Consider the following 95,961-nt stretch of genomic DNA (forward strand, 5'->3'; position numbering starts at 1 on the left):
CCAAATTTGGATTTAAGAGCTTTATACGGCAATCCAAATGCCAATTTAACCCAAAAATCTGCTACTGAGGTACTACCAGGAGTTTCTACTACACCTTTGGGAGGAGGTTTATTTAGTGGTAGTAGTGTTATTGCCACACAGTTAACCTTCAAGCCAAGTTCCGCTCTGGATATTGGTTTAAACTATGCCCACAGTTATCACGAAATCAATATTTTGGGTACAGGATTAGTTAGTAGTGATATCGGTGCTTTAGCAGGGGTTGCAGCTGGAACACCGGTCACAGTCAACTCTGTTGGGGGTACGCTAACATGGCGATTGTCTCCCAAAATAGCCTTATCTGGCTACGGTGCAGCATTATTTGTTGATGCTGCTTCAAATAGCGTGAATGCTTCCACCACCTTTACAAGTTGGATGGCGGGAGTTCACTTCAGAGATGTATTCAAGTCAGGGAACACTGCTGGGATTATTTTTGGTCAACCCCTTTTCCGTAGTGATACTGGTGGTTCTGCTCAACTTACTCCCACAGGCGAGAATCGGGCGACTCCTTACCATTTAGAAGGCTATTATCGCTTTCAAGTTAGCGATAATATCAGCATTACCCCTGGTGCGTTTATTCTCTTTAACCCAGAAGGTAACAGCAACAATGAGACTACGACTGTAGGTGTACTTCGGACTACTTTTACATTTTAAGAGATTGGGAGTAGGGGATAGCTGATGTACCAAAAACATTATCAAATAGATAAAGTTTGCCAACAAACAAGTTAGCTATTTCTTTACTACTCTCTCTTACAACTTCCTTAGCTGCATCCTCAAAATGTTAGACAAGACCTCCAAATAGCCATCCCATTATTTCCTTACACGTTTTCACAGCATAATTAGCAAGCAGATATTCTCCGAAAAATAACACTCCTTTTTAGGAGTGTTGAGGATAAAATAATCACTAATAAATAAATAGAAACTTACTGAACCAATACTGCGTAGGTTTTGAAGATTTGTAGGTTGGGTTGAAGGTCATGAAACCCAACAAAGCCTTGAAAATGTTGGGTTTCGTTCCTCACCCAACCTACCCCGGAGTGCTTTTTTGGGCAAAATTTACGCAGTATTGCTTACTGAACGATTCTCGAATAATCTTATTTTGTGTTTTATAAAAATATATTCGCTTTACCGAAGATATGCTGTTTAAAGCTGGTGCAATGCCTACGGCAGGCTATACCTATGCTGCACTAAAAATTAAGTAAGTAACCCTAGCCATCGAAGACATCGCCCTACAGATAACCTAATTGTTTCTTCTACCTGAGTTAGCAGTTTGATTTGAAATTTGATGCTTTTGTATAACCTGCTCAATCTGGCAAGTCACCGCATCTATTCTATGTTTAACTTTATCAAAATCAATATTCACCCAAATATAGGCTTTATCAGGTTTTTTCTGCTTATAACTCATATATTGCTTTACTTGTCAAGATATTTTGTTATATCTATACAATATCTCCCTCCTAATTTCTAAACTACTTTCTCTAGACATATAATGTAGATATGCTTAATATTTACTTAATATTTTACTCGGTGATTCGTAGGCTACAGTTAGCTGTCCGCCCCCACTAAAAAAGACGCGATATTCCGCGCCTCTGGCAGCTAAAATCTAAATTTTAAGTATTAGCTTAAACCTTTGTTTGTAGATATTGCACCAACTGGGGTGCTTGCATCACTCCCTCTATCCGATCTACAGGCTGACCCTGCTTAAACAGTACTAAGGTTGGGAGAGATGCAATTTTATACTGAGTAGCCAAATCTGTGTACTTTTCTGTGTCGATTTTAACAATTCGCAGGCGATCCTTAAGTTGGGCATTGACTTGCTCTAAAATTGGCACCATCATTTGGCATGGGCCACACCAGTCAGCGTAAAAATCTACTAATACAGGTACATCAGAAGCAGACAGCATCTCTTCAAAGCTGTTAAATTGCTTTTTAGTTGCCATGTGATACACACCGATTTTCAATTGTTTGTTTCAATAGTAATTCTTAGAAAAAAAAAGCGGTATAGGTTCATGGGTTTTTGTTGGAAAAGGATTAAATTAGTCAATATAGAATGATTTGGCAACAAAAAATATTAAATAATTATAATAAAATCCGTATATTATTCTTGTTTGTGTATATGGATTAAATATGTATTTAAACGTATCCTGACCAAGCAAATAACTATAGATATTTAATTATCCAGACAATATTCAGATGTTCCCTAAATCACCATAAGATAATTAGCGCGGTATTTCTAAGATTGAGGAACATTAAATGACACTATTACAAGATAAAGTCGCAATTGTCACAGGTGCATCACGAGGGATTGGACGAGCGATCGCAATTGAATTAGCTACACAGGGAGCGATCGCAGTTGTCAATTATGCCAGTTCCAGTGCGGCAGCTGAAGCAGTTGTTACAGAAATTACAAATGCGGGAGGTCAGGCGATCGCTATCCAAGCAGACGTTTCTAAAGGCGATCAAGTAGACGCATTAGTTAACGCCGTCATGGGAAAGTTCAGCCGTGTGGATATCTTAGTCAACAACGCAGGTATTACCCGCGACACCCTGCTTTTGCGTTTGAAGCCAGAAGATTGGCAAGCTGTAATAGACCTTAATTTAACTGGTGTTTTCTTATGTACACGCGCCGTCAGTAAAATCATGCTCAAGCAGCGATCGGGGCGGATTATCAACATTACTTCCGTTGCTGGGCAAATGGGCAACCCAGGTCAGTCAAACTACAGCGCTGCCAAAGCAGGTGTAATCGGCTTTACCAAAAGTATTGCTAAAGAACTAGCTACTCGCGGCATCACTGTTAACGCCGTCGCCCCTGGATTCATCACCACCGATATGACCAGCGATCTCAACAACCCCGAAGATATTCTGAAATACATCCCACTCGGTCGCTTCGGTCAACCCGAAGAAGTCGCTGGGATGGTGCGCTTCCTAGCCGCCGACCGCGCCGCCAACTACATCACCGGACAAGTTTTTAATGTCGATGGCGGTATGGTGATGGCCTAAATAATTGAGGGGTAGCGATTGTTCATAGGGACTTCCAAGAAATAAATTATTCCAAGAAACGAACCACAGAGACAAGGCAGCGCGGTCTTGGGGGTTTCCCCCATGAGCGACTGCCGCGCAGAGAACGCAGAGAGAAGAAATAGAGAGAGTTTTTGCCTCAGTTTTGGAACATTTTTTTATTTGGAAGTCCCTAAAAATATGAGCGCCGATACCTAGATTGCGCCAATATTATGATTTATTGCCATTTTTAAATTGTTTAGCGTATGTTGCTTTTCAGCAAGTATAACCTGTTAGATTAGTTTAAAAAATCCTTTCAAACAAAACTAATAAATAGATATAGATCACTTATAAATAGTAGCTGGACATCGCACAAATAGCCCCTGTAAAATTAGCAAGCCAAATTTAAAATTGCTGCTCTCCAAAGAGCGGAATATAAGATTTAACTCAAGCTTGAATTTTTGGGGGACTGAATAAACCATAGTAGGGCTAGCATTACAATGCCTACCCTACAATGAATTAGGGCTGTTGACGTATCCTTTGCCAGATAGTAAAGCCCAAAAGAATGATAATGCTACTGGCGGTAGTCAGCATCACAGCTAAACTCATGCCTTGTATTCTCATAGCCAGCAAGTTAAAAACTAAGGTAATTGACCAAAGTGTGAACGCAGCATGGCGCTGTGAGAGTCCCCAAGCAAGTAAGCGGTGGTGCAAGTGGTCTTTGCCAGGAGTACTCAGAGGGTTATTTCCTGCTAATAGTCGTCGCACAAATACTTGAGTAGTGTCTAGTACTGGCAACAACAGAAATAAAACCGTGGGAATTAGCGCATAAACTGTGTTTTGTTGCAGCCTACCTAAAATACTAGTTGCCGCCAGTACATAGCCGAAAAAGTATGCTCCAGCATCACCCATAATGATCCGCGAGGGATGAAAGTTGTGACGTAAAAAGCCCAGTGCAGCACCTGCCAAGGCTGCTAATACCAAGATTGCTGCTGCACGATTGTTAAACTGGGCTGCAACGCCCAACAAACTCATGGCGGTAATAAAGCTGATTCCTCCCGCTAAACCATCCATACCATCCATCAAGTTGATGGCATTAGTAATTCCTACTACCCAAAGTACTGTTAACGACATAGACAGGAGCGAGTCTATGGGAGTACCAAACATAACATGAATACTGATGCCATTAGCTACCAGTAACAGTGCCGTAAGAATTTGCGCCCACAAACGAACAGAGGGCGGTAAGCCGAACTGATCGTCGATAAAGCCCACAAGGACTAATATCGAACCCCCCAACAGAATAGTGAGTACCTGAGCCAATACGTTTTGGAGTTCGATAGGTCGTAAAAGGCTAGCTAATATCAGTGCGGCAATCACACCCGCGTAGATAGCCAGCCCCCCTGCATTGGGCAAAGGTTCTCGGTTGAGCCGCCGGGCGTTGGGTTGGTCAGCCCAACCTACCCGCAAGGCGAATTTGCGTACTGTCGGAATTAAACACCACGTTACAACGCAAGCCAAAAGAAACGTAAATACTACCGCCAACCAGCCGGTGCCGCTAGGGTCGGCAATACCGAGGGACTTAAGGGAGTTGTATAGATTCATCTCCCAATTCAAGCATTACTGCCTGTATGTAATATGAGCATCACCTGTATATTAATCAATTTTTTTTATTTCCATTTGTAACTTGAGCCGCTTGGAAGATTAGCACTCTGGCGCTGTGAGTGCTAAATTGTCTAATGGAAGCGCTAGAGAAATAAAACATGGCGAAAATTATTGCATTTGACGAGGAATCGCGGCGATCTCTAGAAAGGGGTGTTAACGCCCTTGCCGATGCCGTAAAAATCACCTTGGGGCCCAAAGGTCGCAATGTCCTTTTAGAGAAAAAATTTGGCGCACCTCAAATTGTCAACGATGGTATCACTGTTGCCAAGGAAATTGAATTAGAAGATCCTTTGGAAAATACTGGTGCAAGACTCATCCAGGAAGTGGCCTCAAAAACTAAAGATGTCGCTGGGGATGGTACAACCACCGCCACAGTTTTAGCACAAGCCTTGATTCGGGAAGGTTTGAAGAACGTAGCGGCGGGTAGTAACCCAGTCAGCTTGAGACGCGGGATCGACAAAACTATTGAGGCACTGGTACTAGAAATTGCCAAGATAGCCAAGCCAGTAGAAGGAAGTGCGATCGCTCAAGTTGCCACTGTCTCTGCTGGTAACGATGAAGAAGTTGGCCAAATGTTAGCCCAAGCAATGGAAAAAGTCACCAAAGATGGTGTAATTACCGTTGAAGAATCTAAATCCCTAACCACCGAACTAGAAGTAGTTGAGGGGATGCAGATTGACAGGGGTTACATTTCTCCCTACTTTGTCACCAACAACGAGCGCCAAATCGTGGAATTTGAAAACGCTCGCATCTTGGTTACTGACAAAAAAATCAGCAGCATCCAAGATTTAGTGCCGATTTTGGAAAAAGTCGCCCGTTCTGGTCAGCCCTTGCTGATTATCGCTGAAGATGTCGAAGGTGATGCTTTGGCAACTTTGGTAGTGAACAAAGCACGGGGTGTACTAACCGTAGCTGCAATCAAAGCACCTGGATTTGGCGATCGCCGCAAAGCTTTGTTAGAAGATATTGCTATTCTCACCGATGGACAGTTGATTTCTGAAGAAATCGGCTTAAGTCTAGATACGGCTTCTCTAGAAGCACTGGGAACTGCCCGCAAAATCACTATTGACAAAGAAAGTACCACAATTGTCGCTGGTAGTGTCACCAAGCCAGAAGTACAAAAGCGGATTGGTCAAATTCGCAGACAGTTGGAAGAAACTGATTCTGAATACGATCAAGAAAAACTGCAAGAACGCATCGCCAAGCTCGCTGGCGGCGTGGCAGTGATTAAAGTGGGTGCGGCAACCGAAACCGAACTCAAAGACCGTAAACTGCGAATTGAAGACGCGCTGAACGCTACTAAAGCTGCTGTGGAAGAAGGTATTGTTCCTGGTGGTGGGACAACTCTAATTCACTTAGCTAAGGCGGTAGAAGCGATTAAAAAAACTCTACAAAATGACGAAGAAAGAATTGGGGCTGATATTGTCGAACGAGCGCTAGAAGCCCCCTTGCGCCAAATAGCAGACAACGCTGGTGCTGAAGGTTCTGTAATTGTCTCGAAAGTTCAGGAGAGCGACTTCAACATTGGCTACAACGCCGCTACTGGTGAATTTGAAGACTTGATTGCTGCTGGTATTATTGACCCTGCCAAAGTCGTGCGTTCAGCTTTGCAAAACGCTGGTTCCATTGCTGGTTTGGTCTTAACCACCGAAGCGATCGTTGTTGAAAAGCCGGAGAAGAAATCCGCAGCTGCTGCTCCTGATATGGGCGGCATGGGCGGCATGGGCGGCATGGGTGGCATGGGCGGCATGGGCGGCATGGGCGGCATGGGCATGTTCTAACTTTTGCTCACCCAGATAAATATTTTTTTAGCAGTTTGTCTTACTAAGGCAAACTGTTTTTTTATACTTACCATTGCTGATTCAGAAGCAATATGTTATCTGTATTGCTGGTAACTCACTGAACGTAAATAAACTTACAGCAGTTTTCATCTATTTAAACCACACTTATCGTAGGGGCACAGCATTGCTGTGCCCTTACAACTAAAAATAGCTGTAATTATGAAACTTTTCAGTAGTTAGTTATAAATACAACTCACTACCAACAAAATGCTGATGACCAAGTTAGCAACCTAAATAATTACTTAATCTAGAAATTGCCGTATTTGTATTAGTTTTTGTAAAATTACATTTAACCGATTATTAGCCATTAGTCAATGATTTTTACTAATGACTAATGAAAAATGACTAATAACTATTAGGTAATATTGCATGGCACGAAAACTGAGTCGCCTTCCCAAAATCGTCACTAAGTTATATGAAGATGAGTTCTATCACCAACCAGGAACTATACCTGGAACCATTTTTATTGATGCAGATGCTCCACCACCGATAATTTTCTTGATTGACTATAACGAAACCAATTTCATCCGTGAGCAAATAGCAACTCCAGAAGAATGTATCCCATATCTGGAGAGGGAATCGATTTCTTGGGTAGACGTACAAGGTTTAGGTAGTCAAGACATATTACAACGATTAGGTAAGGTTTTTGAGTTACATCCTCTAGTTTTAGAAGATATCGTTAATGTACCGGAACGCCCCAAAACAGAGGATTATGAAGACCAATTGCTATTCATTGCCCGCATGGTAGTACCAAAGGAAAGAACATGTGGTTTTCACAGCGAACAAGTGAGTTTGGTATTAAGTAAAAATTATTTGCTGACAGTACAAGAAGAACCAGAACATGATTGCTTTGAAGCGGTGCGATCGCGAATTGAAAAAAACAAAGGTACTATTCGCAAACAGGGAGCCGATTATTTAGCTTATGCCGTGTTAGATGCGATTATTGATGGCTTTTTCCCAGTACTGGAGCTTTATGGGGAGCGAATCGAAGAGTTAGAAGAGGAAGTAATAATTAAACCTACTCCGCAAACACTACAAAATATTTATCAAATTAGGCGGGAATTACTGCAACTACGTCGTGCTATCTGGCCCCAGCGAGATGCAATTAATTCTTTAATTCGAGATGCTCCCGATTTAATTAGTGAAGAAGTGCGAATCTACCTGCGAGATTGTTATGACCATACGGTGCAAGTAATGGATATGGTGGAAACTTACCGAGAACTAGCATCTGGATTAATGGATGTGTACCTTTCGGCAGTAAGCAACAAAATGAATGAAATCATGAAGGTACTAACGGTAGTTTCAACAATTTTTATTCCACTGACTTTTGTGGCCGGAATATATGGTATGAATTTCAATACTGAAAAATCGCCATATAATATGCCTGAGTTGAATTTCTATTGGGGCTATCCAATTTGCTTGGCAGTGATGGCAGCGATCGCATTTGGTTTGTTATTCTTTTTTTGGCAGCGAGGCTGGCTGCAAAATTCTGTAACAATTAAACGTAATTAAAAATTGTAGATGGATAATGAGCCAAATATACATTCATTAGCATCAGGAGTTAATATTTTAACTTATGAGGAGTAGCGACCAGAATTTAGTAGTTTTAACGATTTATATTATCGGTGTTTCATACGTTTTTAACCGCATGGTTGAATCCATCGATGATCAAATTAAGTTTGAGTTTAAAAAAGGAATCGTTGACGAGCAACTCAAAGAAAACAATCTTGACGACAAAATTGGAATTTCCTTTAAACTAAAATCCTCATACCCAATTGACGATTTGAAAGATTTAGGAATTAGCATTGAAAATAAATCTGAAAATATTGCTGTATATGTTGACTGGGACAACAGTTCTTTAGTAGTTGAACATAGCAAGCAATCGCGCCGCGTAATTCGGAAATCACCAGACTTAACTCGTGACTTAGCAGTACCCCAAAGTCCTAGCCTGATTGCTCCCAAGAAAACACTTTCTGAAACGGTGACAGCAGAAGATGTATTCGAGCGCGATCAAGTAGCTGGAACCTATTCAGCAAAAAAACCACTAATTGATATCAACGGGCTGCAAAAAGGGCAAAAAAAATTGTACAACGACTTTATGAACAGAAGAAAAGAGTTGGACTTTTCCCTGCAACTGGTGCTACGGATATCTGAGGTGCGTTTAGGTCTAGCTCCAGGTCGTGATTTTCCTCCCATTAGCATTATCAATTGTCCTTTCACAGTCAGGAAACTACCTTGGACTTACGCTCTACCTTGGAATAAAAAAAAGTAATGCCATGTCAACATACTATGGACTTCCAAAGATTACACTGGATCTAAGGAGAGAGTAGGCGCAGGCGGTTGCAGATCAGTCATAGTTACTGGTTTGAGGAAAGTCCGGACTCCCGAAAGACCAAACTTGCTGGATAACGTCCAGTGCGAGCGATCGTGAGGATAGTGCCACAGAAAGATACCGCCAATCAATTTTAGATTTTAGATTTTAAATTTTGGATTAAATCTAAAATCCAAAATCCAAAATTCAAAATTGTTTGGTAAGGGTGCAAAGGTGCGGTAAGAGCGCACCAGCAGTATCGAGAGGTGCTGGCTCGGTAAACCCCGGTTGGGAGCAAGGCGATAGGAACTACGGTTGGTCTTTTACCAGTTCCGCTCAATGAGAGCCGCTTGAGGCGTTTGGTAACAAGCGTCCCAGATAGATAACTGCCCTCGCAAGAGAACAGAACCCGGCTTATGTCCTGCTCTCTCCCCCATTTTTTAGTGCTGAGTTAGGAGTTAGGAGTTAGGAGTTAGGAGTTCAAAGTTCGGAGTTAGAAGTAAGTATTTTTCCCCTGCCTCCCCTGCCTCCCCTGCCCCCTGCCCCCTGCCCCCTGCCCCCTGCCCCCTGCCCCCTGCCCCCTGCCCCCTTCCCCTTGTCATGTAATGCCCCTTGCCTATCCACGCCGTCAACGGCAACTCGAAAGTTTAGTCCAAAAATTAGGATTGTCGCTAGAAGCACCTATAAAGTGGGAACTGCTGGATTTAGCGCTAACTCATCCTACTGTCTCTGATTCGGCAAATTATGAACAACTAGAGTTTGTTGGCGATGCAGTGGTGCGCCTGGTGTCGGCTGTTGTGTTATGGGAAAATTATCCTGATTGTCCAGTAGGGGATTTTGCGGCAATTCGTTCGGTGTTGGTGAGCGATCGCATCCTCGCCCAATTGGCCAGAGTTTATGGTTTAGAGTTATACTTACTAGTCGCTGGTAGTGCTACCGCCGATAAAGTTGGTCAAGAGTCACGATTGGCAGATGCCTTTGAAGCAGTTCTGGGTGCGCTTTACTTAAGTACTCAAAATCTGGAACTGATCCGCTCTTGGCTAGATCCCCACTTCCAAGAACTAACGACAGAAATTCGCCTCGATCCTGCCAGACTTAATTACAAAGCTGCTCTCCAAGAATGGACTCAGGCACAATTTAAAGTTTTACCAGAGTATCGGGTTGTAGAAATGACTCAACCGCACCGCAATCAAGAACGTTTCGTAGCTGAAGTGTGGTTGCACGGAAACAAGCTTGGAGTTGGTAAAGGACGCTCAATCAAAACTGCTGAACAAGCCGCAGCTAAAGTAGCCTTTTTAGCAATTCCTCAACCGGAAATACCCTGAAGCAAAAATACGGCTGATAAACTGATAATCAGTTGGTTGTCAGTGGTCATTTGTCCCTAGTCCCTTGCATACTAATGACTAATGATTAATGGCTAATGACTAATGACAAACCAAATTAAAATTGCTGTTATCGGAGTTGGGCGTTGGGGAGTGCATCTGTTGCGGAATTTTTTAGCACATCCCCAAGTAGATGTAGTTGCTGTAGTAGACCCCCACCCAGAACGATTAACGGCGATAAAACAGCAGTTTAATTTAGACAATAGTGTAGTATTAACAACCCAGTGGGAGGATTTAAAGAAAGTTCCAGGGTTGACAGGGGTAGCGATCGCAACTCCAGCTACCACCCACTATGCTTTAATTAAAGACGCTCTCCAACAGGGATACCATGTTTTAGCTGAGAAACCCCTAACTCTTAACCCAGCAGAATGTCGGGAACTTTGCCAGTTAGCAGAGCGGCATCATTTAATACTTATGGTTGACCATACTTATTTATTTCACCCAGCAGTTGAGCGAGGAAAAACTGTAGTACAAGCGGGTAAATTAGGTGATTTACGCTATGGCTACGCCACCCGCACCCATTTGGGGCCTGTTCGGCAAGATGTTGATGCACTGTGGGACTTAGCTATTCACGATATTGCTATCTTTAACGCTTGGCTAGGACAGACCCCTGTGAAAGTACAAGCAACGGGTACAGTGTGGCTACAGGGAGGTGAGGAGCAGGGGGAGATGAGGGAGTCAATTAATATTTATTCCCCCTCATCTCAAGGACTAGCTGACCTAGTATGGCTAAGACTGACATATCCAGAAAACTTTCAAGCTTATATTCACTTGTGCTGGCTAAATCCTGATAAGCAGCGACGCCTGGGGATTGTGGGCAGCCTTGGTAGTTTGATTTTTGATGAAATGTCGCAATCATCACCTCTCACCCTACTACATGGAGAGTTTCAACAGCAGGGGAATCAATTTATTCCAGTAAATCAAAAGCAGGTGGTGCTGGAATTAGAGCCAGGGGAACCATTGGGGCGAGTTTGCTCCTGCTTTGTTGTCTCTGTTCTTAACAATACTCCCTCAGAGGTTTCGTCTGGCTGGGTAGGCGCTGAGTTAGTAGAAATTCTTGCTGCTTTAACAGTATCTCTTAACCAAGGCGGCCAACCTGTTTTTCTGAATGATAAGGAGCATAAGTAACCAATGACAGTTGACTCGACCATTGTTCACGATGCATTCAAGCAGTTCGAGCGTGACAGATTTTCTCTCGTGGCCCAAAAATACGATCAAGTGATCGCCGAATCCTTTCCTAGAACAACTCTTGTTTAATTGCTTGAAGGCGTTGACAAAATTACCTCTTTAAAAGAATATCCGCACAAACTCCCCCTTTTGGAAGACTTACCAAGAGAGTTTGCTGGGGCGAAAGACTAATCTCGTAAGTCTCGTTTCCCAGTAAGACCTGGAACTTTGAGGGCTTCTCTTTGTCTCCACCTGCTTTTACAGATTTGTTGCTCCCCAAAGAGGGACTTCTCCCAGACTCCTGTAGGCTAGGGTAGTGAATTGCTTTTGCCGCATCATTCACAGAGGAAAATCCAAGATCCCCTACATTTTCTTCTTTCTTGGGAATAGGTAACAGCGAGATATCAATCAAAGGTAAGGTAATTTTCAACGTCGTACCTTGATGAAGTCCCGTACTTTCAAGAGTAATGCTGCCTCCCATGAGTTCGATTAAGTTCCGTGAAATTGCTAGTCCCAGTCCAGTCCCTTCAAACTGGCGGCTGGTTGTGCCATTCACCATCACAAAGGGACGAAATAGTTTGTGCTGTTGAGTGGGATCAATTCCTATACCTGTATCTTTGACAGCGATCGCCACTTGAGATTTACCATTACTATGTTGGATTTCTGTAGCAATGGTGATGCTTCCTGTGTCGGTGAACTTAGTGGCGTTGCCGATAACATTAATTAGCACCTGCCTCAGTTTTGCCGCATCTGCCTTAATTGGTATTGCTTGAGGATCTAACTCGCATTTCAATTGCAAGCCCTTTTGTTGAACATTAACTGATTGTAAGTTAATCACCTCTAACAATATTTGCCGGAGGTCAAGAGGTGTGGTGACTACAGAAAGCTTACCTGCTTCAATTTTAGAAATGTCGAGTAAATCATTAATAATACCTAACAAGTGAATTGTTGTTTCATCGGCACGTTTGAGAAACTCCATTTCTTCTTCGCGGCTATCACATAAGCCCTCTTCAACCAGGCGAATGCAGTTAATAATAGTATGTAATGGGTTTCTCAATTCATGGGAAGTTGTAGCCAAAAACTGGCTTTTAATCTGGTTAGCACTTTTTGCTTCTTTCCAAGCTATTTCCAGTTCTTCTGACCCAGCTTTGAGCCGTTCTACCATTTGGTCTAATGCTTGGGCCAGTTGATTGAATTCCCGGATTTGAAAATTGTGCGGAACTGGTTGTGCAGCGTGGTGTGAGTGAATATTTAGAGCGTAGTCTCGCAATTCTTCTACAGGGCGTGCTAAGTAAGGTGCTAGATATAAAGATGCTAACAAACTTGCACCAATCAAACCAACTGTCAAAACGATAAGAATGAGTTTGATTTCCTCTAAACCAAAAAGCGCATTATTGACACTAGTAACAGCTAAGACTATCCATTTTTGCTGTTGCTGTTGAGTAAGTGGATTGGCAATAGCCGTATAACCAGCTACTAATTCGTTATCCTGTGTAAAAGACAAATTTATCGAATTGTTTTGTCCCGCAATTGCATTTTTAATTATGCTCTTGAGTTGAGAAGCATTTGGGTGCTGATTAATATTAGTTCCCACCCAGTCTGTGAATGGGTGTGCCAAAATTGTGCCATCTTCAGCAATCACTACCATAGCGCCTGTAAGCGATCCCGGCGGATTTCTGGTTTGTTGAGATAATGCAGACTGAATACTTAAGCTGTAAACCAAATTTTTTCGGCTATCGGAGACTGGTGCAGATAACACTACTTGCAATTGATTTTGTGTGTTTCTTTTTCCAGTTATTCCTGCTTTCGGCGGAAAGATTGCTTTGACATCAATTCCGTCGCTAGGCAAAGGTAATGTCAATTCTGCAATTGCTTGATCCCCACAGCTACTAGCAACTATTTTCTGGCTTAACAGATTCGTTAATTGGATACATTCAATACTGGCTGGAAGTTGTTGCCTTAGCTGCGTGAGAATTTCTTGCTCTTGTATAGGCGAATTTGACGGAATCACCGTTGTTTTACTTACACTCAGTAAAGTAGCTTTTAAGATAGCGATCGCATCTCCAATTCTCTCACCTTTACTGATAGCGCTTTCTGTTAAATTCTGACGTGCAGTTCCCAATATGCTAGAGCGTGCCTTATTCAAGGCAACAATCTCGCCTATAAGTAAAACTGGAACGAACAGAAGCAGTATTCTCGTTACTAAAATTCGACGAAACGAAGATTGGCGGTGATTAGTCATCGAGTGTCTCACTTTGCATCTGCAAACCACAACAGCAAAGATATGTAATTAGATGAGCTAGATGAGACATTTTATTAAATAATCAGAATTTTATTTTCAATGTTTAAAATTAACAAATTGCTATGATTCAAAAAGAAACATGGTATACCAAAACTAATATATGCTAGATTCAAAAGCTGTTTGGATTGCATATCAATACAGTGGTAAAGTTGTAAAAGAGTAGGTTGCAGGCATGGATTTTTTTTTGGAATCTACACACTAGCAAAGAAAATATTCAAAATCTAAAATCAATTTAATGTTGCAACATCGTCCTCACACTACAGTTGTTTTAGCAATGAGTGCAGATGGTAAAATAGGAGATTTTAGGCGATCGCCTGCTCGCTTTGGCTCAAGGGTTGATAAAGCACACTTAGAAAAACAAATCGCTGCCTGTGATGCGGTTTTATTCGGTGCTGGCACTCTGCGGGCCTACGGAACAACACTTACTATATCAGATCCAACTCTAGTGCAACTTCGGGCGCAAGAAGGGAAGCCTCCGCAGCCAGTTCATATAGTGACTACACACTCTGCAAACCTCAATCCGGAAATTAAGTTTTTTAAGCAACCACTTAGACGCTGGCTACTCACGACAACAGAAGGAGCAGTTTCATGGAAAGGACGTTTAAGGACGCTTTCCTCAATGGGAACCAGAGCAAAGGAATGCTCTTCAGAATTCGAGCAAATTCTGGTTTTTGAAACACCAACGCGAGAAATAGACATTTCCGCAGCTTTAAGGCATCTAGCCACTCTACATATAACACGCTTGGCGGTTTTGGGTGGAGGTGAATTAGTCGCTTCCTTGCTGGGATTAGATTTAATTGATGAATTATGCCTGACTGTCTGTCCGTTGATTTTAGGTGGTAATACTGCACCCACTCCTGTAGATGGGAAAGGATTTTTACCCGATTTAGCTCCCAAGCTGCAACTTCTAGAAGTTCATACAGTTGAGCAAGAAGTGTTTTTGCACTATCGCCTGCAACGATCAGCAGATTAGATTACGCTAAGTAAAGTTATTGGGGATTGGGCATGGGGAAGAGGCAGAGGGGCAGGGAGCAGGGAGCAGAGGAGTAAAGAGCTAATTTTTTTATTCTCCCCCTTACCCCCTGCCCCCTGCTCCTCTTCCCCCACTCCCCACTCCCCACTCCCTACTCCCCTAAAAAAACCCAGACAATAGTGGAACAACTTAAGCCTCGCTATTCTGTCGTTTGGACAAACAAAATTGCTGAAGTACCCCAAAATGCCTGGAATGCTTTGGCAATGCCACTCAAAACACCGTTTTTAGAATGGGAGTGGCTAAACAATATTGAAACCTCCCATAGTGCTACGGCTAAAACTGGTTGGTTGCCTAATCACTTAACATTGTGGCGAGATAGAACGCTGATTGCTGCTGCGCCACTTTATCTCAAAGGACATAGTTCTGGTGAATTTGTTTTCGATCACCAATGGGCAGAGTTAGCCGATCGCATCGGAGTTCAATATTACCCAAAATTGCTGGGAATGACACCATTTACCCCAGCAGAAGGCTATCGGTTCTTAATTGCACCAGGAGAAGATGAAGACGAAATCACCGCGATTATGGTGCATGAAATTGACACTTTTTGCGCCAAAAATCGAATTTCTGGGTGCCATTTTCTCTATGTCGATCCCCAATGGCGTCCAATGCTGGAACGGCATGGTTTTACAACTTGGCTGCACCACAGCTTCGTCTGGGAAAATGCTGGATTTAAAACTTTTGATGACTACTTGAAAGTTTTCAACGCCAATCAACGCCGCAACATCAAGCGGGAACGCAAAGCTGTGGAAAAAGCTGGTTTACGATTGCAACCTCTAACTGGTGATGAAATTCCTCAGTCTTTATTTCCCTTGATGCACCAGTTCTATGCTGACACCTGTGATAAGTTTGGCTGGTGGGGTAGTAAGTATCTCACACGGAGGTTTTTTGAGCAGTTACACGCCGATTATCGCCATCGAGTCTTGTTTGTTGCTGCATATAGCGAAGAAGATAACTCTCATCCTTTAGGAATGTCTTTTTGTTTATTTAAAGATGACAAACTCTATGGACGCTATTGGGGAAGTTTTCAAGAAATAGATTGCTTACATTTTGATGCTTGCTATTATGCGCCGATTGAGTGGGCGATCGCTAACAATATCCAACTTTTTGATCCTGGCGCGGGCGGGCGTCACAAAAAACGCCGTGGTTTCCCCGCTATGCCCAATCATAGCCTGCACCGATTTTACAATAATCGTTTAGGACAAATTTTACTTCCCTATATTAAGGAAGTGAATCAAATCGAGCAGCAGGAGATTGAGGCGATTAATGCAGAGTTGCCATTTTGTAACCGAGATTCTTAAAAGTTTGCTAAGGCAGAGGGTGAACGACGAATTACACTTGATATAGAGTGAAAAAACCCTCAAGAAAGAAATTTCTTTTTAGAATGCTTATGGATTTGATGGTTGAAAATTTAGCTGCAATTGATGATAAACTTTCCCAGCGTCATATTGACCTTGATCCCGGTGGATATTTTATTATTTACTTGGATCGAGATGCCGGGTTAATTTATGCCAAGCATTTCACAAATGTCATTGACGATCGCGGTTTAGCTGTTGATCCCGAAACGGGGAAGGTAATTCCGGCACGACAAAAGGTAGAACGAACTCATACTACAGTTTTTAGCGCGAGGACGGCGAAACAACTTTGCGTGAAGATTTTTGAAGAAACTCAGCCCTCTCCTGTAACTCAATTAGATCATGCAGCTTATTTGGGTCGAGAATTTGTCAGGGCTGAGGTAGCTTTAGTTACAGGGCAAGAGTATGTTCAAGATTAAAGTTAAAAGTGAGGAGTTAAGAGTTAAAAATTCATAACTCCTCACTCCTAACTCTCCCATTACCCATTAGATGATGGCTGATTTATCTGATAGATATAGTAAGTCGCCATTGGGATAACGGTGGCGGCAATTAACAATCCTACTACCCAAGCCGTAGCGTTACCTTGGTCAGTTTCCCCTGCTTTCTTGAAAGTTCCTTCTACCTGTACATTGTCAGCGATTTGGGGTGGCCCTGGATCGGCTTTGCCAGAGAGGACAGCAACAAGACGATCGCTTGCATCTAAAAATGCCTGATTGTATTTGTTACCATTGCGTAACGGCACACTTACTGTTTCCGTAGCTATACTCTCGGCAATAGAGTCAGTAAGCATTGGCTTAACTTGATCCCCAGTAATAATGGCAGTACCATTGGTAACTGTGTCAATAACCAATAAGGTTTCATTAGCTTGGGCTTCTTTTGTCGGAAACCATTTTTCAAACAGTTCTTTGGTGAAGCTTTGCGGTGTTTCACCGTAATCGAGGCGACGAACAGTAACAATTCTAACTTCCTTACCTGTTTGCTTTGCCAAATCCTCGAAAGCGCTGTTAATCTTACCTTCATTCAGACGGCTGATTACTTCACCTTGATCTAAAACCCAGGTGTTATTCCTTGGTGTGAGGTTGGGTATTTGATTCACACCTGTCGCAAAAGCAGGTGCGGCAAACAGCCAGGCTGCTAAAATAACCGTCACCAAAGGAAGAATTAGCCGGATGAGGTGTTTTTGACTGTTAAATACTTGTTTGAGGAGCTGTTTCATCGTGTGATCCCTAAGACAGACTTGCACCAAAAATACTACAGAATCACTGCAAAAATCACCTAGTTCCCAGTTTTCTCCAGTATCAAGTTTCTGCAACTGGCAGCAGATATATATTTTACGGGATTTTTTGATTGCACAAACTTGTTCTGAGGGCGATTGCAAGCATTAAATTGACAAGAAATACCGCCCATTTTGGGAATTAACCCAAAAACTTAGGGCGGAATTTGCAAACCATCTAGAAATAATATCGTATAATCAATATTTTTGGTAGAATTAAGCACATTTTTTCATATCTGCAAGTAGCTTTTCCTGCTGTACCCATTGATGGGTTGATATCTGCATTTTTCGGAATTTTTAGCTAAATTTATATCAATACATGACCATAATTTTAACTAACGACGACGGTATTGATGCTCCCGGCATCCGAGCGCTGCTGAAAGCTGTAAACGGCAAAAATGCTATTATCGCTGCTCCTGCCGATCATCAGTCTGGCTGTGGACATCAAGTTACCACCACTCGTGCCATCAACCTCCAGCGACGTTCTGAGACTGAGTATGCGATCGCGGGCACTCCCGCCGATTGTGTGAGAATTGCAATAACACAAATTAACGCAGATGTCAATTTTGTGCTTTCAGGTATCAACGCTGGGGGCAACTTGGGAGTCGATGTCTACATTTCTGGTACAGTGGCTGCTGTGCGGGAAGCCGCAATGCACGGTATTCCCGGAATTGCTATTTCCCACTATCGCAAAGCCAAGCAAAATTTTGATTGGGATCTGGCTGCAAAATTGACAGCTGAAGTTTTAGCTGACTTACTCAAGCGTCCCCTAGAACCAGGAAGCTTTTGGAATGTGAACTTGCCGAATCTGCTACCAGGAGAACCACATCCTAAGATAGTGTTTTGCCAACCCTGTAGCAGACCTTTGCCTGTCAACTATCGAATTGAAGGCGATAATTTTTATTATGTAGGCGAATATGGTAAACGCGATCGCACTCCTGGTAGCGATGTAGATGTATGTTTTTCCGGCAATATTGCGATAACTCAGTTAAGGGTTTGATCGTTGAATCCAGAATTAAAAATTGGTATTAATCATCTAACGCTTGAATTAAAGACATATTTCAAAGTTTTGAAATCTGGTAAAGTTTCAGTAGCACTGAACACTAATTTCAAAAAAAGCAGAAAAATATGCAGTTTCTCAAAATTGTTCTTGTCGCTCTCGTGTTGATGGCAAACCTCGTAATTGCTCAACCCTCTTGGGCGGGCAAAGATTTTACTAAGGGGGCAGACTATGCTGAGGTAACTCAGGCGCTCAATCAACTTCTAACTGTAAAGGATACACCTGAGCAAGCTGGCTATACACCTGAGCAATTCCAGAAGCGACTGGCACAATTGCAGCTTCAGAAAAATGTCATAGAAACAGCTAGAAAGCGGGCGCAGTGCCGCAATGAAACAGGAAAAACGTTGGCTGTCTATGCCAATAAACCAAAAAAATCTCCAACCCAACTCTACTTCCTGGGCGCAGGAACAATCACAGATGACGATTGGGATTGCGATGGCATTTACTTACCCGCAGGTTCTCAAGTGGTTCTAGGCCAGAACGCTCAACCACAACAACTAGCTCAAGCAATCGCCGTCAAGTTTGTGGATGGTACACAGTCTATTGCAAGAACCAATCCACTCACTGGTGCAATTGAATTGAATGTTGAACCTGCCAAAGTATTCAAGGCAGGTGAGAGCAGCTGGTTACTTCCCAATTTCTCTCAAGCAGATATTGATACGCAAATTCCTACCCCACAACTCATTGACTAATCTCATCTAGATAATTCAACTTTTATGCAATTCCCGCATAAAAGTTGAATTAAACCAATAGGATATGTAAAAAAATTTTTAATCATTGAACACTCAACTTTTAATTAAGGAAAAAATTATAAGCCACGCTTGAGAAGATTCAACCAATAGCGATCGCTCTCCCATTACTGATTTGCAAATTGATCGCGCCACCGAATAAATATGGCTCTCTCAATAACGCATCTTTTCACTAAGGCTAAACCAGGCTCTGCGATGGTAGAGCTTAAAACATTAAATTTAAAAGTAGGTCATGGTATAGAAGGAGATATTAATGCCGATCCTATAAGTCCAAGGCAAGTTTTAATTGTTAGTTATGAAGACATTTTAAATTTATCAATTAAACCAGGAGAATTACGAGAAAATATTGTGGTTACAGGGATAGAATTTGATAATTTTATCTCTGGTTCTCTGGTAACCTTTGAAAGTGGTGCGGCAATTCGCCTAACTTTTCATTGCGAACCGTGTAAGCGAATAGCCCACTTGGTAGAATCATTAAAGAGCATCCAAGGGAAAAGAGGGATTTTAGGCGTAGTTATTAAATCAGGTAAAATCCAGGTTGGTAGTAGTTTTCAAGTTCAAGCTAATAAATTTCCAGCATTATCTGAAAATCCATATCAACGATTCCTAAATTTCATCATCAAAATTCCAACTGGGAAAGTAGTTACATATAAACAGATCATCAAAGGTATAGGAGTAGATAATAGTTATTTAAGAGTTATTCCTACATACCTGAAAAAGACCTCGGCGGCTGATTATCCATTACATAGAATATTAGACTCTAAAGGTCATTTGATAGATTATGTTAACCAGCAAAAAAATAAGTTGGAAAATGAAGGAGTGAGAGTTGTATTTGAAGCAAATTTATTAAGCAATTTAAACAAAATTTCTGTAGATATTAAAGATTATCTATGGGAAGATAACACTATTTATTTAAAATGAAAATTACTGTAATTCTCATAGATAGTAGTTACAATATTTAAAAGAAAAATGTTTTATTTAATCAAGATGATCCCTGATTTTTTATTTGTTTAGATGTAGCTTCCATAAAGTCGATAAAAACTTTTATAATCTTATGAATTCCCTCGCTACCTCCTGCAATTAAACCTCCTGTCAGCAATGCATCTAAACAACGGAAAATAACTACTTGTATTGGATTATCTAAATCAACAACTACAAGTGGCTCGATTGAGCGAATACCTATTGCGCTCATTAAAAGACCAAATAAAAGGGATGTCCATAGAGCAATTATTCGTGTATCAGATTTATATGCTGTTTTCTGGCGTTCTTTTTCATTTATATCATCAATTTGCGGCTTGAATATTTTTAACGGTTCTTGTTGGTTTTGTGTAAAGTTTTGGATGATTTGCTGCTCTAAACTCATTCCTTCAGGTGGGAGTCCACTCATTTGATTGGATTCTAAAGAAGGGAATTGGTTTTGTTGTACTTCCGTAAGTCTCATCTTTTCCGATAGTAAAGCCTTTTTTTGTTGAATACTAATATCTAATTGTTCAACAAATGGGCCGCGCCAAGTAGTTATAAAAACTTCTAAAGAACGCTCTAACAACAAAGAAATAAATAATTGTAAGGTGAGTAGCTGCATAATATCATTAAGCCCAAATGGTTTTAAAACGAATGGTTTAGATGAGAGCCAAGTTGACAAAGTTACTACTAGGAAACTAATAATAATTAATACAATAAATAGAGGAGATTCTGGAGAAAGCTTTAGCAACTGATCTATACTCCTGTTTCGCGTCACAATATCTAACACAGCTTAGAGGTGAGAACTACACCTGCTGAGTAATTTAACAACGTTAATTCGATAGAACAGTAAATAATTTATTACTCAACCATTTTTTCATCTGTGTGATGTGAGAAGCGATGTCTTCTCTGCGTTCGCGCAGCGTGTCGCAGACAGGACGGGCTGCGCCTACGCACCTTGGCAGAGTAAAAAGTATTGCTAGCCAGAAGTAAACGCTAGGCTTGAACGCACTGTGCAAAGCGGGACGAAGGGCGATGGCGTCAAATATGAAAAGGTGCGTTGGAGAAGGGGGACGATGCTAGAGCAAGCGTAGCACTAACTAAAAACCCCTCCAAGGTTGAAGGGGTTAAGGTAATTTTTGGTAATTAAGATGGTGATTAGGGCAAGACAGCAGCTTTTCCTCCTTTATGAAGCATTTTCTTATCAAAGCAACGAGATGATAGTAAAGCATTTTATAAATCCCTTACGAACCTCTGCAACGCTGTACTTAGTAAGATAAATTATTGGTGTTGCCGAATGATGTCAGCTTCCACTCGACGGCATTTAAGTAACCTGGATCATTCAAAGCTTGTGCTGGTAACTTTTTAGCGTTGACAGCAGCCTTAACCACATCTTGTGCAGTCAGGCTTCCTGTTTGGTATTGAGAAACCAAAGCACTACCACTAGGAATACCCTGTGCTTTCAAGTTACCTTGATAAGCTAGAAATGCAACATCAAAAGGTTTGAGATAGCTGACGTTTGTAAAATGAGTGAGTAAATTATTAGAGTTGATAGCTATAGGTTCGCCACTATTGTTAGTAGTTATTTGAGCGCCACCGATTCCAGGTAATAAAGCAATTGAACCAACAATGAGTATAGAATCAATCAAGGTGGAAAATTTCATAGGGTTATCCTTAGCTAGAGTAAAGTGCAATTAGTGTTATTGAGTAATAGAGTCTTATTTTTTATCAGTCTCAACTTCCTGCACTCAGGTCACCTGAGCGGTTGGTTTATTCCTCACCCATTCGGTTGAGCTAATTGAGCGCAAGAACTAAAAAATAAATCGAGAGCCAAGTTCAGGACAAAATTGAACAGATATATATTTAACTGAGGCAATTTAAAAATTTATGCAGCGCTGTTACTCAGTTGTAGGGGTAGCAGGGGAGTCTCTTGAGGAAAGAGGGTTATTGTTGATACCATTTCTTTGTGAGGCTGCGCCAAATCCTTTTAACTTCTTTCTTTATGTCCTAACCTGCGGGAAGCCACTTCTTTACGAGATGCTACGCGAACGTGTCTATGAGCGAGACGCTGCGCGAATGCGGTAGCCTGCGGTATACAGAATTGGTATGAATAATTTTTCTCTCAAGGATAGCTTATCTTCTCCTCATGCCTGCCTTAACCAAGAAATTCCTTAACCGAACGGTATTAGGGTTAGCCCAACCCAGGCATTGCATTTTTTTACTATATCCTTCAATAGCAAATCTATTGGTTAACTATGATTCAATCTATTTGTATATTCGGATTTACCGAACATACTAATTAGGGTAAACCGTAACTTTTTTGATGTCTAATTTAGGACGGTAATCATCAATTAATTGGTGTTAATAACCGAATTTACAGCAGGTCTAACTCTGCATAATATAAATATGTAAGCACCAATTGAAGTGCGAAGCTGATTAAACAAAAGGTAATTGATGCGAGGAAGATTTATGACACTAATTCGTTGGAAATCTTGGAGAGAAATTGACACTCTACAACGTCAACTCAATAATATATTTGAAGATACCAGAGTACCGTCTTCATTCTTGGATGGAGGCTTGAGCAAAGTTCCTGCTGCTGAAATACAAGAAACTGAAAATGCTATTCATCTGAAGCTAGAACTGCCAGGAATAGAAGCTAAAGACCTGGATGTGCAAGTCACAGAAAAGGCTGTTTACGTTAGTGGTGAGCGGAAGTCTGAAACTAAAATTGAAGAAGAAGGTGTTACTAGAAGTGAGTTTCATTACGGAAAATTTCAGCGAGTAATTCCTCTATCTGCTCGGATTCAAAATACTAACGTCACGGCAGATTATAAAGACGGTATCTTGAATCTGACACTGCCGAAAACGGAGCAAGAAAAGAATAAAGTTGTTAAACTTAATTTGGAAAAAACTATTAATTAATGGGTTGTGATCAGACAACTCTACCTCCCTTGATTGATTGAGATAGCTAAGAGCTTGGTTACGAAAGTGACCAGGCTTTTTTGTAACAATTCTCTGGAATAGGCGCATAAGCCCTGTTTACATAAATTCTCTAAAAGAACTGGAGAGCCTAAGCGCAACCCGTTGTAGATATCATGCTTGCTTTTAAAGTTTGTAAAGGAATTTTCCTATATTTCCTATATATTATAGATTTAATGGTGTGTATGGGTAACAGAACCCAAGGTGCTGGGCTACATCTACCCACTTCTTACCTTTAAATAAGTAAAGCTAATAACGTATATCAGGTTTACTGAAGTAATAAAACTTGATTAAATTTTGTAAAGCATTGTAAAGTAGTTCCACAGGCAAAGACAAAACCGCCTGATTATAAAACAACTAACCGCACTTATAAAACCATGACAGCAACCTTACAACAGCGCTCAAGCGCCAACGTATGGGATAGATTCTGTGAGTGGATCACCAGCACCAACAACCGTATTTACATCGGTTGGTTCGGCGTAGTAATGATCCCCACCCTGCTAGCCGCAACCGCTTGCTTCGTAATCGCCTTCATCGCCGCACCTCCAGTAGACATCGATGGCATCCGTGAACCAGTCGCAGGTTCCTTAATCTACGGAAACAACATCATCTCTGGTGCAGTAGTACCTTCCTCCAACGCCATCGGCTTGCACTTCTACCCAATTTGGGAAGCAGCATCTCTTGATGAGTGGCTCTACAACGGTGGCCCTTACCAATTGGTAATATTCCACTTCTTGATCGGCGTATTCTGCTACCTGGGTCGGGAATGGGAACTATCTTACCGCTTAGGTATGCGTCCTTGGATTGCTATTGCGTACTCAGCTCCCGTTGCAGCAGCAACCGCAGTATTCTTGGTATACCCAATCGGACAAGGTTCATTCTCTGACGGTATGCCTTTAGGTATCTCTGGAACCTTCAACTTCATGATCGTGTTCCAAGCAGAACACAACATCTTGATGCACCCCTTCCACCAATTAGGTGTAGCAGGTGTATTCGGCGGAAGTTTGTTCTCTGCAATGCACGGTTCTCTTGTAACCAGTTCACTAGTTCGTGAAACCACCGAAACCGAGTCCCTTAACTACGGTTACAAATTCGGTCAAGAAGAAGAAACCTACAACATCGTTGCAGCCCACGGCTACTTCGGTCGTCTAATCTTCCAATACGCTTCTTTCAACAACAGCCGTTCACTGCACTTCTTCTTAGCAGCATGGCCTGTAATCGGCATCTGGTTCACCGCCTTGGGTGTAAGCACAATGGCGTTCAACTTGAACGGTTTCAACTTCAACCAATCAATCATTGATTCAAGCGGTCGCGTCATCAGCACTTGGGCGGATGTAATCAACCGGGCTAACCTGGGTATGGAAGTAATGCACGAGCGTAACGCTCACAACTTCCCCTTAGATTTGGCTGCTGGTGATGTTGCTCCTGTCGCAATGAGCGCTCCTGCTATCAGCGGTTAATTCTGAAGTTTAGCTAAATCAAAAAGCGCTCTCCCACAAAGGAGGGCGCTTTTAATTTAACTTAGTAAGGGACTTCCAAATAAAAAAATACTCAACTACTTTTTGTGGGGTGGGCATCTTGCCCGCCCATATACAAAGGCGGGCAAGATGCCCACCCCACAAGATTGGGTAATTTATTTGTTGGAAGTCCCTAACAGATACTGTTATAGAGTTAGATAAAAACTCAGAGACATTGTTGATAATTACTAAAAAATAGCGAAAAATTATACAAAAAACCAAGACAAACTTTGTAAGAACTCTAGGTAGAATACATAAGCCTCACCTTTTTCCTCAAAATCATGGGCAATATTTTTGGTCATCTATTTCGCATCAGTACTTTTGGCGAATCTCACGGCGGCGGTGTGGGGGTTGTGATTGATGGTTGTCCTCCCCAACTAGAAATTTCGGCAGAAGAAATTCAAGTAGAACTAGATAGAAGGCGTCCTGGGCAAAGTAAGATTACAACGCCTCGCAAAGAAGCGGATACCTGCGAGATTTTATCAGGGGTATTTGAAGGCAAAACACTAGGAACGCCTATAACAATTTTGGTGCGGAACAAAGATACTCGTCCCCAAGACTACGACGAGATGGCTGAGAAATATCGGCCCTCTCATGCTGATGCAACTTATGATGCAAAATATGGCATTCGTAATTGGCAAGGTGGGGGTAGATCCTCAGCGCGTGAGACAATCGGAAGAGTCGCAGCAGGTGCGATCGCTAAAAAAATTCTTCGTAAAGTCGCCAATGTCGAAGTTATCGCTTACGTTAAGCGCATCAAAGACTTGGAAGGTATAGTTGATCCAAATACTGTCACCTTAGAAGAAGTGGAAAGCAATATTGTGCGTTGTCCCGATCCTGAATGCGGCGATCGCATGATTGAATTAATTGAGCAAATAGGTAGACAAGGTGATTCTATCGGCGGTGTCGTAGAATGTGTGGCGCGAAATGTGCCGAAAGGTTTGGGCGAACCAGTCTTTGATAAATTAGAAGCTGATATTGCTAAAGGTGTCATGTCTCTTCCTGCTAGCAAAGGCTTTGAAATTGGTTCCGGTTTTGGGGGAACGCTGCTAACAGGAATTGAGCATAACGACGAATTTTATATTGATTCAAATGGTGAAATCCGCACACTAACAAACCGTTCTGGTGGTATTCAAGGAGGGATTTCCAACGGAGAAAATATTATTTTGCGAGTTGCATTTAAGCCGACTGCAACAATTAGAAAAGAGCAGAAGACAGTAACTCGTGAAGGCGAAGAAACGCTATTAGCAGCCAAAGGACGCCACGATCCTTGTGTATTACCGCGTGCAGTTCCAATGGTTGAGGCAATGGTGGCATTGGTGCTGTGTGACCATTTGTTAAGGCATCATGGGCAGTGTAAGGTCTTGTAGGCTATATCGACTGATAGCTGAGTTAGGAGTTAGGAGGGAATAATTAATGCCCAATGGCCAATGCCCAATGCCCCATTCCCTAATTCCAATCCTGTTCATCCTTCTTGCCACGACTTTTGTAAATACCCCCCAGGTTGTGAATTTGGCGAGTTTTTTCAAAAAGCTCGGCTTCGGTCAAACCCCACTGTTGCAAGGCTTTATCTAGGTCTTTTTGGATATCTCTTGCCCCTGGAAACCCTTGATAACGCATTCGCAGCCTAGCTAATTCTGCTAAGTTATAGTCTGTCGCCTCTTGAGAGAGTAAAATATCAATAAGGGGGCGATCGCGGCTATAAAGAGGATGTTGTTGGTCTTTGCCGACCCTTGGTTCAGTCATCGTGAGTCCCTGAGTGAGAGGTTAGAAGTTAGGAATTAAGAGTGTTGAGTCTTAGTTTTTAAGTTTAGCCAAGAACTGAGGAGCAGAAAAGGCAAAAGAAAATCATCTTTTGCACTGACAAATCGATTGTAAAATTGAAAACTCCTTATCTACTTATCACTCCTAACCCCTAGTAGACGGCAAGTACACCTGATGTCTTACGGCTCTCACCACTGCCACTCAAGTTTAAATAAAGTTACATTAGTCCTTAAGAAAATACAAAAAACTTTAGATGAGGGTGAATTTTATCTCACCCAAAGTCCAAGCAGCGAGGGAGCAAGAACCCATTATGTTTGAACACTTCACTTCCGAAGCCATTAGAGTAATTATGTTAGCTCAGGAGGAAGCCCGTCGCCTGGGACACAACTTTGTAGGAACAGAACAAATTCTCCTGGGTTTGATGGGAGAAGGAACTGGGGTTGCTGCTAAAGTGCTGGCCGAATTAGGCGTTACCCTCAAAGATGCACGTCGCGAGGTAGAAAAAATTATTGGTAGGGGTTCTGGCTTTGTACCACCAGAAATTCCTTTTACTCCTAAAGTAAAAAGCCTCTTCGAGCAATCGTTTAAAGAAGCTCATAGTCTGGGACAGAATTACATTAACACTGAACACCTACTCTTAGGATTGACCGAGGCTGGTGAAGGTGTTGCCGCCAAAGTATTGCAAAATCTAGGAGTTGACTTCAAGACTGTCCGCAGTGCCATAATTCGCCGTTTGGGTGAAAATGCACCAGCTTTAGCTGGTGGTGGTAGTCAAAAGCGCACCCAACCACTAACTATGGAAGAGTTTGGTCGGAATTTGACCAAATTAGCACAAGAAGGCAGACTTGACCCCGTAGTTGGTCGCCAGAAAGAAATTGAGCGGGCGATCCAGATCCTCGGTCGCCGCACTAAGAATAACCCAGTGTTGATTGGAGAACCAGGAGTTGGTAAAACTGCGATCGCAGAAGGCCTAGCTCAACGGATTATCAACCAGGATGTTCCCGAAAGTTTGCAAGACAAGCAAGTTATCAGCCTCGATATGGGGTCATTGGTAGCTGGAACTCGCTTCCGTGGCGATTTTGAAGAACGCATCAAAAAAGTCGTAGAAGAAGTCCGCACTGTCGGCAATATCATCTTGGTGATTGACGAAATTCACACCTTGGTTGGCGCTGGTGGTACAGAAGGTGGTTTGGATGCAGCCAACATCCTCAAACCTGCCTTAGCACGGGGTGAACTCCAGTGCATCGGCGCAACTACCCTTGATGAGTATCGTAAGCATATCGAGCGCGATGCCGCCCTAGAGCGTCGTTTCCAACCAATCATGGTTGGCGAACCCTCAGTAGAGGAAACCGTACAAATTCTTTACGGCTTGCGCGGCGCTTACGAACAGCACCACAAAGTCACAATTTTGGATTCAGCACTTGTAGCAGCAGCAGAATTATCAGACCGCTACATTAGCGATCGCTTCTTGCCAGATAAAGCAATAGACTTAATTGATGAAGCTGGTTCTCGTGTTCGTCTGCGGAACTCTCAAATTTCTCCCAATAAAGAACTCAAGCGGGAACTCGCTGGCGTTACCAAAGAGAAAGAAGCAGCAGTCAGAGTCCAAGATTTTGACAAAGCTGTAACCCTGCGTGACCAAGAGTTAAAACTCGCAGAACAACTACAAGCAACGTCTGCACAAAACGATCAACCTGTCAACTCGACTGTAGTTGACGAAGAAGACATCGCCCAAATCGTTGCCTCTTGGACTGGCGTACCAGTCAACAAGCTTACTGAGTCTGAGTCAGAGTTGCTCCTGCACCTAGAAGACACTCTGCATCAACGGCTCATCGGTCAAGAGCAAGCAGTCTCGGCTGTATCTCGCGGTATCCGTCGCGCCCGTGTCGGATTGAAGAATCCCAATCGTCCTATTGCTAGCTTTATCTTCTCTGGGCCTACCGGAGTCGGTAAAACAGAATTAGCGAAGGCATTAGCTGCCTACTTCTTCGGTTCGGAAGACTCCATGATTCGCCTAGATATGTCCGAATACATGGAAAGCCACACCGTCGCCAAGCTAATTGGTTCGCCTCCTGGTTATGTCGGATACGACGAAGGCGGACAACTTACAGAAGCCGTGCGGCGGAAACCATACACAGTGCTGCTATTCGACGAAATCGAAAAAGCACACCCCGATGTATTCAATATGCTGCTGCAACTCTTGGATGACGGTCAACTTACTGATTCCAAAGGTCGGAAAGTGGACTTCAAGAACACGCTGATCATTTTGACTTCCAATATCGGTTCCAAGGTGATTGAAAAAGGTGGTAGTGGTTTAGGCTTTGACTTCGATACTCAAGCCGACGCTAGTTATAACCGCATCCGCACCTTGGTAAACGAGGAATTGAAAGCTTACTTCCGTCCTGAGTTCCTGAACCGTCTCGATGAAATTATCGTCTTCACCCAGCTTTCTAGGGATGAAGTGAAGCAAATCGCTGAGATTATGCTTCGTGATGTTTCTAAGCGCTTGACAGAAAAAGGAATTATCTTAGAAGTTAGCGATCGCTTCAAAGACCGTGTAGTACAAGAAGGCTACAACCCTAGTTATGGTGCTAGACCATTACGCCGGGCAATTATGCGCCTCCTAGAAGATTCTCTGGCTGAAGCGATGCTGTCTGGTGAAATTACAGATGGAGATACAGCGATCGTTGATGTTGATGATGACTCTCAGGTAAGAGTACGAAAATCAGAAAAACGAGAATTACTCTTGGCAAATGTTGGCTAATTTTATACCCGCTCACTTTTTGCTGTAATATTTGAGAAATACTCTAGCCTCTCGTCTAAGTAGAGGCGATCGCAGGGGCATCTCCGACAAACATAAAGTGAAATGGTATTATATCTTTCACCCCTAGTAGAAATCCTGGGGGCTTTTTTTTATGTAATTTGCTTTTGGATGCAGTAGCACAGCTAGCTTGGCGCTTTATTATTCTCCACAAATCAAAAAATCATGGCGATGCTGATTCCTCTGCCAACAGTTCTGATGCTAGTTCATTCTTAACTACATTCTCAGAATCACCAGATTTAGAAAAATTATCTGCTATATCTTTGATAAAACCAGCTACAGGTACCGCGATTAGCAAACCCAAAACTCCACCAACATTAGTTCCTACAAGCAAAGCAATTAACACCCATATTGGTCTGATACCAGTAAATTTGCCTAAAAGTCGTGGTGCGATCGCCTGATCAATTACCTGATCAATAACAACAGCTACTGCAAAAATCTTTACTGCTAGCCAAAAGTCATGTGTGGCTATTATTAAAGTTATAACAACAAGACTGACGACATCGCCAAAGGGAATTAAACTCAAAAGCCCAACCCCTAAACCAAAAAGTAAAGCAAACTGCACTTGAAAAGCTAAAAATAATAATGTTAATGAAACTCCCATCAGCAAAGCCAAACTTCCCTGACCAATCAAGTAATTTTGAAAGTTTTGTTGAATAGATTGGCTTATCTTCTGGGCAAAACTTCCAGGTAGCTTTTTAAATATCCCCTCCCAAATCCTTGGCCCATCTAACAACAGATAGAAAGTCAGCACTATTGTGATTAATGCCTCAGAGATACTATCAATCGTATCTATGAGAATGCTTAAAAGTTTATCTGAAAGAAACTCTAATTCATTGGGTAATTGCTCAGTTAGTCGGCTTAATAAATGACTTAAATTCACATTTAATTTGTGCCTAAAAAACCAATCATTTAAAATCTGAAGTTTTTCTTTGCTAGAATCAATCCATTGGGGAAAGACTTTCACCATCTCATTAAATTGCTCTAAAACAATAGGAAGCAAAGTTATACCCAGAGCAACGATAATTATCAATGCTGAGATAAAAACTAATGCTACTGCATAGCCACGTTTCACTCCTCGCTTTTGGAGAATGGCAACAGGATAGTTTAAAACGAATGCAAGCAAAGTAGCCAAAAGAAGAATTGTTACAACAGGTTGAAAATTTTTAACCAGCAAAAATGCTAGCCAACCATTGAGAAACACTAGAGGAAATAACAGCGTAAAAATTAACCATCGAAGTAGTTGATTCAGTGGAAAATTCATAATTAATTTAAAAACTAAAATTATTTTAGTTACTAGATTGAACCGAGTAATTAAATCTACTCAAGAGGAAGCAGACAAGAAAAATCTTTCCCTATTTCCCATTCTCTACTCCCCACTCCCCATTTTTCCAATCACGAACTTTCAGCGAAAGCTAAAAATTGCTCCTCATTTATTCGCCCTGCTTGATACAGAGTATTAGTAATTTCCGAAATAGTTAAAACCGCATGACTGCGATAACCATTTTGCTGTAACCTATCTTTCACCCCTTGTTCATGGTCGATAAATACCACAATATCATTAACATTTAATCCTGCTGATTCTAACTTTCCTGCCCCTTCCATTACACTTTTACCACTGATGAGAATATCGTCAACAACTACAACTGTTTCACCAGGATGAAAGTTACCCTCAATTACTCTCCGAGTTCCATGTGCCTTCACCTCTTTTCGAGGGAAAATCATCGGACAATGAAGGCGCAAAGCTAAACCAGTCGCAGTAGGTAAAGAACCATAGGGAATACCTGCTAATCTATCAAAAATGAGATTCTTCAAAATATCTTGATATGCAGTGAGAACTTGATTAAAAACTTGGGGATTGGAAATAATTTTGCGTAAGTCGATGTAATAAGGAAATATAGCTCCTGATGCCTGGACAAAGCTGCCAAACATAATGCAGTCAATATCATAAAGTTGTAAAATCAAATCTTGGTAGGGATGCTGATTTAGAAAACAAACATCAGGAAACCACACAGAACATGTGGAATTTTCATGAACAATTTCAGCTTTGATTTGATTAATTTCTGCGCGTAGAGACTGGACTTTCTCAGATAGTTGGGTGTTCCCTAACATATCTTGAGGAACAGGAATTAGTAAACCATCACCGTTAGCATTCAAACCTGCTTCTAAAATTTGCTTCAGGTTTGCACCTTCCGCCCAGATGCTACGCGCCATAATAATTCGTTCAGGCGCGATCGCGCGAATAAGTGCTAAAATCTCAGGATTTGTAGTTCCTACTTCCAAACCCAATTGTTCTGGAGTTCCCCAGGTTTTTGATTCTTTTACCACCTGTAAATAAAGGGGTGACTCGTTTGTAGGATATTGCTGTAAAGCCTCTGCACCTGCATTAGAGGTACAGCATAAAATAAACACAGCTTTATCAGGATAGACCAAAAAAGGTGCTACATGATCTTGTCCTGTATAAGGACTAAGAGTGATTGCATCCACCTGCCATTGTGTAAACACAGTTTGGGCAAAAATGGTACTAGTATTTAAGTCACTGTGTTTGGCATCTAAAATTACTGGAATATGGGGTGGAATAGCTGCTAAAGTTTTGTACAGCAATTCTAAACCGGGAATACCTAATGCTTCGTAAAAGCCAAGTGTCGGTTTATAAGCACAAACATAATCAGAAGTTTCTGCAATAATGAATTGCAACCACTTTTCCAAACCAGTGATGAGTTCTTCCGATTCATAACGCACAGGCATCATCTCTGGATTTGGATCAAGTCCTACAAATAGTAAGCTTTGATTTTGCAAGATATTACGATTCAATTTATCAAAAAAGTTCATTTTTTTAGTAAAAAAGTTCGTTTACCAAAACATTGATTCTGTTAATTCAGTACCGCCAGCTTTCCGCCCTAATCGAAAGTGAATAACTACAAATAAGATAAACATTGGTACTGAGGCAAAGTGAACAATTCGCAACGCTTGCCAACTGCCAAAAAAATCAACAATCCAGGAAAATTGAGCAGGTTTATACATTCCTATTCCTGTAAATAACGCCAACAGCAAAATAGGAATAATTGCTGTGTAAGCAATCCGATGCCAAGCATAAATTAGACGTTTGGAATTTTGACTTTTTTGTAATGCTTTGAGGTCATTGGCACCTACAAACCGATGTCGCCAGCGCCGAGTAATTAAAATGTAAATTCCATACCACAAGAGATTCAGTGAAAATAGCCACATTGCTGCAAAATGCCAGTGTCTACCTCCTGCGAGCCAACCTCCTAACGTAAATATTGGAGGAATGTGCAAACCTGCCCGTCCACCAAAAACAGGGTTGGCGTTGTAAATTTGTAGTCCACTGGTGAGCATGATAAATAGACTAATGATGTTACACCAGTGGAAAATCTTGGCTCCTATTGCTTGAGTGGGTGGCTTTGGAGTTTGAGAGGGAGTCGAAGTCATAGATTTTGACTGATAAAATTTGTTGTTTATCTGTCTTGAGTAATATAGTCCAGCAAATTTGGGGGTGGACATTACTCACCTTTATTTTCCCATCCTATGACTCAGTATTCTGACATTGATGGTCTACCATCTGCTGTTTTAACTGTCAGTCTTTCAAGATGCGATAAATCGCGTCTCTACATCAGGGTTTTGTTGCTCATTCTGAACTGTATTGCATTGTGAATGCGATCGCCGCCTTGTTAATGCATCAGCTTGCAAAAATTAACACTTCCTACCCAAGGTTAATTACCTAAAAACTGGCATGTTTTCTAATCGCGGTATACTGTCTTGCTGTTGTATTCATCTCAATCACCAACTCTGTGCCTTGACCTAATTGAGAATTACACTTAAGTTTACCTTGATGTTTTTCAACTATAATTTCTCTACTAATTGATAATCCTAGCCCTTGGCTTTTGCCTACTGGTTTGGTCGTAAAAAATGGTTCAAATATATGCCGTTTGATATGAGGAAGTATGCCTTGACCATTGTCAGAAATGCGAATTATAATTTTGTGTTTTTTTCCTAGTAATTTATCCTTTACGCAAACTTCATTACTCTTGACTAATGATAAATGGCTGCTAATAATTTCTGTATGAATAAAAATATTGGGAGTAAAGGAATAATCATGTTTAATCCTTTCTTCTAAAGCATCAATGGCATTAGTCAAGATATTCATAAATACCTGATTTAGTTCACCAGGGTAACACTCGATTAAAGGCAATTCCCCAAAGTTTTTAATTACTTCAATCCCAGCTCTATCAGGTTTTTCCTTCAAACGATGTTGCAAAATCCTTAGAACACTATCAAGTCCTTTATGCAGATCAACCTTTTTCAATTGACCTTCGTCAGAGCTTGAAAAATTCTGCAAGGCGAAAACAATTTCTTTAACGCGCTCAGATCCGGCTCGCATTGACCACAGCAATTTTAAAAAATCTTTTTTCACAAAGCCAAGGTCGAGGCGTTGCAGGTGTAAGGCTATGACTGGTATCGGTGTGGGATAGTAATGTTGGTAAAGTTCAATAATTCTGATTAAGTCTTCAGCATATTGACTTGCAGGATGGAGATTGCCGTAGATGAAGCTAACGGGGTTGTTAATTTCGTTAGCCATATCCGCCACCAGTTGACCGAGATTAGCCATTTTCTGGTTCTGCAATAACTGCTTTTGGGTATATTTAAGTTCTTCGAGGGTAGTTTCTAGCTGCTGTGATTTTTCGCTTACTTGGTCTTCGGTAGACTGGAGTTGTTCAAATAGTTGGTATTGTTGAGTAGCGTAGGCGCAGCCCGTCGTAGACATCGCTTTATCCTGAGTAATATCCTTGTGCGTCCCCGCCATCCGCACTGGCTTACCGAATTCATCCCACTGAAATACTTTCCCACAAGTCAAAATCCACTTCCACTCACCGGATTTAGTCAACATTCGCAATTCGACTTCAAACACAGGTGTGCATCCTTCCAAGTAATCATGCAATACCTGGCGAATTCTTGGTAAATCCTGTGGATGTACAAGTTGCTCAAAGGATTTATGCTCATTTTCAATTTCGTCTACTTTATATCCCAGGATGCTCTTCCACTGAGGATCGTAATAGGTTTTGTTAGTTACTAAATTCCAATCCCACAACCCCAAGCCACTGGCTATTAATGCCATTTGTAAGGCGGCTTGTGAGCATTGACAAGTATCTAAATTCTCTTGAGATAAGTCTTTTGATTCTGGGAAACTCTGGGAATCTTGTACTGATAGAGCTTCCGGTTCATGGGTAGCGGGTTTTTCGATATGCATAGCTGCTGGTACGATGAGGAAGATATCCTGTAGCTCTCTCTACGCTGTCTTAGCACCCTGACGATCCAGTTATGGATTGAATCGTCTACTTAATTGATTAGGCTGTCACTGCCCATATCATCAATTTAGATGGAATTTAGAAAAAGGTAATGCGATCGCAGTAGCGATTTTTTAGAAAAAAATAACTCCATTGTGTGCATCTACATTCTAAGATATGTCTAAAAAAAGTAGTTCAAATCACATATAATTACCTAAAAACTCGAAAAAATTTGTAAAAAAAATTATATGCTGGAGTCATATCAAATGTTTCAGGATACAAAAAAATTGTCAACTCAGAACTTGCACTAGTCCCTACGACCGCCTCAGAATTCATTCTGAAGCTTATAGCTAAAGTCTATCTATTGAAGACTAAGTAAAGGTTTTAGTCCACTTGAATGGACTTAGGCTATAAGAAAAGAGAATTTATTCTCAGGTGGGATAGGCAAGTGCAAAATATAACTCAAGCCTTGTTTGTAGCTTTTTGGAAAACGACTGGCTGCTATCCATACAAAGCAGGCTATCTTGAGTTCCAAAGAATAATGGTGTGAGAAAATTTAATGCTTTAGAGCCGATGAGTAATGACTATAGATGAAGTAGTATTGCTACTAAAAGCGAGTCAAGCAAACGGTTTAACGACACTCCAAGAGATCATTTTGCGTTCTTCGTGGGAAGGAGAAACCTACACGAATATAGCCTGTGAAGCTGACTACGATGAGGAAGATGTCAGGAAAATTGCTGTTCATTTATGGCAATTACTGAGTGCTTTTTGTAAAGAACCAATAAATAAATTAAACTTCCGTCAGACTGTAGAAAATCATCGTCTTAGTAAAGCACATCAGCAGTTAGTTAAGGAGTTCAACAAAGCAGCTACAGCTATATCCTTAGAATTTCCTAGTGGGCCAGTATCGCTTAATTCCAGATTTTACATCCCTCGCCCGCCAATTGAGGAACTCGCCTACGCAGAAATGGCTAAACCTGGGAGTCTCATCTGCATTAAAGCACCCAAGAAGATGGGGAAAAGCTCTCTGATTTTGTGGTTGCTTGCACACGCTAACAATCAAGGCTTTCGTACCGTGATGTTGGACTTTCAGCAAGTAGATAAAGCAGTATTTGCCAGTTTGGATACATTTTTGCGGTGGTTCTGTACAAACGTCAGTCGGGAGTTACAGCTAGAACCAAAACTCAATGATTATTGGAAGGAAGATATGAGTAGCAAAGTCAGTTGCTTTATCTATTTCCAAGAGTATTTACTGTCTGCGCTAGAAAGTCCTCTTGTTTTGATATTGGATGAGGTGGACTGGGTGCTTGAGCATCAAGAAATTGTTGAAGAATTGTTATTATTGCTGCGATCGTGGTATGAAGAAGCCAAAGGGGTAGAAGTTTGGCAAAAATTGCGCCTAGTTCTAGTTTATTCAACGGAAATTCTTGTTCCAATAAAACTGACTCAATCACCATTTAATATTGGTTTACCGATTAAGTTATCTCCCTTTACAAGAGAGCAGGTGCTGGATTTAGCACTACGTCACGGCTTGGATTGGACAGATGGTAAAAATGTTGAGAGTTTGATGGTAATGGTGGGAGGATATCCTTATTTGCTGCGATTAGCTTTTTATCACCTTGTAGGTAAAGGGGGACTAGAAGGGGATTTAGAACAGCTATTGCAACAAGCACCTACAGAAGCAGGAATTTATCACGAGTATTTAAGGCAGTTTGTGTTAGTGCTACGAGATAATGCAGAGTTGCAAAATGCTTTTTATGAGGTAATTAACGCTACAAACTATGTGCAATTGGAGCCAGCATTGGCATGTAAATTACAGAGTATGGGGCTAATTAATTTAGAAAGCGATCGCAGTACTGTTGCGTGTGAATTATATCGTTTATATTTCCGACAATATTTGAAAAAAAGTGAGAGTTTAAACAGTAATCGTGTTGAACAGTTGTTTTAACGTAAGATTAAACTGGTAGCACAACGCGAGATTTCATGGCGATAAGATTTATTCTGAGCGACTATGTTGACCGAGCGATCGCGGCAATTACCACCTGATTATTTTCCTGCAACATCTCATGCAGGTTTTGCAATTCAGCTTCACGTCCCAATACGGTTCAGTTAAAGTGCATAGGTCTTAAAGATCCCCCTTAGTCCCCCTTAAAAAGTGGGAAATAGAGCCATTTTTAGCCCCCCTCTTTAAGGGGAGAACCAGAATCAAAGTCCCCCTTAAAAAGGGGGATTTAGGGTGATCTAGAACTTTTTATACCGATAATAGGACTTTTCAAACAACCTCTTACAATGGAAAGGGGTTTTATTCACTTTCCTTCTTGAGGGAATCTCAAAGTCAACACACCAACTGATGCATGATAACCAATTGCTACCTCGGATTAATGCCACAGCCAAAAGAGAAAATGGTAAACAATATTATGTAGATGCCAAGGGAAATCGCTTTCCCAGCGTGACTACAATACTTAATGCCACCAAATCACAAGCAGACAGAGACAGATTATTAAACTGGAAAGCGCGTGTTGGTACAGAAGAAGCTACCCGCATTACTACAACTGCTAGTCGACGGGGAACCCAAACACACAAACAAATTGAGCGCTACCTTCTTGGACAAAATCCAGTTTGTCCCGAAGCGAGTCGCCCTTATTGGGAAAGTATCAAGCCAGTTTTAGAACAAATCGACACAGTTAAACTCGTGGAAGGCTCAGTTTTCCATCATGATTTGGCTTATTCTGGCAAAGTTGATTGTATTGCCAGCTATCAAGGTATTCCTTGTATTTGTGAGTGGAAAACAGCAGACAAACCCAAAGGTTCAATTGAGCATTTATATGAACATCCACTGCAACTTACTGCGTACATAGGAGCAGCTAACGAGTATTATCAAGATTACGGTATTCAGCTAAAGCACGCTCTGTTGGTAGTAGCGATTCCAGAAATGCCAGCAGAGGTATTTTGGTTTGAATCAGCAGTTATTAAAGATTACTGGGAGCAGTGGGAAAAAAGAGTCGCTGAATATTGGGAACGCAGAAGCGTTTGGGGTTAATCAGTAAATCAGTACGTTGTTCCGCTTTCTTTTTTTTCTGCTTCCTCAGCCAAAGGCTTTTCATCAATTACTATTACCACCTGATGCTCACCCTCTGGAATATCCAATGGTAACTGCGTTGTAATCTTACCATCTTTAGTAACTGTGGCAATTGTTTCTATACTTTTCATCTTATTCCTGCTTCTTCAATCCATTACAGCTAACACAGCTTTCGGCAATAACTTATCTTTAAACCAAACAATTCTGGCGGGGACATCATTTAATTTTACTCCCGCTTTTTCTAAATTAAGTCGCTCGGAAATTGCTAAAATTAAGTCATCACGTCCAGCCCGTCGCACCTGAGAAAACTTTTTTTGTAAATATTCTGGTCGCCAATAACCAACAATTTCTAATAAAAAGGTGCGTCCATCAGGATGCACTAAGCGAAAATCAGGAATCATCACACTACCAGGAATTGGTATCAAATCAACTTCTCGCTCTAACGCCCAACCACTTTTCAACGCATCCCACTTATCTGCAAAGGATGCTTCTAGCATACTATCGTAGGGCTTCCCTGGTGGATAATGGGATACTAAACCACATTCAGAATTGAGAGTGAAACGTCCAGTTTTCCAAGTATTTGTATAGGCATCACGAGTTTGGAGAATCGACGAAAGACTCCATTTAGTAACGTGAAGTAAAGCCGGAATAAGTTTAGCGATCGCTAACCCATATCGCGTACTAGGATTAAATAAACTCGTCGGCCCATCTATCGTAATTGTAAACCCGTGGTCAGCATCACCCTCAATATAAGCCATCAATTGAAACAACTTTAAATAGCGAAATAACAGCTTATATTCACCCGGAACATTCCGGTGAGCATTTAATACAAGTTGACTGGCTTTATAAAATACACCCTGCACCTGAGATAAGTTATATCTATTTAATAAATCTGGCGCTGTTGGTGTATCAAAAACAGTCAAAATTTTATTTTCAGATAAATCAGCATATAGTCCATTCCGAACCTGTTCTAATAAAACTTCCCGCTCAAGTTCTTGAGTTAATTCATCAGCAACTTTACTCAGAGTCACTTGTGTAGATTCTCGACTAGAAAATGATTTTGCAGCCAGAGAAAACACCCGTTCTCTTAACATTTGTGGTTCCAGAGGACTAACCACCTCAAAAGTGCAAAAACTGCTTTTGAGAATATAAGCTAATCCTCGCTTCACCCGATAATCTGTAGAATCTCCTTCAAAATCAGTCAGTTGTCGCTCAAGCACACCTTGAGTCTTCCCCACTGCTAATTGAAAATAATTAATTAACTCAATCGCCAACTCCGAAGTTTTCTGATCAATCTTCAGTCTCTTCGGAATGATCTCCTCTCCGTTTTGGCGATGCATCAGTAAGTCTGTCGGTAACATCTGAGTTCTGGATTTTAGATTTTGAACTTCCGGTTGAATAATTAATTTCTAACTGTTCCGCAGCCTTCAAACTCCTTTCCTTCCCACTCCCATACACAACCTGTAACTTCCCTTTCCTCTCTTTTTCTCCCCCTGCTTCCCCTGCCTCCCCTGCTCCCCCTGCTCTCCTCTCCCCTCTCCGCCTAGCCGAAGTCCCCTCCTCACTCGTATCCTCCGCCACCACCTCATACAAAATCGCCTGCTTATTCTCAATATTCCCCTTCCGTAAAATCCTACCCAAGCGCTGAGTATACTCCCTAGCCGAACCCGTTCCCGATAAAATAATTGCAACAGTTGCCGCAGGTACATCAACTCCTTCATTTAACACATGAGAAGCAACTAAAGTATTATATTTACCCTCCCGAAACTTGGTTAATATCTCATGCCGTTCCTTCACAGGAGTTTGATGAGTAATTGCCGGAATTAACAACTCTTGAGAAATACGATAAACCGTTGCATTATCAGCAGTAAAAATCAAAATTCTTGCCGGATAATGTTCTGCCAATAAATCAATCAGAATTCGCAACTTTCCATCAGTACCCAAAGCTATATCTTTCGCTTCTCGATGGGCTAACATCGCCCTACGTCCAGATTGCGATCTAGCACTCATTTGCACGAACATTTGCCAACCTTGCAGACTCCCCAAAGAAATCTTAGATTGCTTTAAAAAGTCGTTGCGGGTTTGAATTAACTGGTTGTATCTTTCCCGTTCGAGTTGCGATAACTTTACCTTAATTTGGACAATTTCATGTTCTGCTAACGCCTTGCCCGCCAAATCTTCAGCGCGTTTGCGATATACTTCTTGACCAATGAGGATATTTAAGTCAGCGTGTTTACCATCGGTGCGTTCTGGTGTGGCGGAGAGTCCTAGGCGATAAGGTGCGATCGCATATTCAGCAATCACTCGATTAAAATCTGTGGGTAAATGATGACATTCATCAAAAACAATCAAACCATATTGATTTCCCAACGTTTCAGCGTGAATTGCTGCACTATCATAAGTTGCAACTAAAATTGCTGTTCTATCCCGCGAACCACCACCCAGCAATCCCACCTCAGCATCGGGGAAAGCCGCTACCAAGTGTGCATACCACTGATGCATTAAATCCAAAGTTGGCACAACAATTAGCGTCGTGCGCGGCGTTGACTGCATCGCCATTTGCGCTAAATAAGTCTTTCCCGCCGCCGTGGGCAGCACAACAACCCCTTGTCTACCCGCCAGTTTCCAAGCTGTTAGTGCTTCAGTTTGGTGGGGATAGGGTTCCATTTCCAGACTAGGAACCAAATCTACAGGATAAAATTGCTTCGCCTCATCGATAAAATTCACATCTTCCGCTTGTAGTGCTTCTACTAGCGATCGGTATCTAATTGCTGGAATGCGGAATTTCTCAACTCTATCATCCCATGTAGCATAATCCATCCAACCTTTGCCGCGTGGTGGTGGATGCAAAATTAATGTGCCGCGATCAAAATTTAATGTAGGAGTACGAGCCATGAGTATTGGGCATTGGGGATTGGGTACTGGGGTAGGGTGTTGGGCATTGGTAATTTTTCCATTCGCCATGCCCCATTCTCTAGTCCCTTGATTACTAATAACGCAAAAAGTGCATGATTCATCCAAGTAACTCTGACAAAATCCGACTAGATACGCTCGTTAGTAATGGAATGTATGAGCCACAAACCAACAATAATCTTGCTGAACCATACAAATAACAACGACAAGGCTTTCTGCTGAAACGACCACAATTGCAGCCGCAGATTATGCTGATTGTTTGCTTAAAGTTAATCTACTTTTCTATTTACACAAGTTACTATTAGAAGAAAAATATCCGATTTTAAAATGGTTGTTTTAGTATAATTAATCAATTTTATTTGTTGGGCTTTATGTAAAACTCCTATCGGTCGCCGCCATCCTTCCTTAATTTTTTTGAGTTTATCCTGGGTTTGCCTAAGACTTTTGGAAAGATACAGTAAATACTGCTAGTAGAATGGAATCAGATGGTATAGCAGGTAGTATCAAAGTTTGTGAAGCAAGTTGTCAGCTTTTGAAGGATAAATCCTTATTGGAGATACGAGGTTTAATTAAGATTAAAGGCAAAGGAGAAATGATAATTGAATATACTAAAATAAATTAACCTAAAAAATTAATATATCTATGCTTTTTGATGGAGACTCAAAAAGCATAGATATATAATTAGAGCGAAAATTATCAGGTTATTGACCTGTGTTCAAACTAAGTTTTACTACTTTAGATAGATTCACTGCAAGTAATCGCTTAAATGTGTAATTTTCCGATGCATAATAAATGTTAAGCGATGTCTACAACGGTCTACGCCAACGCATTGTCTAGCTGATTTTGGGACTAATCTTTTAGCTAGCTGCATACAAGGAGAAGCCACATTGAAAGGAACACGTTCCCTTCTAGCGCCCTATGCTATGACATTATTAGCTGTTGGTAGCGCATTGCAACTAACACTATTGCTACAGCCACTACTGAAACCAACTATTTTCCTGCTATTTTTTCCTGCCGTGGCGCTTAGTGCCTCGTATGGCGGTATGAAAGCAGGGTTAATAGCTACTGCTTTGTCTACTTTAGCCGTCAGCTTCTTTTTCTTAGAGCCAGTGTTTTCGCTTTTTGTTGATAATCTTGACAGCATAGTGCCGTTAGGCTTGTTTCTGCTGGTGACAATACTCATCAGCTTGCTCACCTCAGAGTTACACACTGCTAAACAACATCTTCAAATGAGTTTGCAGAAGCTACAGGTGAGCGAGGCAAAATTTAGAAGGTTGGTAGATTCCAACATTATTGGGGTAATTGTAGCCAATATGGACGGGGCGATCGCAGAAGCTAACGATGCCTTTTTAGCAATGGTAGGTTATTCGCGGGAAGATTTGCTAGCAGGGCTTCGATGGCACGATATGATACCACCAGAATATATTGAAGCTAACAACAGTGCGATGCCTAGGTTGGGCTACGCCTACGCAGAACTCAAAACCAAAGGCGTGTGTCAGCCTTTTGAGAACGAATATATCCGCAAAGATGCCAGCCGCGTTCCCATCTTATTGGGTTACGCCTTTTTAGAAAATAATCCAGAGGATGTTATCTGTTTTGTACTTGATTTAAGTGAACGCAAACAAGTAGAGCTTGCCCTTTCCAAAAGCGAAGAACGCTACCGCGCTTTTTTAGAGCAGAGTTCAGAAGGTATTTGGTGTATGGAATTGGAAGTACCAATTTCGCCAGATTGTCCAGAAGATGAACAAATTCAACATTTTTATCAGTATGGTTACTTAGCAGAATGCAACAATGCTATGGCGCAAATGTATGGCTTTTCTCGTGCCGAAGAAATTATCAGCGCCAGACTAGGAGACTTGCTCATTCCCTCAGATCCACATAATATTACATACCTGCGTAATTTTATCCGTTCTAACTACCGACTCATCGATGCAGAGTCTCATGAAATAGATAAGCAAGGTAATTCCAAATATTTTTTGAATAATCTGGTGGGAATTGTCGAAAATGGCCTTTTAGTCAGAGCATGGGGAACTCAACGCGACATCACAGAACGCAAGCAAGCAGAGCAAGAACGCGAACAATTGCTTGAGCGCGAACAAGCAGCACGCGCCGATGCTGAAGTTGCAAACCGGATGAAGGATGAATTTCTCGCCACACTCTCCCACGAACTCCGCACACCCTTAAACGCCATATTGGGCTGGACGCAGCTACTTAAGAATCGCAAGTTTGATGAAACTACTACTACGCGGGCACTAGAGACAATCGAGCGTAACACCAAATCCCTAGCTCAACTAATCGAAGATGTCTTAGATGTCTCCCGGATTATTAGAGGCACACTCCATCTAAATATTCATCGGGTAAAACTTGTACTACTTGTAGAGGCAGCAATTGAGACTGTGTACCCAGCAGCCCAAGCCAAAGAGATTAGCATCAACTGTAAATTTGACCCGGAAGTAGGGGTAGTTGCGGGTGATGGCAACCGCTTGCAACAAGTTGTGTGGAATTTGCTCTCTAACGCCGTTAAGTTTACACCCAAGGGGGGAAGAATTGATCTGCAATTAGAGCGCGTTGAATCTTGCGTGCAAATTCGGGTGAGCGATACAGGAGTAGGAATTCCTGCCGAATTCCTGTGCCATGTATTTGAACGCTTTCTTCAAAAAGACAGTTCAAGCACGCGATCGCATGGTGGATTAGGATTAGGGTTAGCGATCGTCCGCCACTTGGTAGAATTACACGGCGGCACAGTCTCTGCCGAAAGTCCAGGAATTGGACAGGGGGCGACATTCATTGTCAATTTGCCAATGAAAGCCGTCTATGTAGAGGCTAATACCGCAGAGCAGCTTTCATCTGTTGGAGATACCCAAGACGCTAACAATTACCTGCCAAAGCTAGATGACTTGCGAGTGCTGATTGTTGATGATGAGGCAGACGCGCGTCATTTGCTCACCACAATTCTAGGACAGTATGGGGCCCAAGTTATGGCTGCTCCATCTGCAAGTGATGCACTGCTAGCCCTGCAAGAATTTCGCCCCCATATACTGGTAAGCGATATTGATATGCCACAAGAAGACGGCTACACACTAATTCGTCAAGTCAGGGCGCTACCAGCAGACCAAGGTGGGCGGATTCCAGCAGTAGCCCTGACAGCCTATGCTAGAGCAGAAGATCGCACGCAAGCTCTATTAGCAGGCTTTCAACTCCATATCCCCAAACCAGTCAATCCGGGCGAGTTAGCAGCCGTAATTGCCAACCTTACTGGACGTACTTGAATAGTTTAATAAAAATGAGGACTAGCCTTGTCAAACGTAGGAACAATAGCTGTTTTTTATCTTATAAAATTGCTAGTAGCAGCTTATACTTAGGTTGTTTCAATTTGTAACAGAACAGGTGGTTTTGACCCAACAAGTGGTTTTGACCCAACAAGTGGTTTTGACCCAACAAGTGGTTTTGGCTCAAGATTTACGTGAGATGTAGGAGGTTTACCAGTAGCATCCTTGACTTTGGGAACGCCACTAACAAGGGGATCTGCACCTTCTGTTGAAGTACCTCCTTTATAGCTTTCTTCTTCTTTTTCGGTAAGCTTCCTCAAAATATCTAATTCCAAAATTTTAATAACCATTCGTAAAACCTCTAAAATCAAAACTTACATACAAAATGTATAGCAAATACATTGATATATCAATATGTATATTTAACTTTTTTTAAACGCACTATGATCTGTATAAACGCCTTGCGATTTCGGAATTTTATGGTCAACTTCTAATAAATACGTCGTTTTCACGAAAGAACATACCGCAGTGAGTAGGTTTCGCTTTTTGCTTTTTCAAGAGTTTTGCCCAAGTACTTAACTTTTGGTATGCTTGAGGCTGAAGAGAAAGCTGTCCTATAAGTGCGTAGCTCTAAACCTAATTTTTCTGATAAATCGCGTAATTTCACTAAACAATGCCACGGCAAGCCCAAATAAAAAGCTTCAGGAAACGTTGGTTTCTCCAGATTCTCAAAAGAACTCTGATTGTACTGTTAATAATGGGGCTATTGTTAGTGGAATTAGCCACTTACACTGTGCGCCAATCCTTTGCTCAAGAGAATGGCACAATTCAATTACCTGAACTTAAAGCAGAAGTAACTGTCCAGCGCGATAAATGGGGAATTCCCCATATTTATGCTGCCAACTCGCACGATTTATTCATGGCGCAAGGTTATATCCACGCCCAAGACAGGTTTTGGCAAATGGATTTTTGGCGACACATCGGTTCTGGGCAACTGGCAGAAATGTTTGGTTCCTCTCAGGTTGACACTGACAGATATCTGCGGACTATGGGTTGGGCAAAGGTGGCGCAGCAAGAAATTCAGGAAATGAATGCAGAGATGAAAGCATACCTGGAAGCTTATGCAGATGGTGTCAATGCTTATCTGGCAGAGCATCAAGGCATCGCCCTGAGTCTAGAATACGCTGTGCTAAAATTCCTCAATCCTGGGTATAAGCCAGAACCTTGGCAAGTAGTGCATTCCCTGACTTGGGGAAAGGTAATGGCTTACGACTTGGGCAGAAATTTCGATAGCGAAATTGAACGTGCTATCCTGCTCAAAACCCTTACTCCCACTCAAGTAGAAGAACTTTTTCCACCATACCCTGAAGACCTGCCAGTGATTTTGCCTGAGTTACAGAAAGGGGATGTAGGGGGAGCAGGCGAGGCAGGGGGAGAGAATAATGTTGAAGTACTTTTTAATTCTCCAGATGTTTTCCCTGCTTTAGAGTCAATTACTAAGCCGATGATGGCTTTGGAAAAACTTATAGGGCCTACAGGTATAGGTATTGGCTCAAACAACTGGGTGATATCTGGTAAGCGGACGGCTACGGGTAAGCCAATTTTGGCGAATGACCCCCATTTAGGTGTGCAAATACCTTCTATATGGTATGAAGTTGGTTTGCACTGTACGCCCAAGAGTGCAGAATGTCCTTACAACGTTACTGGCTTTTCTTTTGCGGGAATGATTGGGGTAATTATTGGTCATAGCGATCGCATTGCCTGGGGTGTTACGAATGTACAATCTGATGTGATGGATTTATACATTGAGAAGATCAACCCGAAAAACCCCAACCAGTATGAGGTAAATGGCAAATGGGTTGATATGCAACTTGTGAAAGAAACGATTCAAGTTGCGGGAAGTCAGCCGATTGTCCAAACGGTGCGTTATACCCGACATGGGCCGATTCTCTCTGATGTTTCGCCTAATCTGAAGGAATTTCAGCCAAGTCAGCCCTTAGAAGTACCGCAAAAATACGCGGTAGCCCTGCGCTGGACGGCCCTAGCACCTTCCAAACTAGGGTATGCTATTCCCCAAATCAATCGCGCTCAAAATTGGCAGGAATTCCGCACTGCTGCCAGTAACTATGATGTCCCCGCTCAAAACTTGGTCTACGCTGACATTGATGGCAATATTGGCTACCAAATGCCTGGTAAATTCCCCATCCGAGCTAAGGGAGATGGGCGTTATCCCGTTCCTGGTTGGACGGATGAATATGAATGGCAAAGCTATATTGACTTTGAGCAGTTACCCAAAAGTTTTAATCCATCCCAAGGTTATATTGCTACTGCCAATAATTTAGTTAAGCGTAAATATCCTTACCTGATTACCACAGACTGGGTTTATGGCTATCGGGCACAGCGCATCGTTGAGATGATTACCCAACAAACCGAAGCGATTTCCTTAAAAGATGTGCAACAGATACAGGGTGACGATCGCAATCTCAATGCACAAACACTAGTACCACTACTAAAATCTATCACAGTTGATACCCCTCGCTTGCAAGCAGCTCAAAAACTGCTCTTAGATTGGAATTTGCAGTTAGGAATGACATCGCCTGCTGCTGCTTTATTTGAAGTATTCTGGAAACACTTACTAGCAGATACGTTTCACGATCAGTTGCCTGAAAAGTACTTTCCTGATGGAGGCGATCGCTGGTATGCTGTGGTAGCGAATTTAGTCAAACAGCCTAATAGTTCTTGGTGGGATAATCGCAATACCCCAGAAGTTGAGAACCGCGACCAAATCCTGCGGCAGTCCTTTAGAAAAACCGTGGATGAACTAGAACGCATTCAAAGCAAAGACCCGAAAAACTGGAATTGGGGCAAGCTGCATACTGTTACTTTTAAAAACGCCACCTTGGGTAAATCTGGAGTTGCACCGATTGAAGCTTTATTTAATCGTGGTGCATTTGCCACGGCTGGTAATGGCGAAACAGTCAATGCTAACCGATGGAGAGCAAATGAATCCTTTGAAGTGACTGATATTCCTTCACTGCGGATGATTGTAGATTTGGGAAATTTCGATAACTCAATAGCGATTCATACCCCTGGACAATCAGGACATACTTTCCATACCCACTACAACGATATGGTTGACCCCTGGCGCAAAATTGAATACCACCCCATGCTGTGGGAACGAAAGAATGTTACAGCTAGTACTGCTGGGACATTAAAGTTAGTTCCAAAATAATCTACTAGCAATAAGATCATTAGTCATTAGTAGCAATGACTAATATCATGTCCGCTTGATTGCTTATTAAACCCGAATCACCCCACCCCGCCAAAGCTACGCTTTGTCTCCCCTCCCCTTAACAAGGCTACGGTGTACACACAATTATAGTCCGCAAGGGTTCCAACCCTTCCAGCCCCATAAATACCCAAATATTGGGCAACTGGAAACTCCATTTATCCCGCTAATTTTTAGGGCTAAGGCAACCGAAAGTAAGTTTTAGGTGGGATTTCAAGACTTGTGTGTACACGGTAGCCTTAACAAGGGGAGGGGTTGGGGGTGCGGTGTAATGACTATGGTAAGCATAACTAATTATGTGGACATGATATACTTTCATAAGTACTTTCTGCCCTCTCTTTTATTTGTAAAAATTACAGGAATTACCCAAACGATAGCCGAAAAGAATGATTTTTAGGTATGGGCAATTTATGTAGACGCAAAGCGGCTTCCCTCAAGACCTTGCCCCTGAGCGCGTGTAGTTTTGCGTAAGTCCTAAATTAGTTCTAATTTATTCTTGTAGTCAGTAGGTTGTAACCTGAGATGATGAAATTACTGAACCATTAGCTGGATAACAGAAGCTATATTCAGTTTTCAAGCATATAGGTGTATCTACATGAATCAGCCTACAATAAAATCTTGGCAAGAAGTTCTCGCTACGTTTAAAAAAATTTGGGGCTATGAAGATTTCCGTCCGCCACAAGGAGAAATTGTCAGCAGTTTATTGTCACAAAAAGATGCGCTGATTATTATGCCTACAGGTGGAGGAAAGTCAATTTGTTTTCAACTTCCCGCACTACTACAAACAGGATTAACTTTGGTAGTTTCGCCCTTAGTAGCGTTGATGGAAAATCAAGTTCAAGAACTATTACAAAGCAATCAAAAAGCAGCACTTTTGCATAGTGAATTACCTTCATCTCAACGCCGTGCAACTCTGCAAGCTTTAGAACGGCAACAGCTAAGATTGCTTTATTTATCGCCAGAAACTTTGCTAAGTGCGCCAGTGTGGGAGAGATTATGTCAGCCGCAATTGCAAATTAATGGCTTAATTTTGGATGAAGCTCATTGTTTAGTGCAGTGGGGAGACACGTTTCGTCCAGCTTATCGCAGATTAGGGGCTGTGCGTCCGGCATTGCTAAAATCAAAACCACCAGGAACAAAAATCAGTATCGCCGCTTTTACTGCGACTGCTGACCCCTTAGCCCAAAAGATTATTCAAACAGTTTTACAATTACAGCAACCAGAGATTTTCCGTTTGAACCCCTACCGTCCAAACTTGCATCCCAGCGTTCGCATTGCTTGGACACCACGAGGTAGAAAACAACAATTATTAAAGTTTATTCAAAATAGACCGCAACAATCGGGGTTAGTTTATGTTCGCACTCGGAGAGATAGCGAAGATTTAGCCCAATGGTTAGCAGAGATGGGTTATGCAACAGCTAGTTATCATGCAGGATTGGGTGCAACCGAACGCCGTGAAGTAGAAGCAAGCTGGTTAGGTGGCAAAATTCCCTTTGTTATTTGTACCTGTGCGTTTGGTATGGGGATTAATAAAAGCAATGTCAGGTGGGTAGCCCACTTTCACGCGCCACATTTGTTATCTGAATATGTGCAAGAAATTGGCAGGGCTGGAAGGGATGGGAAACCGGCAGAAGCATTGACACTGGTAAGTGAACCTACGGGATGGTTAGATCCAGAGGATAAGCAAAGACAGGAGTTTTTTCAAGAAAAAATGCGATCGCAACAACAAATAGCGCAGCAACTTGTGAAAAAATTACCAAAACAGGGAGAAGTGAATGCAGTAACCCGACAATTTCCCGAAGGTGCTACGGCGCTAGCTTTACTCCACAGCAATGGTCAGCTAAACTGGCTTGATCCTTTTCATTATACCATTGCTCAAAAAGCCGGAAATCAGACATCAACGCAATTACATGCTGCTAAACAGATGCATCAATATTTAACAACTAAGCAGTGTCGTTGGCAGTTTTTGTTAAATGCCTTTGGTTTTGACAAAGAAGCTGCTAACTTGCGTTGCGGACATTGCGATAATTGCCGTCAATGAATATCAAAGACTCATTCACAAGTATAAAAGACTCGTTCAGGAGATCAATACCTTATCCCTTATTCTCCAATGAGGTTCACCCAATAGGATGAATTGTCATTTTCATAACCAAGTAACAATAAGGTAGTTAAGTAGAGGATGAAAATATGTCATCTGCTCAAGCGCCCGCCCTACCACCGCTAATTCCGCGCGAAATTCTGTTTGGGAATCCCGAAAAAACCAGCCCACAACTCTCGCCTGATGGCAAGTACTTGGCATATATCGCCCCTGATGAAAAAAATGTCTTGCAGGTATGGTTGCGAACTATAGGACAAGAAGACGACCAGATACTAACTGCCGACAAAAAGCGCGGTATCCGCATTTTCTTCTGGACTTATAACGCCGACCAGTTGATTTATATGCAGGACTCGGATGGCGACGAGAACTTTCACCTCCACTTGGTTAATATTCACTCCAAGATTGTGCGTGACTTAACGCCATTCCAGGGTGTAAAAGCCGAACTCGTGGAACTGGAAGCGAAATTTCCAGATCAAATACTGGTAGCCTTGAACTTGAACAATCCCCAAAAGTTTGACGTTTACCGCATCAACTTAAAAAATGGTGCTGTGGAGTTCGACACTGACAACCCCGGTAACATTATCAGTTGGACATCTGACGCTGATTTCCAAATACGTGCAGCGACAGCCAGCACAGGTGATGGCGGTTACGACCTCTTATTGCAGAAACCCGATAAACAGTGGGAAATTCTTCGCCACTGGGGGTCAGAGGAAGAAGGGAATTCTGTAAGTTTTTCGGCTGATGGTAAAACCCTTTATATTCAAGGGAATCACGATGCCAACGCCAAACGTCTGCTAGCTGTTGACCTAGACACCCGTCAAGAAACTGTTATTGCTGAAGACCAGCAGTATGATGTCGTCGGGATAATCATTCAACCACTGACGCGAGTTATCCAAGCAGTTTCTTTCTACAAAGATAAACAAGAATGGCAAGTAATTGACCAAGGTATCGCCGCAGATTTTGAGGAAATCGCTAAGGTGCGTCCTGGAGAATTCTCTATAATTAGCCGCGACTTGGAAGATAAAACTTGGGCTTTAGCTTATAGAACTGACGATGGGCCAGTTTATTACTATGCCTACAATCGAGAGTCAAAAACTAGCACCTTCCTCTTTAGTAACCAACCCAAACTCGAAACGTTGCAGTTAGCTTCAATGCAACCGATTTCTTACGAAGCACGGGATGGCTTAACTATCCACAGTTACCTAACAACCCCTGTAGGAATACCTACCCAGAATCTACCAACAGTACTCCTGGTTCATGGCGGCCCTTGGGCGCGGGATACTTGGGGTTTTTCTCCCACAGCGCAATGGCTAGCTAATCGGGGTTATGCTGTTCTGCAAGTGAACTTTCGCGGTTCTACTGGCTACGGTAAAGCATTTTTGAATGCTGGTAATCGAGAATGGGCTGGCAAAATGCACGATGACTTGATTGACAGCGTGAACTGGTTAGTAGAAAAAGGCATTTCCGACCCACAAAAGATTGCGATTATGGGCGGTTCTTATGGAGGTTACGCCACCCTAGTGGGGTTAACTTTTACACCAGAAATTTTTGCTGCTGGTGTGGATATTGTCGGGCCAAGTAACCTAATTACTTTGATAGAAACTATACCCCCTTATTGGGAACCATTGAAGGCAATGCTTTATCATCGTGTCGGTAACTTGGAGACAGAAGAGGAATTTTTAAAATCGCGATCGCCTTTATTCTTTGCTGATCGAATTCAAAAACCTTTACTGATTGGTCAAGGTGCAAATGATCCGCGAGTGAAACAATCAGAAAGCGATCAAATTGTCAATGCAATGCAGCAGGCTGGTTTGCCAGTACAATATGCACTTTACCCCGATGAAGGACATGGTTTTGTCAGACCAGAAAATCGGTTGCACTTTTTTGCGATCGCAGAAGAGTTTCTCGCCAAATACTTAGGCGGCAGATTTGAACCTTTGGCAGATATCCCCGGTCATTCAGGAATTGTTAGATAAAGTCTCACGCATGGTGGTTAGTGTAATTCACTGACCACCTTTTTTTTGGCTTAAGTTGACATATATGGTCAATACTATGTTTCTACAAGCCTCTGTGTTCATCTATGGTTAAATATTTGTTCTGTACTTTATCCATAATCAGGAAAACTATAGTGACACAAGAAGCTGAGGATATCCAGAAAGAGCAAGAAGTACTTTCCTATAATGTTTTGACTCCCAGACAACAGAAGCAGCGATTAACAGAACTGGCAACGGTATTTTTCCGATTGGGGACGATCGCTTTTGGTGGCCCTGCTGCCCACATCGCCATGATGGACAATGAAGTAGTGAATCGCCGTCAGTGGATGAGCCGGGAAAAACTGCTAGATTTGCTGGGAATTACGAATTTGATTCCAGGCCCCAACTCGACGGAATTAGCGATTCACATTGGCTACGAACGAGCCGGATGGCGTGGTTTACTGGTTGCGGGTAGCTGCTTTATTCTACCTGCGATGCTGATCGTTTGGGCATTAGCCGCCATTTATGCTCGCTATCAAACAGTTCCTCAAGTGGAATGGCTGCTCTATGGAATTAAACCTGTAATAATTGCGATCGTGATTCAGGCTGTGTGGAATCTGGGGAAAAAGGCAGCTAAAGATGTGCCGACGATCATTGCAGGGATGGCAGCGATGTCTACGACGGGCTTCGCCAACGCAGCGTATTTAGCTGGATTGAACGAAATTTTGGTGCTGATTTTACTAGGTATCGCTGTCATGCTACTAAAGAATTGGCAAGCTAGAGGACACACAAGTGGAGCATTTCTGTTACCTATTTCAGGTATTCTGGCGCAGGTTGGTAGTACAACAGCAGCAGTTACATCAGTCAGTTGGGCTAGCGTCTTTGTCTTTTTTCTCAAAATTGGATGTGTTCTCTATGGCAGTGGTTATGTGTTGCTGGCATTTCTGCAACGGGATTTGGTCGAGCGCAACCAGTGGCTGACATCACAACAGCTTTTAGATGCCGTAGCGATCGGGCAGTTTACACCGGGGCCTGTTTTTACCACCGCAACATTTATTGGGTATTTGCTAGCAGGAAATGCCGGGGCAATTGCTGCTACAATTGGCATTTTCTTGCCAGCTTTTCTGCTGGTTTGGGTAGTTAATCCTTGGGTGCCTAAGTTACGTCAATCTTCTTGGGCAAGTGGATTTCTGGATGGTGTAAATGCGGCTTCTCTGGGATTAATGGCAGGAGTAACTTACACATTAGGACGAGCCGCGCTAGTAGATTGGTTAACAATTATCGTAGCAATTGTGAGTGCGATCGCTGTGTTTAAATTTAAAATAAATTCTGCCTGGTTAGTACTGGTAGGAGGGGCGATCGGATTTGTTTCACACATATTATTAGGTTAAAGATAGCAATAAAAAAGTGGTTCTAATTTTTTTACGGCTAAAATTTAATTTTTTGCTTTTGACTTGTTCAGTAATTATCTGACTTTCCAAGCTTGGAGTAATTACTGTGCTGTTAATTGTAAATTGGGGAAGATAGTAGAAGCGATGTCTACGACGGGCTATGCCTACGCAGAAGAGTTTCTCGCCAAATACTTAAGCGAAAGATTTGAATCTTTAGCAGATATCCCTGGTCATTCAGAAATAGTTAAATAAAGTCTCAAAAAGGTGGTTAGTGTCATCCACCGACCACTTTAATATTTTTAATTTGAAAGAATTCATGCATACAACAACTGATTCCTAATTTCATCAGCCGTTAGTGTGCTTACCAGAATACCAATCCGTTGCGCGACTTCATAAGCGTTTTTCTGAGGCACAATGATAATTCCAAAATGTTCTTTATTCTCCTCTATATACTGGAGATGCAACCGCTCAAAATCGACACGGTTATGTGTCAGAATACATCTGCCTACAGAAGTTGCAAATTCAAGTTGCTCGCGGTCAGTTTTGCCGAGGGTTACTTGTTCAGGAACAGTTACGATATCTAAACCGCGCGAACGTAACAGTGTAGCAACCAACGCTGACATATCCTCATCACTGTAAAGTGCAGCAAAAACCGTCACGATGTCCCCAATATAGCTTTTACAGATGGATGTATTAATTCATCGGGTACTCGGTTTCGCTCAATGTATTCATTAATTTCGGCTTGATGATCGAGATAAAAACTCAAGGCATCAAACACTTGTGCCAGTGTCAGATGTGGCAAATGGTTCAGGATTTCTTCTGGCATAATCCCCAATCGCCACAAACCGACAATGGCACGAACAGATGTCCGAGTACCTATAATAATTGGCTCTCCACTTAAAATTTCAGGGTTACGGGTAACGTAGCGCGAGGAGGTTTCAGCAAACATAGAACGAATCACTCAGCAGAACTGGCATTGCCTTTAGTTTACCAATAGTTTTGGTCAGCAGGAGGCTGGTGCGATCGCAGAGGAATTTCTCGCCAAATACTTAGGCGGAAGATTTGAACCTTTGGCAGATATCCCTGGTCATTCAGGAATAGTTAAATAAAGTCTGAAAATGATGGTTAGTGCCATTCACCGACCACCTTAATATTTTTAATTCAGTAAATACTAAAGCTAAAAGATGTTGGAATATGTAAACTACATAGCTATTTGTTAAGATGTCATCCATTTTCGCCAATCAACATTTGGCTCTTCACAGGGCTTGTAGAAGTTTGGATCGCCTGTAACAAGAACTTTAGCAATCATTTGCATTGACTTAGTATCACTCGGTTGAAAATGCCTATCAGCTTGATAATTCCATCCGAAAACATCTGGATGATGCCAATTGTCTAGTTGGATGACTTGTAATAAATCATTCGACGCAATTAACTGTAGCTCATTGTCAGTGGCTAACATTTTAGTGCGGTACTCAGATAGTAGGTGAACGAGGAGATCAAAACCAAAATTTCGATGTCGTTGGATTGATTGGGTATTTAAGGTCAAAGCTTCGCCACGAATTTTCAAATGCATTACATTTGTATGCTTCCAGTTGTCCTCGTTTTCAATTACTACTGGAAATAAAGTCTCAACCAGTCCATTTTCTAAGTCTGAACGGTTGCTGAAAACATAAATTGCTAATACAGGTTGGATGCCTGCAAGTCCATACCAATTTACGAGTTCCTCGAATACAATAACCCAGTAAGCATCGCTGCGAAAGGCTGTCATTCGAGCAGATACCATGTGAATATTGATGGTAGTGAAACCTGGAAAATCAAGATTTCCATTAGCTTTATCTAAGCACTTTAGAATTTCATCAACGGTGTAAGTTCCCATGCAGCACCTAAAAACAAACCATCAAATTCAATGGTACTTTACTAAAAATAAATGTGAAGTTAGTCCTCGTAATTATCTGATTTAACAAGGATTAGGTATTGCTTTATCCAGCGTTGAGTACTTGCTCTGCTGTTAGCTGTAACTCTGGGAAAATAGTAGAAGCGATCGCACTGTTTCCTGTAAATCTGGTTTCTTCATAAAACCCGTCAACTAATATCAGTACGGTAACTCTGTTCATTTGTGGATCAACAATCCAATATTCAGCAATTCCCCTTGCGGCATACTCGGAACGTTTGTAGCGATAGTCCCGATCTTCGTTAGCTTTGCCAGGAGAAACAACTTCGACAACTAATGCTGGAGGTGGCATATCCAGGGTGATTGTCGATCGCGTTGCACCTTCTAAGGCGGTTGCAAGTTCATCCGTCAGCATAACTAAGTCAGGAATGCGAGTTGTCGCACGAGAACCAGCAACAACAATTTCAACTTTGTTACTTAACCGATTAACTGGAACGAACTTGAGGAAATTTACCAGCAAAAAGAGAGATATCTGGACATTTTTTGGGCTTTCAGGTGGCATGGCAACTAACTCACCTGCCACCAGTTCATACTGGCTATCGGTGCGATCGTCATACTTCAGATATTCCTCAAGCGTTAGACGTTTGCCAGTAATTATAGTCATATAAAGTCAACAGAACAGAAGTTACATACTGATAGTTTACTAAATTCATCAATCCCGATATTTTATTTAAAACCACAGATAATTCATAGGTATTTATCTGTGGTTATATTTTCATCATATTGACTTTTGCAAATTTAGTAAACGCCCGATTATTTAAAGCGATCGCTTCCCTAAAATTGCTGCAAAAATCGCAGATCACTAGCATATAACCGACGAATATCATCGATTTGATGTAACACCATTGCAAAGCGTTCTACACCAAAACCAGCAGCAAACCCAGTATAAACTTCTGGATCATAACCCACAGACTTAAGTACATTTGGATCGACCATACCGCAGCCCATTACCTCTAGCCAGCGACCATTCCACTGCAAATCCACTTCAGCCGAGGGTTCAGTAAACGGAAAATAACTGGCACGGAAGCGAATTGGCAAATCGCCAAATATTGCTTGTAAAAATACCTTAATTGTGCCTTTGAGGTCTGTAAAAGTTAATCCCTCGTCAATGGCTAAAAGTTCTATTTGATGGAAAACTGCCGAGTGAGTCGCGTCTACATTGTCTCGCCGATAAACTCGCCCTGGAGCCACAACCCGAATCGGTGGTTCTTCTCTTTCCATGTAACGAATTTGCACTGATGAGGTATGAGTGCGTAAAAGATTACCATCTGGCAGGTAGAAGGTATCCTGCATATCACGGGCGGGGTGGTCAGGCGGGGTATTAAGAGCCTCGAAATTATAGTAATCTGTTTCCATTTCTGGCCCTTGAGCCACGGTGTAGCCCATACCAACAAAAATATCCAGTGCCCTGTCAATAATTCCATTGAGAGGATGAATGCGACCTTGGGGGCTGTAAATTCCTGGCATAGTTACATCCAGAGTTTCAGCCTCTAGCAAAGCTTGAATTTGTGCAGCTTCTAAGGCAGCACGTTGCTGGTCTAGACTAGTTTGCAAAGATTCTTTGACTGTATTGGCGATCGCTCCAATTTTTGGTCGTTCTTCTGCACTCATCTGCCCCATACTTCGCAACAGTGCCCCCAGTTCCCCTTTTTTACCCAGATAGTTAACTCTGAGTTCCTCCAGACGTTCTAGGGTGTCGGCGGCTGCGATCGCTTTTTCTCCTTCCTGCCGCAGTGCTAAAAGTTGAGCTTCTAAATTGCTAGTCATTAGTTATTAGTCATTGGTCATTAGTCATTAGTCATTAGTCTATAGTCAAAAGCTGTAAGCTGCTCGATAAATCAACTTACAGCTATACCATTAACATCAGGCAAGGGTGAGGGTCAGCCTCAACCTTTGGGGATATTGCGCGAACGGGGAAGTCAAAAGTCCAAACCAAACCTTTGTTTATCAGTTAGAGACGATTGGGCTACCACAGCTTGGCATAAATCAAGCTATAGGACACCTATTTGATTGCCTGAAAAAACTCGCCCTCAACTCAAAAAGGCTGATTCCCTACTCTCTACTCAAATAAGTTCAGAAATCAAATCGGATTGCCATAACATATCACTTACAAGACTTGGGGATTGAGCAACTTGTTTTAAAGGTAGGCAAACTTCCTGCACACTGTACTAATGAGTATAAATGTTTTTTGCTACTTGTGACTTCAGACATTGACAAATGGCTAATAACAAATAACAAATAACTAATGACCAACGACAAATGATCAATGACAAATGACCAATGACTAAAGACTATGAAATTACTAATTAGCAACGATGATGGCATTTCTGCCTTGGGGATTCGTACCCTAGCTAACTACTTGGCAGAGGCAGGTCATGATGTCAGTGTAGTTTGCCCAGATCGAGAGCGATCGGCAACTGGACACGGGTTAACTTTACACCAACCCATTCGCGCCGAAATTGTTGAAGGGATTTTTCATCCTGCTGTCAAAGCTTGGGCTTGCGATGGTACGCCTTCAGATTGTGTCAAATTAGCGCTGTGGGCTTTGCTAGATACTCCCCCCGATTTGGTTCTCTCTGGCATTAATCAGGGTGCCAATTTGGGAACTGAAATCTTGTATTCCGGCACTGTTTCGGCAGCAATGGAAGGTTTAATTGAAGGTATTCCCAGCGTAGCGCTGAGTCTTATTAGTCACACCTCTAAAGACTTTCAACCTGCTGCGAAGTTTGCCAAAATTCTCGTAGACCAGTTAGCCCAAAAACCTCTGCCAGATTTAATGTTGCTCAACGTCAATATTCCTGCCCTTAAGTGGGAAGAAATTGCCGGAGTGACTCTTACTCGCCAAGGAGTGCGGCATTACATTGATGTGTTTGATAAACGAGTTGATCCTCGTGGAAAAACGTACTACTGGTTAACCGGAGAGGTAATTGAGGATGCAGAACCCCCAACCGGATTAAATCTGCTTCAAAATGTACCGTTAGATGTGCATGTTGTACGTAAAAATTACATCAGTATAACTCCGCTACAATACAATCTTACTTACGCAGATGGGCTAAATAAATTGTCTGAGTGGGAATTCAATTTTCAGTGAATCATTTGATTTATCTGGATAAAACTAGAATTATTTAAATGCATTAGAGAAAAATGTAGGCTATAACGTAGGGGCACTCTTGAAATAACCGATACACATCCACCCGAAAAACTGGAAAATTCTACTTGAGAGTCTCTCATTCACATTTACACAATCAGCCAGAAACAGTGTATGCTGTTTTACCAAGAAATCCTCCTTATAGCAGAATTGGTGAGACAGCATAAACTTAGACAAAATAAGTAGCAATCTTTTCACTTATCGCCCGCTCAGTCCAGCAAGCAATACCCATGTCTAGGATAGAGAACCAATTTACCGTACAATTTTGGGGCGTTCGCGGCAGCATCCCCAGTCCAGGGCCAAACACCGTTCGTTACGGCGGTAATACCCCTTGCATCTCAATGCAAGCGGGCGATAAACGCTTAATTTTCGATGCAGGCACGGGACTACATGTTTTGGGGCAATCTTTGTTGCGCCAAATGCCATTAGAAGCTCATATATTTTTTACCCACTCTCACTGGGATCACATGCAGGGTTTTCCCTTCTTTACCCCAGGATTTGTGAAGGGAAATGACTTTCATATCTACGGCGCGATCGCACCTGATGGTTCTACTATAGAACAGCGCCTCAATGACCAGATGTTGCACCCGAACTTTCCTGTACCCTTGCAAATTATGCAAGCCAATTTAAGTTTCTACGACATTCGACCGGGGCAACCAATCCATATTGATGACCTTACCGTAGAAACAGCACCTTTAAACCATCCAGGTGAAGCTGTAGGATACCGCGTTAATTGGCGTGGTGGTGCTGCTACTTATATCACTGATACCGAACATTTTCCCGACCGACTCGATGATAATGTGCTGTGGCTAGCTCGGAATGCTGACATTCTGGTTTACGATTCCACTTACACAGACGAGGAATACTATTCCCCCAAATCCCCGAAAATTGGCTGGGGACATTCTACCTGGCAAGAAGCGGTGAAAGTGGCACAAGCTGCTAATGTAAAAACTCTGGTGATTTATCACCACGACCCTGCACACGATGATGACTTTTTGGATTGTGTAGGGAAACAAGCAGCTGCGAAATTTCCTGGGGCGATCATGGCACGGGAAGGATTGGTACTTCAGATTCCCACCTCAGTTGTCTTATCAGAATCTTTTCCTGTTAGTAAGTTTTCTACCTAAAAGATTGCGATCGGAGGAATTGGAGATTTTAGATTAGATTGGTGATCAGAAGCTTTCAGCGCGAGAGCATACCTGTTGGCTATACGGTGAGACAGCGCTGCCGGGAGTTGTCACGCCAACCATAGGATAAGGGCGACAACAGGAGGACATACCTTATAGATTCACCAACGCAGTCCAGATACCCACAGACGCCCTCTCTTGCGGCTAATCGGAGGGTAAACACCTTCGTTGCAGTCTCAACAACGAACTAGAGCCTTTTTAGCTCTGGTATTTGGGTTATCTGGACTTAGTAATTAGCTTTCAAGCTAATGGTACAAGATACCATCTTGGGCAACTTCCCGTGGGTTAAGCTTTTGGCTGATAGCTAAAAGGGGTAGCATCAACACCCTGGCTGATCGCACAAGACCTCATGGGCAGTTAGTGAATGTCCTCCTCAAGGCGGTTTACCATAAGGTAGCTTCCTGCTGATAGCTAAAATAAACCTAAAATCTCAGAATCCACGTGCTAAATTTGTCTAAAAATGGGTGTTCTGTGTGGGTTGCTTCTTCAAGCGAAGGGCTGCTAACGCCGACTGCTGTTGCCCTTGGCAAGTTTGATGGTGTTCATCTTGGTCATCAAAGGGTAATTCAACCAGTCTTGCACGCTGATGGTCAGTTGTCAGTAGCCAGTAGTCCGCAGTCAAAGGAAAATCAACAACTAGCAAATCAAGAATATATTTACTCAACAGTTGTTACCTTTGACCCCCATCCACAGGAATTTTTTACGGGGCAACCCCGGACTTTGTTAACGCCACTGGATGAAAAAGTCCAACAATTGCGATCTCTTGGGGTAGAACAACTTGTATTACTACCCTTTGACAAAGAATTATCTGCTTTGACCCCTGAAGAATTCGTCCAAAAAATTCTTGTGCAACAACTGCGATGCCAGCAAATTAGCATCGGGCAGGATTTTTGTTTTGGCGAAAAGCGCAGTGGCACTGCTAAAGATTTGCAATTAATCGCTGCCAAGCACAATATCCCCGTTACCATCGTTCCTTTACAAACTTATACAGGTAACTCGCCCACCGAAAGCAGTTGCGTCAGTACTAATCCGACTCAGGATGCCCGCATTAGCACTTCATTGATCCGCCAAACCCTTGAGCAAGGCGACATCGAAAATGCAAATCTACTACTAGGACGCCCCTACACTCTCCTTGGTGTTGTCGTTCAAGGTCAACAATTGGGCAGAACAATTGGCTTTCCCACCGCCAACCTCCAATTACCAAAAGAAAAGTTTTTGCCCCGCCAAGGAGTCTATGCTGTCCGTGTTTTCATTCTCAGTGAAACATTAGATGTCCCTCCTAGTGAAACCTTGGGCGTAATGAATATTGGTAACCGCCCAACTGTAAATGGTACTTATTCATCTGCGGAAGTACATCTGTTCGATTGGTCTGGTGATTTGTATGGCAAAAAACTGGCTGTGGAACTAGTAAAATTTTTGCGCCCTGAACAAAAATTTGCTTCTCTAGAAGCCCTGAAAACACAAATTCAACTTGACTGTGTTGTTGCTAAAGAAATTTTGAGTGCTGAGTGGGAACAATAGATAGGGCATGGGGCATAGGTTATTAATTCATCTTCCCAATGCCCAATGCCCTATGCCCTATGCCCAATTCCCAATTCCCTACTCCCCACTCCCCGCACCGCATGAGAGAAAAAATTGACGCTTTAACGCAAAATCTGGCTCTTACCATTGTTGGCAAAGCTGAGGCAATACGCTTAGTGCTAGTAGCCTTGCTTGGTGGTGGTCATGCCCTGCTAGAAGATGTCCCTGGTGTTGGTAAAACCCTACTCGCTAAATCTCTAGCTCGTTCACTGGATGGTAAGTTTCAACGGCTACAATGTACCCCCGATTTACTGCCAACTGATATTACTGGCACTAACATCTGGAACCCAAAAAACGGCGAATTTACTTATCTTCCTGGCCCAATTTTTACCAATATCCTCCTAGCTGACGAAATTAACCGCGCTACACCCCGCACTCAGTCAGCTTTATTAGAAGTCATGGAAGAACATCAGGTAACAGTCGATGGTGTCTCTCGTGCAGTTCCTCAGCCCTTTTTTGTCATTGCCACTCAAAACCCTATTGAGTATCAAGGTACTTTTCCACTACCGGAAGCGCAAATGGATCGATTCATGTTGTCGTTGAGTTTGGGCTATCCTTCCGAGGCAGAAGAACTCCTTATGCTGCAAAATCTCCAAAATGGTGTGAAGGTTGCTGATTTGCAGCCTTGTATTACCTTGGCAGAAGTACAGGAATTGCGTTACCTCTGCTCTCAAGTAAAAGTGGCACCCTCCTTGCAACAGTACATCCTCGAATTGGTGCGAGTAACACGGCAAGATGAGGAAATAGCCCTTGGTGTTAGTCCGCGTGGCACATTAGCATTACAACGGGCTACCCAAGCGCTAGCTTTTCTATTAGGGCGTGATTATGCCATTCCCGATGATGTGAAATTTCTCGTCCCTCATGTTCTTTGCCATCGCCTGATTCCTAGAGGTGGACGGAATGCAAGAACTGTTGTTGAGCGATTATTGCGATCGGTTTCTATTCCTTAAAGATAACTGTTGCTTCTAAGCTTTTACCTAATTGCTTTCTCTTGAAAATGCTACTAACAGAACCTGAAATTAAACAAGTTCTAGACCAAACTAAAGCTGCTTTTCCCAACTTGATTAACTGAAAATATGGCGTTGCCTACGGCGGGCTACGCCTATGCATTCCTGGTATTGGTGAAGTGTATATTGTTTAGAAGGTGAGAGTTCGCAACAATAGTATCCAAAAAGGTAAGAGTGCTGGATACCGATTAATTTATTAAATTGAATCACCTACAAGTATTTTGCTAGTAACTATTTATTCCAAATCTGACTGAGAAGATATTGGTGCAAATGAAATCCGAGATATTATGGCTGATTTTCCTAGTGAGTCAGGTTAAAACTGCTAAGAGATTTTTCCTTGCAATGTTGAGAGATGCAGACGCAGAAGGGCTTGCTAATAGCCATTGCTATATTACTACTGACAACGCTGGGGAAGTCCTATGATTAGCACAAGCGCCACTTCTGAATATCTGGGAATGTGAGGAATGTCAATTTTTGTTAAGCGCAAAATCCGCGATCGCGAAAACCGCCCGTTTCACAGCGCTCCCCTTGTACTACAACAAAGCGCCGAACGCCAATTCAAACGCCAATTTTTCGGTTTACTTCTAGTAATTGTAACCTGGAGCCTAGCTATGGGTTGGCTTCTAGCCTTGGCAACTAATGCCCAAAGTGCTACTCCCACCGCCGAAATTGGCACTGTTGATGTAGTGCCTGCACAGTATCAATTAGGACAAGAACTGTATTTAGAAAACTGCTCCACATGCCACATCGGCTTACCACCAGCCGTTTTACCCACCCAAACTTGGAAAAATCTTCTGGAAGACTCGCAGCACTACGGCGCACAACTAAAGCCTTTAGTCGATCCGCCACGCATCTTGGTGTGGAAATATCTTTCGACTTTCTCTCGTGTTAAGCGAGACGACGAAGAAACACCATATCGCCTTAATGACTCACGTTATTTTAAAGCTTTGCATCCAGGAGTTAAATTACCACGCCCCGTGCAGCTTGGCAGCTGTGTCAGTTGTCATCAAGGCGCTAGCGATTACAATTTCCGCCGCCTAACAGCAGAATGGAAGTGAGGAGTAGAGACGCGATTAATCACGTCTCTACAGGAGTGAGGAATTGAAAAATTCATAACTCCTAACTCTATTCCCCACTCCCTCTCTGGCCTCATCTGGGGGCAAAATGATACTATGAAGAAAGACTAAATAATCAGATAAGAGTTAAAACCAATCATTTAGTTAACTGATTGCCTCGTTTTTCTCCTGTTTTTGAGTTAATTCTCATTTGACACCCATCCACAACCAAGAAGGTTGGGTTGGGTTAAATGTTTATAATCAATGCCAAACCTTTAATTCCCATCCCCCTTGATTCAGTTCTATAATCTGCCATGCTAAAACTTTTGTTGGGCGACCCCAACGCTCGTAAGCTTAAAAAATACCAACCTTCTGTTACTGAAATTAACCTTCTAGAGGAAGAAATTAAGGTTCTTTCCGATGAGGAGTTAAAAGGTAAAACCGTCGAGTTTAAACAACGGTTTGCCAAAGGCGAAGCCCTGGATGACCTATTGCCCGAAGCTTACGCCGTTGTCCGGGAAGCAGGACGGCGAGTCTTAGGCTTGCGGCACTTTGATGTTCAACTCCTTGGCGGTATCATTTTGCATGTAGGGCAAATTGCCGAAATGAAAACCGGTGAGGGTAAAACGCTTGTAGCAACCTTACCGAGTTATTTAAATGGTATTACTGGTAAAGGTGTACACGTCGTCACTGTGAACGATTACTTAGCTCGTCGAGATGCTGAATGGATGGGACAGGTGCATCGGTTCTTGGGGCTGAGTGTAGGGCTAATCCAGTCAACCATGACTCCCAGCGAACGCCAGAAAAACTATGATTGCGATATTACTTATGTTACCAACAGCGAGGTAGGATTTGACTACCTGCGGGATAACATGGCGACATCAATGGCAGATGTGGTGCAACGCCCGTTCAATTATTGCGTGATTGACGAGGTAGACTCGATTTTAATTGATGAGGCGCGGACACCGCTAATTATTTCTGGGCAGGTGGAAAGACCTACAGAAAAGTATCTGCAAGCAGCCGAAATCGCATTCACACTCCAAAAAGACGAGCATTATGATGTGGATGAAAAAGCTCGTAACGTGCTTTTGACTGATGAAGGATTTGCTGAATCCGAAAATCTTTTGGGAGTCACAGATTTATTTGACCCTGAAGATCCTTGGGCACACTTCGTTTTCAATGCAATTAAAGCCAAAGAACTTTTTCTCAAGGACGTAAATTACATCGTCCGTAATGGCGAAGTCGTAATTGTAGATGAATTTACCGGTCGGGTGCTACCCGGACGGCGTTGGAGTGATGGATTACACCAGGCTATCGAAGCTAAAGAACACGTAGAAATTCAGCCAGAAACTCAAACTCTAGCGACAATTACTTATCAAAATCTGTTCTTGCTGTATCCAAAACTGGGTGGAATGACCGGAACGGCAAAAACGGAAGAACCAGAATTTGAAAAAATTTACAAATTGGAAGTTGCGGTAATTCCTACAAACCGCGATCGCAGACGCGAAGATTTGTCTGATATGGTCTTTAAGACAGAACCAGGCAAGTGGGGTGCGATCGCTAAAGAATGTGCCGAAATGCACGAACTCGGTAGACCTGTATTAGTGGGAACCACTAGTGTTGAAAAATCCGAACTTCTGAGTAGACTGCTGAAGGACTTGGCGATTCCCCACGAATTACTCAATGCCCGTCCCGAAAACGTCGAGCGTGAGGCGGAAATCGTCGCCCAAGCAGGACGAAAAGGTGCTGTTACCATTGCTACTAACATGGCTGGTAGAGGTACAGATATCATTCTGGGTGGGAACTCCGAATACATGGCACGTCTGAAGCTGCGGGAATACTTCATGCCCCGGATTGTCATGCCAGAAGATGAAGATAGCTTTGGCGTTCAAAGACCAGCCGGATTGCCTACAGGACATGGCGGTGGTCAAGGCTTTGTCCCTGGTAAAAAAGTCAAAACTTGGCGGGCTTCGCCAGAAATTTTCCCCACCCAATTGACAAAAGAAACAGAAAAACTACTCAAAGATGCAGTAGAAATTGCGGTGCGTGAGTATGGCGATCGCAGTTTATCGGAATTGGAAGCTGAAGACAAGGTAGCTATAGCCGCAGAAAAAGCTCCTATTGATGACCCTGTGATTCAAAAATTACGGGAAGCTTACAACCGCGTTAAGCAGGAATACGAACAATTTACTACCCGCGAGCATGATGAAGTAGTGGGAATCGGTGGTTTACACGTAATTGGTACAGAACGCCACGAATCGCGGCGGATTGATAACCAGTTGCGCGGACGTGCAGGAAGACAAGGCGACCCTGGAACCACGAGATTCTTCCTCAGTTTAGAGGATAACCTACTGCGGATTTTTGGTGGCGATCGCGTTGCTGGGTTAATGAATGCTTTCCAAGTGGAAGAAGATATGCCCATTGAATCTGGGATGCTCACCCGCAGTTTGGAAGGCGCACAGAAAAAAGTTGAAACCTACTACTACGACATCCGTAAGCAGGTATTTGAGTATGACGAGGTGATGAATAATCAGCGTCGTGCTATTTACGCTGAACGCCGTCGGGTGCTAGAAGGTCAAGATTTGAAAGAACAGGTAATCAAGTACGCTGAAAAAACGATGGATGATATCGTTGACTACTACATCAACGTAGACTTGCCCTCGGAAGAGTGGGAGTTAGAAAAGCTAGTTGAGAAAGTTAAAGAATTCGTCTATCTGTTAGAGGATTTGCAACCAAATCAATTAGAGGATATGACAGTCAGCGAGATTAAAGCCTTCCTCCATGAACAGGTGCGAATTGCTTACGACCTCAAAGAAGCGCAGATTGACCAAGTTCAACCCGGACTGATGCGCCAAGCAGAACGCTTCTTTATCTTGCAACGCATTGATACTCTGTGGCGGGAACACCTGCAACAAATGGATGCTTTGCGCGAATCGGTAGGATTACGTGGTTATGGGCAAAAAGACCCACTGATTGAGTATAAGAGCGAGGGTTACGAATTGTTCTTGGATATGATGATTAACATTCGCCGAGACGTTGTGTATTCATTGTTCATGTTCCAACCGCAGCCCCAGCAGATGGTGCAACCTTCGTCTGAGATGGTGTAAGTAGAGAATATCTCATGCAGAGACGCAGAAGCACAGAAAGTGCTTTTGCGTCTTTGTTTTATGCTAGTAGTGCTCAAGTAGTTTCTGAGGATGCTTCTGAGCAAGATTTTGTAGGAGCGCCTAAGTCATCTAAAGTATTCATTAATGAGTCATTCTGTAGCATGGGGTACCTGGTTGGGAAGTTTAAAATATCGTCAAAAGCTTTAAGCTCCTCAAGAGCCTCTGATGCAGACTGATATCGCTGTTTGAAGTCATCCAGCACCATTTTACTGAGAATCTTAGCGAAGGAGTGACTCACCTGGGTGGGTAGTTTACCGCCGTAGGCATCGATCCATTTTATCTCTCCATCAGCATCTCTAGGTAGCTCACGGGGGGCCATACCAGTTAAGGCTTTAATTCCAACCATGCCGACTGCATAGATATCACTACTGTAGTGTGGACGCCCAAAACATTGCTCGCTTGGTGCATAACCCTGAGTACCAATGCCGATGGTGAAGGGGCTTTGCTCTTGATGATCGGGCGGTTTTGTACTAACTTCTTTGACAGCCCCAAAGTCAATCAGGATTAGTTTACCGTCTGAGTGTCGGCGGATGATATTACTGGGCTTAATATCTCGGTGAATCACATTGTTTTTATGGACAAATGTTAATGTTTGCAATAAGTCTCTGACAATTCTGATTGCTGCAATTTCCTCAATTGCTCTGCCTGGTGGCAATTCTTGATTTAAAGGATGACCAATGATCTGTTCTTGTACTAAATAAAATTCTTCATCTTCTTCAAAATACGCCAAAAGTTGCGGAATTTGAGGGTGTGTTCCTAATTTTTCGAGTGTTTGCGCCTCTGAGTTAAATAAGCGTCTGGCAAGTTGCAAGGCTTCTGGTTTGGTGTTGGCTGGTTTTAGTTGTTTGACAACACATCGCGGATTGCCAGGACGTTGGGTATCTTCGGCAATGTAGGTTTCACTAAATCCACCGGAACCGAGAACTTTGACAATTCTGTAGCGTCTAGCCAGGACTTTTCCTGATAAGGCTAAATCTCGTTGCTGGATTAGGTCTTGTAAATCATCTTGTTGGCTGATAATCTCTTGGACAACGGCGGAAGTTTTATACTTCTGAAAAATGTCTACTAATTGGCGTTTTTTAATACTTTCTCTTACTAATGAGGTTCCCAGGTAGGAAAATCCAATCATAGCGATCGCAATCATTGGTACAGTAGTGGGAAAAATTAACTGACTATAGACAAAAAACCCATAACTAATTCCTGCCCAAGTAGCAGACAGGGCGAGGCTATAGAGAAATCTATTGATAGTACGCTTGCGTCTGCTAATCATCAAGGCTGTACTGCCAACTATAATTAGCACAAACAAACCTCGTAACGGTAGACTATTAAATGCTGAGGCGATCGCTTTACCTTGCATCAAAGTTGCGATCGCATTGGCGTGAATTTCCACGCCCGACATGGGTTTAGCGCTGTTGCTACCAGCGACTGGATAATAATCATTATGTAACTTATCTGTTGCACCAATCAGCACTATCTTGTCTTTGAAGACCTTTCCTTGCTGCAAATAGGTGTTCCAGTTTTCCGGGTCGAGTACATGCCAAAAGGGTATTTGATCAAATGTACCCGCAGGCCCCCAAAAATGAATGCGATCGCCCTTTGGTCGGGGATAATTTACCTGTGCGGCCCTGATTGCTGCTTCATCAAAAGAGGGTAGCTTCTCGATCAAATTATCTTCAGCTAACAACTTAGAAAACTCACTCGCCAATCGATGAACTTTACCATCTGTCTCCAAGGGGAAATTCACTGAGCCAATGGACACCGACCCTGTACGAAACATCTGTTGTGGGTCAATCAGTTGCATAAAAGACCCTTGGTGCGTCTGGGAATTTTCGTAGACGGCTGCTAAGGTAACTTTGCTACCATATTTTTGCAATACTGCCTGGAGTTGGCGATCGTCAGTAGCTCCATAACTACTTGGCGTGTCAAAAACGACATCTACCGCTACAGAACGGACACCTGCTTTGATTAACTTTGTGATTACCTGAGCATAAGCAGCCCGTTTATAAGGATAAGATTTCAGTGTTTCTAAGTAGGCATACTGTTTTGGATTTGTTTTATAGTACTGTTCGGGAACTGATATTGACTGATCGTCTATTGCTAAAATTACGACGTCTTCTGGAGGCAAAATCGGCCCACGCACTTGAAAAAAGGCAGAAAGCGCCTTATTTTCCATCAATTGAACCAATTCCCCACCAGAAGTACTCAGCACTGCTGCACCTACTGCCCAACCGCCAGCGAGGAGATGACCTAAAAGAATCATCCACCTAGACTGACGAGCCGATGCTGTTGACGTTACCTTTGTCGGTTTACTTGACAGTCTATTGGCAGTAGAGACATAGTTTTTAGTTAAGGTAGATGTAGGTTCTTCTGCCATATCGTGTTACTGATTGATTTAAGTCCAACACTTTTATTTATTCAGACCACGTTTTAGTACAAGCACATTGAAATAAGACTTAAATGACAATCTTATACATTTGTAAAGTATCTTCTATTCATCAACAAACTTTTATTGGCAAAGGTAGCCCCCAAGAGATTCCTACTCAGGTACTGCCTAAATTATTATTTTTCTGTTGAGTTAGTTACAACTAGTGATTGTCTCACAGATTATAGCCGGATATACTTCGTCTCTGTAGTTAGTTGGGGCGAGATTTTACCCTAACTAACAAGTATGTTCTTAACTGGGGTTTTACCAGAAGCTGTCCCAAGGTTGTCTTCTGTCTTTGGCGCAATATTGATACTCCCCATAAAGCGTATCCTTATACTGAAAGCTAAACCTATAGATAGGCATCAACCTATATCCTAGCCTAAGCCTATACCATACCTCTTTAGGAGTAAAATTTAGTGTTATACAGTTATGAATGCTGTTACTAGTTCAATTTTATTGGTAGATTTTGATCGTAGGGTAGCTCTTGCAGTGCCGGAGGTGAATAAGGTTTAGCACCCAGTATCTCAACTCCAATGTTGCAGGCGTTTTTATGCCTTGAAAGAGGTAGGATAAAAGCTCCAGATGAAGAGTTAGTTTATAGATATTAGCAAACAAGGCATTTGAAAATTGCTATAATCTATTGTTCCATCTAAATTCATATATATTATTAGGTGTAAATTTGTATGGGTTCTCCAATGAATCGTCTGTCTATTTTTGTAGACGGAAACAATATGTTCTATGCTCAACAAAAAAATGGTTGGTTTTTTGACCCTCGGCGAGTTTTAGAATACTTCAAACATGAGCAATCAGAAACAACATTAATTAATGCATTCTGGTACACTGGCTTAAAAGACCCCCAAGATCAGCGAGGTTTTAGAGATGCTCTAATTAGTCTAGGATATACAGTTAGAACTAAAATTCTTAAAGAATATTATGATGATACCTCTGGTCGTTACTCGCAAAAAGCGAATTTAGATATTGAAATTGTTGTAGATATGTTTAATACAGTAGACCAGTATGACCGAGTAGTATTATTCAGTGGCGATGGAGATTTCGAAAGAGCAATCGAACTATTACGTTCAAAAAATACACATATTACAGTAGTATCGACAGAAGGAATGATCGCTAGAGAACTACGAAATGCTACTGACAGATATATAGATTTAAATGATATCAGAGATCAAATAGAAAAAACAGAAGGTTAGTAGTCTTAGCAATTATTTACAAAAGTAAGAGTAAAAGAAAAACTAAGGTTGAAGATATTTTGATACACAAGTAAAAATTAAACAACAAAACGCAAATGACAAATAAAACAGACCGAATCATCATTTTTGATACTACACTGCGAGATGGAGAGCAGTGTCCAGGAGCAACTCTGAATATAGACGAGAAGCTAGTTATTGCCAAGCAACTGGCACGTCTGGGTGTGGATATAATTGAGGCAGGCTTTGCCTTTGCGAGTCCCGGAGATTTTGAAGCAGTCAGCAAGATTGCCAAAATTGTCGGGACAGAAAATGGCCCGGTAATTTGCAGTTTGGCAAGAGCGATTAAAGCAGATATTGAAGCAGCCGCAGAAGCATTAAAACCAGCAGTTAACGCCAGAATTCACACATTTATTTCCACTTCTGACATACATTTAGAGTATCAGTTGCGGAAGTCACGGGCAGAAGTGCTAGTGATCGCAGAAGAAATGGTAGCTTATGCCAAGTCCTTCGTCACAGATGTAGAATTTTCACCGATGGATGCGGCTCGTTCCGATCCAGAATTTCTTTACCAAGTGTTAGAGCGAACGATCGCAGCTGGTGCAACAACAGTTAACATTCCTGATACTGTCGGTTATACAACCCCTAGTGAGTTTGGAGCAATCATTAAGGGGATTATCGAAAATGTCCCTAACATCGACCAAGCGATTATTTCCGTTCACGGTCATAATGATTTAGGTTTGGCAGTAGCTAACTTCTTAGAAGCCGTGAAAAATGGCGCACGCCAACTAGAATGTACCATCAATGGCATTGGCGAACGTGCCGGAAATGCATCACTAGAAGAATTAGTGATGGCGTTGCATGTGCGACGGCAATATTTTAATCCCTTTTTGGGAAGACCAGAAGAATCTCAAGAATCCCTGACAAATATCGACACTCGGCAAATTTACAAAACCTCACGCTTAGTTTCCAATTTGACGGGAATGCTGGTACAACCAAATAAAGCGATCGTGGGGGCGAATGCCTTTGCTCATGAGTCTGGAATTCACCAAGATGGTGTGCTAAAAAATAAGCTCACCTACGAAATTATGGATGCCCAATTGATTGGCTTAACAGACAATCAAATAGTTTTGGGCAAACATTCAGGTAGAAATGCTTTCCGCACTCGGTTGAAAGAATTGGGCTTTGAACTGTCAGATACTGAGTTAAATAAAGCATTCGTCAGATTCAAAGAAGTAGCAGATAAAAAGAAAGATATTTCTGATTGGGATTTGGAAGCGATCGTTAACGATGAAATCCAACAAGCACCCGATTTGTTTCGAGTAGAGTTAGTGCAAGTTTCCTGTGGTAGCAACGCCCGCCCCACCGCTACAGTCACCCTCCGCACCCCAGACGGTGAAGAATTAACCGATGCTGCGATCGGTACTGGGCCAGTGGATGCAGTTTACAAAGCTATCAACCGGGTGGTGAATGTGCCCAATGAGTTGATTGAGTTTTCTGTGCAGTCAGTAACAGCCGGTATTGATGCTATTGGAGAAGTAACGATTCGTTTACGTTATGAATCTAAAGTTTTTTCTGGTCATGCAGCGAATACAGATATCATCGTGGCATCAGCGCAAGCTTATCTAAATGCGCTCAATAGGCTGTATTCTGCGTTGCAAAGGCAAGAAAAGCCAGAGGAAGTATCCGCACAGAAAGTTTGAGATTGTATCTGTCAAACTGCTTATAATACAAGCACCACACCTTGTTTTTAGGATCAGCCAAAAAACTCCTTCCCGACTTTGGCGAGGAGTAAATAACCCCACTTCGCCTGCTCTTAGGGACGGGGTGGGGTTATTCGGGTTTAATAAGTAATTAAGCCGACATTACTCAGTTCTGTATATAATTTTTTTAATTTAACGACAAAAATTCTTCTCCTGTCGTGGGATGAATGCCTATAGTTTCATCCAAATCTTCTTTAGTGATGCCTTTGCGAATTGCCACACCCAGACTTTGAATGATATCTGCTGCATGTTCACCCACCATGTGAGCGCCCAAAACTTGCCCAGAATCACCATTTAACACTAACTTTATTATGGTTGGCTCATCCTGTTCGATTAACCGATACAACAGTGGTTGGAACTGGGTGCGGTAGCATTGTACAGATTCACCAAATTTTTCCCGTGCTTTCGCCTCTGTCATTCCCACACTAGCCGCTTCTGGACGGCAAAAAACAGCAGTGGGTACATAATCATAATTTAGTTTTTGCGCCTTGTTGCCAAAAACTGTATCTGCAAAGGCAATACCTTCTGCCTTAGCCACTGGGGTCAATTGCACGCGGCTGGTGCAATCACCCACAGCAAAAATATTTTCTTGATTGGTGCGGCTGTATTCATCTACTTTGATTGCACCATCTTCGCCAAGTTCAACATGGGCATTTTCCAAACCAAGATTCTTGGTATTTGGAGCGTAACCTGTGGCAACTAAGATGGTATCTGCTGTAATTATCTCTTGGTTCTCACCAGTAATAGTCAACAAGAAACCTTCTTCTGAGAATTTTATTTCATCACCAGTGCTGTTGGTGAATAACTTAATTCCGCGTTTAATCAAACCCTGTTGTACAGCAGAGCAAATGTCATCATCAAACCCCGATAAAATCATCCCGTCTCTTTCAATTACCGTCACTTCGCAGCCGAAAGCGTGCATCATGCTGGAAAATTCTACGCCAATGTAGCCACCGCCAATAATTGCTAAACGTTTCGGCAGATAGGGTAGCTGAAACATCTCGCGGGATGTGATAGCGTATTCTATACCTGGGATGTTGGGCCTGAGGGGTTGCCCTCCCACAGCAATTAAAATTTTGTCGGCTGTAACTTTGCGTCCATCAATATTGATCGTGTGGGTATCGATGAAAGTGACATGTTGAGAAATTAATTCAATTCCAGCTTTTTGCAATTGCTGAAAATAAGACTGGTTAATAGTGTCAATATGCTGATGTACTGACTTAATAAATAATGTCCAGTCAAAGTATGTTTGGCAGTCACTCCACCCATAACTGTGCGCTATTTGATTTTGCAAGGCGAAGTCAGCTGCGTAGACAATCAGTTTTTTCGGAACGCAGCCGCGATTTACACAAGTCCCACCGACGGATTCTTGTTCAGCAACAGCCACACGTACACCGTAACTAGCTGCTTTTTTAGCTGCTGCCAATCCCCCAGGCCCAGCACCAATGACAAACAAATCGTAATCAAATGTCATAAAAATCTGTTCCTTTTTGACTTTTTGGAAAGCAGAGCTATTTCATCCCTTATAGTGATTTACACAAAACTTAATCTACTGTCTTTGGGTGGACAATTTGGAATGAAACCAGGCTGATATCTAGCACATTGCCAGATTAATAGCAATTACATCCAAAAGGAACAGCGTAGGCGCAGCCCGCAGTAGGCATCGCTCGATTCTTACTAAGTTATATTACATTATGTTGTCAAAGAAGTATTTTGTCTATTCTACAAGGGATAGATGTTTGCATAGGCGTAGTCTGTCGTAGACATTGCTTCAGGTGGGTATGCGATCGCACTTCTACGCAGCAGCTGCACGGAAGAAGAAATTCAGCCGATTAAGCCATTGATGCCAGACATGAATTAGCCTTGCACGGTCAAATTCAAAAATCTCTGCTTCTTCACCTGGCAAGGCTACAACGATAAGAGCATGGTTAATTTTGCAGTTAAAAAGGTGATCGCTATAATACCGATTTATCGCACCACCATAAGCAGCTAGTTGTAAAGGCTTGTCATAAAGCTTATCAAATCTCAGTTTTGGTTCCTCGGCTGTAGTCCATTCAATTAAATGTGGAACGCCTTGATAACGAGCAACTAAATCAACTTTTCCGGCATAAAGTTCTTTATAGTTAGGCACGGCTTCTTCAACAAGTTGAATATCACTAAGTTGGTTTAGCACAGATTGAACACTATCCCAGTAAGGCTGAATCAGGCTGTTGTCAGGTTTGGGCAAGTAACCTTGCAGGTGTTCTTTAATCAATTGGTGCAAAGCATTTCCTCGGCGACGGCTGTTAGCAGCAATTCGATTTGCTTCTGCATCGCCAACTTTATTACGCCAATAGGAAAGGGCGGCTAGAGACTCCGGTGGCTGTGTCGTTTTTAAAACAGTGGTGACAGCAGGAAGAAGAACGCCACTATTGCCTTTGTAGTAGCATCTTCCGTTGATGTAGGTAGATTTCATAAGTTGCGAGTAGTGAATTACTACATCAACTTTTGCGTTAGCCTAGTACACAAGTAATACACATGCTGTGAGTCTTTGTGACTATTTTGTGACTATATCGAGTACACAGATGTGTACTGTGGTTGTGATGCGCTAAGAGTTATGAATCAACAACATTTCAATGCAGTATTTAATCGCTTAACTGAAAGACGGCGAGAGGTGCTGCTGAAAGTACTGGCTAACGAAAAAGATGAAGCGATCGCCAAATTCCTGCACATTCAGAAATCAACTGTCAGAAAACATCGTGAGGAAATTTGTAAGTTATTTGGCTTAAATAATGAATTTTCAGACGAACGCCGTTCAAAGCTTCCAGAGTTAATTGCTCTATTTGCTAAGTACAAGCCTGAGTTATTAAATCAAAATACTTCAGAGTTAACACAAAATGAAAATTACAGTGAAGAGAAAACGATATCTGAAAATTATGATTTTGTGGGGCGTGAGGATGCGATCGCACACCTCAACAACCTTGTTAACGAAGGCGCAAAAGTTATTTTAATTCACGCAGAGGGCGGTATAGGTAAAACCACCTTAGCTACAAATTGGTTTGAGCTTCAAGGTTTAGAATATCTTGAACTGCGTGTAGGAAGTACATCCCAAAACCTGAACTCATTAGAAGATTTGGTTAGAGTCAAGCTTAGATATCATTTTAAAGAGAATCCAGAACAAGATTTTATCACTATGATGGAGCAATTGAAAAGCAAACTCCAAGAACAAAGAATCGGTGTGTTAATTCATAATCTTGAATTTGCTTTGAGAAATGGCGAATTCAGAGAACCACATAATAGTAACTATATAGAAATATTAACAGTGCTAGCTCATCAAAGTGTGCAGTCAGTCACCCTGATCACAAGCTGTGAGTTACTGCATGAACCCGACTTAATCAAGCTTAAAAGTTTTCAAGGTTATTGGCTACAAGAGTTGAAATACTTGCACGCAAGTGAATGATACTCAAGATCAAATGTATCTAAATATAGAAAATGCAGAAATAGTAATAAAACAAGAACTTACTAAACAGGAAACTATTGCCTTAGAAGTTGTTTATCATTCTATGGAGTTTTATGGAGCAGATTGCTTTGAGGAATTAAGACAAGAGCCAAACTTATTAGACAATGTTTTTTTTCAAGCTATCAGAAATATGATTTTTGAATATATTGATTGTTATAGTAATTTAGGTATAGTACTTTATAAATTTGCATTAACTACACACAGATTAGGAATAATTGACGAAAAAGAAGGAAAGCCTATAGAAAGTAAGAAAGAATTTGAATACTGCCAAAGAAGTTTTCAAGTAAGCCAAGATTTTCTTCAAACAGCTTTAGTCATTGCAACTAGAGTTAAAGAAGATAAATTAATTATTAACGTACTTTTATCTTTAGCTTGTTGTCATTATTATAGGGGAATAAGTTTACATGAGCTTGGATTATTTTTACATCAGATTATAAAAATTAACGAAAGTAAAGAAGCTCTTGAGGAGAGCAAAGTAAACTTAAAGCAGTCCCTAAAAATGCTAAATAAGCTGTCATTTGAACAACAAATAAAGGAAGTAAAACAAGCAATTCATAGTCTAGAAATAAGTGAAAAATCTTGCAGCACATTTATAGCAAGATTTTTAATTTAATTAGTATAATTTTAACTGGGAAGTTCGAAAAATGCGATGTCTACGACGGGCTGCGCCTCAATACTGCTCGGTTAAGCCTCTTTTGGGCATTATAGACAACGATATTTCAAGGGGTTCAGCCTACTTTCTTTCCTTAACCGAGCAGTATTGGGCTGCGCCTACGCACATCGAAGACACTCTACTCTTACCCATCGCTGAAATAGAAAAACGACCATTAAAAAATTAAATCGCCTTCTTCTTTGCGTGAGGTAAAAATCAAACAAAGGCGGGTGCGGGGATTGAACCCGCTAATCCCCACAATGGTGGAGACGTAACCGATAACCTTAAATTCTTCGGCCCCAAAAGGCAAGTTGCGAACAAAGATAACCCGCCATGAAGTATGAAGGATAAAGTCTGTCATCCTTTACCCTTCAGTAATATCTACAATTCACCCATAGCCAGCATCTGGATGATCCGAGGTGTACCTGGGTCGAACCCTGCCAAATCCCAAGACAGCGAATCTTCAGGATCTACTAAAGTAATCTGGTAAGGTGTCAAGGTGACATACACCGCCTTAACGTCAGGATTTACCTTTTTCCGGTACTTCTTCAACGCTTGACTAGGATGCTTATTTCCCGCCCAGCTTTCCGAGTCAGTCCAAAAGCAGACTACATCTGCTTTAAACTTATTCTTAATCATCCAGTCGTAAGCTACAGATGCATCGGTTCCACCAAAGTTTTGGTTGCTAGCTTTGCGAACCGCAGAACTAAAACTATCTTTGGCGGTAATATCTAATTCACGAAATTCGGTAGCAAAGCCGCGAATCATGTAGTTTTTCTCTGCTTTTGCTGTCACCAGTGCCATTGTGGTGGCAATTTCACAAGAAGTTAGCCCCATATCTGCAACCAAGCTACCCATAGAACCAGAAACGTCTACGGCGTGCATGAACACCTTACCTGTGGGTTGCACAACATCAAAAGACAGTTCAACCGCCTTTTCTAAAATGTCCACAATCCGAGGAACTGGGTTCCAAGTCTTCTTACTGCGTCCTAATGTTCCACCAGATTTATAAGTTTTGAGTGCTTTCAAAACATCAATTGGATGGATGCGACCTTTACGCAGATGTTCTCTGCGATTAAGAACTGCTTCCACTTGCAGCAAATTAGCATTTTCATCAGCTCGTAATACACCCAGTTCAGTTAAAGAACCCAAGTTACGTAACATTGCACCTATTGGCATTTCCTGAAATACCAGCTGCCAAGCAAGCTTATCCATTTTGCCCACTGGTGCAGCCATTTCGTGGGTTAAGCGTCCTTGGGAAATAGCTTCATGGGTTTGGGTGGGATTCCGTTTGAGCCACTCATACCACCAAATCTGCGCCAATGCCTCTGAGGGGATGTCTGCTGGCAATTCTTCCCAGCCTCTAACTACCCACTCAAATAGTTGACGGTGATTTTCTGTAGGCGGTTTGACATGGAACAACCGCAACGCATCTCGGTGCGAGAAGCCTTGACGCTGTTGATATTTCAACAGTTGATAAGCCAAACCCTTGACATCTTCCCGCGAGAGCCAAGTTTTACCAGCTTCCCGCACTACTTTGCCAAATCCCCGCAGAGATTTGGTGTAGTTCAACCATTCGTAGAAGTGGCTACCAGTGCGGACAACATGCGGGAAGATTTCACCAAACGCCTGTTTTGCTTCTGGTGTTTCACCCATCGACAGCAGCACCAAAGCTAATATTGGCGCACTGTTATTGATGGCGCGTCCATCACTAGCATATAGAATTTCTTCTGCCGCACGACCGGGATTTTCAGCAACAGCTTGTCTAACAACTGCCACAAAATCTTCAGTTAATTCCTGTTTACCAGCGTAGTAAGCGCTTTTTGCTGTGCCAACCAACAGACAGCGACGCAGCATTTTCCAAATGCCAGCATCAAACATCCAGCCGCCGGAACGTCCCTGAATCATCTCTGCTTCCCGACCGGGGATAGGTTGATTTTGTGGTGTAGTTGTTTTCTTGTTAGTAAAAAAGTTGTAGTTCATGACTTCATCTCCCGGCCCTTGCAGGCAAAATGAAAGGTGGCGGAGCGGGATTTGAACCCGCGACCTCTCGAACCCTAATCGATAACCCTAATTCGTCGGCCTTTTCAGGCAAGGGGTGAACAAGGATGTTTAGCGCTCTACCTCTGAGCTACCCGCCACATGAAAATTTTGGATTTTAGATTTTGGATTTTTGATGGAATTTAGAATCTAAAATTAATTGGTGTAGTGGAGCGGGAGTTGAACCCGCGACCTCCCGCTTGGCAGGCGATAACCCTCAATTCGTCGGCCTTTTCAGGCAAGGGCTGAATAAGGATGTTTAGGCGCTCTAACCACTGAGCTACCCACCACATATCAACTAAAGTTGACTTGTATTACTAATGTAGTATATGTATTATGCGTTGTCAAGGGGTTGGTAAGTTATTTTATAGAGTTCTTGGTTGAGTCAAGAACCCTCTAATTTTCTCTGGTAAAAAACTTTTGTGCGTAGTGAGAAGTTGCAGATTCAAAAGGTTATAACACCCACAAAGTAAAGGTTTTGCCGGCAAATTTGCCAAAACTTTGCCAAAAGATACAAAAAAGTGTCCTAATTTTTGCCAATATAGATAGTATTATTTCCCAAAATTCACTTGGCAAAAATCGGCATGAGTGAGAAACCCATAGAAGATAACGGCAAGGCTTTTCTCGTTCTACTTTTGCCCATCTCGTTCTTGATTATTTTCCTAGTTACCACTTGGAGATTTTTACTAGCGCTAATTGTGTTGGTAATTGGCTTCAAGCTTTGGCAGGAATATCAATGGCAACAGTGGACTCATCGAGTTAACCCAATTTTTCATCAGTTGGTTCGGGAAAATCAAGGCAGACTTACGCCAATGGACTTGGCAATAAGGGGCAATTTTCCTGGAACGACGGCAAAACGCTACTTGGATAGTAAGGCCTCGGAATTTGGCGCTAGTATAGTGAACTCCGAAGATGCGGGGCAGTCTTATTACTTTATAACTGCCAGCATTCTCGGTAATATTCTTGATAGTAGTGAGCCTGTTAAAGAACTTCCTACTCAACCAGTTACTAAAACTGCGCGATCGCTCTTAGCACCACCACCAATCCCACAGGAGGAACCAGAAACTGAATCACCACCACAGCCAACCCATGAGTCAGCTAAACAATCGCTGGAAAAACAGTTAATTTTTGGCTCTCTCATTCAATCTGAACTTGCCAAACGGCTAAATGTCTATTCCAGCACGGTTTATAAACGGCGAAACGATCCAGAGTTTCCTGAATGGAGTCGCAGCAAAGACCCTGATGGTATTGCCTGGTCATACTCGGAAAAAACTAAGGAGTTTTTCCCAGTGGAGGAAGAAGGGTAAAACAATTCGTAATTCGTAATTCGTAATTAGAATTTTGGAATTTTTGTTTGTAAACCCACAGCTTCATTGATGGAATTTAAGCCGCTTTGTTCTAGTTTGGAAAGCAAACCTACTAGAATCTGGCGTACCATCAATGGGCCTTCGTAAATCCAGCCTGTATAAACCTGGATTAAGCTAGCACCAGCAGTAATTTTCTCCCAAGCATCTTCAGCAGAAAAGATGCCACCAACGCCAATAATCGGGATTTGTCCTTGGGTTTGCTGCCAAATAAAACGAATTACCTCAGTGGAGCGATCGCGCAATGGTTCACCACTAATTCCGCCAGCTTCAGCCTGGGGTGATTTGCCTGTTTGGTCAATCACCTGGGTTTTGAGTCCATCACGGCTGATGGTGGTATTAGTCGCGATAATTCCTGCCAGTTGGTAGGTTTTAGCCAAAGAAATAATGTCAGCGATCGCTTCCCATGATAAATCTGGCGCTATCTTGACAAAAATAGGTTTTTGTGTATTATTTTCTTGTTGCAATAAATTCAATATCGCACTGAGCATAGAAGCATCTTGGAGCGATCGCAACCCTGGTGTATTGGGAGAAGAGACATTAACAACAAAATAATCTCCCAAATCCTTCAGTAAGCGAAAACTATCGAGATAATCCTGTGCGGCTGCTTCTAGAGGAGTTACCTTCGATTTACCCAAATTTATCCCTATGGGTATTGACTGGGTTAACTTCTGCTTTTCCTGTGTCAAACGTGCCGCCATTGCTGCTGCACCGCGATTATTAAAGCCCATCCGATTGAGAGCAGCTTTGTCTAACGGCAAGCGAAACAAACGAGGAGGCGGATTTCCTGGCTGTTGGTGAAAAGTTACAGTTCCTAATTCTGCATAGCCAAAACCCAGGTTAGACCAAATGTTAGCAGCTACTCCATCCTTATCAAACCCAGCTGCTAACCCTACCGGATTTGGGAAGTTTAGCCCAAACAAATTTTGTTCTAGGCGTGAATCGTACAGACACAAGGATTTTTGTAAGCGTTGGTTTACCCAACTAGCTGGAGTTTGCGATAGCCAGCTAAAACTCCGAATCGTCTGCTGGTGTAACCACTCTGAATCGGCTTTTAGCACATTGAACAAAAGCGGACGAATGGCAAGTTGATAAATATCCATTTCAATCCTTAACACTACCCGAATTCGCTAGACGCTGCACTTCCTCTTTAGCTTGTTGGAGTTCCTCTTTAGCTTGTCGGAGTTCCTCTTTGGCTTGGCGTGCTTCCTCTTTAGCTTCTCGGAGTTCTTCTTTACCTAGTCGCACTTCTTCAGCAATTTGCCGCATTTCTTCAGCAATCTGCCGCATTTCTTCGGTAGAATTTCTCATTTCTTCAGCAAGCTGTCGCTGTTCCTCTTGTGAGAACCTGACATCTTCAGCAGACTCTCGCTCGTTCTCTTGTGAGAGCCTGCTATCTTCAGCAGACTCTCGCTTTTCCTCTGAGACTTGTCTTTGCTCCTCTCGATCACCGCAGCAAGTTTCGCCCATTTCCCTAGCACTCCAATAATCTAACTTCAACGAACCCGTTTACCTAAAACTTTTAGCAAACACCGATGGCAATATTACTCAGGGTACTTTTCTGGGCATCTTATATATTACAAGTTATATAAACCAATAAATCAGATGGGGCAGCCGCAAAAATCTATAGCCGCCGAACAGCAGATCCTCTCATTGGGGCGCGTCCTCCAGAGCCTCAGAGAAGAAGATGATGTTGACGTTCTGATTGAAACCACTATTTCTTATCTTAAAGAACAGTTTGACTACAAACTGATTTGGATTGCTCTTTACGATCGCCTGAATCACATATTATTCGGCAAAGGGGGCATCACACCCGATCGTGACACGAGCTTTTTACGCCAAAGGGTTGTTCTTAGTCCTGGAGATTTATTAGAGCAAGCGGTGATTGAACAGCATCCCTTGGGCATAGCTGATTTACAAACTGAAATCCGTGCCGCCGAATGGCGAAAAATTGCTGAAAAATCCAACATCCAAGGAACGATTATTTTACCAATTCGTTATAAAGACCGTTGCTTAGGTGTGTTGTTACTGGGTTCAGAACGCTGGGGCTACCTACTGACAGGGGAAACAAAAGCACGTTTGATGATAGTTTTAGGCGAACTGGGGGCAGTGCTTTATCAAAATGAGATGGATTTGCAGCAAAAGCAAACCAAGCGAACCGACGAACCATTATTAGAATTACTAGAAAATTTACGCACCCTTAGTAACCTTAATCAAAGACTTGAAGCAACGGTGCAAGCAACTCATAAATTTGTCTCGCCCAACCGGACAAATGTTTACTGGTTTGAGCGAGAAGGGCGCTACTTTTGGTGTCGGATGAGCAATCATCTGGTGAAAATTGATCGCAATTCTAGCAGTCAGCAAGCGGCGGGAATGACGGTACAGGAGTTGAGCGACTTTTATTATGCTTTGACAGTTAACCAAATTGTCTCGATTGGTGATGCACGTAGCTCTTTAAAGAGCCATTTTACGGCAAAATTGCTACAACGGCTGAAGGTGCGATCGCTCTTGGCAGCTCCGATAATTTGGCAAAAGAACTTACTCGGTTTTCTGGCGGTTGAAAGCAATGAACCTCGAATCTGGACGGAGACAGACAAAAATTTTGTCCAAGGTGCTGCTGGCTTAATTTCCCTGGTCGCAACTACCGAAAGCATGGAAAGCACTATCAAACAGATTCAAGAGGATGCCCAACTGACTGGCCAAGTTGCTCAAGGTATCTATAGCGAACATGGACTTCAGGAAACTTTAGACAGCTGTGCTAAAAGAGTTTTAGCTCGATTAACTGCCACCCGCTTTTTGCTATTGCAGTATGATTCTGAACAAAATAATTATCAATTTATTTACCAAAGTCAGCCCTATAATCGCCGACCGTTGGCATTTGCCCTTAATACTCTCAAAGAGTTAGATAGGCAGCTTTTGCAACGTTCAACTCAAGCGGTGGAAATTGAGAATATAGATGAAGATTTACGCTTTTTTAATTGGCGTCCTTTGTTGTTAGAAAGTGGAGTGCGATCGCTACTTATTTGTAAATGCACTCACGAGCATATACCAGCAACGCTTTTGGTCATCACTCACGAAACCCATCGTTCTTGGACAACTCTTGAAAAAGATTTACTCTGGGCCGTTAGTCAACAGATTGGTGTAATTGTTCGCCAGTGGCAATTACATAACCGCACGACCCAGCAGCAAAAAACTTCCCAGGCATTTGAGCAATGCCTACGCATCCTGACACAATCCCAGAATAGCAAAATTGAGATAGGCAAAAAACATTTAGAACGTACAGCACTCGAACAAATAGCATCGATTCTGGGTTGTCCCTTAGCGATACTGCTATCCTGGTCGCCTGGTGAAAGTTGGGCAGAAATTATCCCTGGAGTAGATCACAATAGCCTATTTGGGCTTTTTTCCGATGCATCTATTTCTATCGAGGCTGAGGCACTAATTCAGTGGGCGCTTTCCACAGAGAGTTATCTGACTTTGAACGTAGATGATTTACCCCCCAAAACTCGAAAATGGTTGAATACTCCAGACAAAGGTAAAATTTTGGTAATGGCATTACGTACCAATACTGATTATGAAATTACGGGTGTAGTGGTGTTAGCAGATTATCAAGAGCGTCACTGGTCTGAACAAAACCTCAGTGCAACTGCAACTCTGATTTCTCAATTAGCCTGGTGGCGTCGTGAAAAGCTAATTACCCGACTTTTAGAATCCACAACAGAAGAATTACGACAACTCAACTGGTACAAACATCGCCGCTTAGAAGAAATTCAAAGAATAACGGCGCTATCCCTTAGACAAATACACACTTTGGGTATTCCTACTAATGAATTGACTCAGATGCGCTACGAACTATTGCTGCGGCAATTAGATCATACAGCTGCCTCCATGAGTGGAATGCTAAAACTTGAGCAATGGCAGCTACATGTAAGTTGGGAAACTATGCCCATAGCCAGTTTATTAAAGCGATCGCTCGAACGCATTGAAAATTTACTTAAACACCAAAAGCTGTGGATTGGTGTACACGGTTTGGGACAACAGATTGAGGAACAATCGCCAAATAATTCTTCACTCGCCAGAGATATTCCTATCTCCAGCGCTCAATCCGCAATGGCGATCACTGGTGATATTGTCAAAATTGAATTAGTTATCCATGAATTATTAGTTAATGCCTGCAACCGTTCTCAAATCGGTGGCAGAATTGATATTTGGTGTCGTCGTTTAGATGCGTCAAAATCCTCAGATTCAAAGCATTCTTCTGAAAGTGGAGGGACTGAACATCAGGCATCTCTAGAACTGTCGATTACATACAACGGTGCGATCGAACCACAGCTACTCACACAGTTACATGATAATAAACCCAAAGATGTGCTTGCTCCTTCCAAACTTGACCAACCACCAGGTTTACATTTGCTAATCTGTCAAAACCTCATGCAGGAACTAGGAGGAGAGTTGAATTTCTATCAATTACCAGATAATCGGGTAGTTAGCCGTTTGTTGTTGACCTTAGTTGATCATAATTCTTAGTGCAGGCAGCTTTGTGTAAAATTGTCACGAATCAAAGGTTAAATGGTACGGAAGATGGAATTGCCTATGAGTTATTAAAATTAGGTGTACCACATGAAGATATAGTTTTGGGTTTTCAACCTGCTAGGGTGCGCTATGATACTGAGTTTGCTGTAGGTTAGGTTTAAATATTGATTGATGAATAGCGATCGCTAGTTCAATTTTCATCAAATTAAAGGCGGGTATCATTTCAACCTATGCGATCGCGCTCAGATGATGGGAAAAGGCGATCTCAAAACATAATAGCCATCATTACCAATGCTCTATAACCAATCCATCTACATAATCAAAATCTGAATCATCGGTCACAAGTACCCAACCATGTTCCAGACAATGCGCTGCAATCCAAACATCATTCATAGGAATTGGTCGTCCTTTGCGCTTCAAAGCCGAACGAGTCTGAGCATAGATAACTGCCGTTCTCTTTTCCACAGGCACAACCGTACAAACTTCCATAAACTCGAAATATCGAGGAAGATTTTTCAACGGTCGAGTCGAGTTCTCAGCCCCAAACAGTAACTCTCCCGCTACTACCACCGACAAAAATATTTCTGGTAACGCCAACACCCTTGAAACAACATTAGGATCACCATTCAAAAAACGTATTGCAACAGAAGTATCTAATGCAATCTCACCACTCATTTAAATCAACCTGACGACAATCAACTTGAATTGCTTCCTGTAAATCAGATGCCTCTTCATCACTCAAAATACCAGCAAATTTTGCTAGAGGATGATGACTACGCGTTGTCTGAACCCTATGCAAAAAATCTAACATTACTTTAATTAACTCATCTGGAACCTCTGCAAGTTCTTGGATAAGCTGCTCGCGGCTAGTCATGCATTTCCCCTCTTTAGCAAAGTTTATCGTCTAATATTATAACGAATCAGTGAATCAGTCTCAAAATCAATTATACAGGTTTAGCGATCGCCAAAATCAAAAAATATCCTCATAGATATCTGTCATCGTTAGCGATAAATTGACCGAATTTAAAACCAATTTATCCTCACTTCCCAAAATCTCCTTTGTCCAATTCCCTTGCAAATCTTGACGATAAACTTCCACTTTTATCTCATCTTGCGAAACTAAAACATATTCCTGTAAACTACCAATAGTCTGATAATTAACCAGCTTTTTGCGGTGAGCGCTTACCTCGGTACTTGGTGACATTTATGCCGCGATCGCTCCTGGAACTGTGATCGCATCTGCGGTTCGATTGCAGATGCACGGCGAAATTAAATTGAAGAATTGGATTCCATTCAAAGCAGAGTAAGTTATTTGCTGGGAGCGCGGACTGATTTTGAGTGCTACGGCGCGGATATTGATACTTATTACCAAAGTTTCCTTTCCACATTACCAACTGAAAAGTTTACTCAAGAACAGGTTAGCCGTTCTCAATCGTGGAAAATTTCTGCTGAAGAATTTCAGAATCAACTTATGCCCTTTGCTCGTCAGCAGTTCGAGCAATTGGGTAATTTATCTATTGGCGAAGTATTAAAGCAATCAGATTTCATTGCCGCCAATACAGCTAATTTGCGTTTGAATCAACTTTATGATGGCGCTAATTTGTTGTTGCGACTTCAAGATATTGACGCTAACTTAAACCCAACTTCTCAACGGGAGATTACCCTCTGGCTGGGAGCAAAAGATAAAGAACAAATTTTTGCGTTTTACAGCCGATTTAGTCGTAGTTTAACCGTCTCAGTAGCTGAAGATGAGCAGAGGTTGTGTATTTTGACTCGTTCGTTGGGCTTTCCGGCTTATTTTCTCGGTCAAATTGAGTATTATCGAGACTGCTATGAACGGACTCAGAGCGAACAAATCGAGCCAGATGAAAACATTCCCGATTTAATCCCAGAGGAAATTGGTTCTGGTAGAGAATTAAAGCTAGCTTATCAGACGGTGATTTTAGCGATCGCTCTTGGGCTATTAACCCAGCATTCTCAAGGTGATTATCAATTTAACGCTCAGTCAATTGGTAAAAATCGAGAACAAATTACCTTAGCTTTAGCAACTGAGTTTACCTTTCAGGAACTCTATGGAGACTTAGAAGAACGTATTGAAACATTTGAACGTGATTTTATTTACCATAAATTACAGGAATTCGGAACATCTGCTTCAGATTTAAATCCTTACGAAGTTAAGCTTTTAGATCATCTATTTTTAGACTATAACCCTCTGAATTAGGCTATTACTCTATCCCATTAAATTTGAGAAGTAAATAAGTTCCTAGTAAGGATTTTCGCCCTGAATTTTTAAGCACTGAAGTACTTACTACAAACTCTTATTCCTCCGTGTTCTCTGCGTCCTCAGTAGTACTCTTATCCTTCTCCTGACGGAGACGCTACGCGAACGGGAAGCCAGCTTTTCCGTTGCTTGTGCATAAGTTCTGAGGAAGAAAAAACAACTCTAAAGATAGATTGACAATATATTTGTTCACCGAAAGTATCCTCCCTTCCTAGCAAACTGGTTATAATTATTTTCCATCTCTCTCAAAAATCAAATTCTCATATACACAGTATTTATATGGGACGTGTTCGTTCTAAATCTGACCTACCTACAAAAATCTGTCCGGTATGTCAACGTCCTTTCACATGGCGTAAAAAGTGGCAAGATTGTTGGGACGATGTGAAATACTGCTCAGAACGTTGTCGTCGTCACCGTTCTGAAGCTCAAAATGAAACTAACCGCAACACAGACGCAAATAGCGCAAGAGATTAATGGAGTTACAGGTGCAACCTAAATTAATTATTCATGGGGGGGCTGGTAGTTCTCTCCACGGTAAAGGCGGATTGGAAGCGGTGCGCCGATCGCTCCATACAGTAATAGAAGAAGTCTATTCTCTACTATTATGCGGAGCAACTGCCTCTGAGGCGGTGGTGCATGGTTGCCAAATGCTCGAAGATAACCCCCGCTTTAATGCTGGTACTGGTTCGGTACTACAATCTGATGGGCAAATCCGCATGAGTGCTTCTCTGATGGATGGCGCATTAGGGCGGTTTAGTGGTGTAATTAATATTTCGCGGGTGAAAAATCCCATTGAGTTAGCGCAATTTTTACAAAGTTCGCCAGATCGAGTGCTATCAGATTTCGGTTCGGCTGAGTTGGCGCGGGAAATGCAACTTCCCAGCTATAATGCTTTAACTGATTTGCGGTTACAAGAGTGGATACAAGAACGCCAGGATAATTTTAAAAGCGCAATGGCTGGCGTGGTAGCAGAACCCGAATTGGTAGAAACCAGCAATGCCGGACGCGGCACCATTGGTGTAGTAGCTTTAGATGCATCTGGTAGGCTAGCTGCTGCCACTTCAACAGGTGGTAAAGGCTTTGAGCGGATTGGCAGGGTAAGCGATTCTGCGATGCCAGCCGGTAATTATGCTACTAGTAATGCTGGTGTTAGCTGTACTGGTATTGGTGAAGATATCATCGATGAGTGTTTAGCTCCCCGAATTGTAGTACGTGTAACTGATGGAATGTCCCTGAAGGAGGCCATGCAGCGATCCTTTGCAGAATCGCACCAGAACAAACGGGATTTGGGAGCGATCGCTTTAGATTGTAGTGGAGCGATCGCTTGGGGTAAAACCAGTGAAATATTACTCGCCGCCTACCATGACGGCGAAAAAATTGGTGACACCTTGGAATGGAATGATAGTGAATTGATTGGCTATTGTTGAATAAATTCTAGCGCCTGAGTTAAAATTTCTTCCTGGTCAACCATTGCGGCTAATTCTTGGGCTTCATAACGCCCTTCAAAAGCTTCTAGCGCCGCTCTTTTCAGTGCCACTTGATATCCTTGTTCCAGAATATCTATCAATTCTGCTTGATTCAAGTAAAAACCACCGGATTTACGGCGCTTGTTTATTTTATTGATTTCACGCACTGTATTTTCTATCGAAACATCCCAAGAGCGAGTAGAACGTTTTTCGGCCTTTTGTTTAATTAAATGGATGAGCAGAATTACACCATAACTATCAATTTTATTGATTTTGTCACTGAGGCTCATTTCTTCTAACTCATCCACCAACAGTAACGCCTCATGGATTTTGCCTTGTTCTAGAAATTGCCTAAGTTCTAGCAGTTCTTCCATCTTCTGTAATTAGCCGATCTTGGATTTCAGAGGGGTCAGCTAGCTGTCTTAAAAAAATAATTCCAACGCCTCAACCAAATTACTGCGTGCTTCTTTGATAGTGTCGCCTTGGCTAGCAATATCTAATTCTGGACAAAGGGATATATAGCCCCTTTCCTCACACTCAATAATCGCGGTAAGTTGTTTTGTTTTTCTCATCTTTTACCTGTAGTTGAATCAGCTAATCTGATGATTTAACAAGATTCTGTGGGTTTAAGTCCCCGGCTTCTTAGAAGCTGCAAGTATGTTAGGCGGGGTCTAAATTCCCGTTACAAAACTGTACTTCCGACTTTCGACTTCCGATTTCTTTAATTATCGCTTTATTGGCTTTTCTTGCGCCAAGCTGGTTTCACCACCTGACGACTACGGGCAATTACCAAAGAATCATTAGGCACATCTTCTGTAACAGTGGAACCAGCAGCTACGTAGACATCATCTCCCAAGGTGAGTGGAGCTACTAAAACGCTATTGGAACCCGTTTTTGTCCGATCGCCTATTTTTGTACGATGTTTCTTCACGCCGTCATAATTGGCAGTAATTGTACCGGCACCAATATTCACCTGATTGCCGACAACGGTATCACCTAGATAGGACAAATGTGCTGCATTTGTGCGATCGCCTAATTGAGTATTTTTCAATTCCACAAAATTCCCTACACGGCAACCAGCACCCACTTCTACCTGACCGCGCAAATGAGCATAGGGGCCAATTCGGCTTCCCGCCTGCACAGTGCTATCTGTCACCACTGAATACTGTATCGTGACATTTTCAGCCAACTGGCTATTTTCAATTAAACTTCCTGGGCCAATGTGACTTCCTGTTTTAATCACCGTATTTCCCCGCAGATGAGTTTGGGGTTCAATAATTACATCCGGTTGTAATTCTACAGTTTCATCAATAGTGATGCTTGTGGGGTCGATAAGAGTGACACCCGCCAGCATCCATTTTTCCTTGACTCGTTTTTGCAAAATCTCGTAAGCTGTTGCTAGTTGCAAGCGATCATTGATGCCGAGAATTTCTTGGTAATCTTCTACATCCACTGCCATAACTTTTCCCACTTGAGTTACGGCATCAGTGAGATAGTATTCTTTTTGAGCATTGTTTGCTTGTAGATGGGGCAACACCTTTGCCAAATTTGGCCAACGAAAGCAGTAAACTCCAGCATTAATCCGGTGATTTTGTCTTTGAGCAGCAGTACAATCCTTGTGTTCGACCATTTGCTGCACAATATTTTCATCGTTACAAAAAACTCGTCCGTAACCCGTAGGGTCGGATAGATGGGAGGTCAGAATAGTGGCAGCGTTTTTATTTTGGGCATGAGTTTGTAACATCTGCTTGAGGGTTTCGCTACGTATCAATGGTAAATCGCCGTTAAGTACCAGCAAATCCCCAGTGTAGTCTTCCAAGTGAGGAAGTAATTGCTGGATGGCATGACCTGTCCCTAGTTGCACAGTCTGTTCAACAAACTCCAAACGGGGAATTGAATGCATGGCGGCTTGCACTTCCTCAGATTGATATCCTACAATTACGATTCGCCATGAGGGCGAAAGTGGTTCTACACTTTCGAGAACTCTCTCAACTAACGATCGCCCACCCAAAGAATGTAAAACCTTGGGTAAGCGTGATTTCATCCGTGTGCCGCGTCCCGCCGCTAGAATTGCTACAACTACCATAATTAGCTATCAGCTATCAGTGAAATTATGATTAACCTAGTTTGAGAATTTAAGTTGCATAGCTTCTATCAAGCAGCGCGAATGGAAGCCTAAATCTAAATCCCCGTCACAAAACGTAATTGCTCTCTTGATAGGAGGGCGTTTGCTTTTAGCGTCTCCAAGAGTTGCCCATTGCGAATTGGTTTAATGCGGTTGGTACTTTAAAATATCGGTTCAAATCATACCAGCTAATCATAGAAGACAGAAATATACAATGAGTCAGGATTATACCAATTTTTGCTCATCACGGCAGCTACAAAATTTTTTACTGCCTACTCGTTTTCATAATACGAGAGAATAAACTCGGCAAATTGCTGCATTAGTTTGGGATTACGCCAACCGGAATCAGTTTCTTTTTGCATTACTAAAAGTGCTTCTGTTGAAGTAAAAGCTTTTTTGTAAGGTCTTTCGCTGGTTAGGGCATCGTAAATATCAATTAACTGAAATACTTGCGCCAGGTAGGGAATATCATCTTCCTTGAGTCCATCAGGGTAGCCTGAGCCATCCCAGCGTTCGTGGTGATGACGAATAATCGGAATTACACCCCGCATACTGCGTAGTGGCTGGCAGATTTTTTCTCCAATCAAAACATGCTGCCGCATGATCTGCCAATCTTCGGGGGTGAGTTTGCCTTTTTTCAGCAACACTCCATCGGGAATACCCACCTTACCAATATCGTGGAGATAACCACCCCACATCAAATCTCGAATTTGGTAGCGTGAAAAATTGAGGTATTCACCAAAAGCTTGTCCCAGTTTTACCAGGCGTTCACAATGATTGCCTGTATTGGGATCGCGGCTTTCAATCGACATGGCAATAGAAAATAGTACTTGTTCGGCATGTTCTAAATCTTCGTTCAGACGCTTCTGCCGCACTAAGGACTTTACACGCGCCGCCAGTTCCACACGATCAAAGGGTTTGGTGAGAAAATCATCTGCTCCAACTTCAATTCCCCGAATACGCGATCGCCTGTCATTTAGGGCCGTAATAAAAATCACCGGGATCAGCCTAGTCTGTTCATCCTGCTTCAGTAATTGGCACACTTCAAATCCATCCATTCCTGGCATCATCACATCCAGCAAAATCAAATCTGGTTGTTCTTGAGTTACCAACCCTACAACAATGGAACCACTATCCGCCTCAATCACTTCGTATCCTTCCATCCCTAAGAGGGCAACAGCAGTCATACGACTGGCGGCATGATCGTCAACTACTAAAACCTTCGGCGGATCTAAATCAAGCCCATTCACTTTAGAACCTTTAGCTTGTAGTGTTCTAGAAACCAATGAATCATCACCACAATTAACATCAACTTTTATCCAAGAAGACACTGCTTGGTTATCTTTAAGCATAAGGTCTTCTTGAGATAAGCCTAAAGAATAAGCCTCTACATTATTTTGTGATTCTACGGCATGATTTGAACCGATACTCTTCACTGTGCTAATGGGGTTTGGCCCACTAACAATTTCTTCTGTAAAGCCTGTATGGTTGGATTTCCATTGAATCACAAAGGCACTCCAGTTTTTTGCACAAGTTAACAGTGTCAGATTTCAAAAATAAATTTAATATTCAACTATATCTGAGCCAGAGTTTTAATAGGAATTATGTATTATGTCAAGCTGCGTATCTAAGTTTTTCGCAGCATCTATCTTTTATATTACAAACAAGGGGGATCTTGCTGTCAATTTTTTTGCTTTTAATTCCAGTATGATCAATTAACACAAATTTTAAATCAGGTTTTTTACGGATATTTTTTCATTTAGCGGCGCTAAAAATCCTTGTAATTCCTTGTTTTTTATCGAGATACCCGATTTTGAATGTTAAGTCTTTATGGTAATCATAAAATGTATAGCTTTTTACTTACTCAGTTATAGCAGTATTTTATTAGTGTCAAATAGTATGTAGTATTGAATGCTACCATAAAATTAAGCCTATTGGCTTGTAAAAACTTGTTGCCTGAGTATCTGGAAAATAAATCAGCATTTTTGGCAAAAAAGAGAAGTATCAAATCCTCATCTGAATTATTCCCCTTCCTCCCTCCTGATCCCTTGTCTCTATTTCAATTGCGGCAGCTACGCCCGTCTTAGACATCTCAACCGAACTACCAACTAAGTTTCTATAAAATCTCTCCCTTGTGTTCCCAATAACCACCTTTTTCGCCAATGGGAGGTAGGTTCGAGTGAAGAGGCTTGTTGCTCTTGTTGCCGCCGCATCACTATGACTTCCGTTGAATCGCTTAATTCAGGATCGCGATAGGGAATAGCAGCACGGGTTAGCAAGTGTTCTTTTTCAGATTGTGAGAGCATAGAGAATGCTGTTAGCGGATAGCTATGGTTGAGCCAGTGCTGAGTGCTGTTAGAATGAGATGCCACAGTACCAGGCGATCGCCTTCCCACTGGTGGGGTAGAACCGATCGCCAAACCAGCAGATAAAAGTGCTGTGCGTACAGCAGCAGCACAAGAATAGGTGGCTAATAGACCATCTTGATGTAAACACAATGACAGTTGTTTAATAAATTCAACAGTCCATAATTGAGGACATTGAGGTGGTGAAAAGGAATCGAGGAAAATTGCATCTGCCCAGAAACCCGACTGATGTAGTAGGGTTATCGTAGTTCTAGCATCCCCAATTAATAGCTTTGCTTTTAGACAAGGTGTTTGCACTTGATGCTCAAAAGCTAGCTGGGACAAAATTTCAATATAGTTACAGTTCCAATTGTCGAACAAGTGATGAGCGATCGCAGCTTGTGGTACTGCTGGATTCACTTCTAAACCAATTACTTCAACACAACAGTTAGGATTCACTGCCCAAATTGTCTGCAAAGCAGCAGCTGTGTTATATCCTAGACCATAACAAATATCCAATAGTCGCAAAGCTGGTTTTTGGGCGACTGTAGTCAGTTGAGTAGGTTCCACAAACTTGAAAAAACTCTCCTGCTTCGCACCATAATGGCTGTGAAAGGATTCACCAAACTCTTGAGAGACAAAGGTGAAAGAACCATCTGCTGTTAACTTAGGTGTAAAATTTTCTAAGTCTGACATTTTATAAAAAAACTAAATAATAACCAATGCCCCTTAAGAGTGCTGAGTCGGGAGTGGGGCAGAGGGAAGAATAACTCTTAACTCAGCACTATTTTGTCCTATGCCCAATGCCCCATTCCCAATGCCCCATTCCCAATTTGTTGTTTCGCCAGCTTGGCTGTTTGAACATCTAGAAGATCCGCAAGTCGTTATTGTGGATTGTCGCTTTTCTCTAGCCGATCCACAACTAGGGCAACAAGAGTACCAAACAAGTCATATAAAGGGATCATATTATTTAGATTTGAATCAGGATCTTTCCAGTCCAGTGGGTAAACATGGCGGGAGACATCCTTTACCTAACCCCAATGATATAGCTAATAAATTTGCAGCAATTGGGGTAAATTCCCAAAAAAGTTTAGTTGTAGCTTATGATGATTCGCGCTTTGCCTTTGCGGCTCGTCTATGGTGGCTTTTGCGCTATCTAGGGCACGAACAAGTAGCAGTATTGGATGGAGGCTTTGCTGGGTGGCAAAAAGCTGGCTATCCTGTTACAAATGTTGTTCCTCAACCCCGGATAGGTAAGTTTGTAGCTCAAGTACAAACAGAAAAGGTGGTAGATATTACAGAGGTGAAAAGCCGGAAAGATAGCCATGAGGTAGTATTGGTAGATTCAAGAGAAAGCGATCGCTACCGAGGTGAACGAGAGCCAATTGATAAAATTGCTGGACATATTGCCGGTGCAGTCAACTATCCTTGGCAAGAAGTTACAGACTCTTCCGGCTACCTACTGTCTCAACCAGAACAACGCCGTCGCTGGGAACAGCTAGAAACAGCCGAAGAAATCTTGGTTTATTGCGGTTCTGGCGTTACTGCTTGCGTAAATTTACTTTCTTTAGAATTAGCTGGTATTAGCAAGGGTAAACTTTATGCTGGCAGTTGGAGTGATTGGATTAGTTATTAGTCATTGGTCATTAGTCATTGGTTTTTGACAAATGACTAATGACCAATGACAAAGGACAAATCTTAAAACTGACCTAATTGCAAACTGTAATTAATAGTGAAAAACCAGCCATCAAAATCAATGTTTTCGGCGGTTGAACTACCTAAACTCACTCCAGCCTGAACATTCACATTGCTGGTATCAGATATTGGGTAATTTAAGTGCCCGAATAACCGATGAAATTGGTCTTCTCGATCGCGCTGTGTAAAGTCCGAAAAGTTCACCTGGTAGTCAATACCAACCTGGAGAGGGTTTTGCAAGTAGTAGTTTAGAGACACCCAAAAGGAATTGATTATCCGATCGCGACTTTCGGGATCTGCAAAATTTACACTCAATTCGTAAAAGCTATTTAGTACTAATTTTGAAGTTAGGGGATCTCGCCGTCCTAAAGACAGTTGAAAGGAATTTTCATTTAAAAAGCGATCGCCTGCTTTGAAGCTATCTAGGCGATCGCTGTTGTTGGCATAAAATAACTGTTGATTGCTCCAACTAACTTCTCCATACATTCGCTGCGATAGCTGCTGGTAAAGACCAAGATTAAATCTCAACTGGTTGTAATCGTATTGTGACTGATTGATATAACGAATAAGATTGCCATCAATTGAGCCGTTTAAAAAAGTTTTAGCTCCCAAAGGGAAATATGCAGAGGCTAACGTCAGTCCAGAAAAAATTAAACCATCTTCTATCGGAATATCCTTTGAAGAAAAAATATTACTCGTTTGAAAGTAGGCTACATGCCCTTGTAGATAGCCTATAGGTTTAAACTTAACTACGGGTTGTTCTATTGGTGGAAAAGTAGGCTGTTCTAGGGGTCGTAACCGCACCCGCAACCCCAATTCGCGATCGCTATCAAATTCTGGTGGCTGTTTTGGCAATTGTAGCAGCTGCATTAGCCTCTCTAGCCTTTGGGACTGATTTATCTCAGGTGCATTCAAGAGTTCCTCTTTTGAGTCAGGAGGAGATGTAGGCAAATTACTTGGCTGCGATTCTAACTGTGGCGGGTCATTTTGCTTTTGAGTATCTTCAGGTTCTTTGGTTGTGTTTGGGGCTTGAGTAGTTTCGGGTGTTTGCTGCACCAGCTTTAACGAAGAGGCAGGGGGAAGCGGGCACGGAACAAGGGAACATGAGTCTGAATCCCCCACTTCTATTAATTGGTTATCGTACCCTACGGGAAGTTGGCGCAACAGGTAGGGTCGAATCCCACCAATACTTACTATCTCCTCTGCTTTCTGCTCCCTGCTCCCTTGCCTTTTGTTCAACGGCATCTGCGAGTTTGAAGGATGCGACTCACTGGACTGCTTGCACAAAGAGTTAATTACCTCTTGCTCCCAATTTTGACATGGCTGATAATTTACCTGTGTGCTTGCTAAATTTTTAGAATGCCAAATATCTGTATTTGCAGATTCTGCCGCATCTACTCTAATGCAACACCAGCTTCCACCACTGGAAACTAACAAAATACAAAAAAACAAATTATTCCAGTTTTTGAGTCGCATCTGTTAGATTGTGTTGATCGCCTTAAGCAAATGTATATAGACCCACAAGCTGTATCAGAAGTTCCGACTCAGAATATACAATTGAGTACATCTATCTTAGCTTTGTAGGTATATACTGAAACTACAAATTGGAATTGCTGCTTTTCGGATTTTTCCCCAGATTATTTTGCAAAACTGAGATGATCGGATACAGTTATAACTGATGCTCAAATTTAGTGAAATACAGACAGTGAGTCATTTACAACAGATCCCTAACAACTTTTTGTCCCTGTAGCTGATCTGTGTGATTAAAATGGATTGTACTCCTCATTTAACTGTTAATATCAAGCAAGTATTAACAGTTAAATCTAGCGGAGGCTTTTTTGTATCTAATGCCAGTTTCATAAAAAAGTTAAATCAAATAAACACATACTTTAATTTTTTATCTATTTGTTATCTATTAAATCTAGGCTAAAGTACAGACAAATTTACTAAATAAAAAACCGCTATAAAAATTATCAACAGCTTGAACTTTAATTTTTTTGGTAATAGTTGAAAATTACAAGTTATTAAACTATGTTTTATAAATCGTTTCCATTGTTAGTGATTGGTTTATGGGGAATTATGGTACTGCCTTTGCCAAATAAAGTAAATGCCATAACGCCTTTGACACGAGCAGAGATTCAAGACCTCCACAATATCGTACAACTGATACCCAAAGATAAGCTCAAGAAACGTCCTGCACGCAAGTTAGATGCAATGATTCCTGGGGACGGGCTGTCAACTGGTCGAGCTTCCCTAGCAGATTTGCGTTTTAATGATGGCTCTTTGGCACGAGTTGGAGAACAGGCATTATTTCAATTTTTACCGAAGACTCGTGACTTTAAACTTTCAAATGGAACTGTGTTGCTACTCATCCCACCAGGAAGGGGACAAACACGTATACAAACGCCAAGTGCAGCAGCAGCAATTCGTGGTTCAGCATTATTTGTACGCTACGACCAACGAACAGACACCACAATTGTGGGTGCGCTTACAAATAGCGGCATTGAAGTTTCTAACAAGAAAGCTTCTGAAACTAAAGTGTTGAAAGCAGGGCAGATGATAATTCTAATTAAAGGGGAATTTCAGAGCTTATATGATTTTGATCTGAGAAATTTTTATGAAACGAGCCAACTCGTTCGGGAACTTGATTTGAATAGGCAAAGTCCTGTGCCTACACATCATGATCCAGCAATCACCAGTGTTCAAGCTGAAACTACTGCGGCTTTGAAAGCACAGCCATCAGTAAAAGGCGAGGGAGTAATTGAAATGCGGCTAACTCGTCCTAATAGCCCAACTGAGAAATCACCCAACACTTCAACTCAGACAACATCTGTAACCTCAACTGAGAAATCACCCAACACCTCAACTACTTCAACGCCTGTAACCTCAACTACTTCAACGCCTGTAACCTCAACTACTTCAACGCCTGTAACCTCAACTACTTCAACGCCTGT

The 95,961-nt window shown here is 42.1% G+C and carries 81 protein-coding genes, 2 tRNA genes, 1 other RNA gene and 1 pseudogene (1 of these 85 cut by a window edge); 46 read left to right on the forward strand and 39 right to left on the reverse strand.

The window, feature by feature from the left end:
• Positions 1–690, forward strand: the final stretch of a protein-coding gene (locus V7K25_RS21190; RefSeq protein WP_335160499.1) for an iron uptake porin. It extends 1,230 nt beyond the left edge of the window; 690 of the gene's 1,920 nt are visible here — the last part of the coding sequence; its start codon lies off the left edge, out of view; the stop codon is at positions 688–690.
• A 586-nt stretch (positions 691–1,276) separates the two neighbouring features.
• On the opposite strand, the gene V7K25_RS21195 is transcribed toward V7K25_RS21190, so the two are convergent.
• Positions 1,277–1,441: a hypothetical protein gene (locus V7K25_RS21195; RefSeq protein WP_335160428.1), complete on the reverse strand. Its 165-nt coding sequence runs from the start codon at positions 1,439–1,441 to the stop codon at positions 1,277–1,279.
• A gap of 217 nt (positions 1,442–1,658) precedes the next feature.
• Entirely contained in the window at positions 1,659–1,976 is a 318-nt protein-coding gene (gene trxA / locus V7K25_RS21200; RefSeq protein WP_229467763.1) for a thioredoxin, read from the reverse strand.
• A 313-nt stretch (positions 1,977–2,289) separates the two neighbouring features.
• On the opposite strand from trxA, the gene fabG reads away from it, so the two are divergent.
• On the forward strand, positions 2,290–3,036 hold the full coding sequence (gene fabG, locus V7K25_RS21205) for a 3-oxoacyl-[acyl-carrier-protein] reductase (protein ID WP_335160429.1): 747 nt from the start codon (positions 2,290–2,292) through the stop codon (positions 3,034–3,036).
• A gap of 516 nt (positions 3,037–3,552) precedes the next feature.
• Here the strand turns inward: fabG and V7K25_RS21210 are convergent.
• On the reverse strand, positions 3,553–4,635 hold the full coding sequence (locus V7K25_RS21210) for an MraY family glycosyltransferase (protein ID WP_335160430.1): 1,083 nt from the start codon (positions 4,633–4,635) through the stop codon (positions 3,553–3,555).
• Between the two features lie 158 nt (positions 4,636–4,793).
• Between V7K25_RS21210 and groL the strand changes: the two genes are divergently transcribed.
• The 7 genes from groL (at position 4,794) to V7K25_RS21245 (ending at position 11,486) form a co-directional block, all read left to right on the forward strand.
• On the forward strand, positions 4,794–6,476 hold the full coding sequence (gene groL / locus V7K25_RS21215) for a chaperonin GroEL (protein WP_335160431.1): 1,683 nt from the start codon (positions 4,794–4,796) through the stop codon (positions 6,474–6,476).
• A gap of 429 nt (positions 6,477–6,905) precedes the next feature.
• Positions 6,906–8,048 (forward strand): magnesium/cobalt transporter CorA, encoded by a 1,143-nt coding sequence (gene corA, locus V7K25_RS21220; RefSeq protein ID WP_335160432.1) that lies wholly within the window; start codon positions 6,906–6,908, stop codon positions 8,046–8,048.
• A 64-nt stretch (positions 8,049–8,112) separates the two neighbouring features.
• Positions 8,113–8,808, forward strand: coding sequence for a hypothetical protein (locus V7K25_RS21225; RefSeq protein WP_109007853.1), 696 nt, complete (start codon positions 8,113–8,115; stop codon positions 8,806–8,808).
• Positions 8,809–8,859: 51 nt separating this feature from the next.
• An RNA gene (gene rnpB / locus V7K25_RS21230) (RNase P RNA component class A) lies at positions 8,860–9,279 on the forward strand.
• 173 nt (positions 9,280–9,452) lie between these two features.
• Positions 9,453–10,172: a ribonuclease III gene (gene rnc / locus V7K25_RS21235; protein ID WP_335160433.1), complete on the forward strand. Its 720-nt coding sequence runs from the start codon at positions 9,453–9,455 to the stop codon at positions 10,170–10,172.
• 102 nt (positions 10,173–10,274) lie between these two features.
• Positions 10,275–11,357 (forward strand): Gfo/Idh/MocA family protein, encoded by a 1,083-nt coding sequence (locus V7K25_RS21240; protein ID WP_335160434.1) that lies wholly within the window; start codon positions 10,275–10,277, stop codon positions 11,355–11,357.
• Positions 11,358–11,360: 3 nt separating this feature from the next.
• Positions 11,361–11,486 (forward strand): hypothetical protein, encoded by a 126-nt coding sequence (locus V7K25_RS21245; RefSeq protein WP_335160435.1) that lies wholly within the window; start codon positions 11,361–11,363, stop codon positions 11,484–11,486.
• Between the two features lie 22 nt (positions 11,487–11,508).
• Here V7K25_RS21245 and V7K25_RS21250 read toward each other — a convergent pair whose 3' ends face one another.
• Positions 11,509–13,638, reverse strand: coding sequence for an ATP-binding protein (locus V7K25_RS21250; protein WP_335160436.1), 2,130 nt, complete (start codon positions 13,636–13,638; stop codon positions 11,509–11,511).
• A gap of 295 nt (positions 13,639–13,933) precedes the next feature.
• Here V7K25_RS21250 and V7K25_RS21255 point away from each other — a divergent pair, with 295 nt between their 5' ends.
• From V7K25_RS21255 to V7K25_RS21265, 3 genes are all read left to right on the forward strand, one after another.
• Positions 13,934–14,671, forward strand: coding sequence for a RibD family protein (locus V7K25_RS21255; protein WP_335160437.1), 738 nt, complete (start codon positions 13,934–13,936; stop codon positions 14,669–14,671).
• A 176-nt stretch (positions 14,672–14,847) separates the two neighbouring features.
• Positions 14,848–16,029 (forward strand): GNAT family N-acetyltransferase, encoded by a 1,182-nt coding sequence (locus V7K25_RS21260; RefSeq protein WP_335160500.1) that lies wholly within the window; start codon positions 14,848–14,850, stop codon positions 16,027–16,029.
• Positions 16,030–16,118: 89 nt separating this feature from the next.
• Positions 16,119–16,502, forward strand: a complete 384-nt coding sequence (locus tag V7K25_RS21265; RefSeq protein WP_335160438.1) for a DUF4346 domain-containing protein — start codon at positions 16,119–16,121, stop codon at positions 16,500–16,502.
• A gap of 59 nt (positions 16,503–16,561) precedes the next feature.
• On the opposite strand, the gene psb32 is transcribed toward V7K25_RS21265, so the two are convergent.
• A complete protein-coding gene (psb32, locus tag V7K25_RS21270) occupies positions 16,562–17,299 on the reverse strand; it encodes a photosystem II repair protein Psb32 (protein ID WP_335160439.1) in 738 nt (245 codons plus the stop codon).
• Positions 17,300–17,675: 376 nt separating this feature from the next.
• On the opposite strand from psb32, the gene surE (V7K25_RS21275) reads away from it, so the two are divergent.
• From surE (V7K25_RS21275) to V7K25_RS21285, 3 genes are all read left to right on the forward strand, one after another.
• Entirely contained in the window at positions 17,676–18,356 is a 681-nt protein-coding gene (gene surE, locus V7K25_RS21275) for a 5'/3'-nucleotidase SurE (protein WP_335160440.1), read from the forward strand.
• A gap of 128 nt (positions 18,357–18,484) precedes the next feature.
• Positions 18,485–19,108 carry a hypothetical protein gene (locus V7K25_RS21280; RefSeq protein WP_335160441.1) on the forward strand — a complete coding sequence of 208 codons (624 nt, stop codon included), beginning with the start codon at positions 18,485–18,487 and terminating at the stop codon, positions 19,106–19,108.
• Between the two features lie 201 nt (positions 19,109–19,309).
• Positions 19,310–20,086: an MGMT family protein gene (locus V7K25_RS21285; protein WP_335160442.1), complete on the forward strand. Its 777-nt coding sequence runs from the start codon at positions 19,310–19,312 to the stop codon at positions 20,084–20,086.
• Between the two features lie 61 nt (positions 20,087–20,147).
• Here V7K25_RS21285 and V7K25_RS21290 read toward each other — a convergent pair whose 3' ends face one another.
• Together V7K25_RS21290 and V7K25_RS21295 are read right to left on the reverse strand one after the other, a co-directional pair.
• Positions 20,148–20,876, reverse strand: coding sequence for a hypothetical protein (locus tag V7K25_RS21290; RefSeq protein ID WP_335160443.1), 729 nt, complete (start codon positions 20,874–20,876; stop codon positions 20,148–20,150).
• A 517-nt stretch (positions 20,877–21,393) separates the two neighbouring features.
• Positions 21,394–21,789 carry a hypothetical protein gene (locus tag V7K25_RS21295; RefSeq protein ID WP_335160444.1) on the reverse strand — a complete coding sequence of 132 codons (396 nt, stop codon included), beginning with the start codon at positions 21,787–21,789 and terminating at the stop codon, positions 21,394–21,396.
• 805 nt (positions 21,790–22,594) lie between these two features.
• Between V7K25_RS21295 and V7K25_RS21300 the strand changes: the two genes are divergently transcribed.
• From V7K25_RS21300 to aroC, 3 genes are all read left to right on the forward strand, one after another.
• On the forward strand, positions 22,595–23,047 hold the full coding sequence (locus V7K25_RS21300) for an Hsp20/alpha crystallin family protein (RefSeq protein ID WP_335160445.1): 453 nt from the start codon (positions 22,595–22,597) through the stop codon (positions 23,045–23,047).
• Positions 23,048–23,481: 434 nt separating this feature from the next.
• Positions 23,482–24,564, forward strand: coding sequence for a photosystem II q(b) protein (psbA, locus tag V7K25_RS21305; RefSeq protein ID WP_335160446.1), 1,083 nt, complete (start codon positions 23,482–23,484; stop codon positions 24,562–24,564).
• A gap of 338 nt (positions 24,565–24,902) precedes the next feature.
• A complete protein-coding gene (gene aroC, locus V7K25_RS21310; protein WP_335160447.1) occupies positions 24,903–25,991 on the forward strand; it encodes a chorismate synthase in 1,089 nt (362 codons plus the stop codon).
• A gap of 79 nt (positions 25,992–26,070) precedes the next feature.
• On the opposite strand, the gene V7K25_RS21315 is transcribed toward aroC, so the two are convergent.
• Complete coding sequence (locus tag V7K25_RS21315; protein ID WP_335160448.1) at positions 26,071–26,367, reverse strand: DUF3288 family protein; 297 nt, start codon at positions 26,365–26,367, stop codon at positions 26,071–26,073.
• 328 nt (positions 26,368–26,695) lie between these two features.
• Between V7K25_RS21315 and V7K25_RS21320 the strand changes: the two genes are divergently transcribed.
• Entirely contained in the window at positions 26,696–29,149 is a 2,454-nt protein-coding gene (locus V7K25_RS21320; RefSeq protein ID WP_335160501.1) for an ATP-dependent Clp protease ATP-binding subunit, read from the forward strand.
• A 220-nt stretch (positions 29,150–29,369) separates the two neighbouring features.
• Here the strand turns inward: V7K25_RS21320 and V7K25_RS21325 are convergent, their stop codons facing one another.
• From V7K25_RS21325 to V7K25_RS21340, 4 genes are all read right to left on the reverse strand, one after another.
• On the reverse strand, positions 29,370–30,470 hold the full coding sequence (locus V7K25_RS21325; protein WP_335160449.1) for an AI-2E family transporter: 1,101 nt from the start codon (positions 30,468–30,470) through the stop codon (positions 29,370–29,372).
• A 131-nt stretch (positions 30,471–30,601) separates the two neighbouring features.
• Positions 30,602–32,038 carry a bifunctional orotidine-5'-phosphate decarboxylase/orotate phosphoribosyltransferase gene (locus V7K25_RS21330; RefSeq protein ID WP_335160450.1) on the reverse strand — a complete coding sequence of 479 codons (1,437 nt, stop codon included), beginning with the start codon at positions 32,036–32,038 and terminating at the stop codon, positions 30,602–30,604.
• A 21-nt stretch (positions 32,039–32,059) separates the two neighbouring features.
• A complete protein-coding gene (locus V7K25_RS21335; protein WP_335160451.1) occupies positions 32,060–32,656 on the reverse strand; it encodes a cytochrome b/b6 domain-containing protein in 597 nt (198 codons plus the stop codon).
• Positions 32,657–32,945: 289 nt separating this feature from the next.
• On the reverse strand, positions 32,946–34,472 hold the full coding sequence (locus tag V7K25_RS21340; RefSeq protein ID WP_335160452.1) for a PAS domain-containing sensor histidine kinase: 1,527 nt from the start codon (positions 34,470–34,472) through the stop codon (positions 32,946–32,948).
• Between the two features lie 617 nt (positions 34,473–35,089).
• Here V7K25_RS21340 and V7K25_RS21345 point away from each other — a divergent pair.
• Entirely contained in the window at positions 35,090–36,457 is a 1,368-nt protein-coding gene (locus V7K25_RS21345; protein WP_335160453.1) for an AAA-like domain-containing protein, read from the forward strand.
• 402 nt (positions 36,458–36,859) lie between these two features.
• On the forward strand, positions 36,860–37,549 hold the full coding sequence (locus V7K25_RS21350; protein ID WP_335160454.1) for a PD-(D/E)XK nuclease family protein: 690 nt from the start codon (positions 36,860–36,862) through the stop codon (positions 37,547–37,549).
• 8 nt (positions 37,550–37,557) lie between these two features.
• Here the strand turns inward: V7K25_RS21350 and V7K25_RS21355 are convergent, their stop codons facing one another.
• From V7K25_RS21355 to V7K25_RS21365, 3 genes are read right to left on the reverse strand one after another with little or no spacing between them, the layout of a single operon-like run.
• Positions 37,558–37,719 carry a hypothetical protein gene (locus tag V7K25_RS21355; protein ID WP_335160455.1) on the reverse strand — a complete coding sequence of 54 codons (162 nt, stop codon included), beginning with the start codon at positions 37,717–37,719 and terminating at the stop codon, positions 37,558–37,560.
• 15 nt (positions 37,720–37,734) lie between these two features.
• Positions 37,735–38,949, reverse strand: coding sequence for a DUF790 family protein (locus V7K25_RS21360; RefSeq protein ID WP_335160456.1), 1,215 nt, complete (start codon positions 38,947–38,949; stop codon positions 37,735–37,737).
• Positions 38,879–40,483, reverse strand: coding sequence for a DEAD/DEAH box helicase (locus tag V7K25_RS21365; protein ID WP_335160502.1), 1,605 nt, complete (start codon positions 40,481–40,483; stop codon positions 38,879–38,881). The genes V7K25_RS21360 and V7K25_RS21365 overlap by 71 nt, the downstream gene beginning before the upstream one ends.
• Before the next feature lie 469 nt (positions 40,484–40,952).
• Between V7K25_RS21365 and V7K25_RS21370 the strand changes: the two are divergent.
• Positions 40,953–41,123: pseudogene (locus V7K25_RS21370) on the forward strand (adenylate/guanylate cyclase domain-containing protein); the annotation flags it as partial.
• Positions 41,124–41,388: 265 nt separating this feature from the next.
• Entirely contained in the window at positions 41,389–43,770 is a 2,382-nt protein-coding gene (locus V7K25_RS21375) for a hybrid sensor histidine kinase/response regulator (RefSeq protein ID WP_335160457.1), read from the forward strand.
• A gap of 89 nt (positions 43,771–43,859) precedes the next feature.
• On the opposite strand, the gene V7K25_RS21380 is transcribed toward V7K25_RS21375, so the two are convergent.
• Positions 43,860–44,120, reverse strand: coding sequence for a hypothetical protein (locus tag V7K25_RS21380; RefSeq protein WP_335160458.1), 261 nt, complete (start codon positions 44,118–44,120; stop codon positions 43,860–43,862).
• 323 nt (positions 44,121–44,443) lie between these two features.
• On the opposite strand from V7K25_RS21380, the gene V7K25_RS21385 reads away from it, so the two are divergent.
• From V7K25_RS21385 to V7K25_RS21405, 5 genes are all read left to right on the forward strand, one after another.
• A complete protein-coding gene (locus V7K25_RS21385) occupies positions 44,444–47,002 on the forward strand; it encodes a penicillin acylase family protein (protein WP_335160459.1) in 2,559 nt (852 codons plus the stop codon).
• A 652-nt stretch (positions 47,003–47,654) separates the two neighbouring features.
• The gene (locus V7K25_RS21390) at positions 47,655–49,100 is read left to right on the forward strand and encodes a RecQ family ATP-dependent DNA helicase (protein ID WP_335160460.1); all 1,446 of its coding nucleotides are present in this window, start codon (positions 47,655–47,657) and stop codon (positions 49,098–49,100) included.
• Between the two features lie 146 nt (positions 49,101–49,246).
• On the forward strand, positions 49,247–51,133 hold the full coding sequence (locus V7K25_RS21395) for a S9 family peptidase (protein ID WP_335160461.1): 1,887 nt from the start codon (positions 49,247–49,249) through the stop codon (positions 51,131–51,133).
• Positions 51,134–51,285: 152 nt separating this feature from the next.
• Positions 51,286–52,521, forward strand: coding sequence for a chromate transporter (locus V7K25_RS21400; protein WP_335160462.1), 1,236 nt, complete (start codon positions 51,286–51,288; stop codon positions 52,519–52,521).
• Between the two features lie 123 nt (positions 52,522–52,644).
• The gene (locus tag V7K25_RS21405) at positions 52,645–52,773 is read left to right on the forward strand and encodes a hypothetical protein (protein ID WP_335160463.1); all 129 of its coding nucleotides are present in this window, start codon (positions 52,645–52,647) and stop codon (positions 52,771–52,773) included.
• 62 nt (positions 52,774–52,835) lie between these two features.
• Here V7K25_RS21405 and V7K25_RS21410 read toward each other — a convergent pair whose 3' ends face one another.
• The 5 genes from V7K25_RS21410 to pheS all read right to left on the reverse strand — a co-directional run bounded on the left by V7K25_RS21410 (position 52,836) and on the right by pheS (position 56,239).
• Entirely contained in the window at positions 52,836–53,180 is a 345-nt protein-coding gene (locus V7K25_RS21410) for a DUF5615 family PIN-like protein (protein WP_335160464.1), read from the reverse strand.
• Positions 53,177–53,470 carry a DUF433 domain-containing protein gene (locus V7K25_RS21415; RefSeq protein ID WP_099102280.1) on the reverse strand — a complete coding sequence of 98 codons (294 nt, stop codon included), beginning with the start codon at positions 53,468–53,470 and terminating at the stop codon, positions 53,177–53,179. The genes V7K25_RS21410 and V7K25_RS21415 overlap by 4 nt, the downstream gene beginning before the upstream one ends.
• Positions 53,471–53,737: 267 nt before the next feature.
• Positions 53,738–54,397, reverse strand: coding sequence for a DUF7003 family protein (locus tag V7K25_RS21420; RefSeq protein ID WP_335160465.1), 660 nt, complete (start codon positions 54,395–54,397; stop codon positions 53,738–53,740).
• A 103-nt stretch (positions 54,398–54,500) separates the two neighbouring features.
• On the reverse strand, positions 54,501–55,076 hold the full coding sequence (locus tag V7K25_RS21425) for a Uma2 family endonuclease (protein ID WP_335160466.1): 576 nt from the start codon (positions 55,074–55,076) through the stop codon (positions 54,501–54,503).
• A 170-nt stretch (positions 55,077–55,246) separates the two neighbouring features.
• Entirely contained in the window at positions 55,247–56,239 is a 993-nt protein-coding gene (pheS, locus tag V7K25_RS21430; protein ID WP_229490194.1) for a phenylalanine--tRNA ligase subunit alpha, read from the reverse strand.
• A 526-nt stretch (positions 56,240–56,765) separates the two neighbouring features.
• Between pheS and surE (V7K25_RS21435) the strand changes: the two genes are divergently transcribed.
• From surE (V7K25_RS21435) to secA, 6 genes are all read left to right on the forward strand, one after another.
• A complete protein-coding gene (gene surE / locus V7K25_RS21435) occupies positions 56,766–57,563 on the forward strand; it encodes a 5'/3'-nucleotidase SurE (RefSeq protein ID WP_335160467.1) in 798 nt (265 codons plus the stop codon).
• Between the two features lie 287 nt (positions 57,564–57,850).
• Positions 57,851–58,747 carry an MBL fold metallo-hydrolase gene (locus tag V7K25_RS21440; RefSeq protein ID WP_335160468.1) on the forward strand — a complete coding sequence of 299 codons (897 nt, stop codon included), beginning with the start codon at positions 57,851–57,853 and terminating at the stop codon, positions 58,745–58,747.
• 501 nt (positions 58,748–59,248) lie between these two features.
• Positions 59,249–60,328 (forward strand): bifunctional riboflavin kinase/FAD synthetase, encoded by a 1,080-nt coding sequence (locus V7K25_RS21445; protein ID WP_335160469.1) that lies wholly within the window; start codon positions 59,249–59,251, stop codon positions 60,326–60,328.
• A gap of 101 nt (positions 60,329–60,429) precedes the next feature.
• On the forward strand, positions 60,430–61,338 hold the full coding sequence (locus tag V7K25_RS21450; protein WP_335160503.1) for an AAA family ATPase: 909 nt from the start codon (positions 60,430–60,432) through the stop codon (positions 61,336–61,338).
• Between the two features lie 521 nt (positions 61,339–61,859).
• A complete protein-coding gene (locus tag V7K25_RS21455; protein WP_335160470.1) occupies positions 61,860–62,453 on the forward strand; it encodes a cytochrome C in 594 nt (197 codons plus the stop codon).
• A gap of 311 nt (positions 62,454–62,764) precedes the next feature.
• Positions 62,765–65,557 carry a preprotein translocase subunit SecA gene (secA, locus tag V7K25_RS21460; RefSeq protein WP_335160471.1) on the forward strand — a complete coding sequence of 931 codons (2,793 nt, stop codon included), beginning with the start codon at positions 62,765–62,767 and terminating at the stop codon, positions 65,555–65,557.
• A 73-nt stretch (positions 65,558–65,630) separates the two neighbouring features.
• Here secA and V7K25_RS21465 read toward each other — a convergent pair whose 3' ends face one another.
• Positions 65,631–67,991: a serine/threonine-protein kinase gene (locus V7K25_RS21465; protein WP_335160472.1), complete on the reverse strand. Its 2,361-nt coding sequence runs from the start codon at positions 67,989–67,991 to the stop codon at positions 65,631–65,633.
• A gap of 734 nt (positions 67,992–68,725) precedes the next feature.
• Between V7K25_RS21465 and V7K25_RS21470 the strand changes: the two genes are divergently transcribed.
• On the forward strand, positions 68,726–69,247 hold the full coding sequence (locus tag V7K25_RS21470) for a LabA-like NYN domain-containing protein (RefSeq protein ID WP_041565194.1): 522 nt from the start codon (positions 68,726–68,728) through the stop codon (positions 69,245–69,247).
• A 95-nt stretch (positions 69,248–69,342) separates the two neighbouring features.
• Entirely contained in the window at positions 69,343–70,947 is a 1,605-nt protein-coding gene (locus tag V7K25_RS21475) for a 2-isopropylmalate synthase (protein WP_335160473.1), read from the forward strand.
• Positions 70,948–71,134: 187 nt separating this feature from the next.
• On the opposite strand, the gene gorA is transcribed toward V7K25_RS21475, so the two are convergent.
• Positions 71,135–72,481 carry a glutathione-disulfide reductase gene (gene gorA / locus V7K25_RS21480; protein WP_335160474.1) on the reverse strand — a complete coding sequence of 449 codons (1,347 nt, stop codon included), beginning with the start codon at positions 72,479–72,481 and terminating at the stop codon, positions 71,135–71,137.
• 321 nt (positions 72,482–72,802) lie between these two features.
• Positions 72,803–73,462 carry an exonuclease gene (locus tag V7K25_RS21485; RefSeq protein ID WP_335160475.1) on the reverse strand — a complete coding sequence of 220 codons (660 nt, stop codon included), beginning with the start codon at positions 73,460–73,462 and terminating at the stop codon, positions 72,803–72,805.
• Between the two features lie 141 nt (positions 73,463–73,603).
• Between V7K25_RS21485 and V7K25_RS21490 the strand changes: the two genes are divergently transcribed.
• Positions 73,604–74,446 (forward strand): LuxR C-terminal-related transcriptional regulator, encoded by an 843-nt coding sequence (locus V7K25_RS21490; RefSeq protein WP_335160476.1) that lies wholly within the window; start codon positions 73,604–73,606, stop codon positions 74,444–74,446.
• Positions 74,439–75,119 carry a hypothetical protein gene (locus tag V7K25_RS21495; RefSeq protein ID WP_335160477.1) on the forward strand — a complete coding sequence of 227 codons (681 nt, stop codon included), beginning with the start codon at positions 74,439–74,441 and terminating at the stop codon, positions 75,117–75,119. Before V7K25_RS21490 ends, V7K25_RS21495 begins: the two co-directional genes overlap by 8 nt.
• Positions 75,120–75,333: 214 nt before the next feature.
• On the opposite strand, the gene V7K25_RS21500 is transcribed toward V7K25_RS21495, so the two are convergent.
• From V7K25_RS21500 to V7K25_RS21515, 4 genes are all read right to left on the reverse strand, one after another.
• Positions 75,334–75,519 carry a hypothetical protein gene (locus tag V7K25_RS21500; protein ID WP_335160478.1) on the reverse strand — a complete coding sequence of 62 codons (186 nt, stop codon included), beginning with the start codon at positions 75,517–75,519 and terminating at the stop codon, positions 75,334–75,336.
• Between the two features lie 20 nt (positions 75,520–75,539).
• Positions 75,540–77,141, reverse strand: coding sequence for a TROVE domain-containing protein (locus V7K25_RS21505; protein WP_335160479.1), 1,602 nt, complete (start codon positions 77,139–77,141; stop codon positions 75,540–75,542).
• A gap of 36 nt (positions 77,142–77,177) precedes the next feature.
• A tRNA-OTHER gene (locus tag V7K25_RS21510) sits at positions 77,178–77,299 on the reverse strand.
• A 60-nt stretch (positions 77,300–77,359) separates the two neighbouring features.
• Positions 77,360–77,489, reverse strand: a tRNA-OTHER gene (locus V7K25_RS21515).
• A gap of 293 nt (positions 77,490–77,782) precedes the next feature.
• On the opposite strand from V7K25_RS21515, the gene V7K25_RS21520 reads away from it, so the two are divergent.
• The gene (locus tag V7K25_RS21520; protein WP_335160480.1) at positions 77,783–78,505 is read left to right on the forward strand and encodes a hypothetical protein; all 723 of its coding nucleotides are present in this window, start codon (positions 77,783–77,785) and stop codon (positions 78,503–78,505) included.
• A 26-nt stretch (positions 78,506–78,531) separates the two neighbouring features.
• Here the strand turns inward: V7K25_RS21520 and V7K25_RS21525 are convergent, their stop codons facing one another.
• Entirely contained in the window at positions 78,532–79,665 is a 1,134-nt protein-coding gene (locus V7K25_RS21525) for a quinone-dependent dihydroorotate dehydrogenase (RefSeq protein ID WP_335160481.1), read from the reverse strand.
• Between the two features lies 1 nt (position 79,666).
• Positions 79,667–80,062: a hypothetical protein gene (locus V7K25_RS21530; protein WP_335160482.1), complete on the reverse strand. Its 396-nt coding sequence runs from the start codon at positions 80,060–80,062 to the stop codon at positions 79,667–79,669.
• Positions 80,063–80,167: 105 nt separating this feature from the next.
• Here V7K25_RS21530 and V7K25_RS21535 point away from each other — a divergent pair, with 105 nt between their 5' ends.
• Positions 80,168–83,089, forward strand: a complete 2,922-nt coding sequence (locus V7K25_RS21535) for a sensor histidine kinase (RefSeq protein ID WP_335160483.1) — start codon at positions 80,168–80,170, stop codon at positions 83,087–83,089.
• A complete protein-coding gene (locus V7K25_RS21540; protein ID WP_335160484.1) occupies positions 83,089–83,250 on the forward strand; it encodes an element excision factor XisI family protein in 162 nt (53 codons plus the stop codon). The genes V7K25_RS21535 and V7K25_RS21540 overlap by 1 nt, the downstream gene beginning before the upstream one ends.
• Before the next feature lie 130 nt (positions 83,251–83,380).
• Here the strand turns inward: V7K25_RS21540 and V7K25_RS21545 are convergent, their stop codons facing one another.
• The 3 genes from V7K25_RS21545 to V7K25_RS21555 all read right to left on the reverse strand — a co-directional run bounded on the left by V7K25_RS21545 (position 83,381) and on the right by V7K25_RS21555 (position 84,299).
• The gene (locus V7K25_RS21545) at positions 83,381–83,770 is read right to left on the reverse strand and encodes a type II toxin-antitoxin system VapC family toxin (RefSeq protein ID WP_335160485.1); all 390 of its coding nucleotides are present in this window, start codon (positions 83,768–83,770) and stop codon (positions 83,381–83,383) included.
• Positions 83,760–83,969, reverse strand: coding sequence for a hypothetical protein (locus V7K25_RS21550; protein WP_335160486.1), 210 nt, complete (start codon positions 83,967–83,969; stop codon positions 83,760–83,762). Before V7K25_RS21550 ends, V7K25_RS21545 begins: the two co-directional genes overlap by 11 nt.
• A gap of 96 nt (positions 83,970–84,065) precedes the next feature.
• On the reverse strand, positions 84,066–84,299 hold the full coding sequence (locus V7K25_RS21555) for a Uma2 family endonuclease (RefSeq protein ID WP_335160487.1): 234 nt from the start codon (positions 84,297–84,299) through the stop codon (positions 84,066–84,068).
• 78 nt (positions 84,300–84,377) lie between these two features.
• Between V7K25_RS21555 and V7K25_RS21560 the strand changes: the two genes are divergently transcribed.
• The 3 genes from V7K25_RS21560 to V7K25_RS21570 all read left to right on the forward strand — a co-directional run bounded on the left by V7K25_RS21560 (position 84,378) and on the right by V7K25_RS21570 (position 86,803).
• On the forward strand, positions 84,378–85,316 hold the full coding sequence (locus tag V7K25_RS21560) for a hypothetical protein (protein ID WP_335160488.1): 939 nt from the start codon (positions 84,378–84,380) through the stop codon (positions 85,314–85,316).
• Between the two features lie 339 nt (positions 85,317–85,655).
• Positions 85,656–85,850 (forward strand): DUF2256 domain-containing protein, encoded by a 195-nt coding sequence (locus tag V7K25_RS21565; protein ID WP_334974886.1) that lies wholly within the window; start codon positions 85,656–85,658, stop codon positions 85,848–85,850.
• A complete protein-coding gene (locus tag V7K25_RS21570) occupies positions 85,850–86,803 on the forward strand; it encodes an isoaspartyl peptidase/L-asparaginase (protein ID WP_335160489.1) in 954 nt (317 codons plus the stop codon). The genes V7K25_RS21565 and V7K25_RS21570 overlap by 1 nt, the downstream gene beginning before the upstream one ends.
• Here V7K25_RS21570 and V7K25_RS21575 read toward each other — a convergent pair.
• From V7K25_RS21575 to V7K25_RS21595, 5 genes are all read right to left on the reverse strand, one after another.
• Positions 86,794–87,216 (reverse strand): DUF29 family protein, encoded by a 423-nt coding sequence (locus tag V7K25_RS21575; protein ID WP_335160491.1) that lies wholly within the window; start codon positions 87,214–87,216, stop codon positions 86,794–86,796. The genes V7K25_RS21570 and V7K25_RS21575 overlap by 10 nt on opposite strands.
• A gap of 48 nt (positions 87,217–87,264) precedes the next feature.
• Positions 87,265–87,414, reverse strand: a complete 150-nt coding sequence (locus V7K25_RS21580) for a type II toxin-antitoxin system HicB family antitoxin (RefSeq protein ID WP_335160492.1) — start codon at positions 87,412–87,414, stop codon at positions 87,265–87,267.
• A gap of 161 nt (positions 87,415–87,575) precedes the next feature.
• Positions 87,576–88,928 carry a bifunctional UDP-N-acetylglucosamine diphosphorylase/glucosamine-1-phosphate N-acetyltransferase GlmU gene (glmU, locus tag V7K25_RS21585; RefSeq protein ID WP_335160493.1) on the reverse strand — a complete coding sequence of 451 codons (1,353 nt, stop codon included), beginning with the start codon at positions 88,926–88,928 and terminating at the stop codon, positions 87,576–87,578.
• A 311-nt stretch (positions 88,929–89,239) separates the two neighbouring features.
• Positions 89,240–90,475: a two-component system response regulator gene (locus V7K25_RS21590; RefSeq protein WP_335160494.1), complete on the reverse strand. Its 1,236-nt coding sequence runs from the start codon at positions 90,473–90,475 to the stop codon at positions 89,240–89,242.
• A gap of 600 nt (positions 90,476–91,075) precedes the next feature.
• Positions 91,076–92,008 carry a tRNA (5-methylaminomethyl-2-thiouridine)(34)-methyltransferase MnmD gene (locus tag V7K25_RS21595; RefSeq protein ID WP_335160495.1) on the reverse strand — a complete coding sequence of 311 codons (933 nt, stop codon included), beginning with the start codon at positions 92,006–92,008 and terminating at the stop codon, positions 91,076–91,078.
• A gap of 121 nt (positions 92,009–92,129) precedes the next feature.
• Here V7K25_RS21595 and V7K25_RS21600 point away from each other — a divergent pair, with 121 nt between their 5' ends.
• Positions 92,130–92,948, forward strand: coding sequence for a sulfurtransferase (locus V7K25_RS21600; RefSeq protein ID WP_335160496.1), 819 nt, complete (start codon positions 92,130–92,132; stop codon positions 92,946–92,948).
• A 62-nt stretch (positions 92,949–93,010) separates the two neighbouring features.
• Here V7K25_RS21600 and V7K25_RS21605 read toward each other — a convergent pair whose 3' ends face one another.
• Positions 93,011–94,483 (reverse strand): hypothetical protein, encoded by a 1,473-nt coding sequence (locus V7K25_RS21605; protein ID WP_335160497.1) that lies wholly within the window; start codon positions 94,481–94,483, stop codon positions 93,011–93,013.
• A gap of 555 nt (positions 94,484–95,038) precedes the next feature.
• Here V7K25_RS21605 and V7K25_RS21610 point away from each other — a divergent pair.
• Positions 95,039–95,961 (forward strand): FecR family protein (locus V7K25_RS21610; RefSeq protein WP_335160498.1); only part of this gene is annotated, 923 nt, incomplete at its 3' end.

Source organism: Nostoc sp. (assembly GCF_036919495.1).
GTDB lineage: Bacteria > Cyanobacteriota > Cyanobacteriia > Cyanobacteriales > Nostocaceae > Nostoc.

Coding starts and splice junctions, on each gene's coding strand:
- V7K25_RS21195 (WP_335160428.1), bottom strand. CDS start 1,441: ATGAGTTATAAGCAGAAAAAACCTGATAAAGCCTATATTTGGGTGAAT.
- trxA (WP_229467763.1), bottom strand. CDS start 1,976: ATGGCAACTAAAAAGCAATTTAACAGCTTTGAAGAGATGCTGTCTGCT.
- fabG (WP_335160429.1), top strand. CDS start 2,290: ATGACACTATTACAAGATAAAGTCGCAATTGTCACAGGTGCATCACGA.
- V7K25_RS21210 (WP_335160430.1), bottom strand. CDS start 4,635: ATGAATCTATACAACTCCCTTAAGTCCCTCGGTATTGCCGACCCTAGC.
- groL (WP_335160431.1), top strand. CDS start 4,794: ATGGCGAAAATTATTGCATTTGACGAGGAATCGCGGCGATCTCTAGAA.
- corA (WP_335160432.1), top strand. CDS start 6,906: ATGGCACGAAAACTGAGTCGCCTTCCCAAAATCGTCACTAAGTTATAT.
- V7K25_RS21225 (WP_109007853.1), top strand. CDS start 8,113: ATGAGGAGTAGCGACCAGAATTTAGTAGTTTTAACGATTTATATTATC.
- rnc (WP_335160433.1), top strand. CDS start 9,453: ATGCCCCTTGCCTATCCACGCCGTCAACGGCAACTCGAAAGTTTAGTC.
- V7K25_RS21240 (WP_335160434.1), top strand. CDS start 10,275: ATGACAAACCAAATTAAAATTGCTGTTATCGGAGTTGGGCGTTGGGGA.
- V7K25_RS21245 (WP_335160435.1), top strand. CDS start 11,361: ATGACAGTTGACTCGACCATTGTTCACGATGCATTCAAGCAGTTCGAG.
- V7K25_RS21250 (WP_335160436.1), bottom strand. CDS start 13,638: ATGACTAATCACCGCCAATCTTCGTTTCGTCGAATTTTAGTAACGAGA.
- V7K25_RS21255 (WP_335160437.1), top strand. CDS start 13,934: ATGTTGCAACATCGTCCTCACACTACAGTTGTTTTAGCAATGAGTGCA.
- V7K25_RS21265 (WP_335160438.1), top strand. CDS start 16,119: ATGGATTTGATGGTTGAAAATTTAGCTGCAATTGATGATAAACTTTCC.
- psb32 (WP_335160439.1), bottom strand. CDS start 17,299: ATGAAACAGCTCCTCAAACAAGTATTTAACAGTCAAAAACACCTCATC.
- surE (WP_335160440.1), top strand. CDS start 17,676: ATGACCATAATTTTAACTAACGACGACGGTATTGATGCTCCCGGCATC.
- V7K25_RS21280 (WP_335160441.1), top strand. CDS start 18,485: ATGCAGTTTCTCAAAATTGTTCTTGTCGCTCTCGTGTTGATGGCAAAC.
- V7K25_RS21285 (WP_335160442.1), top strand. CDS start 19,310: ATGGCTCTCTCAATAACGCATCTTTTCACTAAGGCTAAACCAGGCTCT.
- V7K25_RS21295 (WP_335160444.1), bottom strand. CDS start 21,789: ATGAAATTTTCCACCTTGATTGATTCTATACTCATTGTTGGTTCAATT.
- V7K25_RS21300 (WP_335160445.1), top strand. CDS start 22,595: ATGACACTAATTCGTTGGAAATCTTGGAGAGAAATTGACACTCTACAA.
- psbA (WP_335160446.1), top strand. CDS start 23,482: ATGACAGCAACCTTACAACAGCGCTCAAGCGCCAACGTATGGGATAGA.
- aroC (WP_335160447.1), top strand. CDS start 24,903: ATGGGCAATATTTTTGGTCATCTATTTCGCATCAGTACTTTTGGCGAA.
- V7K25_RS21315 (WP_335160448.1), bottom strand. CDS start 26,367: ATGACTGAACCAAGGGTCGGCAAAGACCAACAACATCCTCTTTATAGC.
- V7K25_RS21320 (WP_335160501.1), top strand. CDS start 26,696: ATGTTTGAACACTTCACTTCCGAAGCCATTAGAGTAATTATGTTAGCT.
- V7K25_RS21325 (WP_335160449.1), bottom strand. CDS start 30,470: ATGAATTTTCCACTGAATCAACTACTTCGATGGTTAATTTTTACGCTG.
- V7K25_RS21330 (WP_335160450.1), bottom strand. CDS start 32,038: ATGAACTTTTTTGATAAATTGAATCGTAATATCTTGCAAAATCAAAGC.
- V7K25_RS21335 (WP_335160451.1), bottom strand. CDS start 32,656: ATGACTTCGACTCCCTCTCAAACTCCAAAGCCACCCACTCAAGCAATA.
- V7K25_RS21340 (WP_335160452.1), bottom strand. CDS start 34,472: ATGCATATCGAAAAACCCGCTACCCATGAACCGGAAGCTCTATCAGTA.
- V7K25_RS21345 (WP_335160453.1), top strand. CDS start 35,090: ATGACTATAGATGAAGTAGTATTGCTACTAAAAGCGAGTCAAGCAAAC.
- V7K25_RS21350 (WP_335160454.1), top strand. CDS start 36,860: ATGCATGATAACCAATTGCTACCTCGGATTAATGCCACAGCCAAAAGA.
- V7K25_RS21355 (WP_335160455.1), bottom strand. CDS start 37,719: ATGAAAAGTATAGAAACAATTGCCACAGTTACTAAAGATGGTAAGATT.
- V7K25_RS21360 (WP_335160456.1), bottom strand. CDS start 38,949: ATGTTACCGACAGACTTACTGATGCATCGCCAAAACGGAGAGGAGATC.
- V7K25_RS21365 (WP_335160502.1), bottom strand. CDS start 40,483: ATGGCTCGTACTCCTACATTAAATTTTGATCGCGGCACATTAATTTTG.
- V7K25_RS21380 (WP_335160458.1), bottom strand. CDS start 44,120: ATGGTTATTAAAATTTTGGAATTAGATATTTTGAGGAAGCTTACCGAA.
- V7K25_RS21385 (WP_335160459.1), top strand. CDS start 44,444: ATGCCACGGCAAGCCCAAATAAAAAGCTTCAGGAAACGTTGGTTTCTC.
- V7K25_RS21390 (WP_335160460.1), top strand. CDS start 47,655: ATGAATCAGCCTACAATAAAATCTTGGCAAGAAGTTCTCGCTACGTTT.
- V7K25_RS21395 (WP_335160461.1), top strand. CDS start 49,247: ATGTCATCTGCTCAAGCGCCCGCCCTACCACCGCTAATTCCGCGCGAA.
- V7K25_RS21415 (WP_099102280.1), bottom strand. CDS start 53,470: ATGTTTGCTGAAACCTCCTCGCGCTACGTTACCCGTAACCCTGAAATT.
- V7K25_RS21420 (WP_335160465.1), bottom strand. CDS start 54,397: ATGGGAACTTACACCGTTGATGAAATTCTAAAGTGCTTAGATAAAGCT.
- V7K25_RS21425 (WP_335160466.1), bottom strand. CDS start 55,076: ATGACTATAATTACTGGCAAACGTCTAACGCTTGAGGAATATCTGAAG.
- pheS (WP_229490194.1), bottom strand. CDS start 56,239: ATGACTAGCAATTTAGAAGCTCAACTTTTAGCACTGCGGCAGGAAGGA.
- surE (WP_335160467.1), top strand. CDS start 56,766: ATGAAATTACTAATTAGCAACGATGATGGCATTTCTGCCTTGGGGATT.
- V7K25_RS21440 (WP_335160468.1), top strand. CDS start 57,851: ATGTCTAGGATAGAGAACCAATTTACCGTACAATTTTGGGGCGTTCGC.
- V7K25_RS21450 (WP_335160503.1), top strand. CDS start 60,430: ATGAGAGAAAAAATTGACGCTTTAACGCAAAATCTGGCTCTTACCATT.
- V7K25_RS21455 (WP_335160470.1), top strand. CDS start 61,860: ATGTCAATTTTTGTTAAGCGCAAAATCCGCGATCGCGAAAACCGCCCG.
- secA (WP_335160471.1), top strand. CDS start 62,765: ATGCTAAAACTTTTGTTGGGCGACCCCAACGCTCGTAAGCTTAAAAAA.
- V7K25_RS21465 (WP_335160472.1), bottom strand. CDS start 67,991: ATGGCAGAAGAACCTACATCTACCTTAACTAAAAACTATGTCTCTACT.
- V7K25_RS21470 (WP_041565194.1), top strand. CDS start 68,726: ATGGGTTCTCCAATGAATCGTCTGTCTATTTTTGTAGACGGAAACAAT.
- V7K25_RS21475 (WP_335160473.1), top strand. CDS start 69,343: ATGACAAATAAAACAGACCGAATCATCATTTTTGATACTACACTGCGA.
- gorA (WP_335160474.1), bottom strand. CDS start 72,481: ATGACATTTGATTACGATTTGTTTGTCATTGGTGCTGGGCCTGGGGGA.
- V7K25_RS21485 (WP_335160475.1), bottom strand. CDS start 73,462: ATGAAATCTACCTACATCAACGGAAGATGCTACTACAAAGGCAATAGT.
- V7K25_RS21490 (WP_335160476.1), top strand. CDS start 73,604: ATGAATCAACAACATTTCAATGCAGTATTTAATCGCTTAACTGAAAGA.
- V7K25_RS21500 (WP_335160478.1), bottom strand. CDS start 75,519: ATGACAGACTTTATCCTTCATACTTCATGGCGGGTTATCTTTGTTCGC.
- V7K25_RS21505 (WP_335160479.1), bottom strand. CDS start 77,141: ATGAACTACAACTTTTTTACTAACAAGAAAACAACTACACCACAAAAT.
- V7K25_RS21520 (WP_335160480.1), top strand. CDS start 77,783: ATGAGTGAGAAACCCATAGAAGATAACGGCAAGGCTTTTCTCGTTCTA.
- V7K25_RS21525 (WP_335160481.1), bottom strand. CDS start 79,665: ATGGATATTTATCAACTTGCCATTCGTCCGCTTTTGTTCAATGTGCTA.
- V7K25_RS21535 (WP_335160483.1), top strand. CDS start 80,168: ATGGGGCAGCCGCAAAAATCTATAGCCGCCGAACAGCAGATCCTCTCA.
- V7K25_RS21545 (WP_335160485.1), bottom strand. CDS start 83,770: ATGAGTGGTGAGATTGCATTAGATACTTCTGTTGCAATACGTTTTTTG.
- V7K25_RS21550 (WP_335160486.1), bottom strand. CDS start 83,969: ATGACTAGCCGCGAGCAGCTTATCCAAGAACTTGCAGAGGTTCCAGAT.
- V7K25_RS21555 (WP_335160487.1), bottom strand. CDS start 84,299: ATGTCACCAAGTACCGAGGTAAGCGCTCACCGCAAAAAGCTGGTTAAT.
- V7K25_RS21565 (WP_334974886.1), top strand. CDS start 85,656: ATGGGACGTGTTCGTTCTAAATCTGACCTACCTACAAAAATCTGTCCG.
- V7K25_RS21570 (WP_335160489.1), top strand. CDS start 85,850: ATGGAGTTACAGGTGCAACCTAAATTAATTATTCATGGGGGGGCTGGT.
- V7K25_RS21575 (WP_335160491.1), bottom strand. CDS start 87,216: ATGGAAGAACTGCTAGAACTTAGGCAATTTCTAGAACAAGGCAAAATC.
- V7K25_RS21580 (WP_335160492.1), bottom strand. CDS start 87,414: ATGAGAAAAACAAAACAACTTACCGCGATTATTGAGTGTGAGGAAAGG.
- glmU (WP_335160493.1), bottom strand. CDS start 88,928: ATGGTAGTTGTAGCAATTCTAGCGGCGGGACGCGGCACACGGATGAAA.
- V7K25_RS21595 (WP_335160495.1), bottom strand. CDS start 92,008: ATGTCAGACTTAGAAAATTTTACACCTAAGTTAACAGCAGATGGTTCT.
- V7K25_RS21600 (WP_335160496.1), top strand. CDS start 92,130: ATGCCCCATTCCCAATTTGTTGTTTCGCCAGCTTGGCTGTTTGAACAT.
- V7K25_RS21605 (WP_335160497.1), bottom strand. CDS start 94,483: ATGCGACTCAAAAACTGGAATAATTTGTTTTTTTGTATTTTGTTAGTT.